Below are 86,909 nucleotides of genomic sequence, written 5' to 3'. Positions count from 1 at the left end.
GGCCGAGTGTCCGCGTGGATCCCGGCCGAAACCCGCGACCCGCGACCGCTGAAGCAGCAGCACGAAGGTCGAGTGCTAAGCGGGGCGGCGGGCCGAGTGTCCGCGTGGATCCCGGCCGAAACCCGCGACCCGCGACCGCTGAAGCAGCAGCACGAAGGTCGAGTGCTAAGCGGGGCGGCGGGCCGAGTGTCCGCGTGGATCCCGGCCGAAACCCGCGATCCACGACCGCTGAAGCAGCAGCACGAAGGTCGAGCACTAAGCAGGGCGGCGGGCCGAGCGTCCGCGCGGATCCCAGCCGAGACCCGCGACCGCTGAAGCTAAGGTGCCGGGATGAGTTTGCGGCTGGCGGCATACGCGGTGTGTGTTGAAGGTGGGCGGGTACTTCTTGCCCTTTCCGTGCCCGCGGAGGGGGAGAGCACCTGGACCCTTCCGGGTGGACGGGTTGAGCAGGGAGAGGACCCGTTCGACGCGGTGATCCGAGAGGTCGCCGAGGAGACCGGCTGCGACGGAAAGGTCGAACACCTGCTGGGCGTCGACTCACGCGTAGTCCCAGCGGTCGACCGCTTGCCCGGCCTGCCCGATCTCCACAGCGTCGGCATCTTCTACGCCGTCCGAATCACCGGCGGCGAACTCCGCCCCGAACCAAACGGCGACACCGCCGAGTCGATCTGGACACCACTCCCCGAGGTCGCCGCCCTACGCCGCTCGTCACTGGTCGACATCGGACTCGCCCTAGCCAAGTCAACCCCAACCACCGGCCACGTCACCCCCGTCCCAGTCGGCGGCTTGATCCAGCACTAGCTCACCACCCAGCACTAGCTCATCACCCGCGCGAACCCACCACCCGCGCGAACCTGCGACCCGCGCAGACCCCCACCACCCGCGCAACCTGCGACCTGCGCAGAACCCGCCACCCGCGCAAACCCGCGACCCGCGCTGAACTCTCGATCCGCACACTCGCCCCCGTGGAGCCGGTCACGGCCACAGGTCGGCTCATCTCCTGCGTTGGGATCACCGCCTGCTGGCCTCACCGACTGGGGAGCGACACCCATCACGCTCGGCCTACCTGGCGGTCCCGCTGACCTGTCCCTCCGCGTTCGCTAAGCGGAGTGGGCGTCCGTCGTGGGTGGCGCCGGGGGTTTGGCTCGGCGCTTGTACTGGGCTGGTGCCCGTGGGGCAGGGGTCTCCGGTGCTCGGTCGCCGTTTGGCGGAGCGGATCCCTGCCCGGACTAGGCAAAACCTTCGCGGGGCATGCCACCAGCGGAACTCCGCTGGCTGGCCGTGGCTGTGCAGGACGACGTACTGGATGACGCGCTGAGGCAGCGGCATGGAGCGGGGGCCGCCAGGTCGGCTTGCTGGTTGGGTTGGCTTGGGGTCTGCGGAGCGGCGGACTGCTGGAGGTCGGCTCGCTGGTGTGTGGAGCAGGGGGCGGGGTGTGGCCGGCGGGCCGACGGGTGAGGGATGGGTGTGGGGTTTGGTGCCGTGTTGGCGGGTGGGGCGATGGTGTGTGGGTGTGGCGACCGTTGCTGGGGCTGGGGATCTGGTGGGTGGGAGTGCTGGTGGGGTTAGAGCTTTAGCCATTCGGTGTGGGTGGTTACTGCAGCTAGTTCTGGTTCTAGGGGGTCCACGCCTATGCCGGGGGTGGTGGGGACGGGGAGGTGGCCGTCTTCGAGGGTGAAGGGTGGGGTGATGTCGGTTTGGTAGTAGCGGGAGGAGGCTGAGGTGTCGCCGGGGAGGGTGAAGCCGGGGAGGGCTGCCAGGGCCAGGTTGGCGGCTCGGCCTAGGCCGGTTTCCAGCATGCCGCCGCACCAGACGGGGATGCCGTGGGACTGGCAGACGTCGTGGATTCGGCGGGACTCCAGGTAGCCGCCTACTCGGCCGGGTTTGACGTTGATGATCGAGCAGGCGCCGAGGGAGATGGCTGCCGCGGCGGCTCGGGCTGAGGTGATGGACTCGTCGAGGCAGATGGGGGTCTTGAGGTGGCGGGCCAGTTCGGCGTGGCCGAGGATGTCTTCCTCGTCGAGGGGTTGCTCGATGAGGAGGAGGTTGTACGGGTCGAGGCGGGCCAGGTGGCGGGCGTCGGAGACGGCGTACGCGGTGTTGGCGTCGACCTGGAGGAGGACGTCGTCGCCGAAGCGGTCGCGGACGGCGGCTACGGGCTCGATGTCCCAGCCTGGTTGGATTTTCAGCTTGATGCGGAGGTAGCCCTCGTCCAGGTAGTTGCCTACGGCGTCCAGTAGTTCGTCGGTCGAGGACATGATGCCGACGGAGACGCCGCAGGGGACTCGGTCGTGGACGGCGCCCAGTTCGCGGGAGAGGGGGCGGCCTTCGGCGCGGAGTTCGGCGTCGAGGACGGCGGTCTCCAGGGCCGCTTTGGCCATGCGGTGGCCGTGGAACTTTGCGAGGGCTGGGGCGACGCCGACGGCGGTGAGGTGGTCGACCGCGGCGAGGGCGGGGACGAAGAAGCGGCGGAGGACGTCTGCGGCGGCGTCGACGTACTCCGAGGAGTACAGCGGGCCGGCCATGGCGACGCACTCGCCCCAGCCTTCTGCTTCGGCGGTGACGACTCGGACGAGCAGAGCGTCGCGGGTCGTCTCGGTGCCGAACGACGTGCGGAACGGGGAGACCAACGGCAGGGAGATTCGCCGTAGCTCGACTCCGGTCAGCTTCATCAGATGAGTCCTCTCGCGGGAAGTTCGAGTACGTACCAGCCGGTGCGGTCGAAGCCGATCACCCGTGCGCCGTCAGCCAGTAGCCCGCCGAGCACGTCGCGGAGGGCCGCCCGCCAGGCTTTCGCCGCAGCTGGATCCGTCTGGCGGAGACCTTCGATGTCGGCTGGTACGGCGACCAGCACCGTTCGGTCCGCCGACAGGTCGGCCGGCCCGGCTCGACCAGGGAGCGGTGAGGCTCCGGCGGACCGAGGCGATCCGACCAGGGGGCGGCCGTCGGCCGAGCGGGTCAGGGCGATTGTTGCTTCGGGCATGGAATGGATCGACAGGCCGGTGGGGTGGGTGGTGGCGGCTGTCGTGACAGCGGGGGTGTCGAGGTCCCAGCGGACCAGGAGGCGGTCGGTGTCGTCGCCGTTGTTGATGCTGTCGTGCATGCCGCCGTAGAAGTTGGTCAGGTACTCGGCCGGGTGGGCGGCGAGCTTGACCAGGTTGAAGTAGGCGTTGCGGCGGATCAGGGGGTCGAAGGTCCAGGAGATCGCGGTGACGCCGCGGTGCAGGGCCCAGGCTCGTTGGTGGAGTTTGAGGGCGAAGCCGACGTTGCGGCCGCGGGCCGCTGCGGAGACGCCGGCGACGTGGCTGTGCATGGCGACTTCGGCGGGGGCGGAGAAGAAGCCGACGCAGGCTCCCACCAGTTCGTCGCCGTCGTACGCGCCGGAGACGTAGTTGCCGGCCTTGGTGAGGGCGCGGAGGAGCTCGGTGGTGACCGGAGGGTTCTTCGGGTCCGGGCGCCAGATCGAGTCGTAGAGGTAGTAGACGCCGTCCAGCTCCGACAGTTCGGTGAGCATTCGCACCTGCACGCCGGCTGAGGCCGCTGCTGCCTCGGAGGCCTGGTCGGCTGCGCTGGTCGATGGGCTGACATCCGTCAGCGGCGTGCTCATGGTCTGTCCAGCAGGTCGGCGATCAGGGCCGTCAGCAACGTCGTACGGGGGACGATCTCGGCGACCACGACGTGTTCGTCGTCGGCATGGGCGCCGCCTCCGACCGCGCCCAAACCGTCGAGGGTCGGGGTGCCGACGCCGGCGGTGAAGTTCCCGTCGGATCCGCCGCCGACGGAGGTTTCGCGAAGCGGAGGAAGGCTGAGTGAAGAGGCCAGCTCGCCGGCTCGTTGGTACAGCGCCTCGGACATCTTGCGCTCGAGCGGCGGGCGGTTGGGACCGCCGATGATCTCGAGCGTTGCCTCAGGGAGGACGGGTTGCAAGGCATGCAGAGCGGCGTCCACGCGGAGTTGCTCTGCCACCGTGCGGGCTCGTACGTCGACCAGGAAGTTTCCGGCCGCGGGGACCGTGTTGCGCGTGGTCCCCGAGGTGAGTGCCGTTGGAGTCACAGTGGTCCCGAGGGAAGGGTCGCCCAGCGCGGCGATCGCGAGGATCTGGTGGGCGGCTTCGATGCTCGCGTTCACGCCGAGCTCCGGCTCGAGGCCGGCGTGCGCGGCGCGGCCGACGATGCGGATCTCGTAGTTGGAGACTCCCTTGCGCTCAAGCTTCAGAGCGCCTTCGTCAGCGGAGGCTTCCAGCACCAGAGCCGCAGCACAACCGGCTGCCTCCGACTCGATCAACGCACGTGAAGACGGCGACCCGAGCTCTTCGTCGCCGGTCACGAGCAGGGTGACGCCGTCCAAGGACGGCAACGCGGACAGGGCGTGGAAGGCCATCACCAGACCGGTCTTCATGTCGAAGGAGCCCGGCCCGCGAATCACCCCGTCGGCGACCGCGAACGGATGAGTCGCCAACGAACCTAGCGGCCAGACGGTGTCGTGATGCCCGAGCACGAGCACCCGCGACGGCCCGTCGCCGAACTTCCAGCGCAGGTGCGTCCGCCCGTCCACCACCTCGTACGACGGTTTGCTGCCGAGCCGCTCTGCCCCGAGCTGGGCGACCACGTCGGCGCTGCGGGCCACCGCCGCGAGATCCGACGACGGCGACTCGCACGTCACCAACGTCTCCAGATCCGCCAGCATCAAGGGCAACGAGGACGTCATCAGCCCACCTTCGGTGTGGCGCGGACGCCGAAGTGCATGTACTTCTCACCGGTCGGCAACGCGTAGAAGGTGATCGCCGACCAGGTCAACGACCCCGGCTGCCGTACGACGAACAGATCGCCGCTCGCGTCCGCCGGCTTCATCTCGAACTCCTGCGCAGGCTCGGGCATCAGCTCCGCCAGCGGTCCGGTCAACGTGACCCGAACCATCGGCCGACCGTCCTGCACGTAGACCTCCTGCAGCGTGCTCGCGCGCTCGTACCGTCCGACGTGCCGGTGCAGATCGATCTTCGGCGTCTCCGGCAACGGCCCCAGCGGCAAAGGCATCGCTACGCCGGCCAGGTCCCGGAAGATCTCCCGGTACAGCTCCTCGTACAGGTCGTGCGTGTTGCCGCCGTTCGTCAGCAGCGAGACAGCCAATCCCTGTGACGGCAGGACGCGGAGGAACGCGGCCTGGCCGATCGTGTTCCCGTCGTGGCCGATCAGCCGGTGGCCGTCCCAGTCGAACCGGATCCAGCCAAGGCCCCACGAGTCGCCGAGGGTGTGCTTGTCGGGCAGCTCGGCCTGCTTATCAGCCATCGCCGTCACGCTTTCCGAACTGAGCACCCGCTTGCCGTCCGGGGAGACGCCGTCGTTCAGGTGCATGCGGGCGAAGGCCAGCGCCTCGGCCGCGGTCGACGTGATCAACCCGGCCGGGCCGAGTGCGCGGGGGAGTCCCCACACCGGCGCCGGTGACAGTTCGTCCTCGCCGACGTGCCCGACGGCGGCGCGATGCAGCAGCGCCTCCTCCGGCAGCGTCACCGTCCGACGCAACGCGAGCGGCGTGAAGATCCGTTCGCGCAGCACTGCGTCCCAGGTCTTGCCGGTGAGCTTCTCGATCACGCGGCCGGCCAGTGAGAAGCCGGAGTTGCAGTACGACCAGGTCGCGCCGAGCGGGTGGTTCTGTCCGACCTCGACCAGCCCGTCGACGTACTTCTCCAAGCAGTCGTCGCCGCGGCCGGTGTCGGTGAACACGTCGCCGTCGATCCCGCTCGTGTGCGTCAGCAGCTGCCGCATCGTCACCTGCTTGGCGACGTCGGGATCTCCGAGCTGGAGCTCGGGCAGCACCTGCATCAGCGGCGCATCCAGATCGAGCAGACCCTCGTCGACGAGCTGCAGGGCGAGCGTCGCCGTCCACACCTTCGACATCGAGCCGATCTGGAAGATCGAGTCCGTCGTCACCGGGACGCCGGTCTCCTTGTGCAGTACGCCGGTCGCCGCCTCCACCAGCTCGTCTTCCTGGTCGGCCTTGAAGCGCAGGATCCCCAGCGAAGCACCGACCACCTTGTGCTTGGCCGCGAGTGTCGTCAGTCGACGCTGCCAGTGCGCGGCGTCGATCCGGGGCCGCTGCGGGCCGCGCGCGTCACCGGCGTACTGCTCGATCCAGTTGACGATGCGTCGGCCGAAGTCGAGTCGGTGCGACGGACGGCCCTCGACGATGAACAGGTGGCTGGCCTCCGGGTAGAGCACCAGCTGAGTCGGTACGCCCTGCTCGCGGAGCGCGGTGTGCCACTGCTGGGCCTGACCGACCGGGCAGCGGACGTCCGCGTCGCCGTGCAGGATCAGCGTGGGTGTCTTCACCTGGTCGACCTTGCTCAGCGGCGACATCGCGCTGAAGTCACCCGGGCCGTTCAGCTCGTACACGTTCAGGAAGTGCGCGGCATCCGACGTGCCGCCCATGCTGGTCAGGTCGCTCACCACGCCGCCGGCCACAGCCGCTGCGAACCTGTTGTCGCGGCTGGTCAGGTAACAGGTCATGAAGCCGCCGTAGCTGTAACCGGCGATTGCGAGCCGCTGGGCGTCAGCGATGCCTTCGGCAACGAGCTGGTCGATCGGCTCGAGGAAGTCGTTGGCGTCCGACGTACCCCAGCCGCCGACCACCGCGTTGTAGAAGTCCTCGCCGTACCCGTCACTGCCGCGCGGGTTCAGCAGCAGAACGGTCCAGCCGCGGGCCGCGAGCTCTTGGTGGTACAGGTGCACCTCGTCGGCCACGGCGTTCCACGCGTTGTGCGGACCGCCGTGCACGTCGAGCAGCAGTGGCTGGGCTCCAGTGGCCGCCGGATCGCGGACGATCCACCCGTTCACCACGGTCCCGTCCGAGATCGTGAACTCGCGCTCCTCGCGCACGAAGGTCTCAACGTCTTCCAGCCCGTACGACGTCCGCTGCGTCACCGATCCATCGGCGAGGTCGACCGTGACGATCTCCCCGTACGACGTCTTGGTGGTCAGCGCGACGGCCGCGACCCCGCCGGCGACTGACAGGCCGGACACGTTCTGACCCGCCTCGCCCAGCACTCGCCGAGGCGTACCGCCAGCAACCGGTACGGCGTACAGGTGGCTGCAGCCGCGATCCCGCACGCAGAACAGGACCGTCTGGCCGTCCTCGATCAACGTGGGAAGGGCTCCCGGGTACGCCGGTCCGCCGGGCATCACGTTGCGATCGAGCGGCGCCGCCAGGTTCACAACGTCGCCATCGGCCAGCGAGAGCCGGAGCAACCCGGCGTGTCCCACCGGCCCGGTCGCGCTGCCGACGATCAGCAGGGACTCACCGTCGCTGGTCCACGACACAGGACCCGCCAGCCCTTCCTTCAGGCCGACCTCCTGCGGCTCGGCCTTCTCGTCCGTCGCGTCGAGCACGTACGCCGGTGCGGTCGGGATGAGGTCAGCGTTGGGCGCCGTGCCCGCGCCGAACGCGACCTTGGTCCCGTCCGGGGACCAGTCCGGGTCGCCCGCGTGCCAGTCGCCCTCGGTCGCCTGGCGGCACTTCTTCGTCCCGACGTCGAGCAGGTGGACGTGCTTCCGGTAGGTGCGCAGCCAACCGGCGCCGTCCGCCTGGTAGTCCAGACGCTCGGTGACGATCGGCGCGTGGCCACGGTCCTCGCGTGCCTTGTCTTCCTCACCGGCCAGGGCGGCGATGTCGACCGGAGCGCTGAAGGCGATCCGTGTCCCGTCCGGACTCCATCGCGGCGCGCCGGCACCGAGGGGAAGCGTCGTGAGCTGCTCCGGCTCGCCGCCGCCAGCCGGGAGAACCCAGAGCTGAGCGGGCCCGTCCTTGCCCCGGAGGAAGGCCAACTGTGAACCGTCCGGCGACCAGGCCGGCGAGCTGTCGCCGTCGCTTCGGGTCAACTGCTGCGGCTCGCCTCCCGAGACGGCCACGCGCCAGAGGTTCCGCAGGGTGCGGTCCGCGGCGCGGTCGGTGGTCCGCAGGACGTACGCGAGCTGGGAGCCGTCCGGCGACAACGCCGGCTGCTCCGGCACGGACAGGTCGGTCAGGTCGTCGATACGCAGACGTCGGGTCACAGGGAGTCCTCCTTGGCTACGGAACCGGCGGTCACCGGCTGCAGAGCGCCGGCCACGTGGTGGCAGGCGGCGCGATGACGTCGGCGGTCGGCGTCGGTGGTGGGATCAATCGTCAGGCAGTGCTCGCGATCGGCGAGCACGAACGGCCCGATCGGGCAACGAGGGTGGAACCGGCAACCGCCGGGTGGATGGTGCGGATCGGCCGGCTCGGCGTCGGCGACCACTTGGGCGGCGCGCTCGGCCACCGCTTGCGCCGCTGGGTCCGCGAGCAGTTGGGCCACGGGATCGAGCAGCGTGGTCGATCCGCGGCGAGGTGCGGCCGCGAGCAGTTCCTTCGTGTACGGATGTTGTGGATCGGCGAGCACGCCCGCGGCGGGACCGAACTCGACGATGCGGCCCAGGTACATGACGGCGATGAAGTCGCTGACGTAGCGCACCACCGCCAGGTTGTGGGAGATGAACAGCATCGACAGCTGCAGCTCACGTTGCAGCGAGCGGACCAGGTTGAGCACCGTGCCCTGGATCGACACGTCCAACGCCGAGGTGATCTCGTCCGCGATGATGACGTCGGGTTGCCCGGCCAGGGCCCGCGCGATGGCGACTCGTTGCCTCTGGCCACCAGATAGCGCTCCTGGATAAGCAACGGCACGATCCGCCTCGAGCCCGACCAGTTCGAGCAGCCGGGCCACCTCCTGCCGGCGTACCGGACCCGACCGTGGCACCGCCTCGGCGATCGAGTCGCCGATGGTCATCCGTGGGTCAAGCGACGAGTAGGGATCCTGGAAGACCATCTGCAGGGGACGCCGTCCGCCTGGTCGACGGCGTAGTGGTTCGCCGTCGAGCAGGATTCGGCCGGACGACACCTCGGCCAGCCCGACCGCAGCGCGCGCCAGCGTCGACTTGCCCGATCCCGATTCGCCGACCAGTCCGACGACCTTGCCGGACGGCACGGTCAGATCGACCTCGTCGACGGCCGTCAGCGCGCGACTGCCCGCGCCGTACCGGACCGTCACTTGGTCGAACCTCAGCTCACTCATCGCTGCCCCGTCCGGATCGATTCGATGCTCAGCAACGGCTGGCCCTGAGGATTCCAACAGGCCACCCGATGGCTTTCGCCTACCAGTTCAGGATCCTTCGACGAACAGGCCCCAACAAGGAACTCACAGCGCATTCTGTAGGCACATCCCGCGCCAACTGCTGACGGCTCAACAGGTCGTCCGGGAATCACCGCCAGCGGCTCGTCGAGCGGCGTGTCCAGATCCGGTACGGCGGCCAGCAACGCCCGCGTGTAGGGATGCTGGGCCCCAGTCACGAGTTCTGAGGCGGAGAGGTCCTCGACGATGCGCCCGGCGTACATCACCAGCACCCGGTCGCAGACCTGCGCGACCACGGTGATGTCGTGGCTGATCAGCAGGACGGCGACCTCGTCGGTCTCCCGGATCGTCTCCAGCAGCCGCAGCACCTGGCGCTGCACGGTGACGTCCAGAGCGGTCGTCGGCTCGTCCGCGACGATCAACGCGGGCGCGCCCATCAGCCCCATCCCGATCATCGCCCGCTGCCGCATCCCGCCGGAGAACTCGTGCGGATACTGCCGCGCCCGCCGTTCCGCCGCCGGCACGCGCACCGCGCGCAACCGGTCGACGGCCCGTGCCATCGCCTGCCGCCGGCTCAGTCCCTGATGCTCTCGAGCACCTTCAGCCAGCTGTACGCCGATCCGCTTGGTCGGGTTGAACGACGTCATCGGATCCTGGAACACCATCGCGAACGACGTACCCAACAGCCGTCGCCGTGTCGCCGCGCTTGCGCGGTCCGCGAGCCGGCCGAGCAGCGGCGCGCCGAGAAAGGACAGCTCGGAAGCTGAAACCTGCCCAGGCGACTCGATCAATCCGGCGACGGCGAGCGCCGTGAGGCTCTTGCCCGAGCCGGACTCGCCGACCACCCCGACGATCTCGCCCTTGTGGATCGTGAAGCTGACGCCGCGCACCGGCGTGATCGGCCCGGGGAAGCTGACCCGAAGATCCTCCACGACCAGCACCGCCTCGTCGTCGACCGGCGCCGCCGGAACCGTCTCCGGCGCAGACGCACGCAGTCGCGGACCGAGCAAAGCCGGCACGCCAAGGCCCTTCGCCACAGCCTCACCGAAGAGGTTGAACGCCAGCCCGGCGATCACCACGGCGACACCTGGCGCAAGCGCGGCCGCGGGATGGACGTAGATCCCGTTCAGCGACTCGCCCATCAGCCGACCCCAGTCGTACGCCGGTGGCTGCACGCCGAGACCGAGGAAAGACAGGCCTGCAAAAGCAAGCAGTACGCCGCCCGCACCGATCGTCGCGTTCACGACCAGCGGCTCGGCGATGTTGGGCAGGATGTGCCGCAGCAGGATCCGGAACCGGCCGACGCCCGCGATCCGCGCCGCCGCGACGAAGTCCCGCTCGGCGATCCCTGCGACCAGCGTCTGCGTCAGCCGCGCGAACGCCGGTGCGCCGGCCAGACCGATCGCGAGCACCGCGCCCTTCGCGCCGACGCCGAAGATCACCGCGAAGAAGAGCGCGAGCAGCAGGCCGGGGAAGGCGACAGCGATGTTCACGATCGCCGTCGTCAACCGCCCGAAGCGTCGGCCCAGCAGTACGGGTGCGGTGCCGAGCAGCAGGCCGGCGAAGACGCCGAGAGCCGTTGCCAGCAGCGCGAGCACGATCGACGTACGGGACGCGACGAGCACGCGGTAGAAGATGTCCCGGCCGAGGCTGTCGGTGCCGAGCCAGTGCTGGGACGACGTGCCTTCGAGCAGGTGCTCGGTGTCGATCGCGCTCGCCTGATCGGACCAGATCAGGGGTGCGACCACGGCCAGCAGCAGGACTGCGAGCAGGAGCACGCCCGCACCGGCGCCGACCGGCGTACGGAGAACTGCGATCCAGCGGGTGCGTCGGGCCATCAGCTCTCCCGGATCGTCGAGCGCGGATCGAGCAGGGCAAGAGCGATGTCCACGGCGAGGTTCACCAGCAGTACGCCGACGCCGTACACGAGTACGACGCCCTGCACGAGCGGGTAGTCCTTGGCGAGGATCGACGAGACGATCGTGCTGCCGAGCCCGGGCCAGCCGAAGACGTTCTCGACCAGCACGGTTCCGGCGACCATCCCGCCGAGGAGCAGACCGCCGAGGGTGATCGTGGCCGTGACGGCGTTGGGCAGCGCGTGGCGGAGATAGATCGCGATCGCCGGCAGGCGCTTCGCTCGGGCCGTCCGTAGATAGTCGGTCTGCAGGACTGCGAGCAGCTCGACTCGGCAGATTCGGGCGAGTACGGCGGCGGGTCCAACGGCCAGGGAAAGAACAGGCAGCACGTACGACGAGACGTTGCCTCGACCGGCGACCGGGAACCAGTGGAGCTGCACCGCGAACACGTAGACCAGCCCGACCGCGAGCAGGAACTCAGGAATCGCCGCGAGCACCACCGAGGTCGACGTGAAGGTCAGCTCGGCCTTCGGTCGTCGGCCGGCGCGCGTGAGCACGCCCATCGCGAGACCGAGTGGCAGCGCGATCAGAACTGCGACCACGAAGGCGGCGACGGCCAGCACCACGGTCGCGGGCAGCCGATCGCTGATCACGTCGGAGACAGGGAGACCGGTGGTGATCGACGTACCGAGGTTGCCGGTGAAGAGGTGCTGCAGGAAGTGCAGGTACTGCAGCCAGAGTGGGTCGTTCAGGCCGAGCGACTCGCGTTGCGCGTCGACGAGGCTCTGGGCGGCGACCGGCCCAAGCGCCGCTCGGACCGGGTCGCCGGGGATCAGATGGATCATCAGGAAGGCAGCGCTGAGCAGAGCGAGTACGGACACGACCAGACGGGTGAAACGGCGAGCTGCGAACCGAAGCCAGGGATTGATCTCTGGACGAGCTGCTGTGGCAGGGACCGTCGTCATCGGCTCACCCCAGCATCCGGACCGAGCTCGGGACGACGCTTCCCTGGGCAAGGTCGAAGGTCGCGTTCTTGCCGAAGATCGGCACGGTCGTGTTCACGAACGGCACCAGGTTGACCTGCTCGAACAGCGCCCGCTCGCCGGCCGCCCAGTCCTCGCAGCCGTCGGTCCCGGCGGTCTTGGACGCCTTGGTGATCGCGGCGTCGTACGCCGGGTTCTTGATCCCCGAGAAGTTGCTCCCGTTCGGCGGCGTCGTGCCGGACAGGAAGCTGACCAGCATGCTCGGCAGGGAGACGGTCAGCGGGATGAGTCCCGCGTGCCACGTGCCCTGGCCGGCGAGGATGACGGTGCTGATCTCGGCGGTGGAGACTGCCTTCAACGACACCTCGACGCCCAGTTCGGTCCAGGACTTCTGCAGCAGCTCAGCGGCCGACTGCAGCGTCGGGCCGAGCGTGGTCGGGTAGTAGAAGACGAGGGACAGCTTGTTGCCGCCCTTCTCACGCACCCCACCGGCCCCCGGCTTCCAGCCCGCCGCGTCGAGTCCGGCCTTGGCCGCGTTCAGGTCGTGGCCGGGCAGGTTGCCGGTGATCGTGTCGACTTTGCAGGGACCCATGCCAGGGGCAACCAAGTCGGTCGGCGCCACACCGGCGCCACTGGTGACGACCTTGCCCAGCTGGGTCAGATCCAGGCCCTGCGTCAGCGCACGTCGTACGGCGAGATCCGCGGTGGGCAGGCCTGCCTTCTGGTTGAACCAGAGCTGGCCCAGCGGCGCACCGACCTCACGCTTGAACAGCTGCTGAGCCGCGAGTCGCTGCTTGTCCGGACCGGCGATGGACGCGATGTTGACCTGTCCGGCGGTCAGCAGGTTCGCCGAGGTCGTCTCGTTGGCGACGACCTTGATCGTCACCTTCTCCGGTACGCCGGTTTGATCGGCCTTGACATCCCCCGGGCCCCAGGCGTAGTCCTTGCGCCGTGTCAGCGTGTAGTGGTCACCGGGCACGGCCTCGCTGACCGTGTACATGCCGGTGCCGTCCGAGCTCTGCTTGAGGATGCTGCGATCCTTCATCCCCTTGGCACAGACGATGTGCAGGCCGCCGACGTTGCGGGTGAGGAAGGCGTCCGGAGCCGCCGCGGTCACCGTGACGGTGCCGGCCGCGTCGTCGGCGACGGCCTTGGCCCCGGCCGGGATGAAGACTCCGATCCGCGTCGACTTGTTGGCGGGATCACCCACGAAGTTGATGTTCTGCGCGACCGTGCTCGCCGTTAGCGGCGTGCCGTCGGAGCACGTGACGCCCTTGCGCAGCGTGTACTTCGCGCTGGTCGTCGTGCCTTCCCACTTCTCCGCGAGCCCCGCCACCGGCTTGCCGCTCGAGTCGATGTTCAGCAGCGCGTCGTACAGGAACCAGTCGACCTGCATCGTGACCGACAGCGAGGTGAACTGCGGGTCGAGGTTGCCGGGATCGCCGCCGACGGCCATCGTCAGCGTCTTGCCTGCGACCGGTTGACCGCCGCCGGCCGTGGTCGTCTCGCCGCCCGAGCTGCAGGCCGAGAGAGCGAGTACGCCGGCCACGACGACCGTGAGTGCGGTTCTCATGATGCCTCCGAGGCTGTGGCGCGGCGCAGAGCGCGGCCGCTGTGCAGGTACAGGGCGCGACCGGTGCCGTCGTCGCCGAGGAAGACGTGCGGGGTGTGCAGACCGTTCTCCGCCTTGACGGCGATCAGGCTTTGTTCGTCGCGGGCGACCAGCTCGACCGGCTCCGGTGTGGGGCCGAGCTCGGCGAAGATGCCCTTCGGGATCTGGTCGAGCCAGAGCTTCCCGTCCTCGTCCCGGCGGACGGTGAGGTCGAGCGCGTCGCAGGTGTAGGTCCCGAGGAACCGCTCGGCGTCGACCTCGACAGCCGTGGCCGGGGGAGTGGGCATCGCGGGCAGGTCGAGTCCGGCGAGCTCCTTGACGAGGTGGCTGAAGACAGCGCGGTAGACCTCGATCATGTCCCCGCCGTTGGTCAGCAGCGCGATCGCCAGGCCGTGCTCCGGTACGACGCGCAGGAAGGCGCCCTGACCGATCGTGCCGCCGTCGTGGCCGATCACCGCAGTACCCGACCAGTCGAACAGCTCCCAGCCGAGCCCCCACGAGTCGCCCATCATGCCGAGCGCGGGCAGCTTCACCTGCGGCTCCTGCATGGCCGCGACGCTCGCAGCACTCAGCACGGCGGTCCCGTCGGCCGTCGTACCACCGTTGAGGTGGAGCTGAGCGAAGGCGAGCAGGTCCCGTGCACTCATCGCCAGCATCGCGCCGGCCGGCGCCATCGACCGCGTCAGCGCCCAGACCGGAGCCGGGACCGGCGCCTCGTCCGGTGCCGGTCGCAGGTGCCCGACAGCGGCCCGGTGCAGGATCGCCTCGTAAGGGTCGCCTGCCGCATGAGTCAGGCCGAGCGGCGTGAACAGCTGCTCCCGCAGTACGGCGTTGTACTGCTCGCCGCGGAGCACCTCGACCAGCCGGCCGAGCACCACGAACGCGGCGTTGTTGTACGAGAACATCTCACCCGGCCCGAACAGCTGGCTGACCTCGGCGAGCGTGGCCAGGTACTTCTCCACCGCGTCGTCGCCCTTGCCGGTGTCGTTGAAGATGTCACCCTCGAACCCGGCGGTGTGGCTCAGCAGCTGCCGGGTGGTGATCTTCGCGGCCGCGCCGTCGTCGCCCAGCACGAACTCGGGCAGGTACTCGCGGACCGGGACGTCCAGGTCGACCTTGCCCTCGTCGACGAGCCGCATCACCAGCGTCGTCGTCCACACCTTGGTGATCGAGCCGATCTGGAAGACCGAGTCGGCGGTCGCCTCCACACCGGTCGCCTTGCTGAGCAGTCCGGCGGCGTGGTCGGCCACCTCACCGCCGTACAGGACGCCGACAGCGGCGCCGGGGACCTCGTGCTCGGCCAGCAGGGCCGGCAACTGGTCGTGCAGCCACGTCTCGATCTCGCTCAGGGTCGCCATGGGCCGACGCTAGGACTCCGGGCGGCGCGAGTATTCGTCCTGGCCGACGACGGCCCGGGCCGATTTCGTCCGCCGGTACGAAGCACTCCGGAGGGACGCCTGACGGGAATCTCGGCGGAGGACTTACTCTTGAGGGTGTTATGACCTCTTCCGGCCGGCGTACGGTCTACCTCGATCACGCTGCGACGACTCCGATGCTGCCCGCGGCGATCGAGGCGATGGCCTCTCACCTCGGGCGCACCGGTAACGCCTCGTCGCTGCACGGGTCGGGACGGGCCGCCAGGCGGACCGTCGAGGAGTCCCGGGAGACGATCGCGGAGGCTCTCGGCGCGCTGCCGAGCGAGGTGGTGTTCACCTCCGGCGGGACCGAGGCCGACAATCTCGCGCTGAAGGGCCTGTGGTGGGCCCGGCTCAAGGAGGATCCGCGAAGGCGGCGGATCCTGCTCAGCGGCGTCGAGCACCACGCAGTACTGGACCCGGCCGTCTGGCTCGCGCAGCACGAGGGCGCCGAGCTGGAGTGGCTGCCCGTCGACGCGCTCGGCCGGGTGCGGCCCGACGAGGTCCGTGCGGCGATCGAGCAGGACCCGGCGTCGGTGTCGTTCGTCACGCTGATGATGGCCAACAACGAGGTCGGCACGCTGCAGCCGATCCAGGAGGTCGCGGCGATCGCGGCCGAGTTCGGGATCCCGGTGCACACCGACGCCGTCCAGGCGGTCGGGGAGATCCCGGTGGACTTCGCAGCGCTCGGAGTCGACGCGATGACCGTGTCGGCGCACAAGATCGGCGGCCCGTACGGGATCGGCGCGCTGCTGGTCCACAAGGAGACCCAGCTCGTGCCGATCGTGCACGGCGGCGGTCAGGAGCGCGACGTACGGTCCGGAACGCTGGACACTCCGGCGACGGCTGGGTTCGCGGTCGCTGCGGCGCATGCCGTGAAGCACCAGGCCGACGAGTCGCAGCGGCTGATCGCGCTGCGGGATCGGCTGATCAACGGCATCACGAGCACGGCCCCGGGCGCGCTGCTCTCGGGGGACCCGATCGGGCGTTTGCCCGGTAACGCACACTTGTCGTTCAAGGACTGCGAGGGCGACTCGCTGCTGCTCCTGCTGGACGCGCGCGGTATCGAGGTGTCGACCGGCTCGGCCTGCAACGCCGGGGTCGCGGAGCCGAGTCACGTGCTGCTCGCGATGGGGTACGACGACCAGCGGGCGCGCGGCTCGCTGCGGTTCACCCTCGGACACACCAGCACGGCCGCCGACATCGACGCCGTACTGGACAACATCGGGCCAGTGGTGGAGCGGGCGATGTCCGCCGGACTGCAGAACGTGGGAAGGAACAACTGATGCGGGTACTCGCAGCCATGTCGGGCGGAGTCGACTCCGCCGTCGCGGCGGCGCGGATGGCCGAAGCCGGGCACGACGTGGTCGGTGTGCACCTGGCGCTGAGCCGCAACCCGCAGTCGTACCGCAGCGGTGCCCGCGGCTGCTGCACGATCGAGGACTCCCGCGACGCCCGCCGGGCCGCGGACGTGATCGGCATCCCGTTCTACGTCTGGGACCTGGCCGAGCGCTTCCACGCCGACGTGGTCGAGGACTTCGTCGCGGAGTACGCGGCAGGCCGTACGCCGAACCCGTGCCTGCGCTGCAACGAGAAGGTCAAGTTCAGCGCGGTGCTGGAGCGGGCGCTCGCGCTCGACTTCGACGCGGTCGCGACCGGGCACTACGCGCAGATCGTCGAGACCGACTCCGGCCGCGAGCTGCACCGCGCGGTCGACCACGCCAAGGACCAGTCGTACGTGCTCGGCGTGCTCACGCAGCAGCAGCTGAAGCACGCGTTCTTCCCGCTCGGTGACACGGTCAAGACCGAGATCCGGGCCGAGGCCGAGCGGCGCGGGCTGTCGGTCGCGGCCAAGCCGGACAGCCACGACATCTGCTTCATTGCCGACGGCAACACCCCGGGCTTCCTGGCCGAGAAGCTCGGTGCGGCGCCCGGCGACATCGTCGACAGCAGCGGCGCCAAGCTGGGCGAGCACAGCGGCACCCACGGCTTCACCGTCGGGCAGCGCAAGGGTCTGCGGATCGGTACGCCGGCGGCGGACGGCAAGCCGCGCTTCGTGCTCGACATCAGCCCGGTGGACCGCACGGTCACGGTCGGCTCCCGCGAGGAGCTGGCCGTGGAGAGCCTGGTCGCGTCCAAGCCGCGCTGGTGCGGTCCGGAGCCGACCGACACGCTGCAGGTCAAGGCCCAGCTGCGTGCGCACGGCGACGAGGTGGCGGTGACGGCCCGCGTCGACGGCAACCAGGTCTACGTGGACTTCGACGAGGCCACTGCTGCGGTCGCGCCGGGGCAGGCGGTCGTCCTGTACGACGGGACGCGCGTCATCGGTTCGGCGACCATCGACTCGGTCCAGCGCGCGGCAGCGAAGGTCTGATGACGACCACTGGTCTCGGGTCGTTGCCCGGTGACGACATCCGCGAGTGGGTCAAGGTGGTGCTGGGCGCGGTCGACATCCCGTTCCTGCCGGAGCTGCCGGCCCGGCCGTACGGCGACATGCTCAGCCGGGCGGTCGCCGTACTGGCTGAGCTCTCGGCGGACCTCCAGCCGGCCGGCTGGCGCCTGACTGGTGGGTCGGACTCGCGGTCGAGCCTGGATCAGCGGCGGGCGCGGGCGTTGCTCGAGGAGGACCTGGACGTCCTGGAGGAGTTCGCCGACGGGTACACCGGGCCGCTGAAGCTCCAGTTCACCGGGCCGTGGACGCTGGCGGCGACGGTGGAGCTGCCGCGCGGCGACAAGGTGCTGGCGGACCACGGAGCCCGGCGGGACTTGGCTGACGCGCTGGCGCACGGGCTGAACGCGCAGGTGGCCGAGGTGCGGCGCCGGGTGCCCGGTGTGGACCTGCTGGTGCAGCTGGACGAGCCCGCACTGCCCGCCGTACTGGCTGGAGCTGTTCCGACCGCCAGTGGGTGGAGCAAGCACCGCTCGGTCGACGGTCCGGGAGCTGTAGAGCTGCTGGCCCGGGTGATCGAGGCTGCTGAGCCAGCCACGACTCTGGTGCACTGCTGTGCGGCTCGGCCGCCTATCGAGGTGTTCACCAAGGCAGGGGCTGGGGGAGTGGCAGTCGACGTGTCGCTGCTCACTGAGCCGGCCTGGGAGCAGATCGCGATCGCAGTCGAGGCCAAGACCACCCTGTACGCCGGGCTGGTCGCCACCACCGGCCCTCTGCTCAACCCCGAGCAGGCTGCCGCGCCGCTCGTCCGCACGTGGCGCAACCTCGGGCTGGACCCGGAGCTGATGAAGCAGGTCGTCGTCACCCCAGCGTGCGGGCTCGCTGCCTCTCCGTCGCCGGGCGACGCGCGGAGGCGCCTCGAGCTGCTGCGTGGGATCGTCGAGGCGCTCGGAGAAGCCGCCGAAGCGTAGGCCTCGATAGCCCGAAAACGTCGGTGCCGGGCGGTAAGTTCTCCTCATGAGCACGGAGATCCCCGAGACGAACGCCGCCGATCAGCCCGCCGCGCCGCCCGAGGTGCGGGAGCGGCACGCCGCGCTGAGCCGCGAGCTCGAGGAGCACCGGTTCCGCTACTACATGGCGACCTCGACCATCTCCGACGCCGACTTCGACGCGCTGATGCACGAGCTGCAGGGCATCGAGGAGGAGTTCCCCGAGCTGCGCACGCCGGACTCGCCGACGCAGAAGGTCGGCGTACCGATCTCGACGCTGTTCGCGCCGGTCACGCACCCGCAGCGGATGGAGAGCCTGGGCAACGCGTTCTCGGCCGAGCAGATGGAGGCGTGGGCCAAGCGGCTCGAGCGCGAGGTCACGGTCCAGCAGATCCACGCCAGCGGCTTCCTGTGCGAGCTCAAGGTCGACGGGCTGGCGCTGGACCTGGTCTACAAGAACGGCCGCCTCGACACCGGCGCCACCCGCGGCGACGGCTCGACCGGCGAGGACGTCACGCTCAACGTGCGGACCATCGCGAGCATCCCCGAGGTCCTGGACACCGACGACCCGCCGGAGTTCCTGGAGGTCCGCGGCGAGGTCTTCTTCCGGGTCGAGGACTTCCAGCAGCTGAACGCGCAACTCGTTGAAGCCGGCAAGGACCCGTTCTCCAACCCGCGCAACGGCGCCGCCGGTTCGCTGCGTCAGAAGGATCCGCGGGTCTCCGCGCAGCGCCCGCTGCGGTTCGTCGTGCACGGGCTGGGCCGCGTCGACGGGCACCACATCGCGCGGCTGTCGTCGGCGTACGAGCAGCTGGAGGCGTGGGGCCTGCCGGTCAGTGACCGGGCGCGCAGGGTCGAGACCTTGGCCGAGGTCAACGAGTTCATCGCGTACTACGGGGAGAACCGGCACTCCGTCGACCACGAGATCGACGGTGTCGTGGTGAAGGTGGACGAGGTCGACCTGCAGCGCGCGCTGGGCTCGACGTCGAGCGCGCCGCGCTGGGCGATCGCGTACAAGTACCCGCCCGAAGAGGTCACCACCAAGCTGCTCGACATCAAGGTGAACGTCGGCCGGACCGGCCGCGTCACGCCGTACGGGGTGATGGAGCCGGTGCGGGTGGCCGGCTCGACGGTCGAGTTCGCGACGCTGCACAACGGCCAGGAGGTCGAGCGCAAGGGCGTCTGGATCGGCGACACCGTCGTACTGCGTAAGGCCGGCGACGTGATCCCGGAGATCCTCGGCCCGGTGATCGACCTGCGGCCGAAGGAGGCGTACCCGTTCCGGATGCCGACCGAGTGCCCGTCCTGCGGTACGACGCTGCGGCCGATGAAGGAGGGCGACATCGACATCCGTTGCCCGAACTCGCAGTCCTGCCCGGCGCAGCTGCGCGAGCGGCTCTTCCACCTGGCCGGGCGGTCGGCGTTCGACATCGAGGTGCTCGGGTTCAAGGCCGCCGACGCGCTGATCGGCAGCGAGCTGATCGCGGACGAGGGCGACCTGTTCTCGCTGACCGAGGAGATGCTCGCCACCAGTTCCTTCTTCACCACCAAGGCCGGCGCGCTGTCGGCGAACGCGCAGAAGCTGCTGGCCAACCTCGAGGCGGCCAAGACCCAGCAGCTGTCGCGCGGCCTGGTCGCGCTGTCGATCCGGCACGTCGGCCCGACCGCGGCGGCAGCGCTGGCGGCGGCGTACGACGACATCGACGCGGTTGAGGCGGCAACCGAGGAGGAGCTGGCCGAGATCGAGGGCGTCGGTCCGACCATCGCGCACGCGGTGATCGAGTGGTTCCAGGTCGACTGGCACCAGCAGATCGTCCAGAAGTGGAAGGCCGCCGGGGTTCAGCTGCGGCAGGAGCGGACCGGGCCGACCGTCGAGCAGACGCTGACCGGGCTGTCGGTCGTGGTGACCGGGACGGTCGAGGGTTTCAGCCGGGACGAAGCGACCGAGGCGATCGTGTCGCGGGGCGGCAAGGTGGCCGGGTCGGTGTCGAAGAAGACGTCGTTCGTGGTGGTCGGTGACTCTCCGGGATCGAAGTACGACAAGGCCGTTTCGCTCGGGGTACCGATCCTGGATGCGGCCGGGTTCCAGGTCCTGATCGACTCCGGCGCGGAGGCGGCGGCCGAGGTGGCGACCACACCGGAGCCCGGCGAGGCGTAGATCGTCCTGTTCCGCAGGGAGATCTGGCCTAGGTCGGTACGGCGATTCCGCCTGTGAACAAAGCATTTTCCGTTGGACGGATCCGTTGCGGGACCTGGCCCGTCGGACTGTTAACTTTGCACGTCTACACGTGGGTCACTAAGGAGCGAATATGACTACGCCGCCACAAGGACCGTGGGGTCCTGGGCAGCCGGGGGGCCAGCCGGGCGGGCAGCAAGGGGGAACCGAGGGGCAAGGTGGCTGGGGACAACAGCAACCGCCCCAGGGCGGTGGTGGCTGGGGACAGCGCCCGCCGCAGCAGGGCCAGCCGCCTCAGCAAGGCCAGCCCTCTCAGGGGCAGCCTCCTCAGCAGGGTCAGCCGCCGCAGCAGGGTGGCTGGGGTCAGCAGCCCGGGCAGCAGCCTGGCCAGGGTCAGCCGCCTCAGCAGGGGCAGCAGCCTGGTTGGGGTCAGCAGCAGGGTGGCGGCGGGTACCAGCAGCAGCCGTGGCAGCAGCAGAAGCCGCAGCAGGCCGGCTGGCACACGCAGCAGGGCGGTCAGCAGCCTTGGCAGCCCAACGGCCCGGGTGGCTCCGGTGGCGGCAAGGACAAGATGCCGCTCTTCATCGGTGGCGGCATCGTCGGCATCCTGGTGATCGGCCTGCTGGTCTTCGTCGGGATCAAGGCCCTCGGCGGTGACGACGAGCCGACCACGCAGCCGACGACGACCACCTCCCAGCCGACTGACGACCCGACCGGCGACCCGACTGGTGACCCGACCGGCGCTCCGCCGGCCGGTGAGCTCGGGCAGGCGACCGGTCAGGCCAAGGCGGCGACCGACAAGCTCCAGACCGACGGGTATCAGTGCAGCGACCTGTTCAACGGGGCGCAGGGCGCACACCGCGGCTGCTTCAAGCTCGACGGCGCGACCGAGGCCGAGACGGTGTTCCAGTTCCAGTCCGACGGCACGATCATCGCGGTGCTGATCAAGTCGACGAACGACGACAACGTGAACAACGCGGGCGTCACCTTCGACGCGGCGCTGCAGGCCCTCGGCAACGACACCTTCGGTGGTTCGGAGGTGGCCAAGGTGCAGCAGGCGGTCAAGAACGGCCAGAAGACGCAGAAGGTCGGCAGCACCTGGGGTGAGTTCTCGCTGCGCAACAACGGCGACACCATCCAGGTGGGTGGCAAGAAGTCCGGCGCGGACGAGCTCGACCTGCCGCGCAAGGAGTTCGAGACCACGCAGGCGGCGATGGTCGCCGGGCTGAAGGCGAAGAAGTACGACTGCAAGACCGGTCTGACGTGCCGCAAGACGCTCGGCAAGTACGGGTCGCTGTCGGTGCTCGGCTTCGGATCGCAGGGCGGCGGGCTGCGCTCGTTCCAGATGCGCGCCTCTGGCGACGTCGCGGACGTGAAGGCCGGCGGTACGGCGGTGTTCGCCGACGGGCTGGCAGTGCTGAAGGGGCCGGACGTCGCGGCGCTGAAGGCGTTCGTCGACGCTCGCAACGACGGCAAGTCGTACACTGCGTACGTGTCCGGCTGGCGCGTGGAGATCCTCTCCGACGCCGACGACTCCTACGGGTCGCGGTCGGTCGAGTTCTCGTACGAGTCGTTCTACGTCTGAGGATCCAGGTGAAGTTCGAACCGGAGAAGCGTGAGTCGCGGGCGGTGGCCAAGCCGCCGCCCGAGGCGCTGCAACGCGTCGACGGTGGCGGCGCCTGGGGGCCGACGCAGTTCGAGCTCCCGGCCGGCGACGGCAAGAACATCACCGCGATCCTGATCACCGCGCTGGCCGGCGGGCTCGTCCTGCTGGCCATCGTCGGGCTCGGCGCACTGGCGTACTTCGAACTGCGGTAGGTGCAAGCAAAAAGCCCCCTCACACCAGGTGTGAGGGGGCTTTCGCTTGAGCTATGCGCTCGCGTGGATCGTCACGGCGAGGTTGGCCAGGTAGCTGAGCCGGGCGACCTCGGAGCCGAGGAACTCCGGCCCACCACGGCGGCCGATCACGAGCACCCGGCGGTCGGACTCCAGCGGAGCGGCGACCAGCACCGACTCGACCAGCCCCTTGTGGTCCGGCGCGGCCAGCGTCGTCGCCTTCTCCAGCGGCAGCCACTGCTCGACCAGGCTGCCGAACTCCGGCGTCGCGCTGGTCTCCAGAGCGACCTTCACCTCGCCGCCGGTGCCGTCCAGCAGCGCGGCCCAGTCAGCATGCAGCACCGAGGGCGCCTGCTCGACCAGGATGTCGATCGCCTCGGCCGGTGCCGACGTCATCTGCTCGACGGCCTCGAGGTCCATGTGCAGGCCACCGCCCGCGCCGTACCGGGAGAACCAGATCACTTCGACGCCTTCGACGCCGTTGCAGGCCGAGACCAGACGGTCGGGCAGGACGCCGGGCGGCAGGTCGACGACGATGTCGTCGACGGCCGTGCCGTTCTCGCGCCGGTGCTCGACGATCTCGATCGCGTGGATGTCGGCATCGACCTCGCCGAGGGCGGTCGCCACCGTGCCCAGGGACCCGGGGCGGTCCGGGATGATCAATCGCAGCAGGAACACCGAACGATCATCTCCCAGCCCAAAACCACGCAAGTTACGCCCTGTCGCGGCCAATGTTACAGAGCGGAGCAAAGTGACACGCCAGTGGTGCTCAACTGGTGAACCCGATCGGGTTGTCCACAGCATCGGGCAGCAGGCAACACGGCCGTCACAGCGGACCTCTAGGATGGCTCAGGTGCCACTCAGAACCTCCGCGTGGCGCTTCGTTTAGCAACTGCAGACATTGGATGCCCTTCATGCCATCGATTACCCGCGAAGAGGTCGCGCACCTAGCGCGACTGGCGCGGATCGAGCTCTCCGACGACGAGCTCGACCACCTCGCACCTCAGCTCGACCAGATCATCGCGCTGGTCGGGCAGGTCAGCGAGGTGGCCGCGGACGACATCCCGCCGACCTCGCACGCCCTGCCGATCACGAACGTGATGCGGGACGACGTGAACGTGCCGTGCCTGACGCCGGAGCAGGCTCTGTCCGGCGCGCCGGCCGCGGAGGAGCAGCGATTCCGGGTGCCGCGGATCCTGGAGGAGGACTGATGGGTGACCTGATCCGTAAGACAGCGGTCGAGCTGTCGGAGCTGATGACGTCCGGTGAGGCCAGCGCGGTGGAGATCACCCAGGCGCACCTGGACCGGATCGGTGCCGTCGACGGCGACGTGCACGCGTTCCTGCACGTCGACACCGAGGGTGCGCTGGCGCAGGCCGCGGCCGTCGACAAGAAGCGTGCGGCCGGCGAGAAGCTCGGCCCGCTGGCCGGCGTACCGCTGGCGCTGAAGGACGTGCTGACCCAGGACGGCGTTCCGACGACCGCCGGGTCGAAGATGCTCGAGGGGTGGAAGCCGCCGTACGACGCGACCGTGGTGCAGCGGTTGAAGGCGGCCGGCGTGGTGATCCTCGGCAAGACCAACATGGACGAGTTCGCGATGGGGTCGTCGACCGAGAACTCGGCGTACGGCACCACCCACAACCCGTGGGACCTGAACCGGATCCCCGGTGGTTCCGGCGGCGGTTCGTCGGCGGCCATCTCGGCGTACGAGGCACCGCTCGCGATCGGTACCGACACCGGTGGCTCGATCCGTCAGCCGGGTGCGTTCACCGGCACGGTCGGCGTCAAGCCGACGTACGGCGGTACCTCGCGGTACGGGCTGATCGCGCTGGCCTCCAGCCTGGACACGCCTGGCCCGTGCGCGCGGACGACGCTCGACGCGGCGCTGCTGCACGAGGTGATCGCCGGGTACGACCCGAGGGACTCGACGTCGATCAACCAGCCGGTTCCGGCGGTCGTCGACGCGGCGCGTCGTGCCGACGTGGCCGGTCTGCGGATCGGTGTCGTCAAGGAGCTCGGCGGCGAGGGGTACCAGCCGGGTGTCGAGGCCCGCTTCCACGAGGCGGTCGAGCTGCTCACCAAGCTCGGCGCCGAGGTGGTCGAGGTGTCCTGTCCGCACTTCCAGTACGCGCTGCCGGCGTACTACCTGATCCTGCCGAGCGAGGCCTCGTCCAACCTGGCCAAGTTCGACGCGATGCGCTACGGCCTGCGGGTCGGCGACGACGGTGAGAACAGCGCGGAGCGGGTGATGAACCTGACCCGTGAGGCCGGCTTCGGCGCGGAGGTCAAGCGCCGCATCATGCTCGGTACGCACGCGCTGTCGAGCGGGTACTACGACGCGTACTACGGCCAGGCGCAGAAGGTGCGCACGCTGATCGCGCGCGACTTCGAGAAGGCCTACGAGCAGGTCGACGTGCTGGTCTCGCCGGCCACGCCGACGACCGCGTTCGCGATCGGCGACCGGGTGAACGACCCGATCGCGATGTACAAGAACGACCTGTGCACGATCCCGTCCAACCTGGCCGGCAACGCGGCCGCGTCGTTCCCGTGCGGCCTGGCCGACGAGGACGGCATGCCGGTCGGCTTCCACGTGATGGCGCCGGTGATGCGTGACGAGCTGCTCTACCAGGTCGGTGGCGCGCTCGAGGCCGCTCTGGCCGAGCAGTGGGGCGGCGTCCTGATGTCCAAGGCTCCGGAGCTGGAGGTGTCCCGATGACGGCTGAGGTTTTCGCGATCGAGGACGCGCTCGCGCAGTACGACCCGGTGATCGGCCTCGAGGTCCACGTCGAGCTGAACACCAAGTCGAAGATGTTCTGCGGCTGCCCGACCGAGTTCGGCGCCCCGCCGAACACGCAGACCTGCCCGGTCTGCCTCGGCCTGCCCGGTGCTCTCCCGGTGGTCAACGCCAAGGCCGTCGAGGCGGCGATCAAGATCGGCCTCGCGCTGAACTGCGAGATCGCCGAGTGGTGCCGGTTCGCCCGGAAGAACTACTTCTACCCGGACATGCCGAAGAACTTCCAGACCTCGCAGTACGACGAGCCGATCGCGTTCGACGGCTGGACCGAGGTCGTCGTCGACGGCGAGACGTACCGGATCGAGATCGAGCGCGCGCACATGGAGGAGGACACCGGCAAGTCCACCCACGTGGGTGGCGCGACCGGCCGGATCCACGGCGCGTCGCACTCGCTGGTCGACTACAACCGGGCCGGCATCCCGCTGATCGAGATCGTCACCCGGACGATCGAGGTCGCGCCGGACAAGGCGGCAGCGGTCGCCCGCGCGTACGTGAGCATGCTGCGTGACCTGCTGCTCGCGCTCGACGTGTCCGACGTCCGGATGGACCAGGGCTCGCTGCGCTGCGACGCGAACCTGTCGCTGAAGCCGCACGGCTCGACGGTGCTGGGCACCCGGACCGAGACCAAGAACGTGAACTCGTTCCGTTCGGTCGAGCGCGCGGTCACGTACGAGATCACCCGGCAGGCCGCCGTACTGGCGTCGGGGGAGAAGGTCCTGCAGGAGACCCGGCACTGGCACGAGGACACCGGCGTCACCACGTCGGGCCGGGAGAAGTCGGACGCCGACGACTACCGGTACTTCCCCGAGCCGGACCTGGTCCCGATCGCGCCGTCGCGCGAGTGGGTCGAGGAACTGCGTGGGACGCTGCCCGAGGCGCCGTCGACGCGACGCGTTCGGCTGCAGGAGGAGTGGGGCTTCACCGACCTCGAGATGCGCGACGTCATCAACGGCAACGCGCTGGAGTTGGTGGTCGGCACGGTCGAGCTCGGGGTTTCGGCGGCTGCCGCGAAGAAGTGGTGGCTGGGTGAGCTGGCGCGCGCTGCCAACGAGTCGGGTCTCGCTCTCGGGGACCTGGGCGTCGGCGCGACCGAGGTCGCCGAGGTGCAGAAGCTGGTCGACGACGGGGCGCTGAACGACAAGCTCGCGCGTCAGGTGTTCGACGGCTTGGTCAAGGGCGAGGGCACGCCGGCGCAGATCATCGAGGCCCGCGGGCTCGCGCTGGTCTCCGACGACTCCGCGCTGATCGAGGCCATCGACCGCGCGATCGCGGCGAACCCGGACGTCGTGGAGAAGGTGAACTCCGGCAAGCCCGCCGCCGCGGGTGCGCTGATCGGCGCCGTGATGAAGGACCTGCGCGGCCAAGGCGACGCGGCGAAGGTCCGCGAACTGCTGAACGCCAAGCTCGGGATCTAGTCAACATCCGATGGGCCCCAGGGATCCGTCCCTGGGGCCCATTGGTCTGTCTGCCCGCCTCGGCCTAGGCCAGCCGTCAGCCGGCGGGGGGAGTCAGGCTGCTTCTTGGTGGTGCATGTCTGGCGGGGTGGTCAGGAGCTTCTTCGCAACCGCTACATCGGCCGGCGCGCAGCGCACCTCGTACGCCGTTGGACGCACTTCGCTCGCCTGCGCTTCCGGGCGGTTGCGCACGAGTGCCTTGAAGAAGCCGACCAGGGCGCCCAGGATCGCGCCGTACACAAGACCCCAGAAGACGACGACCAGACCGGTCATGCTCGTGTCGGCGACCAGCGTCACGAACACCCCGAGCGCCAGCCCCAGCGCCGCACCTGACAGCGCGCTCAGCCCACTGGCTCGCGCGATCTTGCCGTTGCGTTTGTCCACCATGCGCAGTCCGGCGCCAGTGATCTCGAGCTGTCTCATCCCGTAGGACCGCAGCTGATCGACGGTGCGCAGTGCGTCCTCGTACTGCTCCGTCGACGTGATCACGCTGGATTCCAGTGGCGCCTGATGAGGCACAGCGTCTCCCCTCCCTGAAGTGTGTGTGCTTCCACTAGTACCAGGTGGGAGGAAATTCCATGCATCGTCAGCGAGTGATGATCACCCGCAGGATCCGGTCGTCGCCATCTTGTACGTCGCCGCGCCCGTCGGTGTTCGACGTGGTCACCCACAACGAGCCGTCCGGCGCGGCTTCGACGGTCCGCAAACGCCCGTACTGGTTGGTGAAGAACGCCACCGGCTCACCCGTCCGCTTGCCGTCGGCAACGGGAATCGCCCACAGCCGTTCACCTCTGAGGCCGGCCATGAAGACGTGCCCCTGCGCTGCGGTGATCCCCGACGGCGAGGCGTCGTCGGTCTTCCACTGCGCGATCGGGTCCACAATGCCGTCGAGCCTCGAGACTCCCTCGGCGCCCGGCCAGCCGTAGTTGGCGCCGGCGGTGATCGTGTTCAGCTCGTCCCAGGTGTCCTGGCCGAACTCCGCGGCGTACAGCTGCTTCCCGTCGAACGCGAGGCCCTGCACGTTGCGATGGCCCTTGGAGTACCAGAGGCGGCCTCCTGGATTGCCGGGCGCTGCCTTCCCGTCGGTGGTGATCCTGAGGATCTTCCCGCCCAGCGAGTTGTCGTCCTGCGAGTTCGGCCGGTCACTCCCGTCGCCGGTCCCGGCGTACAGGAACCCGTCCGGCCCGAACCGCAACCGCCCGCCGTTGTGCACCGCAGCCATCGGGATCCCGTCGAGAATCACCTGCTGCCCTGACAGCTTGTTGCCTTGATAGGTCAGACGGGCGATCCGGTTGTCGTCGCCGGTCGAGTAGTAGACATAGACATACGGCCGACTCGGGTACTGCGGATCCACCGCGATCCCAAGCAACCCACCCTCGGACGAGGCATCCACCCCCTCAACGCTGCCGACCTCAGTCGCCCTGCCCCCAGCGACCCGCTTCACCTTCCCCGAGTCCCGCTCAGTCACCAGCGCGGTCTTGTCCGGCAGGAACGCCAGTCCCCACGGAACCTCGATCCCGGTAGCCACAGTCCCCGCCACCGCCAACTTCACCGGCCCCTGAGGGGCTGCACTGCTCGGCTGTCCCGACGGCGTCGGCGTACTGGCCGGCGTACCGCTGCTGCTCACCGACGCCGAAGGCGAGGGAGCCCCCTCGCCCTCATCCGGGTCCGAGCACCCAGCAGCCAACAACCCCACCGCCACCACCAGAGCCGCAGTACGCACGCCATCTCCTCCGAGTCGACAACCCATCACCCTCACTATCTCCAACCACCCCCGAAAACCCCACGAAAGCCGCGCCGACCCCGGCTAGCCTCATCCGCATGACCAGCCAACACCTCAGCGGGGGAGATCGTCGCTGATGGCGTTCTCAGTCTCGTTGACCGCCTCGGGCGGCGTGCCGTCTCCACCAACAGGCGACGACGTCACCGGGGAACCCGAGGACTACTCCACTTCGGTCATGAAAGCGTGCGAGGACGTTTCGGCGAGAACCACCTGCCGGTTCGTCCTGGGCGGCTTCGGCAAGGCCGACTGGGCGCTCGACCTCGGCTACGACCTCTCGACCTTCGTCGAAGAACTCCCGGACCTGGCATCCGCCGTGCGAGCTGCCGAGGAGTTCGAGCTCAACCTGTATGGCCAGGGCGTCGAGCAGATTTTGCGCTTCCAGCCCGACGGGGCTCAGGTCGTCATCACCTGCGTGTCAGGTACGAACTGGATCCCTGACCCGGCGACCGAGACGATTGCCCTACCAGTCCTCGACAACATGCTGACCCAACTGGCAAAGGACTTCGCGACGGCCCTGCAGCACGCCGATTCCCACGTCGCAGACCGAGAGCCCTTCGTGAGCTGGCGGCGGGGAGACTTCTGATGACCTGGGGCCGTACCGTCCGTGTCGATCCAGGGACAAGGTCTCACCGACCCGTTCAAGTCCCACCTTGCCGACTTGAGCTCGTCACCGCCTCTGCTGGTCCGAGTTCCTCGCGTGGGATGAAAGAGTGCCGTCGTGGGTGTTGACGTGATCCTGGTACGGCGTGGGGCGAAGCGTTCGAAGACAGCCTGGTCGGTCGAGGAGTTGGTGTCCGACTCGCGGGATGTCTTCAGCAACGCGTGCGTTGCCAGTGGTACGCCGATGCTCGGTCGGGTGAAGCCGTACGGGTCTCTGGTCCTGACGTCTGACGAGATGGCGCAGTTCATCGACGAGGTCGAGAGAGTCCACCACCTGGTTCCGGCGACGGACCGAGGGATCTTCGAAGACGTCGTACGGGTGGCGAAGCGCTGTGAGGCCGACCGGGCGACCGAACTCCATCTGGAGGGGGATTAGATGGATGACCGGGCCAACGTGATTGGGAGAAGGGGACGTGGTGTGGCCGGTGGTGACGGCTGCGCTGCTCGAGATACCGGAGCACCACTACTTCGTGGCAGAGGATCGTGGGTGGGTCGTGGTGGTGTCCACTGAGGGGGATCTGGATGTTGTGGATCGACCGACCGGGGATCCTCTGCCGGGGGTTGTCAGCTTCCCCAGGTAGGGCGGAGGGGGAAGTGGGCGTTGGCTTGGTCGTCCAGCTTCACCGCGAGGATTTGGTGGAGTTGGGTGCTGTTTCGTTCGAAGCCGACTCGGCAGGCTGCTAGGTACAGGCCCCAGATCTTGGCTGTGGGGTAGCCGACTTCGGCTACTGCTTCGTCCCAGTGGGACTCGAGGTTTTCGGACCAGCCGGCCAGCGTCAGGGCGTAGTGCTCTCTGAGGTTTTCTTCGTGGCGGACTTCGAAGCCGGCGTCCTGGGCCTCGGCGATGATGCGGCCGGAGCCGATGAGTTCGCCGTCGGGGAAGATGTAGCGGTCGATGAAGGCGCCGGTGGAGCGGAAGCGGTTGTCGGGGCGGGTGATGGTGTGGTTCAGCAGCCTGCCGCCGGGCTTCAGGCGGTCCAGGAGGAACGAGAAGTACGACGGGTAGTTGCGGACGCCGATGTGTTCGGTGAGGCCGATGGAGCTGATGGCGTCGAAGTCTCGTTCGCTGACGTCTCGGTAGTCGAGGAAGCGGACTTCGGCCAGGTCTTCTAGGCCTTCTCGTTTGATGGCTTCGGTGGCCCATTCCGCCTGGGCGGCTGACAGGGTGACGCCGAGAGCGCGCACGCCGTACTCGCGGGCGGCGTGGCGGACCATGCCGCCCCAACCGCAGCCGACGTCCAGCAGGCGCTGGCCGGGTTGCAGGTCGAGCTTGCGGGCTACGAGGTCGTACTTCTCGTGCTGGGCTTCTTCCAAGGAAGCATCCACGGTCGGGTAGACGGCGCAGGTGTACGTCATCGACGGGCCGAGGACGTACTCGTAGAAGGTGTTCGAGACGTCGTAGTGGTGGTGGATGGCGGCCTTGTCGCGGGTGCGGGAATGGCGGAGGCCCTCGAAGGTGCGGCGCCACTTGGGGAGGTGTTCCTGAGGGGGCGGCGGCGGGGGCTTCAGGTGGGACCAACCGAGGCCTCGGACGATGCGCAACGCCTCCGAGGGCGTGGGGCGTTCGAAGTGGAGGTGGTTGAGCATCATGCGCATCAGCGGGTACGGGTTGCCGGGGTGGGCGCCGGTGATCTCCAGGTCGCCCTGGACGTAGGCGCGGACCATGCCGAGGTCGCCGGGGGCGGTGAGGACGTACGACAGGCCGCGTTCGGTGGCCAGGTGCATGTGGATGGGGGAGTCCTCGGGGCCGGCCGCGCTGCCGTCGTAGGCGGTGAAGCGGAACGGGAGGCCTTCGGGGGCCACGGCCGTGAGGGCCTGTGCGATCGAGATCTGCGTCGCGACTGTCGTCATCGGCGAGTCACCGCCTTCTCGTAGAGCCCGGTGAGGCGGGCGTCGGGGTCGTAGACGTTCTTCACTGCGTTCAGGGCCGGGACGTTGTAGAGGCGGTCGAAGGTGTCCCGGTCGTAGTAGGCGTCGGAGTACAAGGACTTGTGGCCGCCGAAGTCGGCGACCGCGGCCTCGATCCGGCGGTTGACGTCGCCGTCGGCGGCGCCGGGCGCGATGGCGACCGTGCCCCAGAAGCCGACGTTGACGTACGTCGTACCAGCCGCCAACGGGTAGAGCGGCCAGGTGTCGGTCCCACGCAGGCGCAGCGGACACAACCAGACCGGGCGCATGCCGACCTCGGCGTCGAACCAGCGGAGGAACCCCGCGAGCTGATCGACCGGGATCTCCACGTCCTGTACGACGCGCTCGCGATCAGCCTGACCGCGACGGCGGTTGAGCTTGGCTGCGTACCCGTGGCGGTTCTCGAAGCCGAGGATCCGGTGGTACACGTCGCTGCGGCGCAGTCGCGAAGGCCACAGCCGACGGACCCACCGGTTCTGCGCGCCGAACGCGCCCGAGCACCAGAACCAGTCAGTGTCCCAGCGCCACAGGTAGTCGTGGGCGGTCAGGAAGTCGGTCGGGCGCTGCTGGATCGAGCGGTAGAAGATCTGCTGACCCGTGTAGTCGCTGGTCCGGACGGCGGCGTCGCTGTTGCGGCCGAGCGTCAGGTACGCCTCGGTGGGGCTGAAGGCGACACCGTCGACGAAGTGCACCGGCTCGCCGTCGTACGTGCCCTGAGCAACGATCCCCTCGATCGCGGGGCCCAGCGCGTCCAGCTCGAGCCAGACGTGGCGGAGTGCGACGTACGGCGAGATGCGGTCGAGCTCGATCCGGAGGCGGGTCGCGTAGCCGAGCGTGCCGTACGAGTTCGGGAAGGTGCGGAACAGGTCGGCGTGCTCGCCGGTCGGCCGGGCGGTGATCAGGTCACCGGCGCCGGTCAGGATGTCGAGCTCGAGCACGGACTCGTGCGGGAGGCCGGCCCGGAACGACGACGACTCGATGCCGAGGCCGGTGACGGCGCCGCCGAGGGTGATCGTCTTCAGCTGCGGCACGACCATGGGGGTCAGGCCGTACGGCAGGGTCGCGGCGACCAGGTCCTCGTACGTGCACATGCCCTGGACGTCCGCCGTACGGGCCTCGGCGTCGACCGAGATGACGCCGGTCAGGCCGGAGACGTCGAGACCGGGGGTGTCGGCCGCCGTTCGAGGGCGGAAGAGGTTGGAGCTGCGCTTGGCCAGGCGGACCGGCTCCCCGGGGGGAATGCGCTGGTAGGACGCTCGGAGACGCCCGACCGCCTGATCGTGTTCCACAGTCGAGGTCGAACCCGATGTCGAAGGCACCCGAACAGAGTACGACGGTGTTCGAACAACGGGCAGAAGAATTTTTTGCAACCGGATGTCGAGACGCCGTCGTCGGCTCCGACGTCGCCCAGGACAGAGGAGGAGCAGATGATCGATCTGAAGCCGCCGTCCCCGAACTGTGGGGTACGCCGGTCGACGTACCGGACGACGCGAGTCTGCTGGATCGCGTGGTGGGCGTCACCGGACGGTCGCCTGCTGTCGGTCGGGGCGAGTAGGTTTCTGCGTATGGCTGATTCGGTGATCACATGGCTGCCGTGGGAGGACCCGCGGACCTTTCTGGGCGGGCTGCCGGAGCGGGTCGAGGCGACGTACTACGGCGGCGGCGAGCTGCCGGCGGAGCCCGACCAGGTCGAGTTCTACGTGCCCAGTTACATGGGCAGCTCCCAGGTCGTCGAGGTCATCCGTGAGATGCCGAACCTGAAGGTCGTGCAGACGCAGACCGCCGGTTTCGAGAACGTGCTGCCGTTCCTGCCCGACGGCGTGACGCTGTGCAACGCGCGCGGCGTGCACGACGCGTCGACGGCGGAGCTGGCCATGACGCTGATCCTGGCGTCGTACCGGCGGATTCCGAAGGCGGTCACGAACCAGCAGCAGGGGATCTGGCCGGCCGATGCCGGGATCGACGACTCGCTCGCCGACCGGACCGTGCTGATCCTCGGGTACGGGTCGATCGGGGAGGCGCTCGAGCGGCGGCTGGCCGGGTTCGAGTGCGACGTCATCCGGGTCGCGCGGCGGGCGCGGGACGGGGTGCACCCGATCACCGAGCTGCCGGAGTTGCTGCCGCGCGCGGACGTCGTCGTACTGCTGACCCCGGCGACCCCGGAGACGAAGGGCCTGGTGGACGCCGAGTTCCTGGGCCGCATGAAGGACGGCGCCCTGCTGGTCAACGTGGCCCGCGGTGTCGTGGTGAACACCGACGACCTGGTCGCCGCGCTGAAGACCCAACGGATCCGCGCCGCGCTCGACGTCACCGATCCCGAGCCGCTGCCGGAAGGGCACCCGCTCTGGTCGGCGCCGAACGTGCTGATCATCCCGCACCGCGGTGGCGCCTCGACGGCGTTCCCGCCGCGGGTGGCGCGCCTGGTCCGGGCCCAGCTCGATCGGTACGTGAAGAACGAACCCCTGATCAATGTGGTGGCAGGTCCACCGCGCTAAAACACCCTGGAGGACAAGGATGTCCGAGGCCGTACTGCTGATCGGTACCAAGAAGGGACTCTGGATCGGGCGCAGCGACGCCGAGCGCCAGCTGTGGACGCTCGACGGGCCGCACTTCGAGATGCAGGGGATCTACTCCGTCGGCGTCGACACGCGGGGCGAACGCCCACGCTTGTTCGCCGGTGGGACCAGCGAGCACTGGGGCCCGGCCGTCTTCCACTCCGACGACCTCGGCAAGACCTGGGCCGAGCCGCCGGAGGGCTCGATCGGTTTCCCGAAGGACGCCGACGCCTCGGTCGAGCGCGTGTGGCAGATCCAGCCGGCGCCCGAGGACCAGCCCAATGTCGTGTACGCCGGTGCGCAGCCCTCGTCGCTGTGGAAGTCGACCGACGGCGGCGTCACCTTCGAGCTGGTCCGCGGCCTGTGGGACCACCCGCACCGCAAGGACTGGGGCGCCGGCTTCGGCGGCCAGGCGATCCACACCGTCCTGCCGCACCCGACCGACCCCGACCGGGTCAGCGTCGCGATGTCGACCGGCGGCGTCTACCAGACCGACGACGGCGGGCAGACCTGGACGCCGGCCAACCACGGCATCAAGGCGCACTTCATGCCCGACCCGGACCCGGAGTTCGGCCAGTGCGTGCACAAGCTGGCCGGCCACCCGAGCATGCCGGACCGGCTGTTCGCGCAGAACCACCACGGCGTCTACCGCTCCGACGACGGCGGCGCGATCTGGAAGTCGATCGCGGACGGCCTGCCCTCGGACTTCGGCTTCCCGATCGCCGTCCACCCGCACGAGCCGGAGACCGTGTACGTGTTCCCGTTGGTGGCCGACGGCAACCGGATCCCGACTGACGCCAAGTGCCGCGTCTACCGTTCGCGCGACGCGGGCGCGACGTGGGAGGCGCTGACGAAGGGCCTGCCCGACGTACCGTCGTACGCGCCGGTGCTGCGGGACGCGCTCTGCACCGACGCCGGTACGCCGGCCGGCGTGTACGTCGGGACGCGCGACGGCTGCGTCTACGCGAGCGCCGACGCGGGCGACAGCTGGACCGAGGTCGCCCGGCACCTGCCCGACGTGCTCACCGTTCGCGCGGCCGTGCTGTGACGGTCCGGGTGAAGCTGCCGACGGTGCTGCAGCCGTTCGCCGGCGGCAACGAGAAGGTGGCGATCGAGGAGGCGACGACGGTCGGCGAGGCGTTCGTCAGACTGGAGCAAGAGCACCCGGCGCTGCGCCGACGGCTGACCGACGAGCAAGGCGCGCTGCGGCGGCACGTCAACGTCTACCTCGGCAACGACAACATCCGCGACCTCGACGGCCTGGACACCAAGCTTCCCGACGGCGCCGAGCTCCTGGTCCTGCCCAGCGTCGCAGGTGGCTGACCACAAAGGACTGTTGCTCGAGCCACCCAACCGCTAGCGTCACCGCATGACTGGGGAGATCATCCTGCTGACCGGCTCGCCCGGTGCGGGCAAGTCGACGGTCGCGGCGCTCGTCGCGACCGACGCCGCCGGGCCGGCCGTGCACCTCACGACCGACCTCTACTACCGCGCGATCAAGACCGGTTTCGTCCCGCCGTACATGCCGGGCGCGCAGAAGCAGAACGAGGTGGTGGTCGACGCGATCGTCGCAACCGCCACGACCTACGCGCGCGGCGGCTACGACATCGTCGTCGACGGGATCATCGGCCCGTGGTTCCTCAAGCCGTTCCGCGTCGCTGCCGAGCGCGACCAGCTCGCGATGTCGTACGTCGTCCTGCGGCCCGACCTCGAGACGACGCTCGCGCGGGCCCAGGCGCGGGCGGACACCGAGCTCAAGGACGTCGAGGCGATCACCGGCCTGTACGACGCGTTCAAGGATCTCGGCGAACTCGAACGGCACGTGATCGACACGACCACCCTCGACGCAGAGCAGACCGCGGCCGAGGTACGCCGGGCGGTCGCGTCGAAGCAGTTCCGGCTGACCTGAAACCCCAACGCGTCAAGGGCTTTGCAGCAACCTGCAGAACGCGCGGGCTGACCAAGCAGCGGCCCTAGGATCTCTCGATGGGAATCTTCACGCGGAAGAAGCGGGTCCCGCTGACCGACGGCTTGCTGCTCGACCGGACCTGGGTCGATCCGGCGCTGGACGGTGCCGTGGTGGCCGTGCAGGCGGGCGACTTCGACACCGCGCTGGACGGGTTCAAGCACCAGGTCGGTGACCGCCGCGCGGTGTGGAACGCAGGGCTCTCCGAGGCAGCCATCGGCCGCTCGGAACAGCTCGAAGCCCGGTTGGAGGAGCTCGGCGGTCGCGACCCGGACCTGCTGGTGTGGCTGGCCCAGACCCTGGTCCTCGAAGGCTGGGAGGTCCGCAGCGGCCGGCAGGCCAAGGACGTGTCCGAGCAGCAGTTCGCGACCTTCCACGACATCTTGCGTACGGCGTACGACGTGATCGGGCTGGCGATCGAGACGGCTCCGGACGACCCGACGCCGTGGACTGTCTACCAGTGGGTGGCGATCGGGCTCGGCGCCGACCTCGACACGCACGAGCAGCTGTTCGAGGAGGCCGTCGCGCGGCAGCCCGACAGCTACGCCGCGCACGGCAACAAGGTGCACGCGATCGCGCCGAAGTGGTACGGGACGAGCATCGAGGAGATGCTCGCGTTCGGCCAGGAGACGGCAGACAAGGCAGTGCCGGGCAGTGTGCTCGGCGCCGTACTGGCGAAGGCGGTGACCGAGGCCCGGCTGCACGTGTTCGCCTTCACCGACGCCAACGCCGTGAAGAAGATCGCCGCGGCGACGAAGCTGTCGAACAAGTGGCAGGAACCCTTGCTCGCCGCGCGGAGCAAGTGGCTGCAGCCCGGCCGTACGCCGGAAGCGCCCGATCTGGAGGCGCACAACTACTACGCCTACCTGCTGAAGCACGCGCAGGGCGATGCCGGCCGGGAGTCGGCGGACGCCATGTTCAACCGGGTCAGCACGCTGCCCTGGGGGTACAGCGGCGACCCGCTCGAAGAGTTCGCGGAGAAGTACCGCCGCTGACTCCGGGCATACAGTCGGATCCATGACTGACATCAAGCCGCGCAGCCGGACGGTGACCGACGGACTGGAAGCGACCGCCTCGCGCGGGATGCTGCGAGCGGTCGGGATGGGCGACGACGACTGGGCCAAGCCGCAGATCGGCGTCGCCTCCAGCTGGAACGAGATCACCCCCTGCAACCTGTCGCTCGACCGGCTCGCGAAAGCGGTCAAGGATGGCGTGCACGCGGCGAGCGGCTACCCACTCGAGTTCGGCACGATCAGCGTCTCCGACGGCATCTCGATGGGCCACGTCGGCATGCACTACTCACTGGTCAGCCGCGAGATCATCGCCGACTCCGTCGAGACCGTCATGGAGGCCGAGCGGCTGGACGGCTCGGTGCTGCTGGCCGGTTGCGACAAGTCGCTGCCCGGGATGCTGATGGCCGCCGCGCGCCTCGACCTGGCCAGCGTCTTCCTGTACGCCGGGTCGATCATGCCCGGGCGGCTCGGCGACAAGGACGTCACGATCATCGACGCGTTCGAGGCCGTCGGCGCCTGCGCGCGCGGCCTGATCACCCGCGAGGAGGTCGACGCCGTCGAGCGTGCGATCTGCCCGGGCGAGGGCGCCTGCGGCGGCATGTACACCGCGAACACGATGGCCTCCGCGGCCGAGGCGCTCGGCATGTCGCTGCCCGGGTCGGCGGCGCCGCCCGCGGTCGACCGGCGGCGCGACGGGTTCGCCCGCAAGTCCGGCGAGGCCGTCGTCGGGCTCCTCCAGCAGGGGATCACCGCGCGGCAGATCCTCACCAAGGAGGCGTTCGAGAACGCGATCGCCGTGGTGATGGCGCTCGGCGGCTCGACGAACGCCGTACTGCACCTGCTCGCGATCGCGCGCGAGGCCGAGGTCGCGCTTACCCTCGACGACTTCAACCGGGTCGGCGACAAGGTGCCGCACCTGGGCGACCTGAAGCCGTTCGGCCGGTACGTGATGACGGACGTCGACCGGGTCGGCGGCATCCCGGTGATCATGCGCGCGCTGCTGGACGCCGGGCTGCTGCACGGCGACTGCCTGACGGTCACCGGCAAGACGATGGCCGAGAACCTCGCGGACATCGCTCCGCCGGACGTCGACGGCACGATCATCCGCGCGCTCGACCGGCCGATCCACGGCACCGGCGGGATCACCATCCTGCGCGGCTCGCTGGCTCCGGAAGGCGCGGTCGTGAAGAGCGCGGGCTTCGACTCGGACGTGTTCGAGGGCACCGCGCGGGTCTTCGACGGCGAGCGCGGCGCGATGGACGCGGTCGAGGACGGCTCGCTGAAGGCGGGTGACGTCGTGGTCATCCGGTACGAGGGGCCCAAGGGCGGGCCGGGGATGCGCGAGATGCTCGCCGTCACCGGCGCGATCAAGGGCGCCGGTCTCGGCAAGGACGTGCTGCTGCTCACCGACGGCCGCTTCTCCGGCGGTACGACGGGACTCTGCGTCGGCCACGTCGCGCCTGAGGCCGTCGACGGCGGACCGATCGCGTTCGTCCGCGACGGTGACCGGATCACGCTCGACGTGAAGAACCGGACCCTGGGGCTGCACGTCGAGGCCGACGAACTCGAACGCCGGAAGGTGGGCTGGTCGCCCAAGGAGCCCGCGATCACCCGCGGCGTACTCGGCAAGTACGTCCGCCTGGTCGGCTCGGCCTCCGAAGGCGCTGTCTGTATCTAAAGACGGTCATCTCAGGAAATGAGACAACTCAGCGGGGAACTTGACCAGATCGGCACCGGTCGGCGACTGTTACCTGCATGCGAACGATTCTCCTCGTACTTGTGCGGCGCGCCGACTGACGCGACCTCCGAGTCGAGCGCGCCCCTTCAGCCAACCGGCAGAAGGGGCGTTTTTGTTGCCGGGGCGACTATCTGAGACCCAGAGGTTCACCGACAACGGCCACGAGCGAGGATGGATCGGTCGCGGCAAGCCAACATCGTGACTGGACAAGGGAAGGCACTCATGAGTGAGCAGCTGACCGGGGCACAGGCTCTGATCCGCGCACTGGAACACGCCGGAGTGGACACCGTCTTCGGCATTCCGGGCGGCGCGATCCTCCCGGCGTACGACCCGATGCTCGACTCGACCCAGATCCGCCACATCCTGGTACGTCACGAGCAGGGCGCCGGGCACGCGGCCCAGGGCTACGCCTCGACCACCGGCAAGGTCGGCGTCTGCATGGCGACCTCGGGCCCGGGCGCGACCAACCTGGTCACCCCGATCGCCGACGCCTACATGGACTCGGTCCCGATGGTGGCGATCACCGGCCAGGTGGCCAGTGCCTCGATCGGCACCGACGCCTTCCAGGAGGCCGACATCCGCGGCATCACGATGCCGATCACCAAGCACAACTTCCTGGTCAACGACCCGAACGACATCGCCTCCACGATCGCCGAGGCGTTCCACATCGCCTCCACCGGCCGGCCCGGCCCGGTCCTGGTCGACGTGACCAAGGACGCGATGCAGGCCACGGTCGACTTCAAGTGGCCGACCGAGCTCTCGCTGCCCGGCTACCGCCCGGTGACCCGCCCGCACCCCAAGCAGGTGCGTGAGGCGGCCCGGCTGATCGCCGCCGCCGAGAAGCCCGTGCTGTACGTCGGTGGCGGCGTGATCCGCGCCAAGGCGTCGGAGGAGCTCAAGGAGCTCGCCGAGCTGCTCGGCATCCCGGTGGTCACCACGCTGATGGCCCGCGGCGCACTGCCCGACACCCACGCGCTGCATTTCGGCATGCCGGGGATGCACGGTTCGGTGTCGGCCGTCGGCGCGCTGCAGCGGTCCGACCTGCTGATCTGCCTGGGCGCGCGGTTCGACGACCGGGTGACCGGCAAGCTGTCGTCGTTCGCGCCGGAGGCCAAGGTCATCCACGCCGACATCGACCCGGCCGAGATCGGCAAGAACCGGCACGCCGACGTCCCGATCGTGGGGGACTGCAAGGAGGTCATCGGCGACCTGATCGGTGCGCTGAAGGCCGAGATCGCGAGCAACGGCAAAACCCCGGACTACGACGCGTGGCGCGGTCTGCTGGACTCCGTCAAGGCCAAGTACCCGGTCGGGTACGACGAGCCCGAGGACGGCAGCCTCTCCCCGCAGTACGTGATCCAGCGGATCGGCCAGATCGCCGGACCGGACGCGATCTACACCAGTGGCGTCGGCCAGCACCAGATGTGGGCCGCGCACTACCTGCCGTTCGAGAAGCCGCTGAACTGGCTGAACTCCGGCGGCCTCGGCACCATGGGCTACTCGGTGCCGGCCGCGATGGGCGCCAAGGTGGCCCGGCCGGACGCGACGGTCTGGGCGATCGACGGCGACGGCTGCTTCCAGATGACCAACCAGGAGCTCGTCACCTGTGCGCTGGAGGGCATCCCGATCAAGGTTGCCGTGATCAACAACCAGTCGCTGGGCATGGTCCGGCAGTGGCAGACGCTGTTCTACGACAAGCGCTACTCCAACACCGACCTGCACTCGGCCCGGATCCCGGACTTCGCCAAGCTGGCCGAGGCGATGGGCGGAGTCGGTCTGCGCTGCTCCGACCGGGAGTCGGTCGACGCCACGATCGAGAAGGCGATGGCGGTCACCGACGCGCCGGTGGTGGTCGACTTCGTCGTGCACCGCGACGCGATGGTCTGGCCGATGGTTGCCGCCGGCACCAGTAACGACGACATCCAGATCGCCCGCGACATGGCCCCGAACTGGGACTCGGAGGAGCTGTAAATGTCAAAGCACACACTGAGCATCCTGGTCGAGAACAAGCACGGCGTGCTGGCCCGGATCGCGGCGCTGATCTCGCGGCGCGGCTTCAACATCGACTCCCTCGCGGTCGGCCCGACCGAGCACCCGGAGATCTCCCGGATGACGATCGCGGTCAGCGTCGAGGAGCAGCCGCTCGAGCAGATCACCAAGCAGCTGAACAAGCTGGTGAACGTGATCAAGATCGTCGAGCTGGAGCCGACCCAGACCGTGCAGCGCGAGCTCGTGCTGGTCAAGGTGAAGGCCGACACCCTCACCCGCGGGCAGGTGCTGGAGACCGTCCAGCTGTTCCGTGCGAAGGTGGTGGACGTGGCTCCGGACGCGATCACCATCGAGGCGACCGGCAACCCCGAGAAGCTCGAGGCGATGATGCGGGTGCTGGAGCCGTTCGGCGTCCGTGAGCTGGTCCAGTCCGGCATGGTCGCGATCGGCCGCGGTGGCCGGTCCATCTCGGACCGCTCGCTGCGTCCGGTCCCGGTGCCGCCGCCGCACGTGGCCTCCGGCGCCCCGGCGCTGCAGGCCCGGCCGGCCACCGGTCAGCCGGCCGCCCCCAACGGCAGCACCCCCGCCCCGAACCCGAACCACCCGGTGCCGGCGCCGCCGCCGGGTCACCGCCCCGCCGCGCCGGCCAGGCACGGCTGAGCGGTCCACCCCCGTAACTCGGCCGGCACCCGCCGACCCCTCACCCAGAAGAATCAAGGAGACGAGCTCCCCGTGGCAGCTGAAATGTTCTACGACGACAACGCCGACCTGTCGGTGATCCAGGGCAAGAACGTGGCCGTGCTCGGCTACGGCTCCCAGGGCCACGCCCACGCGCTGTCGCTGCGCGACTCCGGTGTCGACGTCCGCGTCGGTCTGCCGGAAGGCTCCAAGAGCCGTGCCAAGGCCGAGGCCCAGGGCCTGCGGGTCGTCACGCCGGCCGAGGCCTGCGAGGAGGCCGACGTGATCGTCGTCCTCGCGCCGGACCCGGCCCAGCGGGCGCTCTACAAGGAGGCCATCGAGCCGAACCTGGTCGACGGCGACGCGCTCGTCTTCGGTCACGGCTTCAACATCCGGTTCGGCTACATCAAGCCCCCGGCCGGTGTCGACGTGTTCATGGTCGCGCCGAAGGGCCCGGGTCACCTGGTCCGTCGCGAGTACTCCGAGGGCCGGGGCGTCCCGGTCCTGGTCGCGGTCGAGCAGGACGCGACCGGCAAGGCGTGGGACCTCGCGCTGGCCTACGCCAAGGGCATCGGCGGCCTCCGTGCGGGTGGCATCAAGACCACCTTCACCGAGGAGACCGAGACCGACCTGTTCGGTGAGCAGGCCGTGCTCTGCGGTGGTGTCTCCGCGCTGGTCCAGGCCGGGTTCGAGACGCTGACCGAGGCCGGTTACCAGCCGGAGGTCGCGTACTTCGAGTGCCTGCACGAGCTCAAGCTGATCGTCGACCTGATGTACGAGGGCGGCATCGCCAAGCAGCGCTGGTCGGTCTCCGACACCGCCGAGTACGGCGACTACGTGTCGGGCCCGCGGATCATCGACGCGTCGGTGAAGGCCCGGATGAAGGACGTCCTGAACGACATCACCGACGGCACCTTCGCGGCCCGCTTCATCGCCGACCAGGACGCCGGCGCGCCGGAGTTCGCCGAGTTCCGCAAGGCCAGCGAGTCGCACCCGATCGAGGCTGTCGGCAAGGACCTGCGCTCGCTGATGGCGTGGGTCAAGTCGCACGACGCCGACGACTACGTCGAGGGCACCGCCGCGCGCTGATCCACCGCAGTACGTCGTACCGACGCCCAGGTCACCGTGTGTGGCCTGGGCGTCGCTCTGTTCTCTGACAGAATCGGGACTGGACCGGACAGGGGAGGGCAGGGATGGCTGAGCAAGGCCGCAGCGACCTGCCGCGACCGCCTCGGCGGATCCCGGGCTGGGCGGTCGAGAACGGCGATCCGCCGCCTGCCCTCGGACCCCGTACGACGATCGAACCGCGCCGCCGCGCGCCTGAGAACGACGGGCCGGGGGAGCCGCTGCCGCCGAAGTTCCGGCCGCGGTTCGTGGTTCCGCTGGTGGTCTTCGTGCTGGTCCTCGGGGCGGCCGCTGGATGGTTGGTGCGGGCGTACAGCCTGAGCCTGGACGCGGACGACGTACGGGCGTCCCTGGGACCGGCGGTCGTGCGGGTGCTGGCGACGACCTGCGACGGCACCGGTCAGGCCTCGGGCGTCCTGCTGCCCGGTGGGACGGTGTTGACCGCGACGTCGGCGATCCTGTCGCCGGTCTCGGTCGCGATCCTGACGCAGGACGGCAGAGTCCGGCGCGCCACGGTCAGAGGCAGCACCGCGGACGGCGTCGCTGTCCTCACTGTCGCCGGGCCGGCCAACCTCCCGACCGCGCAGTTCGCCCAGAAGCTTCCGGATGTCTCCGCGGACCGTGGCCTGGTCGGGTACGACCTGAGCGGCGAGCAGGTGGTCGTCCAGGCCGGTACGACGAAGCAGCCGGCGACCCTCCCCGGCCTGGTGGACGCAGGAGCTCTCGGCGCGCCACTGAGCGACCGGGAGGGCCGCGTGATCGGTCTGTTCACCGGCGATACCGTTGCCACCGGCAAGATCATCGGCAAGGACCGGCTGCCGTCCGGTCCGAACCCGTCCCTGCGTCCGGAGACGACGGAACCATGCTCGTCCCGTGGGCCGCAGAGCCCGGTCGAACCCGATCTCGCGGTGGCGAACACGCCGCTGGCCGGCGAGGTCAACGCCGCCCTGGCCGACTACCTGAACACGCTGAACCTGCACAACTTCGTGGCCATGCAGTCCACCTACTCGGAGCGGCTGCGCAGTCTGAGCTCGGCGAAGGTCGACGAGAGCAAGCACGGTACGTCGTACGCGTTCGGCGCGGTGATCGAGAAGGTCCGGGCCGCCGGAGCGGCCGCGGACGCCGAGATGGCCTTCACGGTGCTGTTCTCGCCGACCAGCGCGCAGGCCAAGGGACAGACCTGCGCGCAGCTGCGGATCCAGTACCACCTGGTGCGTGAGCAGCAGAAGTTGCGGATCGACGGAGCCAAGACGGTCGGCAACAAGTCAGGGTGTGGGACCGACTGAGGGTGCCACCCGGTGGCTGGTAGCATCGAGTTCAGCGGGCACAGCGCGGTGCTCTGATCGATCGAGCCCCCTACCGCTTCCAGCAGGAGTTGTCTGTCATGACTGACGTCACCCGACCCGTCGTCCTGATCGCCGAAGAGCTTTCTCCCGCCACCGTCGAGGCCCTCGGGCCGGACTTCGAGATCCGGCACGCCAACGGTGCCGACCGCGCCGAGCTGATCCCCGCGATCGCCGACGTCGACGCGATCCTGATCCGCAGCGCCACCAAGGTCGACGCCGAGGCGCTGGCCGCGGCGAAGAAGCTCAAGGTCGTCGCCCGCGCGGGCGTCGGCCTCGACAACGTCGACGTCAAGGCCGCCACCCAGGCCGGCGTCATGGTCGTGAACGCCCCGACCTCGAACATCGTCAGCGCCGCCGAGCTCGCGGTCGCGCTGCTGCTGGCCGCGGCCCGCCGCGTCCCGGCCGCTGACCAGTCGCTGAAGAACGGCGAGTGGAAGCGCAGCAAGTACTCCGGTGTCGAGCTGTTCGAGAAGACCGTCGGCATCGTCGGCCTGGGCAAGATCGGCGTCCTGGTCGCGCAGCGGCTGGCCGCCTTCGGCATGAACGTGATCGCCTACGACCCGTACGTACAGGCCGGTCGCGCCGCGCAGATGGGCGTCCGGCTCGCGTCGCTGGACGAGCTGCTGGCCGCGTCCGACTTCATCTCCGTGCACCTGCCGAAGACGCCGGAGACGATCGGCCTGATCGGTGACGAGCAGCTGCACAAGGTCAAGCCCGAGGTCATCATCGTCAACGCCGCCCGCGGTGGCATCGTCGACGAGCAGGCGCTGTACTCCGCGCTGAAGGAGGGTCGCGTCGCGGCCGCCGGCCTGGACGTGTTCGCCAAGGAGCCGTGCACCGACTCCCCGCTGTTCGAGTTCGAGAACGTCGTCGCCACGCCGCACCTGGGCGCGTCCACCGACGAGGCGCAGGAGAAGGCCGGCATCGCGGTCGCCAAGTCCGTCCGCCTCGCGCTGTCCGGCGAGCTGGTCCCGGACGCGGTCAACGTCCAGGGCGGTGTGATCGCCGAAGAGGTTCGCCCGGGCATCGCGCTGACCGAGAAGCTCGGCCGGATCTTTACCGCGCTGGCCGGTGGCGTCGCGCAGCAGCTCGACGTCGAGGTCCGCGGCGAGATCACGCAGTACGACGTGAAGGTGCTCGAGCTGGCCGCGCTCAAGGGTGTCTTCGCGGACGTCGTCGAGGACAACGTCTCCTACGTGAACGCGCCGCTGCTGGCCGCCGAGCGGGGCCTCGAGGTCCGGCTCGTCACCGACCACGACAGCCCGGAGCACCGCAACCTGATCACCCTGCGCGGCACGCTGGCCGACGGCGGCCAGGTGTCGGTGTCCGGCACGCTGGTCGGCGTCAAGCAGTCCGAGCGGCTGGTCGAGATCGACGGGTTCGACCTGGAGATCGAGCTGTCGGCGCACCTGGCGTTCCTCAGCTACGAGGACCGCCCGGGCATCGTCGGCGCGGTCGGCCGGATCCTCGGCGAGTCCGACATCAACATCGCCGGCATGCAGGTCAGCCGGGACCGCAAGGGCGGCAAGGCGCTGGTCGCGCTGAGCGTCGACTCGAGCATCCCGCAGGCCAAGCTGGACGACATCGCGTCCGCCGTACAGGCCGACACGGCGCGCACGGTCGACCTGGAGGCCTGAGGACCGGAGTGACACTCCCAGGGACGCACTGACCCTGGGAGCCAGTCACACTGGAAGAGCAGGACCGGCCTGCCGCCCGCAGGCGCATGGCGGCCGGCCAGGGCCCGAGCCCCTCCCACCCGGGAGGCGTGGCTCGGGCCCACCTGTTTGTCCCCCTCCGCCCACCCGCGCGGGCCATTTCGTGGGTTAACCCATGAAATGGCCCGTTGGCCCACGGAATTCTGGTGGGCCAACGGGCGAGTTGGTGGGTTAACCCACCAAATGCACTGGGTGGGAGCGGGGGAGTGGGGTCAGCGGCGAGTGGCGAGCAGTACGGCGGCGTCGGGGGCGACCATCACCTCGACGGTCGTGAAGCGCTTGTCCTGCAGCCATTCCTGGCGCAGGGTGTCGACGCGGCCCTCGTACATCGGCGGCCAGACGGCCGACGGCGTGAAGTCGTCGAGGACGACGAACCCGCCGGGCTCGACCACCTCGGCGACCACGTCGCGGGCGGACAGCTTCGCCTCGCGCGCGTCGACGAACAGCAGCGAGAACGGACCGCGCTCGATCAGCGCCGTCCAGTCCGCCTCGACGACCTCGATCCGCTCGTCGGCGGCGAACAGCTCGGCCACCGCCTTCGCGAGCTCGGGATCACTCTCGGCGGTGACGATCTTCGTCCCTTCGGCCACGCCGCTGCGCAGCCAGGCCGAGCCGACCCCGCAGCCCGTGCCGAGCTCGCCGACGGTACCGGTCCGCGACGCCGCAAGGGTCGCGAGCAGCCGGCCGGTCTCGTTACGGGTCGAGCTGACGAATCCGCGCCGGCCGGACAGGCTGAGGGCCGCCGACACCAGCGGCGGCAGTTCTGGAGGAGCGCTCACCGGTTGAGAGTTGCACAGCTTAGGTCCAGCGCTGTCACTGGTATCTCACATATTGGGACAGAGTGCCCGCATTGTGGTGAAATAGTCGGACGTCAGAGTAATTTTGGAGCACCCTGCCGCCCGCGAGACCCTTATCGGGAGGAGCAGCATGTACGACATGTACCCAGCCAACTGGCCCGCGATCGACGGTCGTGAGCGCAAGGCGGCCCGGCGTCGCCGGCCCGCCCGCGCGGCGAGTGAGACCGCGCCCGAGGCCCGGGCCGTCCAAGAAGCCATGAACCGCCGCGACAACGGGGGAGAACCCAAGAAGTGAGCACTCAGAAGACCTTCACGCTGGCCGTCGTCGGTGGCGACGGGATCGGGCCCGAGGTGACGGCCGAGGCACTCAAGGTGCTCGACGCGGTCAGCGCGGTCCACGGCGTGACGTTCGAGCGGACCGAGTACGACCTGGGCGCGAAGCGCTGGCACGAGACCGGCGAGACGCTGCCGGACGCCGAGCTCGCGGAGATTCGCAAGCACGACGCGATCCTGCTCGGTGCCGTCGGCGACCCGACCGTGCCGTCCGGCGTACTCGAGCGTGGTCTGCTGCTCAAGCTGCGGTTCGCCCTCGACCACTACGTGAACCTGCGGCCGTCGAAGATCTACCCGTCGGTGGGTTCCCCGCTGGCCAACCCGGGCGAGGTCGACTTCGTCGTCGTCCGCGAGGGCACCGAGGGCCCGTACGTCGGCAACGGCGGCGCCCTGCGCGTCGGCACGCCGGCCGAGATCGCCACCGAGGTGTCGGTCAACACGGCGTACGGCGTGGAGCGGGTCGTCCGGGACGCGTTCGCGCGGGCCCAGGCGCGGCCGCGCAAGAAGCTCACGCTGGTGCACAAGAACAACGTGCTCGTGCACGCCGGGCACCTGTGGAAGCGGACCGTCGACGCGGTCGCGACCGAGTTCCCCGACATCGCGGTCGACTACCTGCACGTGGACGCGGCGACCATCTTCCTGGTCACCGACCCGGCGCGGTTCGACGTGATCGTCACCGACAACCTGTTCGGCGACATCCTCACCGACCTGGCCGCCGCGATCAGCGGTGGCATCGGGCTGGCCGCGAGCGGCAACATCAACCCGGACAAGACCGCGCCGAGCATGTTCGAGCCGGTGCACGGCTCCGCGCCGGACATCGCCGGTCAGCAGAAGGCGGACCCGACCGCGGCGATCCTGTCGGCGGCGCTGCTGTGCGACCACCTCGGGCTGACCGAGGCGGCGGCCGCGATCGAGGCCGCGGTGACCGCGGACATCGAGGAGCGCACCGCCGGTGGCACCCGCACCACGTCGGAGATCGGTGACGCGATCACCAAGCGCGCGGCCGGGTGATGAGATGTCTTCGCTCGACTGCCGGACAGTGGGGTCAGGCGCGCTTTTCGGCGCTCGCCTGACCAGTTGTTCGAGAGGTACGGTGCGCTCATGAGCGCCGATCTAGAGTTCTCCGTTGAGCCCAACACCCAACCGGCCAGCGACGACCAGCGCGCCACGATCCTGGCGAACCCAGGGTTCGGGCAGTACTTCACCGACCACATGGCGATCGCCACGTGGAACCGGGAGTTCGGCTGGCACGACGCGAGGATCACCGCCTTCGGGCCGCTGGAGCTGTCTCCGGCGACCTCGGTGTTCCACTACGCCCAGACCATCTTCGAGGGGATGAAGGCCTACCGGCACCCCGACGACTCGATCCACACCTTCCGGCCCGACGCCAACGCCGCCCGGTTCAACCGGTCCGCCAAGCGGCTCGCGCTGCCGGAGCTGCCGGAGACGGCCTTTCTCGACTCGCTGAACAAGCTGGTCGAGCTGGACAAGGCGTGGGTGCCCAGCGGCGGCGAGACCTCGCTGTACCTGCGGCCGTTCATGTTCGGCTCGGACCCGTTCCTCGGCGTCCGGCCGTCGGCCCAGGTGACGTACTGCGTGATCGCGTCGCCGGCCGGCTCGTACTTCGCCAAGGGCGTCAAGCCGGTCCGGATCTGGCTCAGCGAGGAGTACACCCGCGCGGCGCCCGGTGGGACCGGCGCGGCCAAGACCGGTGGCAACTACGCTTCGTCGCTGCTGGCCCAGGCCGAGGCGATCGAGCAGGGCTGCGACCAGGTCGCGTTCCTGGACGCGGTCGAGAAGAAGTGGGTCGAAGAGCTCGGCGGGATGAACCTGTACTTCGTGCTCGACGACGGCTCCGTGGTCACCCCCGAGCTGTCCGGCACGATCCTCGAGGGCGTCACCCGGGACTCGATCCTGAAGCTGGTCACCGACCTCGGCCACACCGTCACCGAGCGCAAGATCTCGATCGACGAGTGGCGCGACGGCGCGGCGTCCGGCCGGATCCGCGAGGTGTTCGCCTGCGGTACGGCGGCAGTGATCACCCCGGTCGCGTCCCTGAAGTGGAACGGCGGCGAGGTCCAGGTCGCCGACGGCGACGGTGGGCCGGTCACCGCGGCCGTCCGCAGCGCGCTGCTCGATCTTCAGTACGGCCGCACGCCTGACACCCACGGCTGGATGACCCGCATCTGCTGATCGGTCTCTGCTGACACTTGGCGCCCGGAGGACTACCTGTCCTCCGGGCGCTGTTCGTTCGGCTTCAGTGCGGCCACAGCAGGTCGAGGACGGGACGACGTTCTCTGGACAGCTCGCCGGCAGCCGGCGTTGCGACATCGTTCGGAGCTCGCCCGATCGCGGTCATCGTGGTGACCTCCCAGTGCTCCGGTACGGCGAACTCGGCCGCCAGGCCGTCCCGGTCGAACGCCCGGAACTGCCGCGCGGCCAACCCGAGGGCCTGCGCCTGGATCGTCATGTGCGCGACCGCCTGCCCGAGGTCGTACTGGGAGAACTCCGAGTACTCCCAGTCGGTGTCCTCGACGTACCGGTGGGCGAGGTTCGCGATCAGGAGGCCGGCGGACGGCGCCCAGCGGGCCGAGCTGCGGGCGAGGTGCTTGACGAGTCGTTGGTGGGTGTCGTCGCCGCGGCAGCCGACGATGAACGCCCACGGCTGCGAGTTCCCTGCGGACGGCGCCCAGCGGGCGGCCTCGAGCAGCAGCTCCGTCTCGGCGTAGGTGTTCCGGTGCTCGGGGTCGAAGGACATCGGACTCCAACGAGTCCGGAGCAACGGGTGGAGGCGGTCGTCGGCGGTGTTCTCGGTGGGGTTGTCGGGCACGGCGACCAGCATTGCACCGGTGGGCTTCACAGCAACCTTTCAGGTGGTGTGGGTAGGGTCGCGGGCATGAGCGGCTTTCCGGATGACGTCGAGGCGTACTACGCGGAGCTTGCGCGCGAGCGGGACTGGGGTGCGGAGACCCGGCAGGCCTTTCGGGCCTCGGCCGAGCTGATCCGCGACCTGGACCGCGGGACGGCGGCGCGGACGTTCGGGGCGCGGGCCGACGAGGACGGGACCGATCGGCTGTTCGAGGCCGTCTGGCACGAGCGGGAGTGGGTTGTCGTCCGCGAGCTGCACGTCAGCGAGGACGGGACGATCACCCGGTACTGGTGGCAGCGGATCGAGGACGAGCGCGGTGGGCTGACCGACCAGGCGCTCGATCGTGACGAGTGGGGGCTGCGGGCGCTGGACCGTGACGACTTCTACACCGCCTGGGACACCCCGGAGTGGTCACTCACCGCCTAGGAATGGACTGCGGCGCACGCCGTAGTACTGATCCGCGTACTGGATGTTCGCTTTCCGAGACATTCGGCGCTGTCCACGACCTGCTGTGGCAGACTGAAAAATGTCATGAAGAACTTCCGGGTCATTATTGGCTAGGCGCGCTCAGCAGCAGTACCTGAGCGCGCAGACCTCTCGCACCTTGCGGGAGGTTTTTTGTTTGCCTGATGCCCCCATCCACCGGAAGGCGACCCCCGTGAGCAGATCCGACGGTTTCCACGTCTACGACACCACCTTGCGCGACGGCGCGCAGCAGGAGGGTCTGGCGCTGTCCGTGGCCGACAAGATCGCCATCGCGCAGCACCTGGACGACTTGGGCGTCGGATTCATCGAGGGTGGCTGGCCGGGCGCGGTCCCCAAGGACACCGAGTTCTTCGCGCGGGCGCGGACCGAGCTGCACCTGCGGAACGCGACGTTCGCCGCGTTCGGCGCGACCTGCAAGCCGGGCGCGGTCGCGGCCGACGACCCGCAGGTCGCCGCGCTGCGCGACTCCGGCGCGGACGTCGTCACGCTCGTTGCCAAGAGCCACGACGCGCACGTCGAGCGGGCGCTGCGCACGACGCTCGACGAGAACCTGCGGATGGTCGCCGACACCGTGAAGCACCTGCGCGAGCACGGGCAGCGGGTGTTCCTCGACACCGAGCACTTCTTCGACGGTTACCGGGCCAACAAGGCGTACGCACTCGAGGTGGTTCGGGTCGCGGCGGAGGCCGGCGCCGACGTGGTCGCGCTGTGCGACACCAACGGCGGCTCGCTGCCGCGGGAGCTGCAGGACGTCGTACGGGAGGTGCTGGAGACCACGGGGGCGCGGCTCGGCATCCACGCCCACAACGACGGCGGCTGCGCGGTGGCGAACTCGATCGCGGCAGTGGAGGCCGGGGCGACGCACGTGCAGGGCACGATCAACGGGTACGGCGAACGCACCGGCAACGCGGACCTCTTGGCCGTCGTGGCCAACCTCGAGCTCAAGCGCGGGATGGAGCTGCTCCCGCCGGGCAAGCTGGCCGAGTCGTTCCGGATCGCGCACGCGATCGCCGAGGTGACCAACGTCCCGCCGTCCGCGCGGCAGCCGTACGTCGGGCTGTCGGCGTTCGCGCACAAGGCCGGGCTGCACGCCAGCGCGATCAAGGTCGACCCGGATCTCTACCAGCACACGGATCCGGCGCTGGTCGGCAACGACATGCGGATGCTGGTCTCGGAGATGGCCGGGCGCGCGAGCATCGAGCTGAAGGGGCGCGAGCTCGGCTTCGACCTCGGCAACGACAAGGAACTGGTCGGGCGGGTGACCGAGCGGGTCAAGGAGATGGAGGCCCGCGGGTACACGTTCGAGGCGGCTGACGCGTCGTTCGAGCTGCTGCTGACCGAGGAGGTCACCGGTGAGCGCGCGAGCTTCTTCGACGTCGAGTCGTGGCGAGTGATCACCGAGTCGCGCGCCGAGAGTGAGGCCGTGTCCGAGGCGACGGTGAAGCTGGTCGCCGGGGGCGAGCGTGAAGTTGTCACCGGTGAGGGGAACGGGCCGGTCAACGCGCTGGACCACGCGCTGCGCGCGGCGATCGAGCGGGCGTACCCGGTGGTGAACAAGTTCGACCTGGTCGACTACAAGGTGCGGATCCTCGACCAGGGGCACGGGACGGACGCTGTGATCAGAGTTCTCATCCAGACCGGTGACGGCGAAGGGTCGTGGGTGACCGTCGGCGTCGGGCACAACATCGTCGAGGCGTCGTGGGAGGCGCTCGTCGACGGGGTCACCTTCGGTCTGCTGCGCCACAAGGAGGTCGTGCGATGACTGTCACTGCACCGAGCCGGGCGGCCGGCGTACCGCTGCACCCGCTGGCTGCTGTCGAGGCGCCGGTCGAGCGGCCGATGACCGTGTTCACCGCGCGGATCGTCGAGACGCGCGGCATGCTCGCGCGGATCGCCGTCCTGCTCAACCCGTACGACGTGCGCACGATCAACCTGTGCCTGGAGCGGTGCGAGCTGCACATCGTTGTCGAAGGCAACGGGTTTGACGCCGGGCGGGTGGCGGCCCGGCTCGACAAGGTGATCGGTGTGCTGGACGTTACGTACAGCTGAGCAGATCGAGAGCGACCGCGGCGGTCCAGCTGAAGGTCTGGGCGCCGCGTGGCGAGCCGTCGTACGGGTCGACGTACTCGGCGAAGTCGGTGCTCTCGGCAAGCTTCACTACGTCGTCTCTCAGCTGGTCGGCTTGGTGCTGCTCGCCCAACGCCGTCAACCCCCGATGGATCAGCCAGGCGGTGTTGAACCAACTCGGACCGCGCCAGTAGCGCTCGCGCTCGAAGGCGGGGCCGGTGAGGTCGTAGCTCGGGACGAGATGGACGCGGCCTAGACCGAAGCGGTCTCCTCGGGCGGTGGCGAGGAGTTCGGCGGCTTGGGGGAGACCGGGGACGATCAGAGGGATCAGCCCGGAGATGGTGCCGGCGGGCACCGGCGCCCCCGCCCTACCCGCCGACCCAGCGGCGCTCTGCGCCGCTGGGTCGGCGGAGGTGGCGAGGTCGCGGGCGTGGAACAGGCCGTCGGCGAAGAGTTCGCCTAGCGCCTGCGTGAGCTCTTCGGCTGCCCTCAAGTGGTGGGCGGGATCCAGGCCAACGGCTTCTGCGATGTCTGCCAAGGCGTGCTCGGAGGCGATCAGCAGGGCGTTGAACGCCGGGTCTTCTAGGGCGAACTCGAAGGGCGTTGTCGCTTCGTCGTAGGCGTGGTCGCGGTAGGTGGCGGCCAGTTGGACGTAGCGGCCGTAGTCCAGGTCGGTGGGTCGATCGGTGGGGCTGGCGTGGTCGGTGTCGCGGCGGGTGAACGAGTCGAGCGGTGCAGGGTTGACTCGTGCGAGGGCGTCGTCCCAGGCTGGGCTGTTGTCCATGCCGGACTCCCAGGGGTGGACGATCGCGACCAGCCCGCGGCCGCCGAGGTCGCGGCGGATGCGGAGATAGGTGTGCCAGGCAACGAGCTTGGGGTAGACGCGGGGCAGGAAGCCCCGGCGTACGGACTCCTGCTCGTCGGCCTGGTGGGTGAGCCAGGCGGCCAGCGCGTGGACCGGGGGCTGGATGATGCCCGAGGTCTCGACGCCGCCGGTCGTCGCGGCCTGCCAGAAGTCGGGGCCCGGGAAGTAGGCGTCGCGGGCGACGGCGGGGGAGAAGCTGATGTGCGGGATCCGGCCGTCGGACCACTGGGAGCCCAGGAGGGACTCGAGTTCGACCTGGGCGCGGCGGGGCGAGAGGTGGCGCAGGCCGATGGCGACGAAGGCCGAGTCCCAGCTCCACTGGTGGGGATAGAGAGAGCGGGACGGGACCGTGGAGTGGCCGGTCCAGTTGCCGAGGAGCACCCGCTCGGCGGCTTGGCGGAGGGTCGGGGGCGTCGTCACACGTACCGCCTGACGACGGCTGGGATCGAGCGGACCGCCTCGATCGGGTCGCCGGTGAGGCGGCACTCGACGGCGAGGTAGCGGTCGTAGCCGATGGCGTCGAGTGCGCCGAGGAACGCGGCCCAGTCGAGGTGCCCGGCGCCGGGCTGGAAGCGGTTGGAGTCGCTGAGCTGGACGTGCCCGATGTACGGCGCCTGGGCAACGATCGAGGCCGACGGGTCGGTCTCCTCGATGTTCATGTGGTAGCTGTCGATGCCGATCCGGACCGAGTCGAGGCCGACCGCCTGGATGAGTTCGGCGGCCTGGTCGAGGCGGTTGACCATGTGGTCCTCGTACCGGTTCAGTGGTTCGAGGAACAGCTCGACGCCCTCGCGTGCCGCGTGCTCGCCGAGTTCGCGGAGGCCGTCGAGCAGGACCTCGCGGTCGCCGGCCTCGTCGCGCGGCGGCTCGAAGGGTGGGAGGCGGCGGGAGAACATCCCGTACGACGCCGGCGTCTGCGCGCCGAGTCCGCCGAGCTCGGCGATCACCGACAGCTCGACCTTCATCTGGACGATCGCGTCGGCGCGCTGCTCAGGGTCGAAGGCGCCGAAGAAGTGCAGCATGTCGACACAGACGGTCGGCATGACGACGCCGTCGGCCTTGGCTTTGTGCAGTTCGGGCAGGCGGTCGCGGAAGCTGAGGTCGCCCTTGCCCCGCAGCTCGATGCCGTCGTACCCGGCGGCGGTGGCGAACTCCCACTTCTCCTGCAACGTCGCCCCCGGCAACAGTTGCTCCTGGCATGCGATCTTCATCAGAACTCCAGTACTACTTGCAGGGCGTCACCGGGACGCGTGTCGAGCAGGACGTAGGCGTCGGCGGCGTCTTCCACCGGGACGCGATGGGTGATCAAGGGCTCGGGATCCACGGCGCCGCGGCCGACCAGCTCCAGGAAGCCACGCTGCAGGCGATCCACCGACCACCGCCCGGCCAGCTCCGCCGGCACCCCACCGATCTGCGAGCTGATGATCTCGACCCGGTTGTGATGAAACTCCTCACCGAGCCGGAGCCCGTTGCCTTCGCCCTGGTAGAAGCCAGAGGCAACAACCCGCCCACCGACCCCGACGGACCTGATCGCCTCTTGCAGAGCGGGATACACGCCCGACAGTTCGATCGCCGTGTCCGCGCCGCCGCCGACGCCTGCGGCGCCGGCGGCGGCGCGGGAGGGGAGGAGGGCGGAGTCGCCCCGGAGGCCTGCCGTTCCGGCGGCCGCCCCGCTCGCGCCTGCGGCGCTCGCGTCGGCTCCCGTGCTGATCGCTCGGATCCGCTCTGCGGCGCCGCCGGGGGCGAAGGCCGCCAGGGCGCCGTACTTCAGCGACTCCTGGCGGCGCGACTCGATGCCGTCGACGGTGAGCACCTGAGCGCCGGAGAGGGTGGCCAGGCGGGTGGCGAGGAGGCCGATGACGCCCTGGCCGTAGATGGCTACGACGTCGCCGAGAGTGATGCGGGCCGAGAGGATGGCGTTGTAGGCGATGGCTCCTACTCGGGTGAAGGAGGCCGCCGCGAGGGAGACGCCTGCCGGGAGCTGGTGGCCGGCGAGTTTCTCGGCGGGGAGGACTGCTTCGCTGCGGTGGCCCCAGATGCCCCAGACCTGGTCGCCGACCGACAAGTCGGAGACGTCGGGGGCTACCTCGGTGACCTCGCCGGACTCGGAGTAGCCCCAGCCGACGACCGGGAACGAGACGCCCGCCTCGGCGTCGCGGAAGATGCGGGCGTCGGGGTCCCACGTGCGGGTCAGGTACGGATTCGTGCCCCGGTACGCCGTCAGTTCGGTGCCGGCCGAGATGCCGGAGTACGCCGTACGGACCCGGACGTGACCGGGTGGAAGCGGCTGCGGGTCGAAGTCGACGACCTCGGCCACTCGGGGAGACGAGAACTGCACGACGCGAGCCACGGAACCTCCAACGTTACGGACTTAGGTCTTGTCAAAATACAATAGTCCTGATGTTATGCGTAAGTCAGCATCCCCTGGAGGATAGATGTCACGCTTCATCAGAGCGCTTTCCGTCGCGACGGTGCTCCTGCTGCTCAGTTCCTGCGGCAACGATTCCAGCGCCGGGGACGAGCGCAGCATCACCGTGTGGTCGCTCGAGAACGTGTCCGGGCGGCTGGAGACCACCCGGGCGATCTTCGAGAAGTTCACCGCCGAGACCGGCATCAAGGTGAAGCTCGTCGGGGTCGACGAGCCGCAGCTGAGCCAACTGGTGATGTCCGCGGCCGCCGCCGGCAAGCTCCCCGACGTGATCGGCGCGGTCCCCTTGGCCGCGATCCAGCAACTGTCCAGCAACGGCCTGCTCAACCCGGACGCCGCGGGCAAAGTGGTCAATGCGCTCGGCCCGAAGACCTTCGATCAGCGAGCGCTCGACCTGACCCGCAACGGCGACCAGCAGCTCGCCGTACCGTCGGACAGCTGGACCCAGTTGCTCTACTACCGCAAGGACCTGTTCGCCACGGCCGGCCTGCCGGCGCCCACGTCGTACGACGCGATCGAGAAGGCCGCGCAGACGCTGAACAAGGACGGCACCGAAGGCATCTCGATCGCCACCGACCCGGCCGATCCGTTCACCCAGCAGAGCTTCGAGTACTTCGGCCTGGCGAACAACTGCCAACTGGTCGATGCCGCAGGCAAGATCACGCTCGACAGCCCACCGTGCCAAGGAGCGTTCCGCTTCTACGGCGACTTGGCAACCAAGTACTCCGCGGCCGGGACACAGACCGTCGACTCCACGCGCGCGTCGTACTTCGCGGGCAAGTCGGCGATGGTGGTCTGGTCGTCGTTCCTGCTCGACGAGCTCGCCGGTCTGCGCGAAGACGCGCTGCCGAGCTGCGAGCCGTGCGCGAAGGACAAAGGCTGGCTCGCTCGCAACACCGGTGTGGTGACCGCGATCCAAGGTCCGGACGGCGCCGAGCCTGCGCAGTTCGGCGAGGTGACCGGCTGGACGGTGACGAAGACGGCGAAGGCCGACGCGTCCCAGCAACTGGTGCAGTACATGCTCGACCAGGGCTACGAGGACTGGTTCGGGATGGCTGCCGAGGGCAAGTTCCCGGTCCGGCACGGTACGACGGCCGACCCGGACAAGTTCGACCAGGCCTGGGACAAGGCCGACATCGGCGTCGACACCCGCAAGCCGCTGGCCGCGATCTACCCGGCCCCGGTGATCGCCGAGCTGCGCGACGGGATCGGCAAGATGCAGCGCTGGGGCATCACCGAGGGGCAGGGCGCGCTGGTCGGCGCCACCCTCGGCGAACTTCCGGTGCCGAAGGCAATCAGTGCGCTGGCCAGTGGGCAGGTCGATGCCGACGAAGCCGCGAAGCAGGCGACCGCCGACGTCGCCGCGATCCAGGACTCGCTCGGGTGAGGCAGAGATGACAACCGTGACCGAAAAGCCCGCGGCTGTTCAGCCGCCCGCGGCGCGACGCCGCAAGCAGAAGAACGCCCGCCGCCGCGAGGAGAACCGGGCCGGCCTGACGCTGGTCTCGCCGACGCTCGTGATCGTGCTGGTCGTCGTCGTCCTGCCGATCATCTGGACGGTGATGCTCGCGTTCCAGAACGTCCGGCTGGTCGACATCCAGAGCCAAGGCCTGTGGGGCCACTGGACCCTGCGCAACGTCGAACGCGTCTTCAGCTCGCCCGGCTTCTGGTCGTCGCTGTGGACCACCGTCGTCTACACGGTCGGCTCGACGCTCGGCTCGATCGTGGTCGGCCTGATCGCGGCGCTCGCGCTGCGCAAGCCGTTCCGCGGCCGTGCCCTGATCCGCGGCGCGATGCTGCTCCCGTACGTCGCTCCGGTGGTCGCTGTCGCGTTCGTCTGGCAGGTGCTGCTCAGCCCTGACCTCGGCGTCGTGAACCACTGGGGTGTCGAGTGGCTCGGCTGGGACCGGCCGATCGCATTCCTGACCCAGCGCTCGTACGACGTACTCGGAGTCCCGGTCCCGATGGCGCTGTTCACGGTGATCGCGTTCGAGACCTGGCGGTACTTCCCGTTCGCGTTCCTGTTCCTGATCGCCCGGATGCAGGCGGTTCCGCCGGTGCTCGAGGAAGCGGCGGTCGTCGACGGGACCACGCCGTGGCAGCGGTTCCGGTTCATCCTGCTGCCGCAGCTGATGCCGGTGATCGCGCTGCTGTCGGTACTGCGGTTCATCTTCACGTTCAACAAGTTCGACGACGTCTACTTGCTCACCGGTGGTGGCGCGGGCACGGACGTGGTCGCGGTCCGGGTGTACCGGTTCCTGACCGCGCGGTTCGACGTCGGGCTCGCCTCGGCGCAGGCGGTCGTGCTGGCCGTCGTACTGATCGTGCTGCTCGGGCTGTACTTCAAGTTCTTCGGCCGCAAGATGCAGGAGGACCAGGCATGACCCGCGACGGTTTCCAGATCCGCTTCTTCGGGATCATGCGGTGGGTGGTGATCGCCGTGCTGGTGATCGCCACGCTGTTCCCCTTCTACTACATGGTGCTGCTGTCGGTGAAGCCGATCGACGAGCTGCTGCTCGACCCCGGCCGGATCTGGGTGTCCACGAAGGAGTTCAGCCTCGACTCGTACCGGTCGGTGCTGACCTCGGTCGAGAACGGCGGCCAGGGCTTCCCGCTGATGCTGCGCAACTCCGCGATCGTCTCGATCGGCGCGATGCTGCTCACGCTGCTGGTGGCGATCCCGGGCGCGTACGCCGTGAGCCGGCTGCGCTTCACCGGGCATCGCAAGGTGAGCGCGCTGTTCCTCGGCGTCTACCTGTTCCCGGCGACGCTGCTGGCGGTCCCGCTGTTCGTGATGTTCGCGAAGGTCGGGCTGCAGGGCAGCCTGATCGGGCTGATCATCGTCTACATCGCGCAGACCGTGCCGGTCGCGATCTACATGCTGCGCAGCTACTTCAGCACCGTGCCGGTCAGCATCGAGGAGGCGGCCGCGATCGACGGGCTGTCCCGGTTCCAGATCCTGCGCAAGGTGGTGCTGCCGCTGGCGGCGCCGTCGGTGATGGCGACGTCCCTGTACGTTTTCATGATCGCGTGGAACGAGTTCCTGTTCGCGCTGCTGTTCCTGGCGGCCGAGCCGGACCACTGGACGGTGTCGCTCGGGCTGCAGCAGCTGGCGAACGGCGTGGAGGTGCCGAAGACCGTACTGATGGCAGGATCCGTCGTACTGACGCTGCCGGTGGTACTGATGTTCTACGGCGCCGAACGGTTGCTGACGGAAGGGTTGACGAGTGGGGCAGACAAGGGCTGACGCGACGACGTCCGCGGGACGGCTGCTGCACCTCGTCCGGACCGGCCAGGCCGGGACCCGCGGTGAGCTGCAGGAGCTGTCCGGGCTGTCGCGCTCGACGCTCGGCCAGCGGCTCGAGCCGCTGCTGGGCAACGGCTGGCTGGTCGAGGCGGGATCGACTGCGTCGACCGGCGGGCGGCCGCCTGTCGTGCTGCGATTCGACGAGCAGCACGCCGCCGTACTGGCTGCTGATCTGGACACTCGGCATGCGCGGGCCGCGGTGATGGATCTCGCGGGCGGCGTACTGGCCGAGCACTCGGGGGAGCTGGTCATTGCCGACGGCCCGGAAGTCGTGCTGGACACCTTGTCGGACTGGTTCGACGGGTTGCTCGCCGAGGCCGGGCGTTCGGTTGACGAGCTGGCCGGGATCGGGCTGTCCGTGCCCGGGCCGGTCGAGTTCGACACCGGGCTGGTGATCCGGCCGCCGATCATGCCGGGCTGGGATGAGTACCCGATCCGCGATCATCTACGCCGCCGGTACGACGTACCGGTGCTGGTCGACAACGACGCCAACGCGATGGCGCTGGGCGAGCAGTCCGCGGGGTATCCGGACTCGCCGGCGTTCGTGCTCGTGAAGGTGTCGACCGGGATCGGCGCGGGCGTCGTGATCGGGGACAACGTGTTTCGCGGGATCGACGGTGGTGCTGGGGATATCGGACACATCCGCATTCGGGACGCGGGCGACGCGAAGTGTCAGTGCGGGTCGCTCGGGTGTCTGGCGGCGGTGGCCAGTGGTGGAGCGCTCGCGTCGGCGCTGACCGAGCTTGGTGTCACGGCGCGGTCCGGCGCCGACGTACGGGCATTGCTGCAGTCGGGGCAGCCGGACGCGTTGCGGCTCGCGCGGGAGGCCGGTCGGCGGGTGGGTGAGGTGCTGGCGACCGTCGTGAGCGTGATCAATCCCGGGGTGCTGATGATCGCGGGGGATCTGGCGCACACGGATTTCGTGGCCGGGGTGCACGAGGTGCTGTACCAGTCGACGTTGCCGCGGGCGACTCGGCATCTGACGGTGGCGACCGGGCAGTTGGCCGACCATGCCGCGTTGGACGGGATGGCGCGGTTGGTGGTCAACGAGGTGTACTCGCCGGCGGCGATCGACGCCCGGCTGAGCTGAGGCTGGAGTCGAGCAGCGCGCTGCGGACGGCCGCGGTGACCGGCCCGCCGTTGCCGTCGGCGACCTGGACCTCGCCGATCGGCCTTCGGTGGGCGTCTGCCTGCGAGGGTTTAGGCAGGCTGGACTGATCAGTTTGGACTGACGGTTTATGGTGGAGGGGTGGAGATCTCGGAGTCCGCCGTGCAGGCGGCGAGCGATGTGCGGGTGGTGCTCGGGCGGGTGCGCCGGCGGCTGCGGGAGTTGGCCGCGGCCGAGGATCTGACCCCGTCGCAGTCGTCGGTGCTGAGCCGGTTGGACAAGGACGGCCCGGCGACGGCGAGCGCGCTGGCGACGGCCGAGCGGGTCCGGCCGCAGTCGATGGCGGCGACGGTCGGCGTACTGCTGGAGCTCGGGTTGGTTGCGCGGAGCCCCGATCCGTTGGACAAGCGGCGGCAGGTGCTGTCGTTGTCGGGTGCTGGGGTTGAGCATTTGCAGGGTGGGCGTCAGGTGCGGCAGGAGTGGTTGGCTTCCGTGCTGGAGGAGCGGTTGAGCGAGGATCAGCGGCGGGACTTGATCAGGGCGCTCGCGCTGCTGGACGAGGTGACGCAGGGGTGAGCTCTGTTGTAGAGGCACCGATGCGATTCCGTCAGACCTTGATTGCGCCGATGATGCTCGGGTCGATTCTCAATCCGATCAACTCGTCGATGCTGGCGGTTGCGCTGATTCCGATCGGCGCTGCCTTTGGGGTTGGACCGGCTGACACGGCTTGGCTGGTGACCGGGTTGTACCTGGCGACCGCGGTCGGGCAACCGGTGATGGGCCGGCTGGTCGACCGCTACGGACCGCGTCCCCTGTACCTGATCGGTACGGCGCTTGTCGGCGTCGCCGGTCTGCTCGGCGCGCTGGCGCCGACGCTCGGCGTACTGATCGCGTCGCGAGTGCTGCTCGGCTTCGGGACGTCGGCGGCGTACCCGGCGTCGATGTCGCTGATCCGCAGCGAGGCCGACCGGACCGGGATGGCCAGCCCGACCGGCGTGCTGAGTGCGTTGTCGATCGCCAACCAGGTGATCGCGGTGATCGGGCCGACGCTGGGTGGGTTGCTGATCGGGGTCGGTGGGTGGCACCTGATCTTCACGGTGAACGTGCCGCTGTCGTTGGCGTGCGTGGTGCTGGGCTTCATCTGGTTGCCTCGCTCAACGGGGCGTTCCGGTGAGGGCAAGCTGGATCTCGCCGGGATCTTCCTGTTCGCGGCGATGCTGGTCAGCTTCATGGTCTTCCTGATGAAGCCGAGCTGGTCCACCGTCGTGCTGATCGGAGTGGCGGTTGTCTTCGGCATCGGGTTCACCTGGCGGGAGCTGCGGGCCGCCGATCCGTTCATCGATCTGCGAGTGCTCGGCGGGAACGGGCCGCTGCTGGCGACGTACGGACGACAGATCTGCACGTTCGTGGTGTCGTACTCGTTCCTCTACGGCTTCACGCAGTGGCTGGAGGAGGGACGCTCGCTGAGCGCGCCGACGGCGGGGCTGGTGCTGCTGCCGATGTCGCTGGCCGCGGTCGCGATCACGGCGATCACCGGCCGGCGGGCGGCGGTGCGGGGGAAGTTGGTTGCTGGAAGCATCCTTCTGCTCGTTGCCTGTGGCGCGCTTCACCTCGCCGGTGGCTGGAGTCCGTTGTGGTTGCTGGTCGGGCTCGGCGTACTGGCCGGGTTCCCGCAGGGGCTCAACGGGCTGGCCAACCAGAACGCGCTCTACCACCAGGCGGATCCCGCGCGGATGGGGTCGTCCGCCGGTCTGCTGCGCACGTGTACCTACCTCGGCGCGCTGACCGCCGCCGCGGCCAATGCGTCGTTCTTCTCCGACGGTGCGACCACTTCCGGTCTGCACGAACTGTCCTGGTTCCTGCTCGGCGTCGGCGTACTGCTGTTCGCCCTCACTGTGCTGGACCGCTCGCTCAACCGAATCAAGTGAAAGGCTCTTCCCTGTGGCTCTCACCACGCTCGACGAACGCACCGCCCTGGTCGTCATCGACCTCCAGAACGCCGTCGCCGCCCTCCCCGTCGCGCCGCACTCCGCCGCCGACGTCATCACCCGCACCACCGAACTGGCCGACGCTTTCCGTGCTCGGTCGTTGCCGGTCATCCTGGTCCGCGTCCGTGCGACTCCTGCCGACTCGATGCCAGGGCGCACTGAATACCAACGTCCTTCCGGCGGGACCCCCGTGCCTGATGGTTCCGAGATCGTCCCCGCCCTGGCCGGCCACGCCGAAGACATCGTCGTCACCAAACGCAACTGGGGCGGCTTCTACGGCACCGACCTCGACCTCCACCTCCGCCGCCGAGGCATCACGCAGATCGTCCTCACCGGCATCGCCACCAGCATCGGCGTAGACACCACCGCCCGCGAGGCCTACGCCCACGGCTACAACGTCACCCTGGCCACGGACGCCATGTCGGACCTGTCCGCGGAAGGCCACGCCTTCACCCTCCAGACAATCTTCCCGCGCCTGGGCGAGTCGGGCACGACAGCCGAGGTCCTCCAACTACTTGAGAAAACCCAACCGTAGCCACTTGCACCCGGCCACCCGCACCCCTGCAGGCGCCCCCGGCCCCCGCAGCCCGGCCACCCGCACGACATGTCAGCCGACGACCCGACGCCAGCTCGCCACCCGCACACGCCCGGCCATCCGCATCCGCACGCTCCCGGCCACCCGCACCCGCCACCTGCACACACCCGGCCACCCACACCCGGCCACCCGCACCCGCGCCCGACGCCCGCACGCACCCGGCCGCCCGCATCCACACCCACCCGCACCCGCCACCCGCGCCCGCCATTTGCACACACCCGGCCACCCGGCCACCCGCACCCGCACTCGCACCCGCGCCCGACGCCCGCACGCTCCCGGCCACCCGCACTCGGCACCCGCGCCCACCATCTGCACACACCCGGCCACCTGCGCCCGACGCCCGCACGCTCCCGGGCCCGCCACCTGCACACACCCGGCCACCCGCACCCGCACCCACCCGCCACCCGCCACCCGCCCGCCATCTGCACCCACCCGGCCACCCGCACCCGCACTGGCACCCGACGTCCGCACGCACCCGGCCGCCCGCATCCACACCCGGCCACCCGCACCCGCACGCGCTCCCGGCCACCGGCGCCCGCGCCCGCCACCCGCACCCGGCACCCGCGCGCGCGATCTGCGCACACCCGGCCACCTGCGCCCGACGCCCGCACGCTCCCGGCTGCCCGCGCCCGACGCCCCGCCTGCCACCTCCACCTGCGCCCGACGCCCGCACGCTCCCGGCTGCCCGCGCCCGACGCCCCGCCTGCCACCTCCACCTGCGCCCGACGCCCGCACGGACCCGGCTGCCCGCGCCCGACGCCCGCGCCCGACGCCCGCGCCCGCGCCCCGCACGGACCCGGCCACCCGCTGGCACCTCGTGCGGCCGGACGCCCGCGGCTGCCTTGTTCGGTGGGGTTCGGCTGGGCGGTGTGCGTGGTGGTTGGTGGGGTACCGGTGGGCGATGAGCGACACGGTTTTGTTCGACATCGACGGGACTTTGGTCGACACCAACTACCACCATGCGGTGGCGTGGTTCCGTGCGTTTCGGCGGTTCGATGTGACGGTCCCGGTTTGGCGGATTCATCGGGCGATCGGGATGGGTGGCGATCGGCTGGTGGCTGCTGTGGCGGGGGACGACATTGAGGACCGTCACGGGGACGACGTACGGGATGCGTGGAAGCAGGAGTTCGACCCGATGCTGCACGAGGTGCGGCTGTTCGAGGGGGCGCATGATGCGCTGGCCGCGGCGAAGGAACGTGGCTGGCGGGTGGTGCTGGCGAGCTCCGGAGCGCGTGAACACATCGAGCACTACGTGAAGCTGCTGGAGTTCGACGCGTTGGGCGGCGACCGGTGGGTCAGTGGTGACGACGCGTCGGGTACCAAGCCTGATCCGGAGCTGCTCGAGGTCGCGCTCGACGGGTACGACGACGGGCGGGCAGTCATGATCGGGGACTCTGTGTGGGACTGCGAGGCGGCGGCGCGGATCGGTCTGCCGTGCGTCGCGCTCCGCACCGGCGGAACCGGCGCCGGCGAACTGCTGTCCGCCGGCGCCGTCCAGGTGCACGAGACACTGTCCGCGCTCCGGGAGGCCTACGACGGCCTCCCGTTCGCGCCGGTTAATCCCGGCTGAGAGTGCGACGGCCGCCCATCCGCGCCGGTCAGTCCCGGCTGAGGGTAAGGCGGCCTTCCAATCGCGCCGGTCAGTTCCGGGTCAGGTACGACGGCCGATGGGTGAGGCATCGCCGCTCCGTGGCGGAGATGCCCTCTGTTCAGTCCCAGGTGAGGCCTGAGGCTGACTGGTACTCGATGACTCGGGTTTCGAAGAAGTTCTTTTCCTTCTTGAGGTCCATGACCTCGGACATCCAGCCGAAGGGGTTGCGGGACTCGCCGAAGATGGGCTGGAGGCCGATCTGTTCGGCGCGGCGGTCGGTGACGAAGTGCATGTACTGCTCGCACAGGTCGGCGGTCAGGCCGAGCATGCCGTTGGGCATGGTGGCGCGGCCGTAGGCGACCTCTAGCTCGCAGGCCTCGGTGAGCATCTGGCGGACCTCGGCCTGGAACTCGGCCGTCCACAGGTGCGGGTTCTCCAGCTTGATCTGGTTGATGCAGTCGATGCCGAAGTTCAGGTGGATCGACTCGTCGCGCAGGATGTACTGGTACTGCTCGGCGATGCCGACCATCTTGTTGCGCCGGCCGAGCGACAGGATCTGCGCGAACCCGGTGTAGAACCACATGCCCTCGAAGACCACGTAGAACGCGATCAGGTCGCGCAGGAAGTCGGTGTCGGCCTCCGGCGTACCGGTCCGGAAGTTGCCGTCCTCCAGGTGCCGGGTGTACTTCAGCGCCCAGGCGTCCTTGTCGGAGATCGACGGGACCTCGCGGTACATGTTGAACAGCTCGCCCTCGTCCAGCCCGAGCGAGGTGCAGATGTACTGGAAGGTGTGCGTGTGCACGGCCTCCTCGAACGCCTGGCGCAGCAGGTACTGCCGGCACTCGGGGTTGGTCAGCTGACGGTAGACCGCGAGCACGATGTTGTTCGCGACCAGGGACTCCGCGGTGGCGAAGAAGCCGAGGTTGCGCTTGAGCATCAGGCGCTCGTCCTCGGTGAGGCCGTCCTTCGACTTCCACAGCGCGATGTCGGCCTGCATGGAGACCTCGGTCGGCATCCAGTGGTTGTTGCAGGCGGCAAGGTACTTGTCCCAGGCCCACTGGTACTTCAGCGGGAGCAGCTGGTTGACGTCGGCGCGCGCGTTGATCATCGCCTTGTCGGCGACCTCGACACGGCCGGCGCCGACGGTGATCTCACCGAGTCCGGTGGAGGTGGTGGTCACTGGCAGGCCTCGCAGTCAGGGTCGTCGATCTTGCACAGAGCAGGAGCCGGGAGCAACGTGTCGTCCATCGGGACGACCGGCACCGCCGGCGGGGGAGTGGCCGGTACGGCGGCGACCGGAGAGGCCACCGGACCCGGAACCGCCGCGGGAGCGGCCGGTGCCGGAGCTGCGGCCGGGGCGACCGGTACGGCGTTGAGTCGACCGTCCGTCCCCTTCAGAGTCGACTTCTCGACGTGCGTCGCCGACTGGGAACGCAGGTAGTACGTCGTCTTCAGTCCGTACCGCCAGGCCGAGCGGTACAGCTCGTCGAGCGCCTTGCCGGACGGGGCCGACATGTAGAGGTTCAGCGACTGCGCCTGGTCGATCCACTTCTGCCGCCGCGACGCCGCCTTGATCAGCCAGAGCGGCTCGATCTCGAACGCGGTCGCGTACAGCTCGCGCAGGTCGGCCGGGATCCGCTCGATCCGGCTCAGCACACCGTCGTGGTACTTCAGGTCCGAGACCATCACCTGGTCCCACAGCCCGCGCGCCTTCAGGTCGGCGACCAGGTACGGGTTCGCGACGGTGAACTCACCGGACATGTTCGACTTCACGAACAGGTTGCTGTACGTCGGCTCGATCGATTGGCTGACCCCACAGATGTTGGAGATCGTCGCGGTCGGCGCGATCGCCAGCACGTTGGAGTTGCGCATGCCGTCCTTCAACACCTTCGCGCGCAGCGCCTCCCAGTCGAGCGTCCGGCCGGTGTCCAGCTGGACGTCGCCCTCGCGCGCCGAACGCAGCAGCTCGAGCGAGTCGATCGGCAGCACGCCCTGGCTCCACAGCGATCCGTCGTACGTCTGGTACGTCCCGCGCTCGGCGGCGAGCTCGGTCGACGCCGCGATCGCGTGGTAGCTGATCGCCTCCATCGAGACGTCGGCGAACTCGACGGCCGCGTCGGACGAGTACGGGATGCGCAGCGCGAACAGCGCGTCGGCGAAGCCCATCAGGCCGAGGCCGACCGGGCGGTGCCGCTGGTTCGCGCGCTCCGACTCCGGCGTGGTGTAGAAGTTCACGTCGATCACGTTGTCGAGCATCCGGACCGCGGTCTTCACGGTGTCGCGCAGCAGTTCCGCGTCCAGACCGCTCTCGGTCAGGTGGGCGACCAGGTTGACCGAGCCGAGGTTGCAGACTGCGGTCTCGTCGACGGTGGTGTTCAGCGTGATCTCGGTGCACAGGTTGGAGGAGTGCACCACGCCGTCGTGCTGCTGTGGGGAGCGCAGGTTGCAGGCGTCCTTGAAGGTGATCCACGGGTGACCGGTCTCGAACAGCACGGTCAGCATCCGGCGCCACAGGTCGACGGCCTTGACCCGGCGGAACACCCGGATCTCGCCGCGATCGGCGGCCGCCTCGTAGTTCTCGTACGCCGTCGCGAAGGCCGCGCCGTACAGGTCGTGCAGGTCCGGGACCTCGTCGGGCGAGAACAGCGTCCAGTCGCCGCCGGCCTCGACCCGCTGCAGGAACAGGTCGGGCACCCAGTTCGCCGTGTTCATGTCGTGGGTGCGGCGGCGCTCGTCACCGGTGTTCTTGCGCAGGTCGAGGAACTCCTCGATGTCCATGTGCCAGGTCTCGAGGTAGGCGCAGACCGCGCCCTTGCGCTTGCCGCCCTGGTTGACCGCGACCGCGGTGTCGTTGGCGATCTTCAGGAACGGTACGACGCCCTGCGACTCGCCGTTGGTCCCGCGGATCTTGGCGCCGATGCCGCGGACCGGGGTCCAGTCGTTGCCGAGGCCACCGGAGTACTTGGCCAGGAGGGCGTTGTTGCGGATGCCGGCGAAGATGCCGGACAGGTCGTCGTCGACCGTGGTCAGGAAGCACGACGACAGCTGCGGCCGGGTGGTGCCGGAGTTGAACAGCGTCGGCGTCGAGGACATGAAGCGGAACGAGCTGAGCAGCTCGTAGAACTCCAGCGCCCGCGTCTCCCGGTCGTCCTCCTTGAGCGCCATGCCCATCGCGACGCGCAGGTAGAACGCCTGCGGCAGCTCGAACCGGATCTTGTCGATGTGCAGCAGGTACCGGTCGTAGAGGGTCTGCAGGCCGAGGAACGCGAAGTCCAGGTCGCGCTCGGGCTTGATCGCCGCGGCGAGCCGGGGGAGGTCGAAGGTGGCCAGCTCGGGGTCGAGCAGACCGGCCTCGATCCCGGTGCTGACGTAGCGCGGGAAGTACTCGGCGTACGCCGTGCTCATGTCGGCCTGGGTCGCCTGCCGGGGCTCGCCGTGCACGCGGCCGAGCGTCTCGCGGCGGATCTGGTCGAGCAGCAGGCGCGCGGCGGCCTGGCTGTACTGCGGCTCGGTCTCGACGTACGACCGGGCGGCCATCACCAGGGCGAGCTCGACCTCGTGCTGGGCGATGCCGTCGTAGCAGGAGCCGAGCGTCTCGTCGAGGATCTGCTCGGGGTCGACGGCGTCCAGGCCGGCGGCCGCCTCGGCGATGACGAGCCGGAGCCGGGCGACGTCCAGTGGCGCTGTGTTTCCGTCGGCAGCACGGACAGTGACGGCCGGCGCCTCGGTGACCCCGGCCGCGTCGGCCGGCGTCCGGGCCTTGGTGCGCTCTTCGCGGTACAGGACGTAGGCGCGGGCGACCTGATGCTCTCCCGCGCGCATCAGGGCCAGCTCGACCTGGTCCTGGATGTCCTCGACCTGGACGCTGCGCCGCGAGTCGCCGCGGCTGGTCAGGGCCGTGACGACGCGGGCGGTCAGGTCGGTGACCAGGTCACGGACCCGGTGGCTGGTGCCGGCCTCGGCACCCTCGACGGCCAGGAAGGCCTTGCTCACCGCGACCGCGATCTTGGTCGGGTCGAATGCGGTGCTGGTGCCGTCGCGGCGGACGACGGTCAGCTGGGACGCGGCCTGCGCGTCGGGCAGGGTGCCCGATGCGGTCGGCGACGAAGACGAAACGATGGTCACAGGCGCTCTCTCCACGCGAGTTCCGGGGGACCATGACCTGTGCGAGAGCGCGCGACGCAAGGCAGTACGGCGAGTACGACTGCCTTGACGCCCACCGACCCACCCACGAGGTCTCGGACCGACGCGTACCGGCGGTACGCGCACCAGTGGCAGGTACTCGGACTCGCGGACGACCTGTCCGCTCACCGTTGCGGGGCAGCTCCGGACTCGCACCGGATTCCCCTCTTGCCTCCGCCCGGCCGCGCTTGGTCGCGTCACCCGGGCAGAACCACCAGCACGCAGAACATTAGCGGTAGACCCCGACATGTAGTGCATTGACGCGCCGCGTGTCGCACATCTAGTGGTTTCAGGCGGCCAGCGCATGCAGATCCTGGAGCGTCATGATCTCCGATCCATGGTGGATCAGCTCCCGGTTGAGCCGCAGGACGACGTGGCCGAACGGCTCCGCGGCGTCCAGCTCGGTGGCCTGGCTGAGGCCGACCGTCATCGCCTGGTCCTCCTCCAAAGCCGCGATGGACTCCTGCCAGGCGTTGACCCAGTGGGTCAACCAGGCGACCGCGTCCCGGGCGTTGCCGTGCAACGTGATGTCGGTGCGGCCCTGGAGCTTCTCGCCGAAGGTCCACTCCCAGCGCTCGAAGAACGTCTCGGTCAGATGGGCGATCAGCCAGGCGATCGTGCGGGGCCCGCGATGGTCCGGCTCGTCCGGCCACTGCGCCACCCACTCACCCGACCCGAGCGACCGGAAGCGGCCGGCGTGCCGGCGCCGTACGACGGTCAGTGCCTCCGCGCTCGGTCGCCAGAAGTACTCGTCGTCGGTGAGTCTGGCCAGTCGCTGGGCCAGCACCATCCAGCTGAAACCGAGCTGGCCCCGCACCATCGCCATCGCCGACGGTCGCTCCAGGATGTCCCAGTCGAACGGTTCCGGCATCACAGATCCTCACGCTCCCCGATTCCCCGCGGTTTGTCCTTGCATCGAACATGTGTTCGAATTGTGGTCGAGCGAACGTCGGAAAGTCAATCAGCACAGCGTGTCGGTGCTGGTGCTTCCGGTGGTCGACTGCTAGTGCGAGCGCGACCGGGGAGATGGTGCGGAGTGAGACCCAAACGTGATTACTCAGCGTGGCCGACGAGAGTAGAGTCACGCTGGGTGAGCAGAGCTGGGGGAACGTTCTCGGGACGGTCCGGGGGCGCGGTGACTGCTCACGGGACTGCTTCCGAGGGGGAAACTCGTGTCGCCGGGTGAGCGGAAATGAGCCTGAGTGGGGATGCCTGGACCTGGGCCTGGAGAGACTGGGAGGACGAGGACCGGACCAGGCGACAGAAGGAGAAGCCGGTGGCGTTGGAGGCTGACGAGCTGGCGCGGGTGGCCGCGAACGAGGCGGACTGGGACGCGCGGGCTCCGCTGCACGCGGCGAGCGCGTTCTACGAGCGGCCGGCGGAGTTCTGGTTCGCCGACTACGAGTGGGACGACCTGGGGGAGCTCGGCGGGCGGGATGTCGTGCACCTGCAGTGTCACCTGGGGACCGAGACGATCGCCTTTGCCCGGAAGGGCGCGAAGACGTTCGGGCTGGATCTTTCGGGGCGGTCGCTGGACGAGGCGCGGCGGTTGGCCGATGCGGCCGGCGCCGGGATCGAGTACGTGCGGGCGAACGTGTACGACGCGGGCGAGGCGTTCAGCGGGCGGCAGTTCGATGTCGTCTACACGGGCAAGGGTGCGCTCTGTTATCTGCCTGACCTGGCGAAGTGGGCCGAGGTGGTCAGTGGGCTGCTGAAGCCGGGTGGGTTCGTGTACATCGTCGAGTTCCATCCGTTGCTGAATTCGCTGCGGCCGGTTGGGCTGCCGGGGGAGTCCGAGGAGTTGGTGCTGCGGCACGACTACTTGGAAGGGCGTGGGGCGATCGCGCACGAGTCGACTGTCACGTACACAGGCGACGAGGTGCCCGGCCGCAACACCAGCTACGAGTGGATGCACGGGCTGGGGGAGTTGGTCACGACGCTGTCGGCTGCGGGGCTGCGGATCGACAGCTTGCGCGAGTCCGAGGTGCTGCAATGGCCGCGCTGGCCGTCGATGGTCCAGACGCCAGAAGGCTGGTGGCGTTTGCCGGACGATGCGCCACGGATCCCGTTGCTGTTCGCACTGAAGGCGACGAAGGTCAGCTGAGACGGTCATGCTCCGGGGTGAGTAGCAGCGTGGTGGCTGCCGCTTCGGCTGCCACCATCTGGTCGACGGTCGAGGTGCCGTAGCGCGCGTACTTCGTGCGGTAGGCCTCGTCGACTTTCAGCCGTAGCTGCTCCGATCCGGTGCCGACGTCCTCGACGGAGACGTCGGCCTGCAAGCCCGGAACGCGGATGCAGGCCCGGTGGGACTCGAGTACGTGAGCGAACCAACCGGTGTCTCGGCGGTACCAGGTGCGGACGTACACCTGCTGATCGACGGACACCACCCAGATCGGCACCCAGCGCCGCAGGGTTCCGTCGGTGCGTCTGGGGGCGATCTGCAGTTCGTCGGCGGCAGCGATTCGCTGGAGGTCGTCGGGAGTCCAGAGCTCAGCCATGTCTCGAGGCTAGTGACTGGTGGTGTTGAGCAGGTTGTCGCAGAGGGCGACGAGTTGTTCTCGGAGGGGCTTGGAGCGTTCTGCGAAGGCGCGTTGGGCGGCGGCGTACTCGGCTTTGCCTGTGGGGGTTTCGATGGGGATGGGGGAGTAGCCGAGGGGAGCCAGGTCGTACGGGGAGGCTCGCATGTCGAGGGTGCGGATGTCCTTGGCCAGCTCGAAGCAGGTCAGGAGGAGGGTGCTGGGGGTGAAGGGGGCGAGTTTGGTGGCCCACTTGTAGAGGTCCATGTTGGCGTGCAGGCAGCCGCCTTGTTCCAGCTGAGGCTGCTGGTCGCGGGTTGGTTGCAGGACGTTGAGGGGGCGGGCCGGTTCGGTGAAGAAGCGGAAGGCGTCGAAGTGGGAGCAGGCGATCTTGTGCGACTCGACGACCTGATCGGTGCCCTCGGCACCTAGTCTCAGCGGCCACTTCTCGTGCCGGACCTCGCCGGGTTGCAGGCGGTAGACCATCGCCCACTCGTGCAGGCCGAAGCAGCCGAACTGGGGCTGGCGGTCGAGCGTTGCTGCCAGCAGGCGGCGGATCCAGGTGATGGAGTCCGTACGGCGCTCGATCTCGGCCGGGTCGAGGTGCGCGGCGCCGTCGGCGTACAGGTAGCCCTTGCGTCCCTCGTACGCCGTGGCGCCGAGCAGGCTGACGCCTGGGCCGGGGTGCCAGATGCGGAGCTGGTTCGGCCGCGTGGAGTAGTAGGTGAAGAGGAAGTCCTCGACGGGATGAGCCTCGCGGCGCTGACGACGTGCGAGATGACCGGCAACGAGTTCGTCGACCCGCGCCGCATGGGCGGCGGCGAGTGGTTCCCAATCAGCAGGAGAGAGAAGGAGAGTCACAGCGCCAGGGAGTACGCGTACAGGTGGACGCCGGGGCGGGGGGACCAGTCGCGTTCGGGGACTCGGGTGAAGCCGAGGCGTTCGTAGATGCGGTGGGCCGGTTTCATGTAGTCGGCGCTCGACAGGACGAGGTGGGTGAACCCGAGCTCGCGGGAGCGGTCGATGCAGCGTTGCGTCAGCGCCGTGCCGACGCCCAGGCCGCGGGCCTTCGCGGAGACGCCGAGCATGCGGAACTCGCCCTCGTGGGGCTCGCCGATCTCGGCGTAGAAGGAGCCGGGGACGCAGTACGTGACCGTGCCGAGCAGGTCGGTGCCGTCCGTGGCGACCCAGAGCTCGGCGCGTTCGGCCCGGTCCGCGGCGGCGCGCAGGGTGTCGCCGTAGTCGGAGCCGGCCGGGATGAAGCCGTCGTTCGCGTACGACTCGACGGTCAGCTCGCCGACGGCGGCGTACTCCGCGGGCTCGGCCAGGCGGATCGTGAACGGGGCTCGGTCGGTGGTCACCGCACAACTGTCTCATTGGGGACCACCGACGGGAAAAGAAGAGGAGACGGGGACAGGATCAAAGCGCTGATGGGGTACGGCGGTAGGCTCGGGCCGTTCATTCCCTCGACTGAAGGCCAGCCGTGCGTATCGCCAGATTCTCCGTCGACGACGAACCGAAGTACGGGCTTGTCGAGACCGACGACCCCGAAGGTCTCGTCGGCACCGTCGCCGTACTCGACTCGGACCCGCTGTACCGGCCGGTCCAACTCACCGGCGAGGTGCTGCAGCTGGCCGACGTCCGGCTGCTGGCCCCGGTGATCCCGCGCAGCAAGGTGGTCTGCGTCGGGCGCAACTACGCCGACCACGCCGCCGAGCTGGGCAACGACGTACCGGCCGAGCCGATGATCTTCCTCAAGCCGAACACCTCGGTGATCGGCCCGCGCGACGGCATCGTCTACCCCGAGCAGACCAACAACCTGCACTTCGAGGGCGAGCTGGCGATCGTGATCGGCCGGATCTGCCGCGACCTGCCCCGCGAACGGGCCGAAGAGGTGATCTTCGGCTACACGATCGCGAACGACGTGACCGCGCGCGACCTGCAGAAGAGCGACGGCCAGTGGGCCCGGGCCAAGGGCTACGACACGTTCTGCCCGCTCGGCCCCTGGATCCAGACCGATCTGGACGTCTCCGACGTCCGGGTCAGCACGCAGCTGAACGGCGAGCCGAAGCAGGACGGCCGGACCTCGCAGTTCATCTTCGACATCCCGGAGGTGCTGGCCTACATCACCTCCTTCACCACGCTGCTGCCCGGCGACGTGGTGCTCACCGGTACCCCCGCGGGTGTCGGCCCGATGCTGCCCGGCGACGAGGTCGCCATCAGCGTCGAAGGACTCGGAACTCTGACGAACAAGGTGATCGTGCGTGACTGACAGGCCCGCTCCGACCGACGACGACGTCCTCGGTGGCCTCGAACCGACTCAGGTCCGCCTGCGGTTCGCCCCTTCCCCGACCGGTCTCCTGACCGTCGGCAACATCCGCACCGCTCTCTTCGCCTGGGCCTTCGCCCGTCACTACGGCGGCAAGCTGGTCCTGCGGATCGAGGACACCGACGCGGCCCGCAACACCCCCGAGGCGCTGCAGTACACGCTCGACTCGCTGCGCTGGCTCGGCATCGGCTGGGACGAGGGCCCGGAGGTCGGCGGCGACTTCGGCCCGTACAAGCAGACCGAGCGGATGGACATCTACGCCGACGTCGTGGCCAAGCTGCTGCAGGCCGGCAAGGCGTACCACTGCTACTGCTCGCAGGAGGAGCTCGACCAGCGGCGCGAGGCGGCCCGTCAGGCCGGCCAGCACAGCGGGTACGACGGCCACTGCCGCACGCTCACCGAGGAGCAGGTCAAGGCGTACGTCGACGAGGGCCGGCGTCCGGTCGTCCGGCTGCGGATGCCCGACCGCCCGATCACCTTCACCGACCTGGTCCGCGGCGAGATCACCTTCCTGCCCGAGAACCTGGGCGACTACGTCCTGGTCCGGGCCAACGGGTTCCCGCTGTACCCGCTGGTGAACCCGGTCGACGACGCGCTGATGGAGATCACCCACGTCCTGCGGGGCGAGGACCTGCTGCCGTCGACGCCGCGGCAGATCGCGCTGTACGAGGCGCTGGCCGAGATCGGCATCGGCTCCGGCCGGACGCCGCGGTTCGGGCACCTGCCGTTCGTGATGGGTGAGGGCAACAAGAAGCTGTCCAAGCGCGACCCGGGCGCGGGTCTCGGCGAGTACATGGAGCGCGGCTTCCTGCCCGAGGGCCTGCTGAACTACCTGGCCCTGCTCGGCTGGTCGATCGCCGAGGACCGTGACGTGTTCACGATGGCTGAGATGGTCGAGGCCTTCGACATCCGCAAGGTGAACTCGAACGCGGCCCGGTTCGACCCGAAGAAGTGCGAGGCGATCAACGCCTCCCACATGCGGCTGCTCGAGCCGGCCGAGTTCGGCCGCCGGGTGGTGCCGTTCCTGGCCAAGGCGGGCGTGCTGCCGGCCGAGCCGACCGACGAGCAGCAGCAGTTGCTGACCGCCGCCGTACCGCTGGTGCAGGAGCGGATGAACTCGTTGTCCGAGGCCGTCGACATGCTCGGCTTCCTGTTCGTCTCCGACGAGGCGTTCAAGGTCGACACGGATGCCGCGGGCAAGGTGCTGACCGGTGACGCCGGCGCCGTGCTCGAGGCGTCGGTGAAGGCGCTGTCGAACCTGGCCGACTGGACCACCGAGGCGATCGAGGCCGCGCTGCGTGCCTCGCTGATCGAGGGTCTGGGGCTCAAGCCGAAGAACGCGTTCGGCCCGGTCCGGGTCGCGATCTCCGGCCGCCGGATCTCGCCGCCGCTGTTCGAGTCGCTCGAGCTGCTCGGTCGCGACCGGTCGCTGCACCGGCTCGAGCACGCCCGCACGCTGCTTCCGGCGGAGTGAGCATGCCGTACGACGCGACGCCGCGTTCCGGGTCCACCGCGGATCCCCGGGACGCGGGGCCGCAGCCGTACCACCGGCTGCTGCGCAACCCGGTCACGGCCGGGTGGACCGTGGTGCTCGGCGCTTTCGCCGTACTGGCCGGGTGGATGTTCCTCAGCCTGGTCATCCAGGTGGTCGCGTTCGGCATCCGCAAGGATCCCGAGGGGACGATCTCCTGGTTCGGGCTGCTGACGACCAACCTGACGCTGATCGTGCTGATCCCGTTGGCGATGGTCGTCGCGACCCGGCTGAACCACCAGACGCCGGGCCTGCTGTCGTCGGTGGTCGGCCGGATCCGGTGGCGGCCGATGCTGTGGTTCGGGCTGGCCGCCGTGGTGGTCGAGCTCGTCATGCTCGGCGTGATCAAGGTCGGCGGGATCGAACTGCTCTCCGGCGGAGGCAAGGGCGCGGCCGCGGACGCGGCCGGCGTGATCGCCGTCGTCCTGCTCACCTCGTCGCTGCAGGCGGCGGGGGAGGAGTACTTCTTCCGCGGGTACCTGCTGCAGGCGGTCGGTTCGTTCGTGCGCAGCTCGGTGGTCGCGGTGGTGGTCACGACCGTCCTGTTCACGATGGCGCACGGGGTGTGGCCGTGGGAGAGCCCCGCGCTGTTCCTGGACCGCTTCGCGTTCGGCTTGGTGGCCGGCTTCCTCGCCGTACGGACGGGTGGGCTGGAGGCGTCGATCGCGGCGCACGCGGCGAACAACGTGGTGACGTTCATCTACGCCGCGTTGACGAACAGCGTCAGCGCCAGCCTGAACGCTTCGGACGCGGGCTGGGGCCTGGTGGCCGTGGATGTGTCGAAGTTCGTGCTGTTCGGCGCTGTGGCCGTGCTGCTGGCGCGCAAGCAGCACCTGGCGACGACGTGCGACCTGCCGCTGGTGCACGCGCCGGTCGTCGGTGGACCGGGCCGGAGACTGGTGTGACACGAGTGACATCTGGTTCAGCGGGGACTCGTTTTGGTGTCTGGGCCCGGACTTCGGTATGCTCTCTGAGCCGGGTGATGAGGGCGGAAACGAACTCAGAAAACCGGTGAAATGCCTTTGGGGTATGGGGTAATTGGCAGCCCGTCTGATTCTGGTTCAGTTAGTCTAGGTTCGAGTCCTAGTACCCCAGCGAGTGATTGGACCCGGCCGATGAAAATCGGTAGAGTCCTTCCTCGTTGCCAGGTCCGCAAGGACCACGCAACAACGCTCTGGCCCCGTTGTGTAGCGGCCTAGCACGCCGCCCTCTCAAGGCGGTAGCGCGGGTTCGAATCCCGTCGGGGCTACCAGAGAACAGCGAAGGCCCGGACCTCACGGTCCGGGCCTTCGCTGTGTTGCCGGTCAGTTGGTCAGTCCGCGACCACAGCCTTCAGTACGTCGACCTTGGCAGCCGACCGCGCCGGCCCGACGGCCGCGAGCACACCGGCCACCGCGGCGAGCAGGACCGACACGGTCACCTGCAGACCCGGGATCGCGATCGACTTGATGCCCTCGTCGGCCAGCGCCTGCGACAGCGCGAGCCCCAGACCGATTCCGAGAGCGGCACCGGCCAGCGCACCGATCAGCGAGATCACCACGGCTTCCCAGCGGACCATCGCCCGGACCTGGGCCCGGGTCATGCCGACCGCCCGGAGCAGACCCAGCTCGCGCGTCCGCTCGTGCACCGACAGCACCAGCGTGTTCACGATGCCCAGCAGCGCGATCACGACCGCCAGCAACAACATCACCGTGACGAAGGTGAGCAGGCTGTCGATGAATCCGCTGGCCTCCTTCTCGAAGCCCTTCCGGTCGAGCACCTTCGCGTCCGGGTGGTCCGCCAGGGCGGCGGCGATGGCACTCTGAACGGTGGCCCGCTCGGCTCCGGGCGCCAGCTTGATCAGCCCTGAGGTCGTCAGCTGCTGGCCGGCGGCAGCGGTCTGCGCGGCGATGCTGATGATGAAGTCGTCGCCGATCCAGCCCTTGGTGCCGTAGACCCCGACGACGCGCAGGTCGTGCTTGCCGGTCGCGGCGAACTCGCTGTGGACGACGTCGCCGACCTTCCAGCCGTGCGCGGTGGCCGCGGACTGCGACACCACGACGCCGTCGGTGCCCAGTGCCGAGACGGAACCGGCTGTCACACCGAGGTTGAGGCCGCCGGCCGCGGTGGCCGGGTCGACCGCCGAGTAGCTCGAGTCGACGCCGTCGAAGCGGGCCTCGCCCCAGCCGGCCGCGGCCACCAGGCCGACGCCCGGTACGGCGGCGACCGCGGGGATCACCTCGGGGCTGAAACCCGGCGCCTGAGCGCTGGAGGTGCTGAGGAACAGGTCGGCGTTGACCGATCCGCCGATCACGTCCCCGAAGGATGCCTTCAGCGACGAGGCGAACACGCCCATACCGACGACCAGCGTCAGCCCGACCATCAGCGCAGCGGCGGTGGACGACGTACGGCGTGGGTTGCGCATCGCGTTCTGCCGGGCCAGTTCGCCGGGCAGCCCGCGCAGTCGCAGCGGGACACCGATCGCCGCAGCGAGCGGACGAGTGGCGGCCGGGAGCATCATCAGCACCCCGGCGATCACGGCCAGCAGGCTCGGGCCGAACAGCTTCATGCTCAGATCGCCGTACAGGGTCGAGAAGATCCCGGCCAGGCCGAGAGCTGTCACCAGGCCGCCGCTGACGATGCGCTTGCGGGACGGCTTGCCCGCGCCGGGAGCTGCTGCGCGCAGCGCCTCGATCGGGAGCACTTTGGTGGCCCGGTACGCCGGGACGAGCGCGGCGACCACGGTGACCAGCGTGCCGACCAGTATCGACACCCAGATCGTGCGGGGCTCGACCTGCAGGGAGGTGCTGGGCAGGCTGAACCCGACCGCGCCCATCAGCAGGTCGAGACCCTTCGCGACCAGGACGCCGAGACCGACACCGACGGCCGAGGCGACGACGCCGAGCAGCAGCGCCTCGAGGATCAGGCTCCGGTTCACCTGACGGCGGGTAGCGCCGATCGCCCGCAGCAGGGCGATCTCGCGGGTCCGCTGGGTGATCGTCATCGTGAAGGTGTTCCAGATGATGAAGGAACCGACGAACAGGGCGATGCCGGCGAAGACCATGAACAGGATGCCGACGAACTTCAGGTCCTCGTTCACCGCGTCGGTCGACTCCTTCACCACGGTGGCGCCGGTGACAGCTTCCGCGCCGGCGGGCAGGACGGCGTTGATCCGCTGCACCAGGGTGGTGGAGTCGACGCCGGGCTCGGCGCTGACGTTGATCGCGTCGTACAGGTCCGGTGCCCCGAGCAACTTCTGCGCGGTGGCCGGGTCGAAGTAGGCGCCCGTCGTACCGCCGAGGTTCTTCTCGCTGCCGAAGCCGAGGGTGCCGACCACGGTGAACTCCTGGGTCGGGCCACGGAACAGCACCTTGATGGTGGAGCCGAGCGCGATGCCGTGCTCCTCGGCGCTGGTGGCGTCGATGGCGACCTGGCGGGGGCCGGCCGGCGCGGTGCCGCTGAGCAGCTTGACGTCCCCGCGCAGCGCCGGATCCGCAGGCAGGCTGTAGCCGAGGGTGGGCGCTCCACCACTGGTGAGCACGGCCTTGCCGCCGTTGTCGGTCAGCAGTGCGTAGCCGCTGACGGAACCTTCGGCGGTACGGACGCCGTCGGCCTTGCGGACCTGGTCGAGAACACCGGCCGGGATCGGGCCGCGGCTGGTGCCGATGCCGGTGGACTGGCTGTAGGCGGCCTCGGCGCGGACGACCGCGTCGGTGCCGGCGGTGACCTTGCCGAACAGCTGCCCGAAGGCCAGGTGCATGGTGTCGGTCAGGATCAGGGTGCCGGCCAGGAACGCGACTCCGAGCGCGATCGAGGTGACGGTCAGGGCGAGTCGGACTTTGTGGGCGAGCATGCCGCGCAGGGTGGCGGTGAACATGGGCTCAGGCTCCTAGGTGCTTCAGGAAATCGAGGACGGCGTCGGCGGTCGGTGCGGCCAGCTCGTCGACCACGTGGCCGTCGGCGAGGAACAGCACCCGGTCGGCGTACGCGGCGGCGGTCGGGTCGTGGGTGACCATCACGACGGTCTGGCCGAGTTCGTCGACCGCCGTCCGCAGGAAGGTCAGCAGCTCGGTGCCGGCCGCCGAGTCGAGGGCGCCGGTGGGCTCGTCGGCGAAGACGATCTGAGGGCGCGAGGCCAGTGCGCGGGCCGCGGCGACTCGTTGCTGCTGGCCACCGGACAGTTGCGCCGGGCGGTGGGTGAGCCGGTCGGCCAGACCTAGCCGTACGACGATCGACCGCACCCACGCCTCGTCCGGCGTCCGCCCGGCGATCCGCAGCGGCAGCACGATGTTCTCCGCCGCGGTCATCGTCGGCAGCAGGTTGAACGACTGGAAGATGAAGCCGATCCGGTCCCGGCGCAGCAGCGTGAGCGCGTTGTCGCCGAGCGAGGTGAGCTCGGTGTCGCCGAGGTAGACCTCGCCCGCGCTCGGCCGGTCGAGCCCGGCGAGCAGGTGCAGCAGCGTCGACTTGCCCGAGCCGGACGGGCCCATGATGGCGGTGAACCGGCCCGTGTCCACGCTGACGTGGACATCCTTGAGCGCGGCGACGGTCGCGTCCCCGGTGCCGTAGAACTTGCTGACGCCCTCGGCCCGGGCCGCGGCCGTGCCGGCGGCAGCGGTGGGGCCGCCGATCGTGCTGATGGTGGCAGACATGTGATTGCTCCCTGTTGGCTGGTGGCGGCCCCCCGGTCGAGCGGCGTGCTACCAGCAAAGGCGTTCCGGAGCCTCGGTCCCATCGGGTTGGGCGCAGTGCGGCGGGGGGTCGGCCGCGCGAGATCGTGCGGCTGACCCCACCCCGAGGGGTTCGGCCACTCCCATCCCGGCGCCGGTGGGCGCAGACTGCACACGTGAGGGTGTGGGGGAGACGACGGCGGACCGGCCGTGAACAACTCGCTGCTCTGCTGGTGTCCGGCGGGCTCGTGGTGTTCGTGGTGCTGGTCTACGTCCTGGTCGTGCTCGGCGGCGGAGTGCTCGTCGGGTACACGTCCTCGCCGCACCTGGGGCTGTCGGTGGTCGCGACGGCGGTGGTGGCGCTGGGCTTCGAGCCGGTGCGATCACGCCTCGAGGGCGCCGTGTCACGCGTGGTCCACGGTGGTGTGCTGTCGCCGTACGACGTACTGAGCCGTTTCTCGCCGGCGGTGAACGGCGACGACACAGCCGAGGACCTGACCACCCGGATGGCGGAGGTGCTCGCGGAAGGCACCGGGGCGAAGGCCGCGCAGGTGTGGCTGATGGTCGACGACCGGCTGATGCTCGCCGCGACCTGGCCACCGGCTGCCGACGTACCGGTTGAGGGGCCCGGTCGTCGTGAGCTCCCCGTTCGCCAAGCCGGTGAGCTGCTGGGTGTGCTGGTCGTCCAGGAGCGCGACGACGTCCCGCTCACTCCGGTCGAGGAGCGGTTGTTCGCCGGCCTGGCCAATCAAGCAGGGCTGGTACTGCGGGGAGCGCGGCTGCGCGCGGAACTCGTGCACCGGTTGGCAGAGCTGACCGCGTTGGCGGACGAGCTTCGGCTCTCGCGGGAGCGGCTCGTCGACGTACAGGATGCCGAGCGCCGACGGCTGGAGCGGGACATCCACGACGGCGCCCAGCAGCACCTGGTGGCGCTCGCCGTGAACCTGAGCCTGGCCCACACCTTGGCTGGACGCTCACCCGACCGCGCCGATCGGCTGGTCGCGCAGCAGAGTGCGGCGGCGACGGTGACCATCGAGACGATCGTCGATCTGTCGCGGGGCATCTACCCGAGCCTGCTCGTCGACGGAGGCGTGGCGGCCGCGTTGGCCACGGCGATCGCCCGGAGTCCGCTGCCGGTCGAACTCGTCGTCACCGGCGTCGGTCGCTACGCGGCGAGGGTCGAGGCCGCGGCGTACTTCTGTGCGCTGGAGGCTCTGCAGAACGCGGCGAAGCATTCCTCGGCGAGTGCGATCCGTCTCGATCTCCGGAGCGGTTCGGACGTGCTGGAGCTGGTGGTGCAGGACGACGGCGTGGGGTTCGATCCGCGCGCGACGCAGACCGGGGCCGGCCTGGTGAACATGCGCGACCGGGTCGAGTCGGCCGGCGGGACCCTGACGATCGAGACCGGTCCGGCGCGCGGGACCGTCGTCGCGGCGAGCTTGCCCGGCGTACGCCGTGACGACCGGCCGGGTGGCTGACGTGCACGCCCGGGTGGCCTGGGCGCTCGCGGCCCTCACCGTGCTGTTCTCAGGGACGGACGTCTGGGTCACCTCGGCCTACCGGCCGTTGCTGTCCGAGGAAACCGTCACGGTGCACGGGTTCCCGTTCGTCACGCTGGCGGTCCTGGGTTCGGCGGTGATGGGCGCGCTGATCGTGACGCGCTACCGGAGGCATCCGATCGGCTGGCTGCTCTGCCTGATCGGCGCGCTGGCCTCGTTCTCGTTGCTGGCGGAGGCCTACAGCATCTGGGTCGTCACCGCGGACGGGCCGGGTTCGCGGGCTCTCGGCGGGATCGCGGGCTGGTTGTCGGTTCTGGTCGGTGGACAGCTCTCGCTCGCCGCCCTGGCCATCCTCTTCCTGCTGGCACCCGACGGCCGATTGCTGTCCCGGCGTTGGGGTCTCGCGGCTGTCGTGACGCTGGCCGGGCTCGGCTGCTACAGCGCGGGCATGCTCATGCAGTCGCCGGCAGCGTTCGATCTGGAGACCAGGACGGAGGACGCTCCCGGCAGCGGTCTGCTCCAGATCGGGTTTCCGCTCATCGCGGCGGGACTGATCGCCGCGACGGTCTCCATGTTCCGCCGACTGCGCCGCAGCCAGGGTGAGCAGCGACAACAACTCCGGCTGATCGCCGCGGCCGTGCTGCTCCTGGCCGCCGGCCTCGTTCTGCTGCTCGTGGTCGAGTTGGTCAACGGCGGCCGGCACCACTGGGCCGCCAACCTTCCGCTGTACGTCGCCTATCCCTGTCTGCCGCTGCTGTTCGCCGTAGCGGTGCTGCGTTACCGGCTCTACCACCTCGAGCTGATCCTGAACCGGGCCGTGATCCTTGCTCTGGGCACCGGGTTCGCCGCGCTCGGCTACATCGGGCTGGTGCTGGCCGTCGCCACCATGGTCAACACGCGGACGAGCAGGTTCTGGCTGTCGCTGGCAGCCATCTCGCTGGTCGCTCTGGCGTTCCAGCCGCTCCGGCGCCGGGTCGTCAGGTTCGCGAACCGGCTCGCGTACGGCGCGAAGGCGCAGCCGTACGAGGCGCTGTCGGACTTCAGCGGACGCCTGGCGGAGACCCCGTCGCCCAGCGCGTTGCTGCCCGCCGTCGCGGCGGCCGCGGCGCAGGCGGTGTCGGCCAAGTCCTCGACCGTTGTCCTGCGGGTTCCGAGGGCCGACCCGATCGTCGAGACCTGGCCCGACGGTGCCGTCGGCGAGCCGGCGTACGAGGTACTGGTGCGGCACAACGGCGAAGTGCTCGGCAGCATCGGCGTCACGATGCCCAAGGGACGCAACCTCCGCGCGGTGGATCAGCAGCTGCTCCGGGACCTGGCCGACCAGACGGCGCTGGCGTTCCGCAACGCGGCGATGGAGTCGGAGCTGGCGGCGCACGTCGCTGCTCTCGATCGCACCACCGTCGCGCTCGCCGACTCGCGGCGCCGGATCGTCGCGGCCGACGACTTCGCCCGCAGTCAGCTCGAGTCGGCGATCTCCCGCGACGTGCTGTCGCAGCTGGAGTCGATGCCGGCGCAGCTGAGCACGTTGAGTGTGATCACCTCGGGAGCTGCCGCGTCGGAGCAGCTCGAACAGCTGGTCGCCCGGACGAACGCCGCATTGGAGTCGCTGCGCGAGCTGACCCGCGGCGTGTTCCCGACCCAGCTGGTCAGGGCCGGGCTCTCACGCACGCTCGGCTCGCACCTGTCCAGGACGGCCCCGGCGGTCACCCTGTCCGTCGAACCGTCGGCCGACCGGCGTTTCCCGGCACGGATCGAGGCTGCGATCTACTTCTGCTGCGTCGAGGCCGTGCGCGCGGGTTCGATGGCGACCCGGATCGAGCTGGGGGTCGTAGGACCGGATCTGGTCCTGCGGATCGACGGGATCAGTCGCGACGTGATCGGTGTCCAGGCGATTCTCGACCGGGTCGAGGCGGCGGGTGGAGTGCTGGCGCCGGCCGATCCGCGGATGCTTTCGCTCAGCATCCCGGTGGACGCCGTACCGATGGCGGTGTGATCGCCGCGGCCCAGGCCGCGGCGAGGCGGTCGGGTCCGAACGACGCCTTGGGCAGGTAGGAGCTGGCTCCGCAGCCGGCGATGTCGAACTCGTCGGCCTCGTAGGTGGACAGCAGGACGACGACCGGGGGCCGTGGGTCGAGGGTGATCCGGCGGCTGGCCTCGATCCCGTCGATCCCGGGCAGGTTGATGTCCATCAGGACCAGATCGGGCCGCAGCCGGGACACGGCGAGCAGCGACTCCTCGCCCGACGCCGTGGACGCCACCACGACGAAGCCGTCGGTCTCCGCGACGACCTCGGCGATCGCCAGGCGGAACGGCTCCTGGTCGTCGACCACGAGAACGCGTACGTCGGCCACTGGGCCACCTCCTCCGCTCAGCGTGACGCACCGGGGGAGCACAGCGACAGGGTGCTACCCGCTCGGCTCAGGGGCGGTTGTCCCCACCTGTCAGCGCGCTGGTGGGCCGCCGGTCGCTTCGAGAAAGGCCAGTACGGCCATCACCCGGCGGTTCACGTCGGATTCGTCGGACAGCCCCAGCTTCTGGAAGACCGCACCGACGTGCTTCTCCACCGCCCGCTCACTCATGAACAACGCCTTGGACGTCGCCGTGTTGCTGCGCCCGGCGGCCATCTCCTGCAGGACCTCCCGCTCGCGGGTGGTGAGCAGGAGTAGCGGCGACCGGGCGTCCTGGGTCTTGCGGGCGAGCAGACCCTCGACCACCCGCGGATCGAGCACCGATCCGCCGCGCGCCACGTCGTACAGGGCACGGACGAGCTCGTCGAGCTGGCTGACGCGTTCCTTGAGCAGGTATCCGAGCCCGGCGACGCCCTCCGACAACAGGTCGAAGGCGTACTCCTCCTCGACGTACTGGGACAGGACGACGACTCCGATGGACGGGTGCGCGGCCCGGATCTGCTTGGCCGCGTCGATCCCCTCGGTGGTGAAGGTGGGTGGCATCCGGATGTCGGTGAGCACCGCGTCGGGACCGTGCTCGGCGACCGCTCTCAGCAGGTGGGCCGGATCGCCGACCGTCTCGACGAGCTCCACCTGGTCGGACTCGGTGAGCAGGGCGGAAATGCCTTCGCGCACGAGAAAGTTGTCCTCCGCGAACACGACCCGCAACGCCACCCCACCACTCTAGGCGCGCCGTCCACCCCTGCCCGCCGGGTCGCGGGCAAGCAAGAGGGCTGGTTGTGGTGAGCCGCTACTCCTCGATGGGATCAGGGTTGGGGCGCGGCGCCCGGAGGGATCGCGGGTGCGGGGCCGGTGAGCTCCCGGCGTACGGCGAGACCGCCCAGGACGAAGACCGCTCCCCAGGCCAGGGCGGCGATGCCCAGCCAGGTCGCGATGGTGACCGCTCCGGCGCCCGGGTTGGCGGCGAACAGGATCCCGATCAGGATCGACAGGGCGGCGCTGAGCAGCAGCAACCAGCGCGGAGTCGCCAGATTGCTGCCGAAGGCGCCGATCGCCTCGAACACTCCGCGGACGATCAGCCAGATCCCGAGGATCCAGGTCAGCGTCACCGCGGTCATCGCCGGGCTGAAGATCGCGAAGAAGGCCGCCACCAACGCGATCACGCCCATCACGATCAGCCAGAGCCTGCTGCCGCTCGACTCCGGCTGGAAGGCCTGGAGCAGCGAACCGATGCCGTCCATCAAGGCCCAGAACCCCCACAGCAACGCGAGGGCGATCGCCGTCGACAGCGGCCAGACGATGGCCAGGATCCCGAACACGATGCCGATCGCGCCGCGTACGACGAGCATCTTCCACCCCACCGACAGCCAGTCGCTCACCGCTGCTGGTCCAGGCATCCGCCGACCTCCACGGGCCGGCCCGGACGGGCCGCAACCCACAGCCATCGTGATCCCGACCGCCGTACCGGGACAAGACACCGGCCGGTAGTTGTGGTCGAGCCGCAAGAAAGAAAAGGCCTGACCGCGGGGGTGTGCGGTCAGGCCTTTCGTCGTACGGGGTTACTCCGAGGCGCGGCGCAGGGCTTCGGAGAGGCGCTCGGCGGCGGCCATCACGGCCGGGGCGTGCATGCGGCCGGGCTGGCGGGAGAGGCGTTCGATCGGGCCGGAGACCGACACGGCCGCGATCACCTTGCCGGAAGGGGAGCGGACCGGCGCGGAGACCGAGGCGACGCCCTGCTCGCGCTCGCCGACCGAGTGCGCCCAGCCACGACGCCGTACGCCGGCCAAGGCGGCCGCGTTGAAGGTCGCGTTGTGGAGTCCACGGTGCATGCGCTCCGGGTCCTCCCAGGCCAGCAGTATTTGAGCGGCGGATCCAGCGGCCATCGTCAGCTGGCTGCCGACCGGGACGGTGTCGCGCAGACCGGACGGACGCTCGGCGGCCGCGACGCACACTCTGTACTCACCCTGGCGGCGGAACAGCTGCGCCGACTCACCGGTGATGTCCCGCAGCCGGGCCAGCACGGGACCGGCTGTCGCCAGCAGTCGGTCCTCGCCGGCAGCGGAGGCGAGCTCGCTCAGGCGCGGCCCGAGCACGAAGCGGCCCTGCATGTCGCGCCCCACCAGCCGGTGGTGCTCGAGCGCGACGGCGAGCCGGTGTGCCGTCGGGCGGGCCAGCCCCGTCGCCGCCACGAGTCCGGCCAGGGTCGCCGGCCCGGACTCGAGTGCGGACAGAACGAGAGCTGCTTTGTCGAGAACGCCGACTCCGCTAGAGTTGTCCATGAGACGATATTGCCGTCTCGAATCGTGGAACGCAAGTCGCTTGTACGCCCCTCTTCGGCGCACTGTGAGCGAAAGCGCACCTCAGTACACCACCCGAAGGAGAAGTCTGATGGGCAGGACGTTGTCGGAAAAGGTCTGGGACGCACATGTCGTGCGTCACGCCGACGGGGAACCCGACCTCCTCTACATCGACCTCCACCTCGTCCACGAGGTGACCAGCCCGCAGGCCTTCGACGGTCTCCGGCTGGCCAACCGCGCGGTTCGCCGCCCGGACCTGACGATCGCGACCGAGGACCACAACGTCCCGACGTACGACGTCGACAAGCCGATCGCCGACCCGGTCTCGCGCACGCAGGTCGACACGCTGCGCAAGAACGCCGAGGAATTCGGCATCCGGATCCACACCCTCGGCGACCCCGACCAGGGCGTCGTGCACGTGATCGGCCCGCAGCTCGGGCTGACCCAGCCGGGCATGACGGTCGTCTGCGGTGACAGCCACACCTCGACGCACGGCGCGTTCGGCGCGATCGCGTTCGGGATCGGCACCAGCGAGGTCGAGCACGTGCTCGCCACCCAGACGCTGATGCAGGCCCGGCCGAAGACGATGGCGGTCACGGTCGACGGCGTACTGCCGGACGGTGTCTCGGCCAAGGACCTGGTGCTGTCGCTGATCGCGCAGGTCGGCACCGGCGGTGGACAGGGTTACATCGTCGAGTACCGCGGCGAGGCGATCCGCGCGCTCTCGATGGAAGCCCGGATGACGATCTGCAACATGTCGATCGAGTGGGGCGCCAAGGCCGGCATGATCGCGCCGGACGAGACGACGTACGCGTACCTGAAGGACAAGCCGCACGCGCCGCAGGGCGTCGACTGGGAAGCCGCGGTCGAGTACTGGAACAGCCTGGCCACCGACGAGGACGCGTCGTTCGACCGCGAGGTCGTACTGCGGGCCGAGGAGATCGCGCCGTTCGTCACCTGGGGCACCAACCCGGGCCAGGGCCTGCCGCTGTCGGCCAACGTGCCGTCGCCGTCGGACTTCGCGACCGAGAACGACCGGGTCGCGGCCGAGCGGGCGCTGGAGTACATGGGCCTGACCGCCGGTACGCCGCTGCGGGAGATCCAGGTCGACACCGTGTTCCTCGGGTCCTGCACGAACGGGCGGATCGAGGACCTGCGCGCGGCGGCCGGCGTACTGGCCGGGCGGAAGATTGCCGACGGCACCCGCATGCTCGTCGTACCGGGCTCTGGCCGGGTTCGGCTGCAGGCCGAGTCCGAGGGTCTGGACGTCATCTTCAAGGACGCCGGGGCCGAGTGGCGTGGAGCGGGGTGCTCGATGTGCCTGGGGATGAACCCGGACCAGCTGGCGCCGGGCGAGCGCAGCGCGTCGACGTCGAACCGCAACTTCGAAGGCCGGCAGGGCAAGGGCGGGCGCACGCACCTGGTGTCGCCGCTCGTCGCCGCTGCCACCGCCGTCACCGGAACCCTGGCTGCGCCGGCTGACCTGCCGCCGGTCGAGGTCGCCGTACCCGAGAACGTCTGAGGACAAAGGAATCATGGACGCCTTCACCCAGCACATCGGCACCGCGGCCCCGCTGCGGCGCGGCAACGTCGACACCGACCAGATCATCCCCGCCGTGTACCTGAAGCGGGTCACGCGGACAGGCTTCGAGGACGGGCTGTTCGCTGCCTGGCGCAACGACCCGACCTTCGTCCTCAACCAGCCCGAGTACGAGGGCGTCTCGGTGCTCGTCGCCGGACCCGACTTCGGTACTGGGTCCTCCCGTGAGCACGCCGTCTGGGCGCTGATGGACTACGGCTTCCGCGTCGTCGTGTCGGCCCGCTTCGGCGACATCTTCCGCGGCAACTCGGGCAAGGCCGGCCTGCTCGCCGCCCTCGTCACCGAGGACGTCGTCGAGGAACTGTGGAAGACCATCGAGAACGACCCCGGCACGAAGGTCACGGT

Annotated in this window: 76 protein-coding genes, 2 tRNA genes and 1 riboswitch (1 of these 79 running past the window's edge); of the genes, 47 read left to right on the top strand and 31 right to left on the bottom strand. The window is 69.4% G+C overall.

Annotated elements, in window-relative coordinates; all coding sequences use genetic code 11:
• Positions 1-330: 330 nt before the first annotated feature.
• Entirely contained in the window at positions 331-801 is a 471-nt protein-coding gene (locus tag ACYVIO_RS41215; RefSeq protein ID WP_460656456.1) for an NUDIX hydrolase, read from the top strand.
• Positions 802-1,565: 764 nt separating this feature from the next.
• On the opposite strand, the gene menC is transcribed toward ACYVIO_RS41215, so the two are convergent.
• From menC to ACYVIO_RS41170, 9 genes are read right to left on the bottom strand one after another with little or no spacing between them, the layout of a single operon-like run.
• On the bottom strand, positions 1,566-2,672 hold the full coding sequence (gene menC / locus ACYVIO_RS41210; protein WP_460656455.1) for an o-succinylbenzoate synthase: 1,107 nt from the start codon (positions 2,670-2,672) through the stop codon (positions 1,566-1,568).
• The gene (locus ACYVIO_RS41205) at positions 2,672-3,607 is read right to left on the bottom strand and encodes a GNAT family N-acetyltransferase (RefSeq protein WP_460656454.1); all 936 of its coding nucleotides are present in this window, start codon (positions 3,605-3,607) and stop codon (positions 2,672-2,674) included. The genes menC and ACYVIO_RS41205 overlap by 1 nt, the downstream gene beginning before the upstream one ends.
• A complete protein-coding gene (locus ACYVIO_RS41200) occupies positions 3,604-4,707 on the bottom strand; it encodes a M20 family metallopeptidase (RefSeq protein WP_460656453.1) in 1,104 nt (367 codons plus the stop codon). The genes ACYVIO_RS41205 and ACYVIO_RS41200 overlap by 4 nt, the downstream gene beginning before the upstream one ends.
• Entirely contained in the window at positions 4,707-8,045 is a 3,339-nt protein-coding gene (locus tag ACYVIO_RS41195; RefSeq protein WP_460656452.1) for a serine hydrolase, read from the bottom strand. The genes ACYVIO_RS41200 and ACYVIO_RS41195 overlap by 1 nt, the downstream gene beginning before the upstream one ends.
• Positions 8,042-9,082, bottom strand: a complete 1,041-nt coding sequence (locus ACYVIO_RS41190) for an ABC transporter ATP-binding protein (RefSeq protein WP_460656451.1) — start codon at positions 9,080-9,082, stop codon at positions 8,042-8,044. The genes ACYVIO_RS41195 and ACYVIO_RS41190 overlap by 4 nt, the downstream gene beginning before the upstream one ends.
• On the bottom strand, positions 9,079-10,977 hold the full coding sequence (locus ACYVIO_RS41185) for a dipeptide/oligopeptide/nickel ABC transporter permease/ATP-binding protein (RefSeq protein ID WP_460656450.1): 1,899 nt from the start codon (positions 10,975-10,977) through the stop codon (positions 9,079-9,081). Before ACYVIO_RS41185 ends, ACYVIO_RS41190 begins: the two co-directional genes overlap by 4 nt.
• A complete protein-coding gene (locus ACYVIO_RS41180) occupies positions 10,977-11,960 on the bottom strand; it encodes an ABC transporter permease (RefSeq protein ID WP_460656449.1) in 984 nt (327 codons plus the stop codon). The genes ACYVIO_RS41185 and ACYVIO_RS41180 overlap by 1 nt, the downstream gene beginning before the upstream one ends.
• Before the next feature lie 4 nt (positions 11,961-11,964).
• On the bottom strand, positions 11,965-13,551 hold the full coding sequence (locus ACYVIO_RS41175) for an ABC transporter substrate-binding protein (RefSeq protein ID WP_460656448.1): 1,587 nt from the start codon (positions 13,549-13,551) through the stop codon (positions 11,965-11,967).
• A complete protein-coding gene (locus tag ACYVIO_RS41170) occupies positions 13,548-14,948 on the bottom strand; it encodes a serine hydrolase domain-containing protein (RefSeq protein WP_460656447.1) in 1,401 nt (466 codons plus the stop codon). The genes ACYVIO_RS41175 and ACYVIO_RS41170 overlap by 4 nt, the downstream gene beginning before the upstream one ends.
• 140 nt (positions 14,949-15,088) lie before the next feature.
• Here ACYVIO_RS41170 and ACYVIO_RS41165 point away from each other — a divergent pair, with 140 nt between their 5' ends.
• The 6 genes from ACYVIO_RS41165 to ACYVIO_RS41140 all read left to right on the top strand — a co-directional run bounded on the left by ACYVIO_RS41165 (position 15,089) and on the right by ACYVIO_RS41140 (position 22,377).
• Entirely contained in the window at positions 15,089-16,291 is a 1,203-nt protein-coding gene (locus tag ACYVIO_RS41165) for a cysteine desulfurase family protein (protein WP_460656446.1), read from the top strand.
• The gene (gene mnmA / locus ACYVIO_RS41160; protein WP_460656445.1) at positions 16,291-17,379 is read left to right on the top strand and encodes a tRNA 2-thiouridine(34) synthase MnmA; all 1,089 of its coding nucleotides are present in this window, start codon (positions 16,291-16,293) and stop codon (positions 17,377-17,379) included. Before ACYVIO_RS41165 ends, mnmA begins: the two co-directional genes overlap by 1 nt.
• Positions 17,379-18,365 carry a uroporphyrinogen decarboxylase/cobalamine-independent methonine synthase family protein gene (locus tag ACYVIO_RS41155; RefSeq protein ID WP_460656444.1) on the top strand — a complete coding sequence of 329 codons (987 nt, stop codon included), beginning with the start codon at positions 17,379-17,381 and terminating at the stop codon, positions 18,363-18,365. Before mnmA ends, ACYVIO_RS41155 begins: the two co-directional genes overlap by 1 nt.
• A gap of 46 nt (positions 18,366-18,411) precedes the next feature.
• The gene (ligA, locus tag ACYVIO_RS41150; protein ID WP_460656443.1) at positions 18,412-20,541 is read left to right on the top strand and encodes an NAD-dependent DNA ligase LigA; all 2,130 of its coding nucleotides are present in this window, start codon (positions 18,412-18,414) and stop codon (positions 20,539-20,541) included.
• Between the two features lie 151 nt (positions 20,542-20,692).
• Positions 20,693-22,144 (top strand): PT domain-containing protein, encoded by a 1,452-nt coding sequence (locus ACYVIO_RS41145; protein ID WP_460656442.1) that lies wholly within the window; start codon positions 20,693-20,695, stop codon positions 22,142-22,144.
• A gap of 8 nt (positions 22,145-22,152) precedes the next feature.
• A complete protein-coding gene (locus ACYVIO_RS41140; RefSeq protein WP_460656441.1) occupies positions 22,153-22,377 on the top strand; it encodes a hypothetical protein in 225 nt (74 codons plus the stop codon).
• 51 nt (positions 22,378-22,428) lie between these two features.
• On the opposite strand, the gene ACYVIO_RS41135 is transcribed toward ACYVIO_RS41140, so the two are convergent.
• On the bottom strand, positions 22,429-23,073 hold the full coding sequence (locus tag ACYVIO_RS41135) for an ACT domain-containing protein (protein WP_460656440.1): 645 nt from the start codon (positions 23,071-23,073) through the stop codon (positions 22,429-22,431).
• 236 nt (positions 23,074-23,309) lie between these two features.
• Between ACYVIO_RS41135 and gatC the strand changes: the two genes are divergently transcribed.
• Genes gatC through gatB form a run of 3 tightly spaced genes read left to right on the top strand, consistent with a single transcriptional unit; the run spans position 23,310 to position 26,604 of the window.
• Positions 23,310-23,606: an Asp-tRNA(Asn)/Glu-tRNA(Gln) amidotransferase subunit GatC gene (gene gatC, locus ACYVIO_RS41130; protein ID WP_460656439.1), complete on the top strand. Its 297-nt coding sequence runs from the start codon at positions 23,310-23,312 to the stop codon at positions 23,604-23,606.
• Positions 23,606-25,111 (top strand): Asp-tRNA(Asn)/Glu-tRNA(Gln) amidotransferase subunit GatA, encoded by a 1,506-nt coding sequence (gene gatA, locus ACYVIO_RS41125; RefSeq protein ID WP_460656438.1) that lies wholly within the window; start codon positions 23,606-23,608, stop codon positions 25,109-25,111. Before gatC ends, gatA begins: the two co-directional genes overlap by 1 nt.
• Positions 25,108-26,604, top strand: a complete 1,497-nt coding sequence (gene gatB / locus ACYVIO_RS41120) for an Asp-tRNA(Asn)/Glu-tRNA(Gln) amidotransferase subunit GatB (protein WP_460656437.1) — start codon at positions 25,108-25,110, stop codon at positions 26,602-26,604. Before gatA ends, gatB begins: the two co-directional genes overlap by 4 nt.
• Positions 26,605-26,697: 93 nt before the next feature.
• Here gatB and ACYVIO_RS41115 read toward each other — a convergent pair whose 3' ends face one another.
• Both ACYVIO_RS41115 and ACYVIO_RS41110 read right to left on the bottom strand, forming a co-directional pair.
• Positions 26,698-27,132, bottom strand: coding sequence for a hypothetical protein (locus ACYVIO_RS41115; RefSeq protein ID WP_460656436.1), 435 nt, complete (start codon positions 27,130-27,132; stop codon positions 26,698-26,700).
• Positions 27,133-27,229: 97 nt separating this feature from the next.
• A complete protein-coding gene (locus ACYVIO_RS41110) occupies positions 27,230-28,366 on the bottom strand; it encodes a PQQ-dependent sugar dehydrogenase (RefSeq protein ID WP_460656435.1) in 1,137 nt (378 codons plus the stop codon).
• Positions 28,367-28,502: 136 nt separating this feature from the next.
• On the opposite strand from ACYVIO_RS41110, the gene ACYVIO_RS41105 reads away from it, so the two are divergent.
• Positions 28,503-29,009 carry a hypothetical protein gene (locus ACYVIO_RS41105; protein ID WP_460656434.1) on the top strand — a complete coding sequence of 169 codons (507 nt, stop codon included), beginning with the start codon at positions 28,503-28,505 and terminating at the stop codon, positions 29,007-29,009.
• A 135-nt stretch (positions 29,010-29,144) separates the two neighbouring features.
• Positions 29,145-29,462 (top strand): hypothetical protein, encoded by a 318-nt coding sequence (locus tag ACYVIO_RS41100; RefSeq protein ID WP_460656433.1) that lies wholly within the window; start codon positions 29,145-29,147, stop codon positions 29,460-29,462.
• Between the two features lie 188 nt (positions 29,463-29,650).
• Here ACYVIO_RS41100 and ACYVIO_RS41095 read toward each other — a convergent pair whose 3' ends face one another.
• Entirely contained in the window at positions 29,651-30,937 is a 1,287-nt protein-coding gene (locus tag ACYVIO_RS41095; RefSeq protein WP_460656432.1) for a class I SAM-dependent methyltransferase, read from the bottom strand.
• A complete protein-coding gene (locus ACYVIO_RS41090; RefSeq protein WP_460656431.1) occupies positions 30,934-32,313 on the bottom strand; it encodes an FAD-binding oxidoreductase in 1,380 nt (459 codons plus the stop codon). Before ACYVIO_RS41090 ends, ACYVIO_RS41095 begins: the two co-directional genes overlap by 4 nt.
• 246 nt (positions 32,314-32,559) lie before the next feature.
• On the opposite strand from ACYVIO_RS41090, the gene ACYVIO_RS41085 reads away from it, so the two are divergent.
• The 11 genes from ACYVIO_RS41085 to serA all read left to right on the top strand — a co-directional run bounded on the left by ACYVIO_RS41085 (position 32,560) and on the right by serA (position 45,041).
• Complete coding sequence (locus tag ACYVIO_RS41085; RefSeq protein WP_460656430.1) at positions 32,560-33,489, top strand: 2-hydroxyacid dehydrogenase; 930 nt, start codon at positions 32,560-32,562, stop codon at positions 33,487-33,489.
• Positions 33,490-33,508: 19 nt separating this feature from the next.
• Positions 33,509-34,597, top strand: a complete 1,089-nt coding sequence (locus ACYVIO_RS41080; RefSeq protein WP_460656429.1) for a WD40/YVTN/BNR-like repeat-containing protein — start codon at positions 33,509-33,511, stop codon at positions 34,595-34,597.
• An 8-nt stretch (positions 34,598-34,605) separates the two neighbouring features.
• Entirely contained in the window at positions 34,606-34,872 is a 267-nt protein-coding gene (locus ACYVIO_RS41075; RefSeq protein WP_460656428.1) for a ubiquitin-like small modifier protein 1, read from the top strand.
• A 46-nt stretch (positions 34,873-34,918) separates the two neighbouring features.
• Entirely contained in the window at positions 34,919-35,458 is a 540-nt protein-coding gene (locus tag ACYVIO_RS41070) for an AAA family ATPase (protein WP_460656427.1), read from the top strand.
• A gap of 77 nt (positions 35,459-35,535) precedes the next feature.
• Entirely contained in the window at positions 35,536-36,510 is a 975-nt protein-coding gene (locus ACYVIO_RS41065) for a hypothetical protein (protein ID WP_460656426.1), read from the top strand.
• 22 nt (positions 36,511-36,532) lie between these two features.
• A complete protein-coding gene (ilvD, locus tag ACYVIO_RS41060) occupies positions 36,533-38,206 on the top strand; it encodes a dihydroxy-acid dehydratase (RefSeq protein ID WP_460656425.1) in 1,674 nt (557 codons plus the stop codon).
• A 231-nt stretch (positions 38,207-38,437) separates the two neighbouring features.
• Complete coding sequence (locus tag ACYVIO_RS41055; RefSeq protein WP_460656424.1) at positions 38,438-40,237, top strand: acetolactate synthase large subunit; 1,800 nt, start codon at positions 38,438-38,440, stop codon at positions 40,235-40,237.
• A complete protein-coding gene (ilvN, locus tag ACYVIO_RS41050) occupies positions 40,238-40,915 on the top strand; it encodes an acetolactate synthase small subunit (protein ID WP_460656423.1) in 678 nt (225 codons plus the stop codon).
• Between the two features lie 84 nt (positions 40,916-40,999).
• On the top strand, positions 41,000-42,022 hold the full coding sequence (ilvC, locus tag ACYVIO_RS41045) for a ketol-acid reductoisomerase (RefSeq protein ID WP_460656466.1): 1,023 nt from the start codon (positions 41,000-41,002) through the stop codon (positions 42,020-42,022).
• A 104-nt stretch (positions 42,023-42,126) separates the two neighbouring features.
• Positions 42,127-43,344 (top strand): S1 family peptidase, encoded by a 1,218-nt coding sequence (locus ACYVIO_RS41040; protein WP_460656422.1) that lies wholly within the window; start codon positions 42,127-42,129, stop codon positions 43,342-43,344.
• Positions 43,345-43,442: 98 nt separating this feature from the next.
• Complete coding sequence (gene serA, locus ACYVIO_RS41035; protein ID WP_460656421.1) at positions 43,443-45,041, top strand: phosphoglycerate dehydrogenase; 1,599 nt, start codon at positions 43,443-43,445, stop codon at positions 45,039-45,041.
• Positions 45,042-45,331: 290 nt separating this feature from the next.
• Here serA and ACYVIO_RS41030 read toward each other — a convergent pair whose 3' ends face one another.
• Entirely contained in the window at positions 45,332-45,898 is a 567-nt protein-coding gene (locus ACYVIO_RS41030; protein ID WP_184796113.1) for a class I SAM-dependent methyltransferase, read from the bottom strand.
• A 148-nt stretch (positions 45,899-46,046) separates the two neighbouring features.
• On the opposite strand from ACYVIO_RS41030, the gene ACYVIO_RS41025 reads away from it, so the two are divergent.
• The 3 genes from ACYVIO_RS41025 to ACYVIO_RS41015 all read left to right on the top strand — a co-directional run bounded on the left by ACYVIO_RS41025 (position 46,047) and on the right by ACYVIO_RS41015 (position 48,442).
• A complete protein-coding gene (locus ACYVIO_RS41025) occupies positions 46,047-46,211 on the top strand; it encodes a hypothetical protein (RefSeq protein WP_460656420.1) in 165 nt (54 codons plus the stop codon).
• Positions 46,208-47,260 carry a 3-isopropylmalate dehydrogenase gene (locus tag ACYVIO_RS41020; protein ID WP_460656419.1) on the top strand — a complete coding sequence of 351 codons (1,053 nt, stop codon included), beginning with the start codon at positions 46,208-46,210 and terminating at the stop codon, positions 47,258-47,260. Before ACYVIO_RS41025 ends, ACYVIO_RS41020 begins: the two co-directional genes overlap by 4 nt.
• Before the next feature lie 90 nt (positions 47,261-47,350).
• The gene (locus ACYVIO_RS41015; RefSeq protein ID WP_460656418.1) at positions 47,351-48,442 is read left to right on the top strand and encodes a branched-chain amino acid aminotransferase; all 1,092 of its coding nucleotides are present in this window, start codon (positions 47,351-47,353) and stop codon (positions 48,440-48,442) included.
• A gap of 64 nt (positions 48,443-48,506) precedes the next feature.
• On the opposite strand, the gene ACYVIO_RS41010 is transcribed toward ACYVIO_RS41015, so the two are convergent.
• The gene (locus tag ACYVIO_RS41010; RefSeq protein ID WP_460656417.1) at positions 48,507-49,109 is read right to left on the bottom strand and encodes a nitroreductase family protein; all 603 of its coding nucleotides are present in this window, start codon (positions 49,107-49,109) and stop codon (positions 48,507-48,509) included.
• A 36-nt stretch (positions 49,110-49,145) separates the two neighbouring features.
• Here ACYVIO_RS41010 and ACYVIO_RS41005 point away from each other — a divergent pair, with 36 nt between their 5' ends.
• The 3 genes from ACYVIO_RS41005 to ACYVIO_RS40995 all read left to right on the top strand — a co-directional run bounded on the left by ACYVIO_RS41005 (position 49,146) and on the right by ACYVIO_RS40995 (position 51,653).
• Positions 49,146-49,544: a hypothetical protein gene (locus ACYVIO_RS41005; RefSeq protein ID WP_460656416.1), complete on the top strand. Its 399-nt coding sequence runs from the start codon at positions 49,146-49,148 to the stop codon at positions 49,542-49,544.
• A gap of 232 nt (positions 49,545-49,776) precedes the next feature.
• Positions 49,777-51,366: a citramalate synthase gene (gene cimA, locus ACYVIO_RS41000; protein WP_460656415.1), complete on the top strand. Its 1,590-nt coding sequence runs from the start codon at positions 49,777-49,779 to the stop codon at positions 51,364-51,366.
• Positions 51,363-51,653: a hypothetical protein gene (locus ACYVIO_RS40995; RefSeq protein WP_460656414.1), complete on the top strand. Its 291-nt coding sequence runs from the start codon at positions 51,363-51,365 to the stop codon at positions 51,651-51,653. Before cimA ends, ACYVIO_RS40995 begins: the two co-directional genes overlap by 4 nt.
• Here ACYVIO_RS40995 and ACYVIO_RS40990 read toward each other — a convergent pair.
• Genes ACYVIO_RS40990 through ACYVIO_RS40980 form a run of 3 tightly spaced genes read right to left on the bottom strand, consistent with a single transcriptional unit; the run spans position 51,640 to position 54,886 of the window.
• Complete coding sequence (locus ACYVIO_RS40990) at positions 51,640-52,956, bottom strand: MGH1-like glycoside hydrolase domain-containing protein (RefSeq protein ID WP_460656413.1); 1,317 nt, start codon at positions 52,954-52,956, stop codon at positions 51,640-51,642. The genes ACYVIO_RS40995 and ACYVIO_RS40990 overlap by 14 nt on opposite strands.
• Positions 52,953-53,747 carry a sugar phosphate isomerase/epimerase family protein gene (locus tag ACYVIO_RS40985; RefSeq protein WP_460656412.1) on the bottom strand — a complete coding sequence of 265 codons (795 nt, stop codon included), beginning with the start codon at positions 53,745-53,747 and terminating at the stop codon, positions 52,953-52,955. The genes ACYVIO_RS40990 and ACYVIO_RS40985 overlap by 4 nt, the downstream gene beginning before the upstream one ends.
• On the bottom strand, positions 53,747-54,886 hold the full coding sequence (locus tag ACYVIO_RS40980) for a zinc-binding dehydrogenase (protein WP_460656411.1): 1,140 nt from the start codon (positions 54,884-54,886) through the stop codon (positions 53,747-53,749). The genes ACYVIO_RS40985 and ACYVIO_RS40980 overlap by 1 nt, the downstream gene beginning before the upstream one ends.
• A gap of 85 nt (positions 54,887-54,971) precedes the next feature.
• Between ACYVIO_RS40980 and ACYVIO_RS40975 the strand changes: the two genes are divergently transcribed.
• The 8 genes from ACYVIO_RS40975 to ACYVIO_RS40940 all read left to right on the top strand — a co-directional run bounded on the left by ACYVIO_RS40975 (position 54,972) and on the right by ACYVIO_RS40940 (position 63,532).
• Positions 54,972-56,351, top strand: a complete 1,380-nt coding sequence (locus ACYVIO_RS40975; RefSeq protein ID WP_460656410.1) for an ABC transporter substrate-binding protein — start codon at positions 54,972-54,974, stop codon at positions 56,349-56,351.
• A gap of 7 nt (positions 56,352-56,358) precedes the next feature.
• Complete coding sequence (locus ACYVIO_RS40970) at positions 56,359-57,348, top strand: carbohydrate ABC transporter permease (RefSeq protein WP_460656409.1); 990 nt, start codon at positions 56,359-56,361, stop codon at positions 57,346-57,348.
• Positions 57,345-58,211, top strand: coding sequence for a carbohydrate ABC transporter permease (locus tag ACYVIO_RS40965; RefSeq protein WP_460656408.1), 867 nt, complete (start codon positions 57,345-57,347; stop codon positions 58,209-58,211). The genes ACYVIO_RS40970 and ACYVIO_RS40965 overlap by 4 nt, the downstream gene beginning before the upstream one ends.
• Positions 58,192-59,361 (top strand): ROK family protein, encoded by a 1,170-nt coding sequence (locus tag ACYVIO_RS40960; RefSeq protein ID WP_460656407.1) that lies wholly within the window; start codon positions 58,192-58,194, stop codon positions 59,359-59,361. Before ACYVIO_RS40965 ends, ACYVIO_RS40960 begins: the two co-directional genes overlap by 20 nt.
• A 159-nt stretch (positions 59,362-59,520) precedes the next feature.
• Entirely contained in the window at positions 59,521-59,955 is a 435-nt protein-coding gene (locus ACYVIO_RS40955; protein ID WP_460656406.1) for a MarR family winged helix-turn-helix transcriptional regulator, read from the top strand.
• Between the two features lie 20 nt (positions 59,956-59,975).
• Positions 59,976-61,307, top strand: coding sequence for an MFS transporter (locus ACYVIO_RS40950; protein WP_460656405.1), 1,332 nt, complete (start codon positions 59,976-59,978; stop codon positions 61,305-61,307).
• Between the two features lie 13 nt (positions 61,308-61,320).
• Positions 61,321-61,902: an isochorismatase family protein gene (locus ACYVIO_RS40945; protein WP_460656404.1), complete on the top strand. Its 582-nt coding sequence runs from the start codon at positions 61,321-61,323 to the stop codon at positions 61,900-61,902.
• A gap of 961 nt (positions 61,903-62,863) precedes the next feature.
• On the top strand, positions 62,864-63,532 hold the full coding sequence (locus ACYVIO_RS40940; protein ID WP_460656403.1) for an HAD family hydrolase: 669 nt from the start codon (positions 62,864-62,866) through the stop codon (positions 63,530-63,532).
• A gap of 139 nt (positions 63,533-63,671) precedes the next feature.
• Here ACYVIO_RS40940 and ACYVIO_RS40935 read toward each other — a convergent pair whose 3' ends face one another.
• From ACYVIO_RS40935 to ACYVIO_RS40925, 3 genes are all read right to left on the bottom strand, one after another.
• Entirely contained in the window at positions 63,672-64,733 is a 1,062-nt protein-coding gene (locus ACYVIO_RS40935; RefSeq protein WP_460656402.1) for a ribonucleotide-diphosphate reductase subunit beta, read from the bottom strand.
• Positions 64,730-67,678: a ribonucleoside-diphosphate reductase subunit alpha gene (locus ACYVIO_RS40930; protein ID WP_460656401.1), complete on the bottom strand. Its 2,949-nt coding sequence runs from the start codon at positions 67,676-67,678 to the stop codon at positions 64,730-64,732. The genes ACYVIO_RS40935 and ACYVIO_RS40930 overlap by 4 nt, the downstream gene beginning before the upstream one ends.
• Positions 67,679-67,809: 131 nt before the next feature.
• Positions 67,810-67,966: riboswitch (cobalamin riboswitch) on the bottom strand.
• 58 nt (positions 67,967-68,024) lie between these two features.
• Positions 68,025-68,606 (bottom strand): DinB family protein, encoded by a 582-nt coding sequence (locus ACYVIO_RS40925; protein ID WP_460656400.1) that lies wholly within the window; start codon positions 68,604-68,606, stop codon positions 68,025-68,027.
• A gap of 321 nt (positions 68,607-68,927) precedes the next feature.
• Here ACYVIO_RS40925 and ACYVIO_RS40920 point away from each other — a divergent pair, with 321 nt between their 5' ends.
• A complete protein-coding gene (locus ACYVIO_RS40920) occupies positions 68,928-69,839 on the top strand; it encodes a class I SAM-dependent methyltransferase (protein ID WP_460656399.1) in 912 nt (303 codons plus the stop codon).
• On the opposite strand, the gene ACYVIO_RS40915 is transcribed toward ACYVIO_RS40920, so the two are convergent.
• From ACYVIO_RS40915 to ACYVIO_RS40905, 3 genes are read right to left on the bottom strand one after another with little or no spacing between them, the layout of a single operon-like run.
• Positions 69,832-70,233 carry a DUF2255 family protein gene (locus tag ACYVIO_RS40915; protein ID WP_460656398.1) on the bottom strand — a complete coding sequence of 134 codons (402 nt, stop codon included), beginning with the start codon at positions 70,231-70,233 and terminating at the stop codon, positions 69,832-69,834. The two genes, ACYVIO_RS40920 and ACYVIO_RS40915, sit on opposite strands and share 8 nt — an antisense overlap.
• Positions 70,234-70,242: 9 nt before the next feature.
• Positions 70,243-71,112, bottom strand: a complete 870-nt coding sequence (locus tag ACYVIO_RS40910) for a 3-methyladenine DNA glycosylase (protein ID WP_460656397.1) — start codon at positions 71,110-71,112, stop codon at positions 70,243-70,245.
• Entirely contained in the window at positions 71,109-71,612 is a 504-nt protein-coding gene (locus ACYVIO_RS40905) for a GNAT family N-acetyltransferase (RefSeq protein WP_460656396.1), read from the bottom strand. The genes ACYVIO_RS40910 and ACYVIO_RS40905 overlap by 4 nt, the downstream gene beginning before the upstream one ends.
• A gap of 122 nt (positions 71,613-71,734) precedes the next feature.
• Between ACYVIO_RS40905 and ACYVIO_RS40900 the strand changes: the two genes are divergently transcribed.
• The 5 genes from ACYVIO_RS40900 (at position 71,735) to ACYVIO_RS40880 (ending at position 75,363) form a co-directional block, all read left to right on the top strand.
• Positions 71,735-72,523, top strand: coding sequence for a fumarylacetoacetate hydrolase family protein (locus ACYVIO_RS40900; protein WP_460656395.1), 789 nt, complete (start codon positions 71,735-71,737; stop codon positions 72,521-72,523).
• Positions 72,516-74,054 (top strand): glutamate--tRNA ligase, encoded by a 1,539-nt coding sequence (gltX, locus tag ACYVIO_RS40895; RefSeq protein WP_460656394.1) that lies wholly within the window; start codon positions 72,516-72,518, stop codon positions 74,052-74,054. Before ACYVIO_RS40900 ends, gltX begins: the two co-directional genes overlap by 8 nt.
• Positions 74,055-74,056: 2 nt before the next feature.
• The gene (locus ACYVIO_RS40890; RefSeq protein WP_460656393.1) at positions 74,057-75,016 is read left to right on the top strand and encodes a lysostaphin resistance A-like protein; all 960 of its coding nucleotides are present in this window, start codon (positions 74,057-74,059) and stop codon (positions 75,014-75,016) included.
• A gap of 118 nt (positions 75,017-75,134) precedes the next feature.
• Positions 75,135-75,206: transfer RNA gene (locus ACYVIO_RS40885), tRNA-Gln, on the top strand.
• Positions 75,207-75,287: 81 nt separating this feature from the next.
• Positions 75,288-75,363 (top strand) — tRNA-Glu (locus ACYVIO_RS40880).
• 60 nt (positions 75,364-75,423) lie between these two features.
• Here the strand turns inward: ACYVIO_RS40880 and ACYVIO_RS40875 are convergent.
• The gene (locus ACYVIO_RS40875; protein ID WP_460656392.1) at positions 75,424-77,967 is read right to left on the bottom strand and encodes an ABC transporter permease; all 2,544 of its coding nucleotides are present in this window, start codon (positions 77,965-77,967) and stop codon (positions 75,424-75,426) included.
• Between the two features lie 4 nt (positions 77,968-77,971).
• A complete protein-coding gene (locus tag ACYVIO_RS40870) occupies positions 77,972-78,742 on the bottom strand; it encodes an ABC transporter ATP-binding protein (RefSeq protein WP_460656391.1) in 771 nt (256 codons plus the stop codon).
• Positions 78,743-78,936: 194 nt separating this feature from the next.
• Here ACYVIO_RS40870 and ACYVIO_RS40865 point away from each other — a divergent pair, with 194 nt between their 5' ends.
• Together ACYVIO_RS40865 and ACYVIO_RS40860 are read left to right on the top strand one after the other, a co-directional pair.
• The gene (locus ACYVIO_RS40865; RefSeq protein WP_460656390.1) at positions 78,937-80,238 is read left to right on the top strand and encodes a GAF domain-containing sensor histidine kinase; all 1,302 of its coding nucleotides are present in this window, start codon (positions 78,937-78,939) and stop codon (positions 80,236-80,238) included.
• Positions 80,231-82,252: a sensor histidine kinase gene (locus ACYVIO_RS40860; RefSeq protein WP_460656389.1), complete on the top strand. Its 2,022-nt coding sequence runs from the start codon at positions 80,231-80,233 to the stop codon at positions 82,250-82,252. Before ACYVIO_RS40865 ends, ACYVIO_RS40860 begins: the two co-directional genes overlap by 8 nt.
• Here ACYVIO_RS40860 and ACYVIO_RS40855 read toward each other — a convergent pair.
• The 4 genes from ACYVIO_RS40855 to ACYVIO_RS40840 all read right to left on the bottom strand — a co-directional run bounded on the left by ACYVIO_RS40855 (position 82,215) and on the right by ACYVIO_RS40840 (position 84,946).
• The gene (locus ACYVIO_RS40855) at positions 82,215-82,610 is read right to left on the bottom strand and encodes a response regulator (RefSeq protein ID WP_460656388.1); all 396 of its coding nucleotides are present in this window, start codon (positions 82,608-82,610) and stop codon (positions 82,215-82,217) included. The genes ACYVIO_RS40860 and ACYVIO_RS40855 overlap by 38 nt on opposite strands.
• Positions 82,611-82,700: 90 nt before the next feature.
• Positions 82,701-83,381 carry a response regulator transcription factor gene (locus ACYVIO_RS40850; protein ID WP_460656387.1) on the bottom strand — a complete coding sequence of 227 codons (681 nt, stop codon included), beginning with the start codon at positions 83,379-83,381 and terminating at the stop codon, positions 82,701-82,703.
• Positions 83,382-83,473: 92 nt separating this feature from the next.
• Positions 83,474-84,064, bottom strand: a complete 591-nt coding sequence (locus ACYVIO_RS40845) for an HdeD family acid-resistance protein (RefSeq protein ID WP_460656386.1) — start codon at positions 84,062-84,064, stop codon at positions 83,474-83,476.
• Between the two features lie 162 nt (positions 84,065-84,226).
• The gene (locus ACYVIO_RS40840) at positions 84,227-84,946 is read right to left on the bottom strand and encodes an IclR family transcriptional regulator (protein ID WP_012922430.1); all 720 of its coding nucleotides are present in this window, start codon (positions 84,944-84,946) and stop codon (positions 84,227-84,229) included.
• 109 nt (positions 84,947-85,055) lie between these two features.
• On the opposite strand from ACYVIO_RS40840, the gene leuC reads away from it, so the two are divergent.
• Positions 85,056-86,486: a 3-isopropylmalate dehydratase large subunit gene (gene leuC, locus ACYVIO_RS40835; protein WP_460656385.1), complete on the top strand. Its 1,431-nt coding sequence runs from the start codon at positions 85,056-85,058 to the stop codon at positions 86,484-86,486.
• Positions 86,487-86,499: 13 nt separating this feature from the next.
• Positions 86,500-86,909, top strand: the 5' portion of a protein-coding gene (gene leuD, locus ACYVIO_RS40830; RefSeq protein WP_460656384.1) for a 3-isopropylmalate dehydratase small subunit. The gene runs 190 nt beyond the window's last position; only the first 410 of its 600 coding nucleotides appear in the window; the start codon lies at positions 86,500-86,502; its stop codon lies off the right edge, out of view.

The sequence above is a fragment of the Kribbella endophytica genome (genome assembly GCF_054781295.1).
Note: the sequence above shows the minus strand (reverse complement) of the source record. Positions and strands in the feature narration are given on the sequence as shown.

Coding starts and splice junctions, on each gene's coding strand:
- ACYVIO_RS41215 (WP_460656456.1), top strand. CDS start 331: ATGAGTTTGCGGCTGGCGGCATACGCGGTGTGTGTTGAAGGTGGGCGG.
- menC (WP_460656455.1), bottom strand. CDS start 2,672: ATGAAGCTGACCGGAGTCGAGCTACGGCGAATCTCCCTGCCGTTGGTC.
- ACYVIO_RS41205 (WP_460656454.1), bottom strand. CDS start 3,607: ATGAGCACGCCGCTGACGGATGTCAGCCCATCGACCAGCGCAGCCGAC.
- ACYVIO_RS41200 (WP_460656453.1), bottom strand. CDS start 4,707: ATGACGTCCTCGTTGCCCTTGATGCTGGCGGATCTGGAGACGTTGGTG.
- ACYVIO_RS41190 (WP_460656451.1), bottom strand. CDS start 9,082: ATGAGTGAGCTGAGGTTCGACCAAGTGACGGTCCGGTACGGCGCGGGC.
- ACYVIO_RS41185 (WP_460656450.1), bottom strand. CDS start 10,977: ATGGCCCGACGCACCCGCTGGATCGCAGTTCTCCGTACGCCGGTCGGC.
- ACYVIO_RS41180 (WP_460656449.1), bottom strand. CDS start 11,960: ATGACGACGGTCCCTGCCACAGCAGCTCGTCCAGAGATCAATCCCTGG.
- ACYVIO_RS41175 (WP_460656448.1), bottom strand. CDS start 13,551: ATGAGAACCGCACTCACGGTCGTCGTGGCCGGCGTACTCGCTCTCTCG.
- ACYVIO_RS41170 (WP_460656447.1), bottom strand. CDS start 14,948: ATGGCGACCCTGAGCGAGATCGAGACGTGGCTGCACGACCAGTTGCCG.
- ACYVIO_RS41165 (WP_460656446.1), top strand. CDS start 15,089: ATGACCTCTTCCGGCCGGCGTACGGTCTACCTCGATCACGCTGCGACG.
- mnmA (WP_460656445.1), top strand. CDS start 16,291: ATGCGGGTACTCGCAGCCATGTCGGGCGGAGTCGACTCCGCCGTCGCG.
- ACYVIO_RS41155 (WP_460656444.1), top strand. CDS start 17,379: ATGACGACCACTGGTCTCGGGTCGTTGCCCGGTGACGACATCCGCGAG.
- ligA (WP_460656443.1), top strand. CDS start 18,412: ATGAGCACGGAGATCCCCGAGACGAACGCCGCCGATCAGCCCGCCGCG.
- ACYVIO_RS41145 (WP_460656442.1), top strand. CDS start 20,693: ATGACTACGCCGCCACAAGGACCGTGGGGTCCTGGGCAGCCGGGGGGC.
- gatC (WP_460656439.1), top strand. CDS start 23,310: ATGCCATCGATTACCCGCGAAGAGGTCGCGCACCTAGCGCGACTGGCG.
- gatA (WP_460656438.1), top strand. CDS start 23,606: ATGGGTGACCTGATCCGTAAGACAGCGGTCGAGCTGTCGGAGCTGATG.
- gatB (WP_460656437.1), top strand. CDS start 25,108: ATGACGGCTGAGGTTTTCGCGATCGAGGACGCGCTCGCGCAGTACGAC.
- ACYVIO_RS41105 (WP_460656434.1), top strand. CDS start 28,503: ATGGCGTTCTCAGTCTCGTTGACCGCCTCGGGCGGCGTGCCGTCTCCA.
- ACYVIO_RS41095 (WP_460656432.1), bottom strand. CDS start 30,937: ATGACGACAGTCGCGACGCAGATCTCGATCGCACAGGCCCTCACGGCC.
- ACYVIO_RS41085 (WP_460656430.1), top strand. CDS start 32,560: ATGGCTGATTCGGTGATCACATGGCTGCCGTGGGAGGACCCGCGGACC.
- ACYVIO_RS41080 (WP_460656429.1), top strand. CDS start 33,509: ATGTCCGAGGCCGTACTGCTGATCGGTACCAAGAAGGGACTCTGGATC.
- ACYVIO_RS41070 (WP_460656427.1), top strand. CDS start 34,919: ATGACTGGGGAGATCATCCTGCTGACCGGCTCGCCCGGTGCGGGCAAG.
- ACYVIO_RS41065 (WP_460656426.1), top strand. CDS start 35,536: ATGGGAATCTTCACGCGGAAGAAGCGGGTCCCGCTGACCGACGGCTTG.
- ilvD (WP_460656425.1), top strand. CDS start 36,533: ATGACTGACATCAAGCCGCGCAGCCGGACGGTGACCGACGGACTGGAA.
- ACYVIO_RS41055 (WP_460656424.1), top strand. CDS start 38,438: ATGGATCGGTCGCGGCAAGCCAACATCGTGACTGGACAAGGGAAGGCA.
- ilvN (WP_460656423.1), top strand. CDS start 40,238: ATGTCAAAGCACACACTGAGCATCCTGGTCGAGAACAAGCACGGCGTG.
- ilvC (WP_460656466.1), top strand. CDS start 41,000: ATGTTCTACGACGACAACGCCGACCTGTCGGTGATCCAGGGCAAGAAC.
- ACYVIO_RS41040 (WP_460656422.1), top strand. CDS start 42,127: ATGGCTGAGCAAGGCCGCAGCGACCTGCCGCGACCGCCTCGGCGGATC.
- serA (WP_460656421.1), top strand. CDS start 43,443: ATGACTGACGTCACCCGACCCGTCGTCCTGATCGCCGAAGAGCTTTCT.
- ACYVIO_RS41025 (WP_460656420.1), top strand. CDS start 46,047: ATGTACGACATGTACCCAGCCAACTGGCCCGCGATCGACGGTCGTGAG.
- ACYVIO_RS41015 (WP_460656418.1), top strand. CDS start 47,351: ATGAGCGCCGATCTAGAGTTCTCCGTTGAGCCCAACACCCAACCGGCC.
- ACYVIO_RS41005 (WP_460656416.1), top strand. CDS start 49,146: ATGAGCGGCTTTCCGGATGACGTCGAGGCGTACTACGCGGAGCTTGCG.
- ACYVIO_RS40995 (WP_460656414.1), top strand. CDS start 51,363: ATGACTGTCACTGCACCGAGCCGGGCGGCCGGCGTACCGCTGCACCCG.
- ACYVIO_RS40985 (WP_460656412.1), bottom strand. CDS start 53,747: ATGAAGATCGCATGCCAGGAGCAACTGTTGCCGGGGGCGACGTTGCAG.
- ACYVIO_RS40975 (WP_460656410.1), top strand. CDS start 54,972: ATGTCACGCTTCATCAGAGCGCTTTCCGTCGCGACGGTGCTCCTGCTG.
- ACYVIO_RS40970 (WP_460656409.1), top strand. CDS start 56,359: ATGACAACCGTGACCGAAAAGCCCGCGGCTGTTCAGCCGCCCGCGGCG.
- ACYVIO_RS40965 (WP_460656408.1), top strand. CDS start 57,345: ATGACCCGCGACGGTTTCCAGATCCGCTTCTTCGGGATCATGCGGTGG.
- ACYVIO_RS40950 (WP_460656405.1), top strand. CDS start 59,976: ATGCGATTCCGTCAGACCTTGATTGCGCCGATGATGCTCGGGTCGATT.
- ACYVIO_RS40940 (WP_460656403.1), top strand. CDS start 62,864: ATGAGCGACACGGTTTTGTTCGACATCGACGGGACTTTGGTCGACACC.
- ACYVIO_RS40925 (WP_460656400.1), bottom strand. CDS start 68,606: ATGCCGGAACCGTTCGACTGGGACATCCTGGAGCGACCGTCGGCGATG.
- ACYVIO_RS40920 (WP_460656399.1), top strand. CDS start 68,928: ATGAGCCTGAGTGGGGATGCCTGGACCTGGGCCTGGAGAGACTGGGAG.
- ACYVIO_RS40915 (WP_460656398.1), bottom strand. CDS start 70,233: ATGGCTGAGCTCTGGACTCCCGACGACCTCCAGCGAATCGCTGCCGCC.
- ACYVIO_RS40890 (WP_460656393.1), top strand. CDS start 74,057: ATGCCGTACGACGCGACGCCGCGTTCCGGGTCCACCGCGGATCCCCGG.
- ACYVIO_RS40875 (WP_460656392.1), bottom strand. CDS start 77,967: ATGTTCACCGCCACCCTGCGCGGCATGCTCGCCCACAAAGTCCGACTC.
- ACYVIO_RS40870 (WP_460656391.1), bottom strand. CDS start 78,742: ATGTCTGCCACCATCAGCACGATCGGCGGCCCCACCGCTGCCGCCGGC.
- ACYVIO_RS40845 (WP_460656386.1), bottom strand. CDS start 84,064: ATGCCTGGACCAGCAGCGGTGAGCGACTGGCTGTCGGTGGGGTGGAAG.
- ACYVIO_RS40840 (WP_012922430.1), bottom strand. CDS start 84,946: ATGGACAACTCTAGCGGAGTCGGCGTTCTCGACAAAGCAGCTCTCGTT.
- leuC (WP_460656385.1), top strand. CDS start 85,056: ATGGGCAGGACGTTGTCGGAAAAGGTCTGGGACGCACATGTCGTGCGT.